General features: G+C 70.3%; 109 protein-coding genes and 1 tRNA gene (2 of these 110 cut by a window edge). 34 read left to right on the top strand and 76 right to left on the bottom strand.

Going from position 1 to position 111,538, the window contains the following annotated elements:
- Window positions 1–149, top strand: partial view of a YnfA family protein gene (locus ACOACQ_RS11605; protein ID WP_378597675.1) — the end only. It extends 187 nt beyond the left edge of the window; 149 of the gene's 336 nt are visible here — the last part of the coding sequence; the start codon falls outside the window, past its left edge; it ends in the stop codon at window positions 147–149.
- Here the strand turns inward: ACOACQ_RS11605 and ACOACQ_RS11600 are convergent.
- Window positions 124–528: a winged helix-turn-helix transcriptional regulator gene (locus ACOACQ_RS11600; protein ID WP_378597676.1), complete on the bottom strand. Its 405-nt coding sequence runs from the start codon at window positions 526–528 to the stop codon at window positions 124–126. The two genes, ACOACQ_RS11605 and ACOACQ_RS11600, sit on opposite strands and share 26 nt — an antisense overlap.
- Window positions 529–625: 97 nt before the next feature.
- Here ACOACQ_RS11600 and ACOACQ_RS11595 point away from each other — a divergent pair, with 97 nt between their 5' ends.
- Complete coding sequence (locus ACOACQ_RS11595; protein WP_378597677.1) at window positions 626–1,501, top strand: alcohol dehydrogenase catalytic domain-containing protein; 876 nt, start codon at window positions 626–628, stop codon at window positions 1,499–1,501.
- On the opposite strand, the gene ACOACQ_RS11590 is transcribed toward ACOACQ_RS11595, so the two are convergent.
- From ACOACQ_RS11590 to ACOACQ_RS11555, 8 genes are all read right to left on the bottom strand, one after another.
- Window positions 1,491–2,492 carry a phosphotransferase gene (locus tag ACOACQ_RS11590; protein WP_378597678.1) on the bottom strand — a complete coding sequence of 334 codons (1,002 nt, stop codon included), beginning with the start codon at window positions 2,490–2,492 and terminating at the stop codon, window positions 1,491–1,493. The genes ACOACQ_RS11595 and ACOACQ_RS11590 overlap by 11 nt on opposite strands.
- A 68-nt stretch (window positions 2,493–2,560) precedes the next feature.
- Window positions 2,561–4,252, bottom strand: coding sequence for an HlyD family efflux transporter periplasmic adaptor subunit (locus ACOACQ_RS11585; RefSeq protein WP_420288320.1), 1,692 nt, complete (start codon window positions 4,250–4,252; stop codon window positions 2,561–2,563).
- Window positions 4,240–5,073: a DUF5666 domain-containing protein gene (locus ACOACQ_RS11580; protein ID WP_378597680.1), complete on the bottom strand. Its 834-nt coding sequence runs from the start codon at window positions 5,071–5,073 to the stop codon at window positions 4,240–4,242. The genes ACOACQ_RS11585 and ACOACQ_RS11580 overlap by 13 nt, the downstream gene beginning before the upstream one ends.
- An 11-nt stretch (window positions 5,074–5,084) precedes the next feature.
- Complete coding sequence (locus ACOACQ_RS11575; protein ID WP_378597681.1) at window positions 5,085–6,311, bottom strand: ABC transporter permease; 1,227 nt, start codon at window positions 6,309–6,311, stop codon at window positions 5,085–5,087.
- Window positions 6,308–7,018, bottom strand: a complete 711-nt coding sequence (locus ACOACQ_RS11570; RefSeq protein ID WP_378597682.1) for an ABC transporter ATP-binding protein — start codon at window positions 7,016–7,018, stop codon at window positions 6,308–6,310. Before ACOACQ_RS11570 ends, ACOACQ_RS11575 begins: the two co-directional genes overlap by 4 nt.
- Window positions 7,015–8,214, bottom strand: a complete 1,200-nt coding sequence (locus ACOACQ_RS11565) for an efflux RND transporter periplasmic adaptor subunit (RefSeq protein WP_378597683.1) — start codon at window positions 8,212–8,214, stop codon at window positions 7,015–7,017. Before ACOACQ_RS11565 ends, ACOACQ_RS11570 begins: the two co-directional genes overlap by 4 nt.
- A 35-nt stretch (window positions 8,215–8,249) precedes the next feature.
- Window positions 8,250–9,713 carry a sensor histidine kinase gene (locus ACOACQ_RS11560; protein WP_378597684.1) on the bottom strand — a complete coding sequence of 488 codons (1,464 nt, stop codon included), beginning with the start codon at window positions 9,711–9,713 and terminating at the stop codon, window positions 8,250–8,252.
- A gap of 2 nt (window positions 9,714–9,715) precedes the next feature.
- On the bottom strand, window positions 9,716–10,432 hold the full coding sequence (locus ACOACQ_RS11555; RefSeq protein ID WP_378597685.1) for a response regulator transcription factor: 717 nt from the start codon (window positions 10,430–10,432) through the stop codon (window positions 9,716–9,718).
- 125 nt (window positions 10,433–10,557) lie between these two features.
- On the opposite strand from ACOACQ_RS11555, the gene ACOACQ_RS11550 reads away from it, so the two are divergent.
- Window positions 10,558–10,992 carry a hypothetical protein gene (locus ACOACQ_RS11550; RefSeq protein ID WP_378597686.1) on the top strand — a complete coding sequence of 145 codons (435 nt, stop codon included), beginning with the start codon at window positions 10,558–10,560 and terminating at the stop codon, window positions 10,990–10,992.
- Between the two features lies 1 nt (window position 10,993).
- Here ACOACQ_RS11550 and ACOACQ_RS11545 read toward each other — a convergent pair whose 3' ends face one another.
- The 4 genes from ACOACQ_RS11545 to dnaG form a co-directional block, all read right to left on the bottom strand.
- Entirely contained in the window at window positions 10,994–12,745 is a 1,752-nt protein-coding gene (locus ACOACQ_RS11545) for a sulfatase (protein ID WP_378597687.1), read from the bottom strand.
- Between the two features lie 163 nt (window positions 12,746–12,908).
- A tRNA-Asn gene (locus tag ACOACQ_RS11540) sits at window positions 12,909–12,984 on the bottom strand.
- Between the two features lie 81 nt (window positions 12,985–13,065).
- Window positions 13,066–13,578: a hypothetical protein gene (locus ACOACQ_RS11535; protein WP_378597688.1), complete on the bottom strand. Its 513-nt coding sequence runs from the start codon at window positions 13,576–13,578 to the stop codon at window positions 13,066–13,068.
- Window positions 13,575–15,473 carry a DNA primase gene (gene dnaG, locus ACOACQ_RS11530; protein ID WP_378597689.1) on the bottom strand — a complete coding sequence of 633 codons (1,899 nt, stop codon included), beginning with the start codon at window positions 15,471–15,473 and terminating at the stop codon, window positions 13,575–13,577. The genes ACOACQ_RS11535 and dnaG overlap by 4 nt, the downstream gene beginning before the upstream one ends.
- Before the next feature lie 180 nt (window positions 15,474–15,653).
- Here dnaG and ACOACQ_RS11525 point away from each other — a divergent pair, with 180 nt between their 5' ends.
- Window positions 15,654–16,460 (top strand): L,D-transpeptidase, encoded by an 807-nt coding sequence (locus tag ACOACQ_RS11525; protein ID WP_378597690.1) that lies wholly within the window; start codon window positions 15,654–15,656, stop codon window positions 16,458–16,460.
- 55 nt (window positions 16,461–16,515) lie between these two features.
- A complete protein-coding gene (locus tag ACOACQ_RS11520) occupies window positions 16,516–17,430 on the top strand; it encodes a choice-of-anchor P family protein (RefSeq protein ID WP_378597691.1) in 915 nt (304 codons plus the stop codon).
- 104 nt (window positions 17,431–17,534) lie between these two features.
- Here ACOACQ_RS11520 and ACOACQ_RS11515 read toward each other — a convergent pair whose 3' ends face one another.
- The 6 genes from ACOACQ_RS11515 to ACOACQ_RS11490 all read right to left on the bottom strand — a co-directional run bounded on the left by ACOACQ_RS11515 (window position 17,535) and on the right by ACOACQ_RS11490 (window position 23,472).
- The gene (locus ACOACQ_RS11515; RefSeq protein WP_378597692.1) at window positions 17,535–18,785 is read right to left on the bottom strand and encodes a deoxyguanosinetriphosphate triphosphohydrolase; all 1,251 of its coding nucleotides are present in this window, start codon (window positions 18,783–18,785) and stop codon (window positions 17,535–17,537) included.
- Between the two features lie 81 nt (window positions 18,786–18,866).
- The gene (locus ACOACQ_RS11510; protein ID WP_378597693.1) at window positions 18,867–19,715 is read right to left on the bottom strand and encodes a hypothetical protein; all 849 of its coding nucleotides are present in this window, start codon (window positions 19,713–19,715) and stop codon (window positions 18,867–18,869) included.
- 129 nt (window positions 19,716–19,844) lie between these two features.
- Complete coding sequence (dusB, locus tag ACOACQ_RS11505) at window positions 19,845–20,993, bottom strand: tRNA dihydrouridine synthase DusB (RefSeq protein ID WP_378597694.1); 1,149 nt, start codon at window positions 20,991–20,993, stop codon at window positions 19,845–19,847.
- Window positions 20,990–21,673, bottom strand: coding sequence for a hypothetical protein (locus tag ACOACQ_RS11500; protein ID WP_378597695.1), 684 nt, complete (start codon window positions 21,671–21,673; stop codon window positions 20,990–20,992). Before ACOACQ_RS11500 ends, dusB begins: the two co-directional genes overlap by 4 nt.
- Window positions 21,667–23,064: a glycine--tRNA ligase gene (locus ACOACQ_RS11495; RefSeq protein WP_378597696.1), complete on the bottom strand. Its 1,398-nt coding sequence runs from the start codon at window positions 23,062–23,064 to the stop codon at window positions 21,667–21,669. The genes ACOACQ_RS11500 and ACOACQ_RS11495 overlap by 7 nt, the downstream gene beginning before the upstream one ends.
- Before the next feature lie 93 nt (window positions 23,065–23,157).
- Complete coding sequence (locus tag ACOACQ_RS11490; RefSeq protein ID WP_378597697.1) at window positions 23,158–23,472, bottom strand: antibiotic biosynthesis monooxygenase family protein; 315 nt, start codon at window positions 23,470–23,472, stop codon at window positions 23,158–23,160.
- 89 nt (window positions 23,473–23,561) lie between these two features.
- On the opposite strand from ACOACQ_RS11490, the gene ACOACQ_RS11485 reads away from it, so the two are divergent.
- From ACOACQ_RS11485 to ACOACQ_RS11460, 6 genes are all read left to right on the top strand, one after another.
- The gene (locus ACOACQ_RS11485) at window positions 23,562–26,009 is read left to right on the top strand and encodes a molybdopterin-dependent oxidoreductase (RefSeq protein ID WP_378597698.1); all 2,448 of its coding nucleotides are present in this window, start codon (window positions 23,562–23,564) and stop codon (window positions 26,007–26,009) included.
- A complete protein-coding gene (locus ACOACQ_RS11480) occupies window positions 26,006–26,581 on the top strand; it encodes a TetR/AcrR family transcriptional regulator (RefSeq protein ID WP_378597699.1) in 576 nt (191 codons plus the stop codon). Before ACOACQ_RS11485 ends, ACOACQ_RS11480 begins: the two co-directional genes overlap by 4 nt.
- A gap of 45 nt (window positions 26,582–26,626) precedes the next feature.
- A complete protein-coding gene (locus tag ACOACQ_RS11475) occupies window positions 26,627–27,571 on the top strand; it encodes a metal ABC transporter substrate-binding protein (protein ID WP_378597700.1) in 945 nt (314 codons plus the stop codon).
- Window positions 27,568–28,407, top strand: coding sequence for a metal ABC transporter ATP-binding protein (locus ACOACQ_RS11470; RefSeq protein ID WP_378597701.1), 840 nt, complete (start codon window positions 27,568–27,570; stop codon window positions 28,405–28,407). Before ACOACQ_RS11475 ends, ACOACQ_RS11470 begins: the two co-directional genes overlap by 4 nt.
- Window positions 28,404–29,408 (top strand): metal ABC transporter permease, encoded by a 1,005-nt coding sequence (locus ACOACQ_RS11465; RefSeq protein ID WP_378597702.1) that lies wholly within the window; start codon window positions 28,404–28,406, stop codon window positions 29,406–29,408. The genes ACOACQ_RS11470 and ACOACQ_RS11465 overlap by 4 nt, the downstream gene beginning before the upstream one ends.
- A gap of 171 nt (window positions 29,409–29,579) precedes the next feature.
- Complete coding sequence (locus ACOACQ_RS11460; RefSeq protein WP_378597703.1) at window positions 29,580–30,410, top strand: isoprenyl transferase; 831 nt, start codon at window positions 29,580–29,582, stop codon at window positions 30,408–30,410.
- 5 nt (window positions 30,411–30,415) lie between these two features.
- Here ACOACQ_RS11460 and recO read toward each other — a convergent pair whose 3' ends face one another.
- Genes recO through leuA form a run of 3 tightly spaced genes read right to left on the bottom strand, consistent with a single transcriptional unit; the run spans window position 30,416 to window position 33,837 of the window.
- The gene (gene recO / locus ACOACQ_RS11455) at window positions 30,416–31,168 is read right to left on the bottom strand and encodes a DNA repair protein RecO (protein ID WP_378597704.1); all 753 of its coding nucleotides are present in this window, start codon (window positions 31,166–31,168) and stop codon (window positions 30,416–30,418) included.
- A 54-nt stretch (window positions 31,169–31,222) separates the two neighbouring features.
- Window positions 31,223–32,095: an alpha/beta fold hydrolase gene (locus ACOACQ_RS11450; RefSeq protein WP_378597705.1), complete on the bottom strand. Its 873-nt coding sequence runs from the start codon at window positions 32,093–32,095 to the stop codon at window positions 31,223–31,225.
- A 2-nt stretch (window positions 32,096–32,097) separates the two neighbouring features.
- Window positions 32,098–33,837 (bottom strand): 2-isopropylmalate synthase, encoded by a 1,740-nt coding sequence (gene leuA / locus ACOACQ_RS11445; RefSeq protein ID WP_378597706.1) that lies wholly within the window; start codon window positions 33,835–33,837, stop codon window positions 32,098–32,100.
- Window positions 33,838–34,008: 171 nt separating this feature from the next.
- Between leuA and ACOACQ_RS11440 the strand changes: the two genes are divergently transcribed.
- From ACOACQ_RS11440 to ACOACQ_RS11430, 3 genes are read left to right on the top strand one after another with little or no spacing between them, the layout of a single operon-like run.
- On the top strand, window positions 34,009–34,518 hold the full coding sequence (locus tag ACOACQ_RS11440) for a flavodoxin family protein (RefSeq protein WP_378597707.1): 510 nt from the start codon (window positions 34,009–34,011) through the stop codon (window positions 34,516–34,518).
- A 16-nt stretch (window positions 34,519–34,534) separates the two neighbouring features.
- Window positions 34,535–35,350: a septum formation family protein gene (locus ACOACQ_RS11435; RefSeq protein WP_378597708.1), complete on the top strand. Its 816-nt coding sequence runs from the start codon at window positions 34,535–34,537 to the stop codon at window positions 35,348–35,350.
- Window positions 35,351–35,370: 20 nt separating this feature from the next.
- Window positions 35,371–36,186, top strand: a complete 816-nt coding sequence (locus ACOACQ_RS11430; protein ID WP_378597709.1) for a septum formation family protein — start codon at window positions 35,371–35,373, stop codon at window positions 36,184–36,186.
- Window positions 36,187–36,326: 140 nt separating this feature from the next.
- Here the strand turns inward: ACOACQ_RS11430 and era are convergent, their stop codons facing one another.
- Genes era through ACOACQ_RS11405 form a run of 5 tightly spaced genes read right to left on the bottom strand, consistent with a single transcriptional unit; the run spans window position 36,327 to window position 41,182 of the window.
- A complete protein-coding gene (gene era, locus ACOACQ_RS11425; protein WP_378597710.1) occupies window positions 36,327–37,358 on the bottom strand; it encodes a GTPase Era in 1,032 nt (343 codons plus the stop codon).
- Window positions 37,355–38,128, bottom strand: coding sequence for a siderophore-interacting protein (locus ACOACQ_RS11420; protein ID WP_378597711.1), 774 nt, complete (start codon window positions 38,126–38,128; stop codon window positions 37,355–37,357). The genes era and ACOACQ_RS11420 overlap by 4 nt, the downstream gene beginning before the upstream one ends.
- A 31-nt stretch (window positions 38,129–38,159) precedes the next feature.
- Entirely contained in the window at window positions 38,160–39,440 is a 1,281-nt protein-coding gene (locus ACOACQ_RS11415) for a class I SAM-dependent methyltransferase (protein ID WP_378597712.1), read from the bottom strand.
- Window positions 39,437–40,801 (bottom strand): FAD-binding oxidoreductase, encoded by a 1,365-nt coding sequence (locus tag ACOACQ_RS11410; RefSeq protein ID WP_378597713.1) that lies wholly within the window; start codon window positions 40,799–40,801, stop codon window positions 39,437–39,439. The genes ACOACQ_RS11415 and ACOACQ_RS11410 overlap by 4 nt, the downstream gene beginning before the upstream one ends.
- A 36-nt stretch (window positions 40,802–40,837) precedes the next feature.
- Window positions 40,838–41,182, bottom strand: coding sequence for a cytidine deaminase (locus tag ACOACQ_RS11405; RefSeq protein ID WP_378597714.1), 345 nt, complete (start codon window positions 41,180–41,182; stop codon window positions 40,838–40,840).
- A gap of 33 nt (window positions 41,183–41,215) precedes the next feature.
- Here ACOACQ_RS11405 and ACOACQ_RS11400 point away from each other — a divergent pair, with 33 nt between their 5' ends.
- Together ACOACQ_RS11400 and ACOACQ_RS11395 are read left to right on the top strand one after the other, a co-directional pair.
- The gene (locus tag ACOACQ_RS11400) at window positions 41,216–41,503 is read left to right on the top strand and encodes a DUF1330 domain-containing protein (protein WP_378597715.1); all 288 of its coding nucleotides are present in this window, start codon (window positions 41,216–41,218) and stop codon (window positions 41,501–41,503) included.
- A gap of 293 nt (window positions 41,504–41,796) precedes the next feature.
- On the top strand, window positions 41,797–42,456 hold the full coding sequence (locus tag ACOACQ_RS11395; protein ID WP_378597716.1) for a hypothetical protein: 660 nt from the start codon (window positions 41,797–41,799) through the stop codon (window positions 42,454–42,456).
- On the opposite strand, the gene ACOACQ_RS11390 is transcribed toward ACOACQ_RS11395, so the two are convergent.
- The 4 genes from ACOACQ_RS11390 to ACOACQ_RS11375 form a co-directional block, all read right to left on the bottom strand.
- The gene (locus ACOACQ_RS11390; RefSeq protein WP_378597717.1) at window positions 42,425–43,726 is read right to left on the bottom strand and encodes a hemolysin family protein; all 1,302 of its coding nucleotides are present in this window, start codon (window positions 43,724–43,726) and stop codon (window positions 42,425–42,427) included. The genes ACOACQ_RS11395 and ACOACQ_RS11390 overlap by 32 nt on opposite strands.
- A gap of 4 nt (window positions 43,727–43,730) precedes the next feature.
- Window positions 43,731–44,180 carry an rRNA maturation RNase YbeY gene (gene ybeY, locus ACOACQ_RS11385; RefSeq protein WP_378597718.1) on the bottom strand — a complete coding sequence of 150 codons (450 nt, stop codon included), beginning with the start codon at window positions 44,178–44,180 and terminating at the stop codon, window positions 43,731–43,733.
- Window positions 44,177–45,196, bottom strand: coding sequence for a PhoH family protein (locus ACOACQ_RS11380; protein WP_378597719.1), 1,020 nt, complete (start codon window positions 45,194–45,196; stop codon window positions 44,177–44,179). The genes ybeY and ACOACQ_RS11380 overlap by 4 nt, the downstream gene beginning before the upstream one ends.
- Window positions 45,197–45,263: 67 nt before the next feature.
- A complete protein-coding gene (locus ACOACQ_RS11375) occupies window positions 45,264–45,611 on the bottom strand; it encodes an HIT domain-containing protein (protein ID WP_378597720.1) in 348 nt (115 codons plus the stop codon).
- Between the two features lie 63 nt (window positions 45,612–45,674).
- Here ACOACQ_RS11375 and ACOACQ_RS11370 point away from each other — a divergent pair, with 63 nt between their 5' ends.
- From ACOACQ_RS11370 to ACOACQ_RS11355, 4 genes are read left to right on the top strand one after another with little or no spacing between them, the layout of a single operon-like run.
- Window positions 45,675–46,286: a SigE family RNA polymerase sigma factor gene (locus ACOACQ_RS11370; RefSeq protein WP_378597721.1), complete on the top strand. Its 612-nt coding sequence runs from the start codon at window positions 45,675–45,677 to the stop codon at window positions 46,284–46,286.
- A complete protein-coding gene (locus ACOACQ_RS11365; protein WP_378597722.1) occupies window positions 46,283–47,215 on the top strand; it encodes a hypothetical protein in 933 nt (310 codons plus the stop codon). The genes ACOACQ_RS11370 and ACOACQ_RS11365 overlap by 4 nt, the downstream gene beginning before the upstream one ends.
- Before the next feature lie 31 nt (window positions 47,216–47,246).
- A complete protein-coding gene (locus ACOACQ_RS11360; protein WP_378597723.1) occupies window positions 47,247–48,179 on the top strand; it encodes a Gmad2 immunoglobulin-like domain-containing protein in 933 nt (310 codons plus the stop codon).
- 28 nt (window positions 48,180–48,207) lie between these two features.
- Window positions 48,208–49,260, top strand: a complete 1,053-nt coding sequence (locus ACOACQ_RS11355) for a winged helix DNA-binding domain-containing protein (RefSeq protein WP_378597724.1) — start codon at window positions 48,208–48,210, stop codon at window positions 49,258–49,260.
- Between the two features lie 3 nt (window positions 49,261–49,263).
- Here the strand turns inward: ACOACQ_RS11355 and ACOACQ_RS11350 are convergent, their stop codons facing one another.
- From ACOACQ_RS11350 to hrcA, 3 genes are read right to left on the bottom strand one after another with little or no spacing between them, the layout of a single operon-like run.
- A complete protein-coding gene (locus ACOACQ_RS11350; protein WP_378597725.1) occupies window positions 49,264–50,007 on the bottom strand; it encodes a 16S rRNA (uracil(1498)-N(3))-methyltransferase in 744 nt (247 codons plus the stop codon).
- 30 nt (window positions 50,008–50,037) lie between these two features.
- Entirely contained in the window at window positions 50,038–51,210 is a 1,173-nt protein-coding gene (gene dnaJ / locus ACOACQ_RS11345; protein WP_378597726.1) for a molecular chaperone DnaJ, read from the bottom strand.
- 36 nt (window positions 51,211–51,246) lie between these two features.
- Window positions 51,247–52,272: a heat-inducible transcriptional repressor HrcA gene (gene hrcA / locus ACOACQ_RS11340; RefSeq protein ID WP_378597727.1), complete on the bottom strand. Its 1,026-nt coding sequence runs from the start codon at window positions 52,270–52,272 to the stop codon at window positions 51,247–51,249.
- A 174-nt stretch (window positions 52,273–52,446) separates the two neighbouring features.
- Here hrcA and ACOACQ_RS11335 point away from each other — a divergent pair, with 174 nt between their 5' ends.
- Genes ACOACQ_RS11335 through ACOACQ_RS11325 form a run of 3 tightly spaced genes read left to right on the top strand, consistent with a single transcriptional unit; the run spans window position 52,447 to window position 54,931 of the window.
- Window positions 52,447–53,196 (top strand): hypothetical protein, encoded by a 750-nt coding sequence (locus tag ACOACQ_RS11335; protein WP_378597728.1) that lies wholly within the window; start codon window positions 52,447–52,449, stop codon window positions 53,194–53,196.
- Window positions 53,197–53,216: 20 nt separating this feature from the next.
- Entirely contained in the window at window positions 53,217–54,065 is an 849-nt protein-coding gene (locus ACOACQ_RS11330; RefSeq protein ID WP_378597729.1) for an MBL fold metallo-hydrolase, read from the top strand.
- 44 nt (window positions 54,066–54,109) lie between these two features.
- Entirely contained in the window at window positions 54,110–54,931 is an 822-nt protein-coding gene (locus tag ACOACQ_RS11325; protein ID WP_378597767.1) for a DUF3097 domain-containing protein, read from the top strand.
- 4 nt (window positions 54,932–54,935) lie between these two features.
- On the opposite strand, the gene ACOACQ_RS11320 is transcribed toward ACOACQ_RS11325, so the two are convergent.
- From ACOACQ_RS11320 to ACOACQ_RS11285, 8 genes are all read right to left on the bottom strand, one after another.
- The gene (locus ACOACQ_RS11320; protein ID WP_378597730.1) at window positions 54,936–55,190 is read right to left on the bottom strand and encodes a DUF6752 domain-containing protein; all 255 of its coding nucleotides are present in this window, start codon (window positions 55,188–55,190) and stop codon (window positions 54,936–54,938) included.
- Window positions 55,187–56,749 (bottom strand): methyltransferase domain-containing protein, encoded by a 1,563-nt coding sequence (locus ACOACQ_RS11315; protein WP_378597731.1) that lies wholly within the window; start codon window positions 56,747–56,749, stop codon window positions 55,187–55,189. Before ACOACQ_RS11315 ends, ACOACQ_RS11320 begins: the two co-directional genes overlap by 4 nt.
- Entirely contained in the window at window positions 56,746–57,171 is a 426-nt protein-coding gene (locus ACOACQ_RS11310) for an adenylyltransferase/cytidyltransferase family protein (RefSeq protein ID WP_378597732.1), read from the bottom strand. The genes ACOACQ_RS11315 and ACOACQ_RS11310 overlap by 4 nt, the downstream gene beginning before the upstream one ends.
- A 79-nt stretch (window positions 57,172–57,250) precedes the next feature.
- Window positions 57,251–58,468 carry a radical SAM family heme chaperone HemW gene (gene hemW, locus ACOACQ_RS11305; RefSeq protein ID WP_378597733.1) on the bottom strand — a complete coding sequence of 406 codons (1,218 nt, stop codon included), beginning with the start codon at window positions 58,466–58,468 and terminating at the stop codon, window positions 57,251–57,253.
- 92 nt (window positions 58,469–58,560) lie between these two features.
- Complete coding sequence (locus ACOACQ_RS11300; protein WP_420288319.1) at window positions 58,561–59,436, bottom strand: 3,4-dioxygenase subunit beta; 876 nt, start codon at window positions 59,434–59,436, stop codon at window positions 58,561–58,563.
- Window positions 59,437–59,475: 39 nt separating this feature from the next.
- Window positions 59,476–61,302 carry an AMP-dependent synthetase/ligase gene (locus ACOACQ_RS11295; RefSeq protein WP_420288318.1) on the bottom strand — a complete coding sequence of 609 codons (1,827 nt, stop codon included), beginning with the start codon at window positions 61,300–61,302 and terminating at the stop codon, window positions 59,476–59,478.
- Between the two features lie 53 nt (window positions 61,303–61,355).
- Window positions 61,356–62,036 (bottom strand): MOSC domain-containing protein, encoded by a 681-nt coding sequence (locus ACOACQ_RS11290; RefSeq protein WP_378597736.1) that lies wholly within the window; start codon window positions 62,034–62,036, stop codon window positions 61,356–61,358.
- Window positions 62,037–62,097: 61 nt separating this feature from the next.
- Window positions 62,098–62,961 (bottom strand): aminoglycoside phosphotransferase family protein, encoded by an 864-nt coding sequence (locus ACOACQ_RS11285; RefSeq protein ID WP_420288317.1) that lies wholly within the window; start codon window positions 62,959–62,961, stop codon window positions 62,098–62,100.
- Window positions 62,962–63,008: 47 nt separating this feature from the next.
- Here ACOACQ_RS11285 and ACOACQ_RS11280 point away from each other — a divergent pair, with 47 nt between their 5' ends.
- Entirely contained in the window at window positions 63,009–63,896 is an 888-nt protein-coding gene (locus ACOACQ_RS11280; protein ID WP_378597738.1) for a bile acid:sodium symporter family protein, read from the top strand.
- A gap of 1 nt (window position 63,897) precedes the next feature.
- Here ACOACQ_RS11280 and ACOACQ_RS11275 read toward each other — a convergent pair whose 3' ends face one another.
- The 6 genes from ACOACQ_RS11275 to ACOACQ_RS11250 all read right to left on the bottom strand — a co-directional run bounded on the left by ACOACQ_RS11275 (window position 63,898) and on the right by ACOACQ_RS11250 (window position 68,690).
- A complete protein-coding gene (locus tag ACOACQ_RS11275; RefSeq protein WP_378597739.1) occupies window positions 63,898–64,392 on the bottom strand; it encodes a GNAT family N-acetyltransferase in 495 nt (164 codons plus the stop codon).
- Window positions 64,389–66,263, bottom strand: coding sequence for a translation elongation factor 4 (lepA, locus tag ACOACQ_RS11270; protein WP_378597740.1), 1,875 nt, complete (start codon window positions 66,261–66,263; stop codon window positions 64,389–64,391). Before lepA ends, ACOACQ_RS11275 begins: the two co-directional genes overlap by 4 nt.
- Window positions 66,264–66,335: 72 nt before the next feature.
- A complete protein-coding gene (locus tag ACOACQ_RS11265; RefSeq protein ID WP_420288316.1) occupies window positions 66,336–67,004 on the bottom strand; it encodes a hypothetical protein in 669 nt (222 codons plus the stop codon).
- A complete protein-coding gene (locus tag ACOACQ_RS11260; RefSeq protein ID WP_378597742.1) occupies window positions 66,998–68,104 on the bottom strand; it encodes a hypothetical protein in 1,107 nt (368 codons plus the stop codon). The genes ACOACQ_RS11265 and ACOACQ_RS11260 overlap by 7 nt, the downstream gene beginning before the upstream one ends.
- Window positions 68,101–68,385, bottom strand: coding sequence for a hypothetical protein (locus ACOACQ_RS11255; protein ID WP_420288315.1), 285 nt, complete (start codon window positions 68,383–68,385; stop codon window positions 68,101–68,103). The genes ACOACQ_RS11260 and ACOACQ_RS11255 overlap by 4 nt, the downstream gene beginning before the upstream one ends.
- On the bottom strand, window positions 68,382–68,690 hold the full coding sequence (locus ACOACQ_RS11250) for an SAV_915 family protein (protein WP_420288314.1): 309 nt from the start codon (window positions 68,688–68,690) through the stop codon (window positions 68,382–68,384). Before ACOACQ_RS11250 ends, ACOACQ_RS11255 begins: the two co-directional genes overlap by 4 nt.
- 109 nt (window positions 68,691–68,799) lie before the next feature.
- Between ACOACQ_RS11250 and ACOACQ_RS11245 the strand changes: the two genes are divergently transcribed.
- Window positions 68,800–70,389, top strand: coding sequence for an alkaline phosphatase D family protein (locus tag ACOACQ_RS11245; RefSeq protein ID WP_420288313.1), 1,590 nt, complete (start codon window positions 68,800–68,802; stop codon window positions 70,387–70,389).
- A 27-nt stretch (window positions 70,390–70,416) separates the two neighbouring features.
- Window positions 70,417–71,340, top strand: coding sequence for a phosphotransferase family protein (locus ACOACQ_RS11240; protein ID WP_420288312.1), 924 nt, complete (start codon window positions 70,417–70,419; stop codon window positions 71,338–71,340).
- Window positions 71,341–71,351: 11 nt separating this feature from the next.
- On the opposite strand, the gene ACOACQ_RS11235 is transcribed toward ACOACQ_RS11240, so the two are convergent.
- A complete protein-coding gene (locus tag ACOACQ_RS11235; RefSeq protein WP_378597747.1) occupies window positions 71,352–71,582 on the bottom strand; it encodes a DUF4287 domain-containing protein in 231 nt (76 codons plus the stop codon).
- Between the two features lie 127 nt (window positions 71,583–71,709).
- Between ACOACQ_RS11235 and ACOACQ_RS11230 the strand changes: the two genes are divergently transcribed.
- The 3 genes from ACOACQ_RS11230 to ACOACQ_RS11220 all read left to right on the top strand — a co-directional run bounded on the left by ACOACQ_RS11230 (window position 71,710) and on the right by ACOACQ_RS11220 (window position 74,805).
- On the top strand, window positions 71,710–72,282 hold the full coding sequence (locus ACOACQ_RS11230; protein WP_378597748.1) for an RNA polymerase sigma factor: 573 nt from the start codon (window positions 71,710–71,712) through the stop codon (window positions 72,280–72,282).
- On the top strand, window positions 72,279–73,079 hold the full coding sequence (locus ACOACQ_RS11225; RefSeq protein ID WP_420288311.1) for a hypothetical protein: 801 nt from the start codon (window positions 72,279–72,281) through the stop codon (window positions 73,077–73,079). The genes ACOACQ_RS11230 and ACOACQ_RS11225 overlap by 4 nt, the downstream gene beginning before the upstream one ends.
- Before the next feature lie 148 nt (window positions 73,080–73,227).
- On the top strand, window positions 73,228–74,805 hold the full coding sequence (locus tag ACOACQ_RS11220) for a PQQ-binding-like beta-propeller repeat protein (protein ID WP_420288310.1): 1,578 nt from the start codon (window positions 73,228–73,230) through the stop codon (window positions 74,803–74,805).
- 24 nt (window positions 74,806–74,829) lie between these two features.
- Here the strand turns inward: ACOACQ_RS11220 and ACOACQ_RS11215 are convergent, their stop codons facing one another.
- Window positions 74,830–75,294, bottom strand: a complete 465-nt coding sequence (locus ACOACQ_RS11215; RefSeq protein ID WP_378597752.1) for a hypothetical protein — start codon at window positions 75,292–75,294, stop codon at window positions 74,830–74,832.
- Window positions 75,295–75,495: 201 nt separating this feature from the next.
- Here ACOACQ_RS11215 and rpsT point away from each other — a divergent pair, with 201 nt between their 5' ends.
- Window positions 75,496–75,756, top strand: coding sequence for a 30S ribosomal protein S20 (gene rpsT, locus ACOACQ_RS11210; RefSeq protein ID WP_378597753.1), 261 nt, complete (start codon window positions 75,496–75,498; stop codon window positions 75,754–75,756).
- A gap of 81 nt (window positions 75,757–75,837) precedes the next feature.
- On the opposite strand, the gene holA is transcribed toward rpsT, so the two are convergent.
- Together holA and ACOACQ_RS11200 are read right to left on the bottom strand one after the other, a co-directional pair.
- Window positions 75,838–76,809 carry a DNA polymerase III subunit delta gene (holA, locus tag ACOACQ_RS11205; RefSeq protein WP_378597754.1) on the bottom strand — a complete coding sequence of 324 codons (972 nt, stop codon included), beginning with the start codon at window positions 76,807–76,809 and terminating at the stop codon, window positions 75,838–75,840.
- 28 nt (window positions 76,810–76,837) lie between these two features.
- Entirely contained in the window at window positions 76,838–79,147 is a 2,310-nt protein-coding gene (locus ACOACQ_RS11200) for a DNA internalization-related competence protein ComEC/Rec2 (RefSeq protein ID WP_378597755.1), read from the bottom strand.
- 173 nt (window positions 79,148–79,320) lie between these two features.
- On the opposite strand from ACOACQ_RS11200, the gene ACOACQ_RS11195 reads away from it, so the two are divergent.
- Window positions 79,321–80,355, top strand: coding sequence for an HPP family protein (locus tag ACOACQ_RS11195; protein ID WP_378597756.1), 1,035 nt, complete (start codon window positions 79,321–79,323; stop codon window positions 80,353–80,355).
- A 13-nt stretch (window positions 80,356–80,368) separates the two neighbouring features.
- On the opposite strand, the gene ACOACQ_RS11190 is transcribed toward ACOACQ_RS11195, so the two are convergent.
- From ACOACQ_RS11190 to ACOACQ_RS11175, 4 genes are all read right to left on the bottom strand, one after another.
- A complete protein-coding gene (locus tag ACOACQ_RS11190) occupies window positions 80,369–81,247 on the bottom strand; it encodes a helix-hairpin-helix domain-containing protein (RefSeq protein ID WP_378597757.1) in 879 nt (292 codons plus the stop codon).
- Window positions 81,248–81,347: 100 nt separating this feature from the next.
- Window positions 81,348–82,214 (bottom strand): DegV family protein, encoded by an 867-nt coding sequence (locus ACOACQ_RS11185; protein ID WP_378597758.1) that lies wholly within the window; start codon window positions 82,212–82,214, stop codon window positions 81,348–81,350.
- A gap of 31 nt (window positions 82,215–82,245) precedes the next feature.
- Window positions 82,246–83,673 carry a cytosine permease gene (locus ACOACQ_RS11180; RefSeq protein ID WP_378597759.1) on the bottom strand — a complete coding sequence of 476 codons (1,428 nt, stop codon included), beginning with the start codon at window positions 83,671–83,673 and terminating at the stop codon, window positions 82,246–82,248.
- Window positions 83,670–83,831, bottom strand: coding sequence for a hypothetical protein (locus tag ACOACQ_RS11175; RefSeq protein WP_378597760.1), 162 nt, complete (start codon window positions 83,829–83,831; stop codon window positions 83,670–83,672). The genes ACOACQ_RS11180 and ACOACQ_RS11175 overlap by 4 nt, the downstream gene beginning before the upstream one ends.
- 93 nt (window positions 83,832–83,924) lie before the next feature.
- Here ACOACQ_RS11175 and ACOACQ_RS11170 point away from each other — a divergent pair, with 93 nt between their 5' ends.
- Window positions 83,925–85,286 carry a flavin monoamine oxidase family protein gene (locus ACOACQ_RS11170; protein WP_420288309.1) on the top strand — a complete coding sequence of 454 codons (1,362 nt, stop codon included), beginning with the start codon at window positions 83,925–83,927 and terminating at the stop codon, window positions 85,284–85,286.
- Here ACOACQ_RS11170 and ACOACQ_RS11165 read toward each other — a convergent pair.
- The 16 genes from ACOACQ_RS11165 to ACOACQ_RS11090 form a co-directional block, all read right to left on the bottom strand.
- Complete coding sequence (locus ACOACQ_RS11165; protein ID WP_378597763.1) at window positions 85,266–85,877, bottom strand: TetR/AcrR family transcriptional regulator; 612 nt, start codon at window positions 85,875–85,877, stop codon at window positions 85,266–85,268. The genes ACOACQ_RS11170 and ACOACQ_RS11165 overlap by 21 nt on opposite strands.
- Before the next feature lie 34 nt (window positions 85,878–85,911).
- Window positions 85,912–86,973: an NAD(P)/FAD-dependent oxidoreductase gene (locus tag ACOACQ_RS11160; protein WP_378597764.1), complete on the bottom strand. Its 1,062-nt coding sequence runs from the start codon at window positions 86,971–86,973 to the stop codon at window positions 85,912–85,914.
- Entirely contained in the window at window positions 86,973–87,887 is a 915-nt protein-coding gene (locus ACOACQ_RS11155) for a DMT family transporter (protein WP_378597765.1), read from the bottom strand. Before ACOACQ_RS11155 ends, ACOACQ_RS11160 begins: the two co-directional genes overlap by 1 nt.
- On the bottom strand, window positions 87,884–89,323 hold the full coding sequence (locus ACOACQ_RS11150; RefSeq protein WP_420288308.1) for an aldehyde dehydrogenase family protein: 1,440 nt from the start codon (window positions 89,321–89,323) through the stop codon (window positions 87,884–87,886). Before ACOACQ_RS11150 ends, ACOACQ_RS11155 begins: the two co-directional genes overlap by 4 nt.
- Entirely contained in the window at window positions 89,320–90,525 is a 1,206-nt protein-coding gene (locus ACOACQ_RS11145) for a Glu/Leu/Phe/Val dehydrogenase dimerization domain-containing protein (protein ID WP_378596050.1), read from the bottom strand. Before ACOACQ_RS11145 ends, ACOACQ_RS11150 begins: the two co-directional genes overlap by 4 nt.
- Window positions 90,522–92,129, bottom strand: coding sequence for a 5-guanidino-2-oxopentanoate decarboxylase (locus ACOACQ_RS11140; RefSeq protein WP_378596051.1), 1,608 nt, complete (start codon window positions 92,127–92,129; stop codon window positions 90,522–90,524). The genes ACOACQ_RS11145 and ACOACQ_RS11140 overlap by 4 nt, the downstream gene beginning before the upstream one ends.
- Window positions 92,130–92,131: 2 nt before the next feature.
- Window positions 92,132–92,935, bottom strand: coding sequence for an SDR family oxidoreductase (locus tag ACOACQ_RS11135; RefSeq protein WP_378596052.1), 804 nt, complete (start codon window positions 92,933–92,935; stop codon window positions 92,132–92,134).
- A 28-nt stretch (window positions 92,936–92,963) separates the two neighbouring features.
- Window positions 92,964–95,036 (bottom strand): acetate--CoA ligase family protein, encoded by a 2,073-nt coding sequence (locus ACOACQ_RS11130; protein WP_420288307.1) that lies wholly within the window; start codon window positions 95,034–95,036, stop codon window positions 92,964–92,966.
- Window positions 95,036–96,199, bottom strand: coding sequence for an acyl-CoA dehydrogenase family protein (locus tag ACOACQ_RS11125; protein ID WP_420288306.1), 1,164 nt, complete (start codon window positions 96,197–96,199; stop codon window positions 95,036–95,038). Before ACOACQ_RS11125 ends, ACOACQ_RS11130 begins: the two co-directional genes overlap by 1 nt.
- Window positions 96,200–96,231: 32 nt before the next feature.
- Entirely contained in the window at window positions 96,232–97,287 is a 1,056-nt protein-coding gene (locus ACOACQ_RS11120) for an ABC transporter ATP-binding protein (RefSeq protein WP_378605315.1), read from the bottom strand.
- Window positions 97,288–97,316: 29 nt separating this feature from the next.
- Window positions 97,317–98,123: an ABC transporter permease gene (locus tag ACOACQ_RS11115; RefSeq protein ID WP_378605312.1), complete on the bottom strand. Its 807-nt coding sequence runs from the start codon at window positions 98,121–98,123 to the stop codon at window positions 97,317–97,319.
- Window positions 98,120–99,043 carry an ABC transporter permease gene (locus tag ACOACQ_RS11110; RefSeq protein ID WP_378605309.1) on the bottom strand — a complete coding sequence of 308 codons (924 nt, stop codon included), beginning with the start codon at window positions 99,041–99,043 and terminating at the stop codon, window positions 98,120–98,122. Before ACOACQ_RS11110 ends, ACOACQ_RS11115 begins: the two co-directional genes overlap by 4 nt.
- Window positions 99,040–100,080: an ABC transporter substrate-binding protein gene (locus tag ACOACQ_RS11105; RefSeq protein WP_378605306.1), complete on the bottom strand. Its 1,041-nt coding sequence runs from the start codon at window positions 100,078–100,080 to the stop codon at window positions 99,040–99,042. The genes ACOACQ_RS11110 and ACOACQ_RS11105 overlap by 4 nt, the downstream gene beginning before the upstream one ends.
- A 175-nt stretch (window positions 100,081–100,255) precedes the next feature.
- Entirely contained in the window at window positions 100,256–100,852 is a 597-nt protein-coding gene (locus ACOACQ_RS11100) for a TetR/AcrR family transcriptional regulator (RefSeq protein WP_378605303.1), read from the bottom strand.
- A 92-nt stretch (window positions 100,853–100,944) separates the two neighbouring features.
- Window positions 100,945–103,446, bottom strand: a complete 2,502-nt coding sequence (gene leuS, locus ACOACQ_RS11095; protein WP_378605300.1) for a leucine--tRNA ligase — start codon at window positions 103,444–103,446, stop codon at window positions 100,945–100,947.
- A 30-nt stretch (window positions 103,447–103,476) separates the two neighbouring features.
- Entirely contained in the window at window positions 103,477–105,261 is a 1,785-nt protein-coding gene (locus ACOACQ_RS11090) for an ABC transporter ATP-binding protein (protein WP_420288305.1), read from the bottom strand.
- 100 nt (window positions 105,262–105,361) lie between these two features.
- Here ACOACQ_RS11090 and ACOACQ_RS11085 point away from each other — a divergent pair, with 100 nt between their 5' ends.
- A complete protein-coding gene (locus ACOACQ_RS11085) occupies window positions 105,362–106,132 on the top strand; it encodes an SDR family NAD(P)-dependent oxidoreductase (RefSeq protein ID WP_420288304.1) in 771 nt (256 codons plus the stop codon).
- An 11-nt stretch (window positions 106,133–106,143) separates the two neighbouring features.
- Here ACOACQ_RS11085 and ACOACQ_RS11080 read toward each other — a convergent pair whose 3' ends face one another.
- Window positions 106,144–108,222 carry a PhoX family protein gene (locus ACOACQ_RS11080; protein WP_420288303.1) on the bottom strand — a complete coding sequence of 693 codons (2,079 nt, stop codon included), beginning with the start codon at window positions 108,220–108,222 and terminating at the stop codon, window positions 106,144–106,146.
- 272 nt (window positions 108,223–108,494) lie between these two features.
- Here ACOACQ_RS11080 and chrA point away from each other — a divergent pair, with 272 nt between their 5' ends.
- Window positions 108,495–109,643, top strand: a complete 1,149-nt coding sequence (gene chrA / locus ACOACQ_RS11075) for a chromate efflux transporter (protein ID WP_378605288.1) — start codon at window positions 108,495–108,497, stop codon at window positions 109,641–109,643.
- On the opposite strand, the gene ACOACQ_RS11070 is transcribed toward chrA, so the two are convergent.
- The 3 genes in view from ACOACQ_RS11070 to katG are tightly spaced (at most 38 nt apart) and all read right to left on the bottom strand, a layout consistent with a single transcriptional unit that may run on beyond the window.
- Complete coding sequence (locus ACOACQ_RS11070) at window positions 109,636–110,085, bottom strand: carboxymuconolactone decarboxylase family protein (RefSeq protein WP_378605285.1); 450 nt, start codon at window positions 110,083–110,085, stop codon at window positions 109,636–109,638. The genes chrA and ACOACQ_RS11070 overlap by 8 nt on opposite strands.
- Window positions 110,082–110,393 (bottom strand): GNAT family N-acetyltransferase, encoded by a 312-nt coding sequence (locus ACOACQ_RS11065; RefSeq protein ID WP_378605283.1) that lies wholly within the window; start codon window positions 110,391–110,393, stop codon window positions 110,082–110,084. Before ACOACQ_RS11065 ends, ACOACQ_RS11070 begins: the two co-directional genes overlap by 4 nt.
- A gap of 38 nt (window positions 110,394–110,431) precedes the next feature.
- Window positions 110,432–111,538: the 3' portion of a catalase/peroxidase HPI gene (gene katG, locus ACOACQ_RS11060; protein ID WP_420288302.1), read on the bottom strand. It continues 1,101 nt past the right edge of the window; the window shows 1,107 of its 2,208 coding nt (coding positions 1,102–2,208); its start codon lies beyond the right edge, outside the window; the stop codon is at window positions 110,432–110,434.

Raw genomic sequence — 111,538 nt, 5'->3', positions numbered from 1 at the left:
TGGCGGCCTACGGCGGGGTGTTCGTGGCCGGGTCGCTCGCCTGGGGCATGGCAATGGACGGCTTCCGGCCCGATCGGTACGACGTCGTGGGCGCCTTGATCTGCCTCGCCGGGGTCGCCGTGATCATGTACGCACCGCGCGGGGCGTAGCGTCACGCGCGTCGTACAAGGCACGGGCGTCGTCGACCTCTCCCATGTGCTCCTCGGCCCAGTCCTTGAGGTGCCGGATCGTCTCGATCAGCGACTGACCGAGCGGGGTGAGCTCGTAGTCGGTACGAACGGGGACCGACGGCGTGACGGTGCGGGTCAGCAGTCCGTCACGCTCCAGGTTGCGGAGCGTCTGGGTGAGCATCTTCTGGCTGACGCCAGCGATCCGGTTCGAGAGCTCGGTGTAGCGCAGCGGTCCCTGCAGCCCGAGAGCGACGATCACCAGGCTGGCCCACTTGTCACCGATCGTGTCCAGCAGCCGGCGGCTGGGGCAGTGCGCGCTGAACGCGTTGTACGAGTGTTCGGCCTGCTGGGTTGCCACGACGTACCTCCGGGTGCGGTGCCGACTTCAAAGTGCCTACTTCCCAACGGAGAGTAACTCTCCAACACTGGTGGCACAACCACACCAGGAGGAAATCATGAAGGCACTCATCGCCCAGCGCGGCTCGGATCGGCCGCAGTTCGCCGACCTCGTCCAACCCGACCTCGCCGAGAAGCAGGTCCGCGTCGCCGTGGCCGCCGCGGCGTTCGCCTACTTCGATGCGTTCGTGTCGACCCACCCGGTCGAGCTCGGTCTTCCGGATCAGGTGGGACTCGGATTCGACTTCAGCGGGACTGTGGTCGAGGTCGGCGCCGGAGTCGACGGACTTGCTGTCGGCGACCGGGTGGCAGGGCTCCATGCAGACATCACGGCGCCCGCCCGCGCCCACGCGGAGGAGGTCGTCGTGGCCGCCACGGCGGTGGCCGTCGTACCTGAGCAGCTCGACCTGGAGATCGCCGCGGCGGTGCCGCTGAGCGCCCTGACCGCGCGCCAGTCGCTCGACCTGCTCGGGCCAGAGCGCGGGAGCCTGCTGGTCACGGGTGCGGCGGGCGCCATCGGTGGGTGGTTGGTCGAGCTCGCGCGACGTGAGGGCTGGTCGGTGACGTCGCTGGTTCGCCCCGGCACCGAGGACCAGGTGGCGAACGGCGAGGTGATCACCGCGTTGGCAGGGACGTACGACGCCGTGCTCGATGCCGCGGCACTGCATGCCCCTGCACTCGCGCTGGTGCGCGACGGCGGCCGCTACGTGGGCTTCAAGCCGGGACAGTCGCCGACGCCGGAACGTGGCGTCACGGTCAGTACGGTGCAGGTCGTACCCAACGGGCGCGCCCTCGCAGAACTGCTGCCGCTCGCCGCCGTCGGCGCCGTCCAGACCCGGATCGCTGGACGCTCCCACCTGTCCGACGCCGGAGACGCCTATGACAGGGCCGCATCCGGCACCGGATCGAAGGGCCGCTGGCTCCTCATCCCCTGACCCCCGCACGCGGAGTCGTCCCGACCGGCGCGGCCTCCAGCAGAGTCCCCAGCCACGCAGCCGGCGCCGATCCCCAGACCGCTCGCTGGTCGGCGGTCATCGTCGCCACGCACCGCCGCCAGGACTCGACGCGCGCGAGCCGCGCCAGCTGGAGCGCGGAGGGCAGCGCCGCCCGCAGCGCGGCGACCGGGACGACGTCACTCCACACCTCGAGCGCCGCGTCGGCAATCCGCCAGAGCCGTGGGTCGTCGGGTGGGGCACGGAGCTCGTCGCGCGCGGTGTCGAGGGGCACCAGCAGGTTGCCGAGGGGCTCGCTCAGCACCGCGTCGCCGAAGTCGAAGAACCGCGTCGCGCCATCGGCCAGGACCACGTTCGAATGGTGCAGGTCGTTGTGGACGAGCGTGAACGGCAGGTCCACCTCCTCGACCAGGTCCGCCCAGCGTTCGACCGAGGGCAACAGGGCCTGGAGCCGCGCCGCCATGGCGGGTTCGAGCCTGCGGGGGTCACCGGCGTCGAGCGCGGCCAGGCGACCCACCGCGTTGGCGACGTACGTCGTCGCGTCCGCCGGGGCGAGCACGGTGAGGCCCCATCCGCCGGCCCTCGCGATCGCACGACGCTGCAGGGCGGCCGCGTCAGCGACCACGCGACACCACAGGTCCACGTCGGCCGTGTGCCCCTGGTCGCGCCAGGTCGAGCCGAGGTCAGCGGTCAACAGGAGGTCGCGGTCGGGGTCGACGGCGAGCACCGGGGCGACGTACTCGGGAGCGACCTCCGCGAGGCCCTGGACGATCCTCGCCTCATGGGCCTGGCCCGGACAGTTCTGCTTCGCGTACGACGTCGTGCCGCCTGCCGTGACGCGCCACACCGCTGACCAGGGCTGGTCGGCCAGGCGCTCGATGCGGTCGGGAACGCCCACGGCAGGACCGACGAACGAGCACAGCTCGGCAAGGAACTCGTCGGTTCCCCACACGGCGCTCGTCCACGTGCTCACCAGCGCAGCGTGACCCAGACTGCGGCCGGATGCCAGCGGTTTGCGATCCATGGTGCCGCAGGCGTGGTTCAACGGCCGGGCACGACTCCTCTCGGCGGCCCGCCGCCCGAGAACCCGCCCGGACCGCCGAACTCGATCCGGTCACCACCCTGGTCCTCGTTGTCGGCCGACGGGAGGTCGGCGCCGAGGTCCGCCAGCACGACCTCCTCGCCGGCATCGAGCCCGTCGACGACCTCGACCTCGGTGCTGCCGACGATGCCCGTGGTGACGCGGGTGCGCCGCGCCTGGCCTGCGTCGAGCACGGTCACGGCGCCGTCGACGACGGCCGAGGCCGGCACGGTGACGACGTCGTCGGCGCTGCCCACCACCACGGCCACTGCGGCACGAATGCCGTCTGGCAGCGAGAGGTCACGCTCATCGAGAGTCACCTCGACGGAGTACGTCGGGTCCTCCCCTGAATCCGAACTGGCCGGGACGTTCTCGACCCGGCTGATCGAACCCTTCAGCGACGCGCTGGCGCCGGCCGGCGTGACGTCGACCTCGGCGCCGGCCTTCAGCTGGGCGGCCTGGGTGGCGGTGACCTCGAGGGACACCGTGGTCAGGCCGGGCGCGACGAGGATCGCGACGGTGTCGCCGCTCGAGACCGATCCGCCGGGCGCGACCGCGAGGGACAACACCGTGCCGTCAGCGGGTGCACGGACCACGGCTGCACGGAGGCTCGCCTGCGCCGAGGCCAGGTCGGCTGCCGATCGGTCGATCGACGCCTGGTCCTGCGCCAGGGTCGCGGCCGTCACGGTTCGGGCGGCCTGGCCGTCCGGCGAGCCGGTGGTGTCCCCGGCACCGGGAGCAGCAGCGCCCGTGTCGGCCTTGTCGTCGCCACTGTCGTCGCCACTGTCATCGGCAGTGTCATCGGCGCCGTCCTGGTCGGGCTCCTCCACCGTCCCGAGAGCGGCCGTCAACGTCGCGCCGAGGGTCTCGAGCGCGGTCTGGAGCACGGCCTGCGCGGACGCGGTCGCGGCCTGCGCCGACTGCACCGCCGCCAGAGACGCCTGGCATTCATCGCTGACTCCGCTCGACGTACCCGGGTCCTCGGACGCGTCGTCGCTCGCATCCTCCGTCGGCGTGCCCGTCGGTTCGGCGGGCGTGTCGCTCGCCGCGCACGCCTGCTGCTGCGTGGTCAGCGCCTCGGCGCCCGTCGCGAGGGCAGCGCTCGCTGACTTCTGGGCGGCGATCACCGCGTCCTGCTGGGCGGCCAACCGGGCGAGCAGGGCGGCGTTCCCGGGGCTGCCCGAACCGGTGTCCTTCGTCGGCTCTGCTGACGACCTGGCTGCCGGAGTCGGTACCGAGGACGTGTCGGTGGTGGACGTCGCCGCCGTCGACACCGCGGAAGCCTGCGCGTCACGGTCCTCGGCAAGCTGTGCCTTCGCCTTTGCGAGATCGGACTTCGCCCGATCGACCGCTGCCCGGAGTGCCGCCCGGTCGAGCACAGCGATGACGTCGCCCTTGTCGACCGGGTCGCCCTGCGCGACCGGCACCCTGGCGACGGTTCCGTTCGCGCCGAAGGCCAGGTCGGACCGGCCACTCGACTCGATCACCCCGGCCAGGCTGAGCACCTGGTCGACGTCGCCGACGCTGGCCGCGACGGTGCGGTACTGCGGCGCTTCGTCGGCCACGGCGCCGTACGCAGCAATTCCTGTGCCCGCCAGGGCCAGCGCTGCCAGCGGCAGCGCCACGCGGCGGGCCCGGATCAGCGCCCGCACTGGTCGTTCACCGCGTCACTGACCTGGATCGTCCTGGCGGTCACCGCACCGGCGTCGTCGGCGTCACCGTCCACGCGGACGCAGCGCCCCACCGTCAGTGCTGTCGCGTCCGCGTCGACCTGCTTCGTGTACGTCGTGTCGCTCCCGACCGTCACCGTCACATCACCGTCGTTCCCCTTGACGACGAATCCTGTGGCGGTCACCGACGTCACCTCACCGCTGGCTCCGAATCCGCCCATCCGGGCTCCGTCCGGCATGCCCGAGGGACGGTCGGTCGGCAGGTCACTCGGCAGGTCCGTCGGTCGCTCGCCGCCGCCCGGTCTGCTGCCGAACATCCCGCCCGCTGTGCAGCCGTCGTCACCCGCGGCCACGACCGCGACAGTCGCGGCGTCGACCTCGGTCGGCGCAGCGGTCTCCGTCGCCGACGCGTCTCCCGTCCCGGCACTTCGTACGACGACACACACGCCGGCCTCGACGTCGGCCAACGTGCCCGCCGCCTGGTCGGTGACCGTCGTTGCGTCGGTGACCGTGACAGCGACCTGGCCAGCCATCTGGCTGCGCACCTGGAGGGTGTCGCCGCTCACGGCCGCGATCTCGCCGGACGTTCCGGGCATCCCGCCAGGTCCTCCAGCGGGTGCCCCTGCAGGGGCACCGGACGTCACGGCGGCCGCCGGATCGGTGGCGTCGTCGCTGCCGCAGCCGGCGAGCAGGGCGGCCAGGGCGACGCCCGTCGCCATCACGCCGATCGGGCGCAGCGGGAGGGCCGGGGAGCTCAGGGACATGGGAGTCGCTTTCTTCTGCGGGTATCGGGGGTCAGCCATGGGAGTCACGTTCACTCGCTGCGGAGTGCGTCGATGGGGGTGAGCCGTGCGGCCCGTGTCGCCGGGTAGACGCCGAAGCCGACACCCAGGGCCAGCGCGGTGGCGAGGGCCGCGATCGTCGCGACCGCGGAGATCGCCACGGCCTGGTCGATGAACCGCGGCAGCACCTGGGCGCCGACGACACCGATCAGGACGCCGACGACGCCACCGGTCAGTCCGAGCAGGGACGCCTCGACCAGGAACTGGCGCCGGATCACGCGCGGGGCCGCACCCAGCGCCTTGCGCAGCCCGATCTCGCGCACCCGTTCGGTGACCGAGACCAGCATGATGTTCATGACGCCGATCCCGCCGACGAGCAGCGAGATGCCGGCCACGCCACCGAGCAGCACCGTGAACGTCCGGTTGGTCTCGTTCGCCGTCTCCACCAGCGACGCCTGGGTGGCGATGGAGAAGTCCGCGTCCGCGGTCGTCACGCCGTGCCGGTTGGCCAGCAGGGCCTGCACTTCCTGGTAGGCCGCCGACAGCACGTCTTCGTTGGTCGCCTCGACATAGATGGTCGACACCGTGTCGGCCGTGCTGCCGGTCAGTCGGCTGGAGGTCGACACCGGGACCACCGCGAGGTCGTCCTCGCTGCTTCCGCTGGCCGACGCACCGGACGAGGTGAGCACTCCAATCACGGTCAGCCGGGTGCCGTTGACCGTGACCTGCTGACCGACCGGGCTCCGCCGCCCGAAGAGCTCCGATGCCGTGTCCGGCCCGAGTACGACGACAGCGGCGCCCTGTTCGGCTTCGGCAGCCGTGAAGAACCGCCCCGCCGAGAGCTCCCTGCTGCGTACCCGGGGCCAGGCCGTCGACGTACCGACCAGCGAGGTCGTCCAGTTGGTGGTGCCGTTGACCAGCGCGACGGAGCTCGTGGTCGCCGGCGCCACCGCAGCTGCATCGGGTACGACGTCGGGATCGGCGATCGCCGTGGCGTCAGCGAACGTGAGCGTCGAGGCCGAGCCGAAGCCGCCGCGCATGCCGGAGCTGCTGGTGCTGCTGCCCGGGGACACGATGAGGAGGTTGGACCCGAGCGCATCGATCTGGTCCTCGACCTCGCGTTGCGCACCCTGCCCCAGGCCGACGGTGAGGATCACCGACGAGATGCCGATGACGATGCCGAGGACGGTGAGGGCCGAGCGCAGCCGGTGCGCCCGGATCGCGGCCAGGCCGGACCGAACGGTCTCCCACCAGCTCATCGGAGTCCCACTCCACGGACCGTCGACATCGCGCGGTCGCTGGTGATCAGTCCGTCGTCGATGACCAGGTTGCGACCGGCACGAGCCGCGACATCCGGCTCGTGGGTGATCAGCACGATCGTGCGGCCCGCGTCGTGGAGCTCGTCGAACAGCGCGAGCACGTCCCGGGAGGAGGCGGAGTCGAGGTTGCCGGTCGGCTCGTCGGCGAGCAGCAGGTCGGGTTCGGTGACGAGGGCCCGCGCAACGGCAACCCGTTGCTGCTGTCCGCCCGACAGCTCGCCGGGTCGGTTGGCCAGCCGGTCGGCGAGTCCGACCCGGGCCAGCGCGGCCTCCGCGCGCTCGCGTCGTTCGGCACGCGAAACGCCTGCGTAGATCAGCGGGAGCTCCACGTTGCGCCACGCCGGCATCGACGCGAGCAGGTGGAACTGCTGGAACACGAAGCCGATCCGTCGATTGCGGATCGCGGCCAGGGCCGCCTCGTCGAGCTGCGACGTGTCGTCACCGGCCAGCACGTAGTGGCCCTCCGTCGGCACGTCGAGGCAGCCGAGGATGTTCATCAGCGTCGACTTCCCGGAGCCGGACGGACCGATGACGGCGACGTACTCCCCCGTCTGGACGGCGATGTCGATGCCCCGCAGCGCCTCGAACTCGACCGATCCCGATCGATAGGTCTTGCGCACGCCGTCGAGCGCGATCAGCGCACTCACTGGGCGCCGCCCGGGCCCTGGATGAAGCCGCCGGGCGGCAGCTGGCCGCCCTGCTCGATCCGCTCGCGCATCATGTCCTGCATCTCCTGGTTCCCACCGCCACCGCCCGGCCCGGCGAAGCCGGGAACCACGACGACGTCGCCGGCGACGAGCCCGGAGACGACCTCGGTCGCCATGCCGTTCGTCTCACCGATCTCGATCTCGGTCCGCGTGGAGGCGCCGGTCGCCGCGTCGGTGACCTTGTCGACGTACGTCGTGTCGCCGTCGTTCTGCACGGCCCGGCTGTCCACGCTCAGGACGTCGGCGCGCTGGCTGACGATGATCGCGAGGTCGGCCGACGTACCAGCGAACAGGTCGTCGCGCTCGTCAGTGATCGCGATGGTCACCGGGAAGACCGCGGCACCGTTCGAATCGGTCTCCGCCACGAGGCCCACCTCCTGCACGGTGCCGTAGACCGTGCCGTCGATGCCGCTGACCGTCACCTCGGCCTGGAGGCCCTGGGTGACCTTCTCGACGTCGCCGCTCGCCACCGACGCCTCGACCACGAAGCGACCGGTCGAGACCACGGTGATGGTGCCCGTGGATGTGCCCGTGGAGGTGTCGGTCGACGTGTCGGCGTTGCCACCGGCACCGCCCGTGCCGACCGTGTCGTCGACCTCGAGGCCGACGGCCGTCACGGTGCCCGCCGTCGTCGAGCGCAGGACCGCATCGTCGACGGCCTCCTCGGCCTGGGCCAGGCTCGACTCGGCTGCCACCACGGCAGCCTCGTCAGCCGCCGTCTGCTCGACGGAGGAACCGTCGGAGAGATGCTCGGACTGTGCCGCCTGCGCGGCGTCGAGAGAACTCTGGGCAGCCGCGAGCTCGGCCCGCAGGACGGTGTCGTCGATCGCGGCCAGCTTCTGCCCCTTGCGGACCTTGTCCCCCGGCTGGACGAAGACGTCCGTGACGGTCCCGCTGACGGGGAACGCGAGATCGGCGGTCGTCGCAGCGGCCACCGTCCCGCTGGCGGTGACGGTCTCCTTGAACGTCTGCGTCGCCACTGTCGCCGTGGTCGACGCCGCCGCTGCCGGCGCATCGTCGCGCAGGAGCAGCCAGGCTCCTGCCGCGCCCGAGAGCAGGACCAGGGCGACGAGGACGAGCACGAGTCGGCGGGGGCGGCGCCACGGTGGGCGCACGTGCTGGAGCAGTCGTTTCACGAGCCCGACCCTGTCGGGCCGGTCTGTGCGATCCGTCAGGTGCGACTGTGGGGAGCCTGTGAGCCGATCACGACCGTGATGCGGGTGTCACCGGGTGCACTGGACAGGGCGACGCTCCCCCCGTGCGCGGCCACGATCGCCTGCACGAGCGCCAGTCCGAGGCCGATGCCGTCGGAACGGTGCCGCGACGCGTCCCCCCGCGTGAAGCGTTCGAACGCCGTGGCGGCGAGGTCGGGCGGAAAGCCCGGACCGTCGTCGTGCACGTCGAACCCTTCCGGTCGTGCGGTCACGGTGACCGTCGTCCCTGGCGGGGTGTACTTGCGGGCGTTCGCGAGCAGGTTGGTCACGACCTGGTGCAACCGGTGTCCGTCGCCGGTCACCTCGATCGGCTCTCCGTCGTCCGGGAGCACGATCCTCCAGCGGTGATCGGGCGCGACCACACGAGCGTCGTCGACGGCCTCGAGGAGCAGGCGGGTCAGGTCGACCGGGTCGGACGCCAGGGGGCGGCCGGCGTCGAGGCGGGCGAGCAGCAGCAGGTCCTCGACCAGCGCGGTCATCCGGCCCGCCTCCTCCTCGACCTTCCCCAGCGCCATCGTCGAGGTCTCCGCGTCGCCGCGGCGACGGGCCAGCTCGGTGTACCCGGCGATCGTGGTCAGCGGGGTCCGCAGCTCGTGCGATGCGTCCGCGACGAACTGGCGGACCTGTTGTTCACTGCGATGCCGCGCGGAGAGCGACGACTCGACGTGGGCGAGCAACTGGTTGAGGGCTGCCCCCACCTGGCCGGCTTCGGTGCGGACGTCGGTGAGGTGCTCGGGCACCCGCTCGGTGATCCCGATGTCGCCCGAGTCGAGCGGCAGCTCCGCGACGGCGTGCGCCGTGGCGGCCACCTCGCGCAACGGGCGCAGCTGACGTCGTACGACGGCAGAACCGGCGAGGGCGGCGGCGAGGATGCCGAGCAGGGTGAGCACGAGCTCCCACCGCACCAGGGACATCGTCGCCTCGTCCACGTCGTCGGTGGGCAGGCCGACCACGACCGTCGTGCCGTCGCCGTCCCTCGCGGCATGCACCCGGTAGCGACCGACACCGGGCACGTCGACCGTCCGCGGTCCCCCGCTCGTCGCTTCCTCGAGGGCGTCCAGGGCGTCGTCGTCGAGAGCCACCACGCTCACCCGCCCACCCGCGCGATCCAGGGTCACGGAGCCCGACTGGTCACCTGCCGCCGTGAAGGTGGCGGCCACCAGGTCGACTTCACGGAACCCGCCACCAGGGCCCGGGACACCCCCGACCGGTCCCGGTGGCGGGAAGTTGTCCTGCACCCGGCTGACCCGCATCAGCGCAGCACGCACGTCGCCGTCCAGGCGGTCGGTCTGCCAGGCCCGCATGCCGAGGGTGGTGACGGTTCCGATCAGCAGCGAGACCACGGCCACCAGCGCAACCGCCGTGACGACGAGCCGCGACGTGAGCGAGCGCGGCAGCGGCAGCGGCAGTCGAGGGGGCACGGTCAGGCCGCCGGCTTCAGGACGTAGCCGGCACCACGCATGGTGTGGATCATCGGTTCGCGACCGGCGTCGATCTTCTTGCGCAGGTACGAGATGTAGAGCTCGACGACGTTGGCCTGACCGCCGAAGTCGTAGTTCCAGACGCGATCGAGGATCTGCGCCTTGCTCAGCACCCGGCGCGGGTTGCGCATCAGGTAGCGCAGCAGCTCGAACTCGGTCGCCGTCAGAGCGATCTGTTCACCGCCGCGGGTGACCTCGCGGCTGTCCTCGTCCATCAGCAGGTCGCCGACGACCAGCGTCGATCGGTCCTGTTCGACGGCCGCACCGGCCCGTCGGACCAGCGCGCGCAGGCGCGCCACCAGCTCCTCGAGCGAGAACGGCTTGGTGACGTAGTCGTCGCCGCCGGCGGTCAGCCCCGCCACACGGTCCTCGACGGCGTCGCGCGCGGTCAGGAACAGCACCGGCACCGACGGGTCGTCCGCCCGGATCCGGCGCAGCACCTCCATGCCGTCGAAGTCCGGCAGCATCATGTCGAGCACGACGACGTCGGGGCTATGTCCACGCACGGCCGCCACGGCCTCGCCACCGGTGTGCGCGGTCTCGACGGCCCAGCCCTCGTACCGCAACGCCATCGCCACGAGCTCGGCGATGTTGATCTCGTCATCGACGACCAGGGCACGCAGCGGGGTGCCGTCGGGGCGGGTGGCGGTCTCGGTCATGGCACCAGACTGTGCCACCAGCCTGTGTCTTTCCTGTGAGGGTCTTGTGCGATCCGCAAGGATTGCATCGCTCCCTCATCGGGCGGTCACAGTCGGCGCACAGCAGCGACGCCCACGGTGAGTGCATGGACAACGACAACACGCCCGGCCAGCCGGACCCGACGCCCGATCCCGCACCGATCGCACCACCCCCGGAACCGTCGGCACCCCTGGCTCCCCCGGCACCGGCGGCACCGGCGGCGCCCCCGAAAGTGCGCTGGCGAGATCGCGCGTTCCAGTTCCGGGCGGTGCTCGCCGTCGCCCTCGCGTCGGTCATCCTCGGCGCCGGAGCCGGGGTGCTCGGCTCGCTCGCCTTCGGCCACGACCAGGACGGCCCCGACCGCCAGGAACGGATCGAACGTCCGGGCCGCGGCGACTTCCCCGGCCCTGGTGGCCCGGGTGGCCCGGGTGGCGGCCAGATCATGCCGCAGCCCGGGACCGACCAGCTGCCGCCGGGCACCGCGCCCCAGCAGGACGAGGGCGAACCGTCCTCCCAGGACGACGCCACGTCATCGAGCTGAGCTACTCCCAGCCGTAGGCGGCGAGGATCTCGTCCCAGTACGTCGTGGTGTTCGCGGCGTTCTTCCGCGGGTCGGCCGCCAGGAGCGGCGCCAGGTCCGGCGCGCAGGCCCTCCCTCGGCAGTCCTTGATGCGCGGCCACAGCTCATCCAGAGCGGCCTGCACCTCGGCGTACTCGGGATCGCCGGCGACATTTCGGTCCTCGCGCGGGTCATCGACGAGGTCGTAGAGCTCGGTGTTCCCGTCGTTGTAGCGTGTGTAGGAGTACCGACTGACCCGGATGCCGATCGTGCTGCGCAGGTCGGTGAAGGCCGGGTCGTGGCCGCGGGAGGTGAAGACCGCCTCGGTCACGACGGGAGCCGTCCAGCCCTGGTCACCCTTCACCAGCGTCCGGACCCGACTCACGCCGTCCGGCCGGTGCGGGGGCCTCGCGTCCGCCAGGTCGAGGATCGTCGCGGTCAGGTCCACCGTCGAGATCGGGTCGTACCGCTTCTGCTTGGTGCGGAGCCCGGGACCGGTGACCAGCATCGGAACCCGCAGGGACGGCTCGTGGGCGCGCACCTTGGTCATGCCGAGACCGTGCTCGCCGAGGATCAACCCGTTGTCAGAGGTGAAGGCGAAGACGGTGTTCTCCCACTCACCGGACCGCTGGAGCTCGGCCACCAGGCGAGCGATGTTGCGGTCCATCACGTAGACGGCCTCCGCGCGGCGCCGCGTGGCGAACCGGAGGGCGTCCTTCGCCTCGTCGCCCAACGGCTGGATCCGCTGGCGGAGGGCGGGCGGCTTGTCGCTGAAGTCCGTCTCGATCTGCTCACCGGTGGCCGCGACGCCCGACGCCCGGTCGATCCGGTCGTCGAACTTGCCGCGCACCCAGTCCGGGACACCGGGCGTCACGACGTTGACCTCGTGACCGTCCTCGTCGCGCACGTCCTTCGGCTCGTCGGCCGCGTTCGGTCCACCGTGATGCGGGGCGACGTAGTTGACGTAGAAGAAGAACGGGTCCTTCTTCCTGGCGAACTTGCGGGCCATGTCGACGGACATGTCGCCGATGACGTCGCTCTGGTAGACGCCGCGGTAGTCGTTGTCGATCGTGCCGTTCACGTTGAACGGGGTGTCCATGTAGTCGTAGGTCTGGCCGTGCACCTCGGAGTCGGCCGGCGGTTCGACCGCCGCACGCCAGTCGTCCCAGCCGTTGGGGACGTACGTGAGCGACGGCTCGCCGGTCACCTTCGAGCTGGCGAGCCCGTAGCGGTTGAGGTACTTGCCCAGGTACCCCGTGCGGTACCCGGCGGCCTTCAGCGAGGTGGCGATCGTCCTCGAGTCGTCGAAGGCGCCGTACCCGTACGGCGGGTCGTGCCAGTAGACCTTGTGGTTGTGCGCGTACTGCCCCGTCAGGAAGGACGCGCGACTCGGGCAGCACAGTGGGAACGGCGCGAACGAGTTCTCGAAGGTGACGCCGTGGTCGGCGATCAGCTTGCGCAGGTTGGGGGCGAACGCCAGGTCATCGACCCGCATGTCGTCGGCCATGACCAGCACGACATTCGGCTGACGAGGAAGCTTCGCGGGGAGAGCGGACCCCTCGGCAACCGCGGCCGTGGCCACCGGCCCCTCCACGACGGGCTCGGCGGCCCGGTCCTTGCGGGCACCGTTGCCCGGGGAGTGAGTGAGCGCCACGACCACGAGGCTGCCGACGAGCGCAACAGCGAGAGCGACGCCGACGACCCTGATCCACGCCTTCACGATCGACGTCTCCACGCGCGCGCACTCCCTGGTTCCGCGCCTCCGAGACGCACTCCGACTGAATCTGCACTAACTTTATCATCTTTGTGGATGACGTCAGTATCAGCCATCAGCAGGCGTGTCATACCGCGACCGCAGGACGACGAAACCCGCCGACACCACGTGCCGACGGGTTCCCTGGCTCCCCCGATTGGACTCGAACCAATAACCCTGCGATTAACAGTCGCATGCTCTGCCAGTTGAGCTACGGGGGATCACATCTGCGCGCACCCCAAGGTGCTGTGCAGCGGGGAAACACTAGCAAGCCCCTGCCCGCGCCAGAAATCGAGACCGCGTCAGTGGCCCACGTCGCTGCGCGCAGCGGCCAGGGCCTCCTGTACGACGGCGTCCACCCGCGGGTCGGACGGGTCCAGCCCTTCGTCGTACTCGACGAACCAGGCCAGGTCCCCACGGGCGCCAGGAGCCCGGCGAGCGAGGACCCGGACCGACTTGCGACCCTCGACCGGGACGTGGCGCTGGACGGCGATGCTCGCCGTGACCCGCTCCCGCACGAGCTGGAGGAGCCGCCCGGCGTCGTCCAGTCGTACGACGTGCACGGGACTCGGTTGACCGAACCGGCCCACCTCCACCACGCGCAGGGTCGACTCCTGCTGGTCCCAGTCGGCGCTCGCGACCTGTTCCCAGGGCAACCGCCCGGGCAGGTAGAGGGCGTCGCGGGTGCCACCGACGGCTGTCGGCCCGCCGGGCAACGGATGGGGCACCGCAGCCCAGGCCAGCAGCCGCTCCCCCGCACCGACCTCGATCGAGGGCCGGTGCGACCGCAACGGCGGCAGGGGCGGGAACCTCACGCGCCGGCGCTCACGATCTTCTCGCGCAGCATCCGGCGGTGCTGCTCGAGGGCCGCCAGCTCGCCGAACATCTTGTTGTACTCGGCCGCCTGGTCCACCGGGTTCGTGCGCTGGAGGCGGCTCTTGACCTCATCGATGCGGCGCAGCGCGGTGAGCTCCTGCAACCGGTGCACGTGGTGGGCGACGTAGCCCGCATCGACCTCACGGGTCGCGGGAATCGGCTCCACAGCGAGCGCACTCACGGCCGACGACACCGCCGGGTCGACGGTTGCCTCGCGGATGTGCGTCACCCATGCCGGATCGCCCTGTCCAGCGACGGTGCCACCGGCACCGGCGATGAGCTCCCACACCGCGCGGTACGTCGGGTGGCTGAAGTCGTTGGCGCCGATGTCGGCCGTCGTACGACCGATCGCGATCGGGTGCTGCAGCACCAGCTTGAGGGTCTCCCGCTCGATGTTGAACCGGGGGTCGCGAAGGTCCGGGTACGCGGCGCGGGGCGGCGGTGTCGGCTCGGGCGTCGGCTGGACACCGCTGCGTTCGCGGGGCGCGGTGGGCTCGGGCCCGCGGGCGGCGGCACGACGCACTTCGGCCAGGACCCGGTTGGTGTCGACCTCGGACCCGATCATCCGCGACACCTCCTGCGCGAACGCGGTGACCTTCGACTGGTCCCGGACGGAGGCCACCAGCTTGGCGGCTGCGCGGACGGCGTCGACCCGGCCGTCTGCGCGGTCCAGGTCGTAGCGGCTGACGACGTTCTCGAGGACGAAGCGGTACAGCGGGCGGCGCGTCGCGATCAGCTCGCGGACGGCGGCATCACCGTGCTTGATCCGGAGGTCACAGGGATCCATGCCCTCGGGCGCCACCGCGACGTACGTCTGGGACACGAAGCGCTGGTCACCGGCGAACGTCTTCAGCGCGGCCTTCTGGCCGGCCTCGTCCCCGTCGAACGTGAACACGACCTCGCTGCGGAACTGCTCGTGGTCATCGAGGAAGCGGCGCAGGACGCGGGCGTGGTCGTCACCGAACGCCGTGCCGCAGGTGGCGACGGCGGTGCCGACGCCGGCGAGGTGGCAGGCCATCACGTCGGTGTAGCCCTCGACGATCACGGCCTGGGACGTGCGGGCGATCTCGCGACGGGCGAGGTCGATGCCGTAGAGCACGTGGCTCTTCTTGTAGATCGCCGTCTCGCCGGTGTTGAGGTACTTCGCCTCGATCCGGTCGTCCTCGAAGATCCGGCGAGCACCGAAGCCGATGGTGTCGCCGGTCGATTCGCGGATGGGCCACAACAACCGGCCGCGGAACTTGTCGTAGAGCGAGCGCCCCATCGCGACCAGCCCTGCGGCGATCACCTCCTCGGCGGTGAACTTGCGCCCGCTGAGGTGTCGCCACAACGCCTCGCCGTCACGCGGCGCGAAGCCGACGCCGAAGGTGAGGGCCGAGGCCTGGTCGAAGCCACGCTGGTCCAGGAACTGACGAGCAGCGATCGCTTCCGGGGTGGCGAGCTGCTCGGCGTAGAACTCCGCGGCCACGGCATGGGCCTCGATCAGGCGACGACGCTGCGGTCCCTTGGGCCGGTCATCGGTTCCCGAGTCGTCGCGGCGGAGCTGGACGCCGTACTTGTCCGCCATCCGCTCGACGGCCTCGCTGAAGCTGAGGCCGTCGATCTTCATCAGGAACGTGAAGACGTCGCCTCCCTCCTGGCAGCCGAAGCAGTGGAAGAAGTTCCGGCTGGGCGTGACGTGGAAGGACGGGGACTTCTCGTCGTGGAACGGACACAGTCCCTTCTGCGACCCGCCGCCCGCGTTGCGCAGGGTGACGTAGGAGGACACCACTTCGTCGATCCGCGCCCGTTCACGGACCGCGGCGATGTCCTCGTCACGGATCCGTCCCACCATGGGGCGATCCTACTGACGGGCGGTGGAGCCCGTGACGTCCATCCACAGGTACGTCCCCCGGACCAGTGAAGGTTCGGCTATTCTCCCGAGCGTGACCTCGGTCGCACATTGCTCGTTGTCCCTGGGGGAAGGGAACCGCGAGTAGGGGTTGTGGGATGAACAATCGGGGAGGGACCGACGATGGGGCAGTCGCCTGCGCGCTCTGGCGCGTCCTGGCCAGTTCCGTTGATCGTCGTCGTCCTCGTGATCTCGGCGTACCTCGCCTTCGGCCGGGACGACGAGTCGTCGCCGTCCAAGAAGCCCAGTGCGGCACCGGTGGCGCAGGTCGACCTGAAGAAGCTTCCGCTCAGCTCCACGAAGACCACGATCAAGGCCGCTCCGAAGGACCCGCGTCCGCAGGGCATCCCCAAGGGGACCGTCGTCCATCCCAAGCGCGTCGTGGCCCTGTACGACGCCCCGGACGGCAAGCCGTTCGCGAAGATCGGCCCACGCCAGTTCGGCGACACGTGGCTTCCGGTCATCACCCGCAACCGCGACTGGGTGCAGGTGTTGTTGCCGTCGAAGCCGAACGACTCGACCGGATGGCTCCGCTCCTCGGAGCTGGCCGAGGCCCACAGCCGCTTCCTGATCAAGGTGCACCTCGGCGACCGTTCGCTCGAGGTCTACGAGGACAACGACCTGGTCGACGCCTGGCCGGTGGCCATCGGCGCCGAGGCGACGCCGACGCCCACCGGCCGCACCTTCGTCCTCGGCCAGATCATCGACGACAAGCAGCCGTTCTCGCCGGTGATCCTGCCGCTCGGCAGCCACAGCGCGACGCTCGACTCCTACGGCGGCGGACCCGGCACGGTGGCCCTGCACGGATGGACCAATTCGTCCGTCTTCGGCAAGGCCGTCAGCCACGGATGCGTGCGGGTGCCCGATGAAGCCCTGGCCCTGCTCCGAACCGTCCCGACAGGCACCCCGGTGATCGTCGACAAGGCGTGACCCAACCCGCTCCACCACGAACTGCCTACAAATGATGAAGATGAAGGGAATCCCCATGAAGAAGACACGGACCCTGGCCTCAGTGGCCAGCGCCCTCGTGCTGGTCGGCGGAGGCGCCTCGCTCGCCCTGCTCGGCGGTGGCGGCACGGCCGTTGCTGCCGGAACGCCGTCCTCGGCGTTCGGCCTCGAGCTGAACCTGGCCGGCAACGCAGCCATCCCCCCGACCCCGTTCGTCGAGTCGACCGACGGCACGCTGGTGACCGACTCGCTCATCGACCTGCCGGTCGCCCCGCTGCTCGACGCCGGACTGGTCAACGCCTCCGCCGAGAACGGCAAGGCCGAGGCCAGCGTCGCCAACCTGGACGTCGTGCTGCTCGAGGGCCCGCTGGCCGCGCTGGACACGCTCGGTGAGCAGCTCGCGCCGCTGTGCGACGTGCTCGACCAGATTCCCGTTGACCAGCTGACCGGCGCACTGACCGGGCCCAACGGCAACCTGTTGCCGGATCTCCTCGGTCCCGTGGTCGAGGCGCTGAACCCGGCCATCGACCTCAGCCTGCTCACCGCGCTGGACCTGTCCGAGGTCACCTCGGGCCAGCTCGGAGATCTCTGCGACTTCGCCACCACCGGAAACCTCCTCGGTGCTGACGCGGTCACCGCGTCCTGCAACGGCCAGACGGGCAACACCGTCATCGAGGGCACCAACGGCCTGGTCGGTTCGCTGATCGACACCAACACGCCGAACTCCTCGGTCGCCATCCCCGGCGTCGTCGAGGTGACGGTCAACCGGCAGACCAAGAACGCCGACGGCACCTTCACCGTCGACGCCATCTACGTCAACCTGCTCGACCAGCTCGAGCTGACGGTTGCCTCGGCCACCTGTGGCCTGGTCACCGACGACGGCGGGCCGACCGACCCGAGCGACGCGCCCAGCCCGACCCCGATCGAGTCGCACGTCCCGGTCACCGGCTGATCCTCGGCCACCGACCCTGACGGGTCACCCTTCTCGGCACATCATTTGTCGGCAATCCGACCGGCCGGAGCCCCCAGGCTCCGGCCGGTCGGCTGTTTTTCGACCTACTGGACGACCTTGACGAGGCGGTGGTGCCAGGCGACGGCACTGGCGTCGGTGAGGGACGCGACCTGGTCGATCACGACCCGGATCCGGGCGGCGTCGTCGGCCGCGCCGGCCCAGTCGCTGGCGAACGTCTCGTCCAGGTCGGCGCCGTCCCGCTCGAGCAGCCTCGCGACGAGCTCGGTGAGCAGCTCCCGCTGCCGCACCTGGAGGGCCATCCTGGTGGCGTCCTGCATGACGTAGTGCGCGGCGATCCCCTTGAGCACGCTGATCTCGAGCCAGGTGTCCTCCGGGACGACGAGGTCGGCGGCGTAGCGGACGAACGGGCCCTCGGACGCCGCGAACGTGGCCTGCTGCACGGCGCCACAGAAGCGTCCGATCAGGTCGCTGGTCAGGTTCTTCAGCGCGGCAAGGCTCCCCCGTCGGCCGTCGTACGACGCCTGCGGCCAGCTCCCGACCGCCTGCAGGCCCAGGAGCACCTGGTCGAGCCGGTCGTCGGTCGCATCCGGGAGGTACCACGAGCGCACGGTCGGCCAGACGGCCGTCGTGTCGATCCGGGTCAGGTCGAGCTTGCCGGCGACGGTGCCGTCCTCGACGTCGTGGACCGAGTAGGCCACGTCGTCGGCGAGATCCATCACCTGTGCTTCGACGCAGCGCCGGCCGGCCGGCGCCGCGGCCCGCGCCCAGTCGAAGGCGGGCCGGTCGTCGTCGTACACGCCGAACTTGCCGGCGGCGCTCGTCGGGGCGTCGGCGACGCCCCAGGGGTACTTGGTGCAGGCGTCGAGCGTCGCGCGCGTGAGGTTCAGCCCGACCGACTCCCCCGCCGCGTCGGCGGTCTTCGCCTCGAGCCGGGTCAACAGGCGCAGCGTCTGGGCATTGCCCTCGAAGCCGCCGCAGTCGGCGGCCAGCGCGGCCAGCGCCCGCTCGCCGTTGTGCCCGAACGGCGGATGCCCGAGGTCGTGGGCCAGGGCCGCGGTCTCGGTGATGTCGGGATGGGTGCCGAGGGCCCGCGACAGGTCCCGCGCGATCTGCGCGACCTCGAGGCTGTGCGTCAGCCGGTTGCGGACGAAGTCGTCGCTCTGCGGTCCGACGACCTGGGTCTTCGCCGCCAGCCGCCGGAACGACGCGGCGTGCACGACCCGGGCCCGGTCCCGCTCGAACGCCAGTCGCTCCGGCGCCTCGACCCGCTTGGGCGGCTCGGGCACGATGCGCTCCCGCGCCTGCGCGTCGTACCGCTGCTCGACCTCGTCCACGTGGCGGAGACTAGCCCCTGCAACGCATGAAGGCCCGGACCACGGTCCGGACCTTCATGGTGAAGCGAGTTCTCAGTGACCTCAGTAGACGGTCACGTGCACGTGGTCGTAGTGGTTCGCCGTTGCCGATCCACGATCCGACATCCCGCGCCAGCCCTCGCCGGACCGGTCGACCGACCAGATCCGCTGCGAGTAGATGATGTAGTTGACGCCCAGGGCGGCGTAGTTGTCACGCACGAAGTCGGCGACCGCCTGGCCACGCGCGCCCGACACCATGATGTCGACGGCGAGGCCCTGCGAGTGCTCACCGTCGCCACGGAAGGTGCCGTAGGTGCCGATGTCGGGGAAGTTCGCGCAGACAGCCGCGTGGACCTTCTTGATGTTCGGGCTGACGCCGGCGGGCACCGAGGTGCCGTTGGTGCAGTCGCCCGTCAACGTCGGGGGCTTCTCCTTGCTGAAGTAGCCGGAGGTGACCCAGCGAGCCTTGCCGTCGAGCACGATCTCGGAGCGACCGCCGTACTTGCGGCCCGTGAGGAGGACCTTCTCGCCCTCGTCCAGCTCGCCGACGTTCTTGGCCTTCTTGTCCGGCCGCGCCCAGAGGTTCAGCGGGGCGGTCGTCCAGCGGCGGGTGTCTGCGTTCTTGATGGCCTTGGCGACGGCGTCGGCGCTGAGCAGCCGGGCCAGTCGGCTCGAGGCTGCGTCTCCACGCGCGCTGTCACGGGAAAGGACGGGGAGCTCACGGACCGCGCTCACCGAGTTGGTGGCGATCGTGCGGTCCACGGCAACGACATCGTTGTTGTCGGGCGTCGGGGAGCTTCCGAGTACTCCAGCGGTGACGACTGCTCCAGTCGCCAGAACGGCCAGCGAGCCGGCAAATGCTGCGGCTCGGGGCTTGCGTCGCGCGGTTTCCCGCTTGTGGCTGTTTGCCACGCGCTGATCCTTTGCTGTTGCGGACATGACGACGCCTGACTCGTTGCCGGGTCAGGCGTATCAATCGAGTGAAGCATAGGTAATTGCCGGTTCAATAATCCCTAGATCACATCAACAGGGTGTTCCGGGTCACCCGCCAGTGGTCTCGCTGACCTCTTCCAGTAGTGTTCCGCCCCCCTCGTCGAGGCCGTCGGTGTCGTCCAGCCAGCCCTCCGGAAGGACCACCTTGTTGCGCGGAGCGCCCTGCCGGCCCCGGGGCGCACCGAGCTCGCCGACGGGGAACGGCTCGGTCGGGTCGAGCTCGTCGAGCAGGTTGTCGAGGGTCGCGAGCGAGTCCACGAGGCCGAGCGACCGGCGCAGCTCCCCGCCCGCCCGGAAGCCCTTGAGGTACCACGCGATGTGCTTGCGGAACTCCTTGCAGCCGCGCTCCTCCCCCATGTGCTCGCACAGCAGCTCGGCGTGGCGGCGCATCATGATCCGGACGTCACCGAGGGTCGGCAGCGTGGTCACGGCCTTCCCGCCGAACGCTGCGGCGAGGTCACGGAACAGCCAGGGCCGTCCGAGGCAGCCACGCCCGACCACCACGCCCGCGACCCCGGTCTGTTCGACCATGCGGAGGGCGTCGGCCGCTTCCCAGATGTCGCCGTTGCCGAGGACCGGGATGTCGACGTGGTCGACGAGGTTCGCGATCGCTTCCCAGTCGGCCTGGCCGGAGTAGGCCTGCGCGACGGTCCGTCCGTGCAGTGCGATCGCTGCGATGCCGGACTCCTGCGCGATCCGCCCCGCGTCGAGGTAGGTCAGGTGGTCGTCATCGAGGCCCTTGCGGGTCTTCATGGTCACCGGGACGTCGTACGGCGCCGCGGCGGCCACCGCTTCCTCGAGGATCCGCCCGAGCAGGTTCCGCTTCCACGGCAGGGCGCCGCCGCCACCCTTGCGGGTGACCTTGGGGACCGGGCAGCCGAAGTTGAGATCGACGTGGGCGACGCCGTAGTCCTCGCAGAGGATGCGGGTGGCCTTGCCGACGTACGTCGGGTCGGTGCCGTAGAGCTGGACCGACCGCACCGTCTCGGCCTCGTCGAAGACGAGCATCCGCTTGGTGGTGTCATCTCCCTCGACCAGTCCGCGGCTGGTGATCATCTCGCAGACGTAGAGGCCGGCGCCGTACTCCGCGCACAGGCGCCGGTAGGCAGCGTTGGTGATGCCGGCCATCGGCGCCAGCACCACCGGCGTCGGCACCTCCAGCGACCCGAGACGCAGGCTGGTCGTCGCGACGGTCACGTGGCCGCCTGGCCGGGCTTCTTCTTGGCCTTCTTCTTGGCCGGCGGGGTGACCTTGCTGATCTCGCCGGCCCAGGTGATCGGGTCGAGTCCGGCGGGCGGGATGAAGCTGATCGTCCGGAGGGTCTGGGCGGGCGCGATGAAGTAGACCTGACAGATCTGCGCCCTCGCGCCGTTCGCGAACGCTGCGGGCAGCGGGTCGCCGGCGCAGAGCGGTTGCTGGACCTTCGTGTAGTGGTTCGGGGCCTCGAGGGTGGTGCCGTCGTCGGCCCAGATCACGTTGTCGAGCTTGAGGCCGCCGAGGTCGGTGTCGCCCACGTTGGTGACCGTGAGGCGGACGAAGTACGGCGTTCGCGCGGCGGTGACGTCATCGACGTTCCAGCCGGCGAAGGACTCCTGGAAAGACGTGCGCTCGATCCGGTCGACCTTCACGGCGAGGACGCCGATCTCCTTCTGGCGCCGCTCGAAGGCGATCACGGCCGGCGCACCGAGCGCGAGCTGCGTGCCGGGCTCGGTGAGGGTCACGCCGACCGGAACGTCGTAGTACCGCGCTGGAGCCTCGGTGGTGGCCGAGGGGCTCGGCTTCTCCGACGACTTGTCGTCAGCCTTGCTGTCGTCGTCCGAGCCGCAGCCAGCGAGCAGGCCGAGGGCCAGCACGCCGGCCACGACTCGCATCAGCATCCGACGAACCGCTCAGCGAAGTAGCTGGTGAGCTTGTCGAGGGACACGCGCTCCTGGGACATGGTGTCCCGCTCGCGCACGGTGACGGCATGGTCCTCGAGGGTGTCGAAGTCGACCGTGACGCAGTACGGCGTACCGATCTCGTCCTGGCGACGGTAGCGACGGCCGATGGCACCGGAGTCGTCGAAGTCGACGGTCCAGTTGCGGCGCAGCTCGGCGGCCAGGTCCTTGGCCTTCGGCGACAGGTCGGCGTTCCGGGACAGCGGCAGCACGGCGACCTTGATCGGCGCGAGGCGCGGGTCGAGCCGCAGCACGGTGCGCTTGTCGACGCCCCCCTTGGTGTTGGGCGCCTCGTCCTCGGTGTAGGCGTCGACGAGGAAGGTCATCAGGCTGCGCGAGAGTCCGGCTGCGGGCTCGATGACGTACGGCGTGTAGCGCTCGTTGTTGGCCTGGTCGAAGTACGACAGGTCGGTGCCCGAGGCCTCGCTGTGCGTCTTGAGGTCGAAGTCGGTGCGGTTGGCGATGCCCTCGAGCTCGCCCCACTCCGAGCCGGCGAAGCGGAAGCGGTACTCGATGTCGACGGTGCGCTTGGAGTAGTGCGAGAGCTTCTCCTGCGCGTGCTCGTAGTGGCGCAGGTTCTCGGGGTCGATCCCGAGGTCGACGTACCAGGCGGTGCGCGCGTCGATCCAGTACTGGTGCCACTCCTCGTCCTCACCCGGCTTGACGAAGAATTCCATCTCCATCTGCTCGAACTCGCGGGTGCGGAAGATGAAGTTGCCCGGCGTGATCTCGTTGCGGAAGCTCTTGCCGATCTGCGCGATGCCGAACGGGGGCTTCATCCGCTGGCTGGTGACCACGTTGGCGAAGTTGAGGAAGATGCCCTGCGCCGTCTCGGGGCGCAGGTAGTGGAGGCCGGACTCGTCGTCGACCACACCGAGGTAGGTCTTGAGCAGGCCGGAGAAGCTGCGCGGCTCCGTCCAGGCACCGCGGGTGCCGCAGTTCGGGCACGCCAGCGTCGCCAGGTCGACGTCGTCGGGGTTGTCGAGGCCCTTCTTCTCGGCGTAGGCCTCCTGCAGGTGGTCGGCGCGGTAGCGCTTGTGGCAGGACTGGCACTCCGTCAGCGGGTCGGCGAAGGTCGCGACGTGGCCCGAGGCCTCCCAGGTCTGGCGCGGCAGGATCACGCTGGAGTCGAGGCCGACGACGTCGTCGCGCATCTGCACCATGGACTTCCACCACTGGCGCTTGATGTTGTCCTTGAGCTCCACGCCGAGGGGGCCGTAGTCCCAGGCGGAACGCGTGCCGCCGTAGATCTCGCCGCAGGGGTAGACGAAGCCTCGGCGCTTCGCGAGGGAGACAACCTGGTCAACGGTGGACGGGGGCGGCTTGGCCACAGGGGGATTCCTTTATGGGACGAGCCCGGCTGGCTGCCGGGCAGTGTTTGTCGGTGCTGTTGCTGCTGTCGATCTACTCGCGGGAGCAATCCCCTAGGTTACGCGAGCCTCGGCCACGTTGAGCACGGTATTCGGCTCGACGACCTCATAGGCACCGGGTTCGTCGATCGCCCGCATCAGCACGGGGACCCCGTGGAGCTTCAGCTCGTACGACGACAGGGCTCGCCGATACGCGCCGACATTGACCCAGCGGGTGGTCAGCACCCACAGGTCCGGCTCGTCGACGTTGCGCCCGATCCACCCGGCGACGTACCCGGGCTTGTCGAGGAGGAGCCCGTGCACGAGCTCGAGGTCAGCACGCAGGGTGACCGGGTCGGGGCCGGCACGGAATCGGTTCACGACGAGCACGACCGAACTCTACGCAGCCCCGCGACCCTTGACCTGGTGGCCGTCACCGGCGACTATGACACCTGTCATAATCAACCGAGGGAGCTCCCGTGACCACCGAGACCGCCTGGCAGAAGTCCGCCTGCATCCTGTGCGAGTGCAACTGCGGGATCGAGGTGCAGGTCGAGGACCGACGCCTGATCAAGATCCGCGGCGACAAGTCCCACCCCGGCTCGGAGGGGTACACCTGCGAGAAGCCGCTGCGCCTGGACCGCTACCAGAACGGCACCGAGCGCCTCACCTCTCCCCTGCGCCGGCGCCCGGACGGGACCTACGAGCCGATCGACTGGGACACCGCCATCAGCGAGATCGCGGGCAAGCTGGCTGCGATCCGCGACGAGCACGGCGGCGACAAGATCTTCTTCTACGGCGGCGGGGGCCAGGGCAACCACCTCGGCGCGACGTACAGCCAGTCCCTGCAGGCCGCGCTGGGCGTGAAGTACCGCTCCAACGCGCTCGCCCAGGAGAAGACCGGCGAGATGTACGTCGACGGCCGGCTCTACGGCGGGCACACCAAGGGCGACTTCGAACACGCCGAGGTCGTCGTCTTCATCGGCAAGAACCCCTGGCAGTCGCACTCCTTCCCGCGCACCCGCCCGGTCCTCAAGGAGATGGCGGCGGACCCCGAGCGCTGCATGGTCGTCATCGACCCACGCCGCAGCGAGACCGCCGCGATGGCCGACGTCCACCTGCAGGTCAAACCGGGCACGGACGCCTGGTGCCTCTCCGCCCTCGGCGCCGTGCTGGTCCAGGAGGACCTCGTCGACCACGCGTTCATCGACGACCACACGACCGGCGCCGACCCCGTGCTGGCTGCCTACGCTGCGGTCGACATCGCTGACTACGCCGCGCGCTGCGGCGTCCCCGAGGAACTGATCCGGACCACTGCCCGGCGCATCGCGTCGGCGAAGAGCGTGTGCACCTACGAGGACCTCGGCACCCAGCAGGCTCCGCACAGCACCCTGAACTCCTACCTCAACAAGATGCTGTGGATCCTCACCGGCAACTTCGCCAAGGAGGGTGCGATGTTCCTGCACTCGACCTTCGCCCCCATCGCCGGAAGCGCGCCGGGCGGTGGCGCCAGCAAGCGCCCGACGTCCCCCGTCCAGCGCGCCGTCGCGAAGGCCCAGTCGACTGCCGTCGACGCCGTCGGCGCCGCCGCGATCCGCCTGCCGGCCCTGCTCCCCGACGCGATCGCCCACCCCCTTGCCGGCGCGATGCGCGGGCCGGTCGGCAAGGTGGCCAACGGACCGTCCAGCCCGACCGGTGCTGCCCGCCGACCGGCCGCCGACCGTCGTACTCCGGTGACCGGAGCCCGGATCATCGCCGGCCTGGTGCCGTGCAACTCGATCGCCGACGAGATCCTCACCGATCATCCGGACCGGTTCCGGGCCCTGTGGCTCGACAGCACCAACCCGTCGCACTCGCTCGCGGACTCGGGCTCCTTCCGCCGCGCCATGGAGGCGGTTGACCTCAGCGTCGTCATCGACATCGCCATGACGGAGACCGCGAAGCAGGCGGACTACGTGCTGCCCGCAGCGACGCAGTTCGAGAAGTGGGAGTGCACCTTCTTCAACGTCGACTTCCCGCGCAACGTGTTCCAGCTGCGCAAGCCGGCGATGGAGCCGCTCGACGGCACGCTGCCCGAGCCGGAGATCTACGCCCGCCTGATCCGCGAGCTCGCGCCCGTCCGCGAGTCCGTCCTCGCCCCACTGCGCAGCGCGGCCCGCCGCGGCCGGACCCAGTTCGCGATCGCGTTCTTCGCGGCCGTCGCGGCGAACCCGAAGCTGATGGGCCTGGCCGGCTACGTCCTCTACGAGACGCTGGGCACCACCCTGCCCGAGGGCGCCCGCGGCACGGCCTCGCTCTGGGGCGTCAGCCAGCTGTGCGCGATGGGCAACCCCGACTCCGTGGCGCGGGCCGGCTTCGACGGCGACGGCTTCGCCCCCGGCAACAAGCTCTTCGACCGGATCCTCGAGGGTGAGGGCGTGGTCTTCACCGTCGACGACTACGACCAGGCGTGGAGCTACACGCGTCGACCGGACCGCCGCTTCACCCTCGAGGTGCCCGAGCTCCTGGAGCGGATGCACGCGCTCGCCACGGAGCCCAGCTCGTGGACGACGGCGGAGTTCCCGTTCATCCTCGCCGCCGGGGAGCGCCGCGCCTTCACCGCGAACACGATCATTCGCGACCCGTCGTGGCGCCGCCGCGACGCCCACGGCGCACTCCGGATCAGCCCGACCGACGCAGAGACGTACGGCGTCACGACCGGCGACTCGCTGCGCGTGGTCACGGAGAAGGGCTCCGCGGTCGCCCAGGTGGAAGTCACCGACCAGATGCAGCAGGGACACTGCTCCCTGCCGAACGGGATGGGCATCGAGCACGTCGACGGCACGCCCGGCGTCGCCCCCAACGACCTGACCTCCCTGCACCACAAGGACTGGCTCGCCGGCACCCCGTGGCACAAGTACGTCCCCGCGCGCCTGGAGGCCGTATGACCACCCCGGGTACGACGACCGGCCGGTCGCCGCGCGACGCGATGCTGGACAGCGCGATCACCCTGTTCGCCTCCCGGGGCGTGGCAGCGACATCGCTGCGGGACGTGGTCGCCCACAGCGGTGCGCCGCGCGGGTCCATCTACCACCACTTCCCCGGCGGCAAGGCCGAGCTGGCCGAGGACGCGACTCGTCGCGCCGGCGACCTGATGGCGCGCCTGGTGACGAAGGTGGTCGACAGCGCCGACCCGGTGGCCGCCGTCGAGGCGATGGTCGACCACTGGTCGGGCGTCCTGCTCGGCAGCGACTTCGGCACCGGCTGCCCGGTCGCTGCGGCCGCTCTCTCCCCCGAGGACACCCCGGCGGCACGGTCAGCGGCCGGGGTCGCGTTCAGCACCTGGGAGCAGGCACTCACCGATGCACTCGTCCGTCGCGACGTTCCTGCCGACGCTGCTGCCGACCGGGCCGCGCTCATCGTCAGCGCGATCGAGGGAGCTCTGCTGGTGAGCCGTGCCCGTCGTACCGACGCACCGCTGCGGGCCGTCGGCCGGGAGCTGGTGCGCCACCTCGCCTGACGCGCCGACTTGACCGGAGCGACCCGGGTGTTGAGAATGATTCTCATGCGCTTCTCTTCCGGCCTGGCCGCCCTCTCCGTCGTCGCCCTGCTCGCTTCCGGCTGCTCGGCGTTCAGCGACGGTGCCGATGACGGCAAGACCACGGTGGCCGCGGCCTTCTACCCGCTGGCCTACGTGGCCGAGCGGGTCGCCGAGGGCACCGACACCGAGGTCGACCTGCTCACCCACCCCGGCAGCGAGCCGCACGACCTCGAGCTCGACGTGAGCCAGACCGCGACGGTCGTGGCCGCCGACCTGGTCGTCTTCGAGTCCGGCTTCCAGCCCGCGGTGGACGACACCGTCGAACAGAACGCCGAGGGCGCGACCCTCGACGCCGCCGACATCGTCGACCTGTTGCCCGTCGACGAGTCGGCTGCCGAGCACGAGGAGCACGCGGACGAGGAGGGCGGCGAGCACGACCACGACCACGGCGACGTCGACCCGCACTTCTGGCAGGACCCGCTCCGGATGGCCGACCTCGGCGACGCGATGGCCGACGAGCTCGCGAAGATCGACGGCGACGACGCCAAGACCTACCGCAGCAACGCCGCCGCACTCCGCAAGGACCTCGAAGCCCTCGACCAGGCGTACAGCGCTGGCCTCGCGGACTGTGAGCGTGACACGATCGTGGTGTCCCACGATGCGTTCGGCTACCTGGAGAAGTACGGCCTCCACATCGCCTCGATCGTGGGCCTGTCCCCCGACGCGGAGCCGACCGGCGCCGTCCTCGGCGAACTGCAGGAACTGATCCGGACGGAAGGCATCACCACGGTGTTCAGCGAGCCCCTCGAGCCCGCGCTCGGCGAGGACCTGGCCACGGACCTCGACCTCACCAACGGCGTGCTCGACCCCATCGAGGGCCTCACCGCCGACGCCCCCAAGGGCTCGGACTACCTTTCCCTGATGGACACCAACCTGGAGACCCTCGTCTCGGCCAACGGGTGTCGATGACGACCCAGGACAGCACCGAGCACGGCACCGCCACGGCGGTGGCGATCAGCAACGGCAGCGTCGCACTGGGCGGCCGCCCGGTGCTGCGCCGGATCGACCTGGACGTCCCGCCCGGCGAGTTCGTCGCCCTGATGGGCGCCAACGGCTCCGGGAAGTCCACCCTGGTCCGCGCGCTCGTCGGCCTCCGGCCGCTGGTCGCCGGCGAGGTGCGGTTGTTCGGAACCCCGCTGGACCACTTCGACGACTGGTGCCGGATCGGCTACGTCCCCCAGCGCGCCACCGCGGCGGCCGGCGTCCCAGCATCGGTCTGGGAGGTCGTGGCTGCCGGTCGCCTGACCCGCCGCCGCCTGCTGCGTCCGCTCTCCCGCGCCGACCGTGCCGCGATCCAGGACGCCCTCGAGGTCGTCGGCCTCGCCGACCGCCGTCGCGAAGCCGTGAGCAACCTGTCCGGCGGCCAGCAGCAGCGGGTCCTCATCGCCCGGGCCCTCGCCGGCGAACCCGAGCTCTTCTTCCTCGACGAGCCCACCGCCGGGGTGGACCTGCCCAACCAGCAGGTGCTCGCCGAGACCCTCGCGCGGCTCAAGTCCCGCGGCGCGACGATCGTGCTGGTGGCCCACGAGCTCGGCCCGCTCGCGCCACTGGTCGACCGCGCCGTCGTACTCCGCGACGGGCGGACCGTGTACGACGGCGCTCCCCTCGCCGATCACGAGGTGCACCAGCCGTGGTTCGCCGAGCCGCACACGCACCACCACCATCACGACGCGGCACCGAAGCAGACCGACCACGTGCCGCACGTCGGCTCACCCGTCGACCGACCGCGAGGTGAGCGGCCATGAGTCCCGCCGAGCTGTTCGCGCTCCCCTTCATGCAGCGCGCCCTGATCGCCGCACTGTTGACGGGCCTCGCCGCGCCGGCGATCGGCACCTTCCTCGTCCAGCGCCGGCTCGCGCTGATGGGCGACGGGATCGGCCACGTCGCCGTGACCGGTGTCGCCATCGGCCTGGTCACCAACACCTCACCCACCTGGGCAGCGGTCGTGGTCGCGGTCCTGGGAGCCGTCCTCATCGAGACCATCCGCGAACGGGGCCAGACCAATGGCGACGTCGCCCTCGCGCTGCTGTTCTACGGCGGACTCGCGGGCGGCATCCTGGTCAGCGGCATCGACGGGCAGAGTGCGGCGTCCCTGAACCGCTACCTGTTCGGCTCACTGACCACGATCTCCGCGGGCGACGTCATCGTCACCATGGTGCTGTCCATCGCCGTCATCGGGCTGAGCGTCGGGCTGGCACCGCAGCTGTTCGCGGTCGCGCAGGACCAGGAGTTCGCCCGGGTCGCGGGGCTGCAGGTGCGGGCCTACAACCTGCTCGTCGCCGTCCTCGCCGCCGTCAGCGTCACCGTCGCCATGCGCACCGTCGGCCTGCTGCTCGTGTCGGCGCTGATGGTGGTCCCGGTCGCGACCTCACAGCAGCTCACCCGGTCGTTCCGGACCACCATCGGCGCCGCGATGGTGCTCGGCGCCTTCGCCTCGGTCGGCGGGCTCGTGCTGGCCACCTTCGCGTCGTACAAGGCCACCGTCGCCCCCGGCCCGACCATCGTCCTGCTCGCCCTCGCCTGCTACGTCGTGGCGTGGCCGATCGGGATCTGGAGTCGTCGCCGGGCCCGCCTGAAGGAGCCGTTCGCCGAGGGCACGGTGCCGTTGCACGAGACCTGTGACGAACACCCCCACGCCCACGGCCCCGACTGCGGCCACCTCGCGGTTCCCCACGACGACCACGTCGACTACGTCCACGACGGGCACCGGCACGCCGAGCACGGCGCGCACTACGACGAGCACTAGCTGGTCGGGTTGGGCTCCGCGTGGGCTCCGCGGGTGGGGATTCATCAAGGTATGCAGACGAAGGTGCACTTCCCACGGTGAGCAACCACTGGGGAGTGCCGGCTCACCCACATCCCTTGATGAATCCGCGCCCGCGTGGCCCCGCGAACCCGCCCTGACAGACTGGCCCCTGTGACTCGCTCCACCCGACGCACCCGCGCTGCCGCGGCGACCGCCGCTCGTCGTACCGAGGTCAGGCCGCCGACGCCGCATCCCTCGGGTGCCACCCCGCCGGCGATCCAGCCCGAGCTCGTGCCCCATCACGTCGCGATCGTGATGGACGGCAACGGACGCTGGGCCAAGGAGCGGGGCCTGCCGCGCACCAAGGGCCACGAAGAGGGCGAGTCGAGCCTGTTCGACGTCGTCGAGGGCGCGATCGAGATCGGCGTGAAGGCGATCTCGGCGTACGCCTTCTCCACCGAGAACTGGTCGCGCAGCCCCGACGAGGTGAAGTTCCTGATGGGCTTCAATCGCGACGTGATCCGGCGCCGCCGCGACGAGATGCACGAGCTCGGCGTCCGGGTGCGCTGGGCCGGGCGTGCCCCGAGGCTGTGGAAGTCGGTCATCACCGAGCTCCAGGTCGCCGAGGAGATGACCAAGGACAACGACGTCCTCACCCTCACCATGTGCGTGAACTACGGCGGCCGCTCCGAGCTCGGCGACGCCGCGCGTGGACTGGCCCGCGACGTCGCGGCGGGCAAGGTCAATCCCGACAAGGTCGACGAACGCACGCTGGCGCGCTACCTGTACGTCCCCGAGCTCCCCGACGCCGACCTGATCTGGCGCACGTCGGGCGAGCAGCGTCTCTCGAACTTCATGCTCTACCAGGCGGCGTACTCCGAGTTCGTCTTCACCGACGTGCTCTGGCCCGACGTCGACCGCCGCCACCTCTGGCAGGCCATCGACACCTACGCCCGCCGTGACCGGCGCTACGGCGGCGCGGAGCCCAACCCGACGGGTTGAACCCCTCAGCGCTCGACGTAGGCCAGCGAACGCAGGCCCCGTTCGAGCTGCCACTGCACGAACACCGAAACCAGGCCGCTGGCTTCGCGGACGTGGCGGATGTCGGCGGCCTCGATGGTCGGCCAGTCGCCGGCGAGCAGTGCGCCGAGGAGGGTGAGGGTCTCGGGGGCGGGGGTGGCCGAGCCGGGGATCCGGCAGGTCGAGCAGAGCACGCCGCCCATCGACGGGTTGAACCAGCGGTGGTGGCTGAGCTCGCCGGTCGCCGTCACCGGCGGGCGGCCGCAGTGGGCGCACTCCACGAACGCCGGGGCATAGCCCGCGATGGCCAGGGCGCGCAGCAGGTACGAGTCGAGCACGTGGTTGGCCCCGCGTTCCCCCGCCGCCATGGCGTTGAGGCCACCGAGCAACAGGCCGAACTGCTGGCGCGCCGGCTCCCGCTCCTCGACCACGAGGCGCTCGGCGGTCTCGAGCATGACGGTGCCCGCGGTGTAGCGGTCGTAGTCGCGCCCGACCTGCGCGCCGTACGCGCCGCGCGTCTCGGCCTGGGTGATCGTGTCGAGGTTGCGGCCCTCGGCCAGCTGGAGGTCCACGTGGGTGAACGGTTCGAGCCGCGACCCCCACCGGGACGTCGTACGACGCACGCCCTTGGCGACTGCCCGGATCCGACCGTTCTCGCGGGTCAGCAGCGTGATGATGCGGTCCGCTTCACCCAGCTTGTGGGTGCGCAGGACGATCGCTTCGTCACGGTAGAGCGGCACTCCCCCATTGTGACGTCCGGGCGTGACGAATGCGGGCGCCACCCCGCGGCACCCTCAGGAGGAACGGGTACGACGGGTCCGCGACCCGGGGCGCGCACACTCCCGCGCAAAGCGGGTGACGACCAGGTCGAGCCGCTCGGGGCGACGCCGCCACTCCAGGGGCACGGCGGCGTGCTCGATCGTCGATCCGGCGATCTCGTCAGCCACCATCTCCGCGTCCGCGACCGGGTGGAACGGGTCGTGCGAACGAGCCAGGACCAGGGTCCGTGCGGTGATGGCCGCGCGCTCGTCGGACGAGGGCGCGAAACGGCCGAAGAGGACGCCGTGCACGGCGGCCGCGACGGCGCCCGGCTCCTGGTCGAGGGTCTCGAGGCTCAGGCGCAACCACTCCGGCAGCATCCGCCGCGGGACCGGCCGGGTCGCCGCGCGCGCGAGAGAGACGGTGAACGGCGCGTAGCGGGCCGCAAGGAGCACCGGGGTCAGCACGGAGACCTGCACCGCCAGCGCGTTGTCGAGCACCGGCCCGTCCAGGACCAGCCCGGAGACCCGCTCGGGCGCGACGGCGGCCACTTCGAGGGCGACATTGGCCCCCAGCGAGCTGCCGCCGATCACGGCGCGGGACGCGCCCATGTGGTCCAGCAGCGCGATCACCTGCTCGGCGAACGCCGTCACCGAGTAGGACAGCGGATCCTCGGGACGGTCGGAACGGCCGTGACCGAGCGGGTCGAGGACGACGACGTGCAGGCCCGACGACGCGAGGGTGCGCGCAGTGTGGGCGTGCACCCGCCGCGGCACCAGCAGCGGCGGGACGAGGACGACCCAGGCGTCTCCGCCGCCGTACTCGGTGAACTCGAGGCGGTCGCGCCCGCGTCGGCCTTCGATGAAGCACTGGCCGACCATCTCGGAGGCCAACGCGGCGCGACCCATGCTCAGGCTCCGAGGGGAATCGTGGTCGCCTGCGCCCGGTTGGCCGCACACACCACGGCGCGGAGCGAGGCGGTGACGATGTTGTGGTGGATGCCGATGCCCCACACGATCTCGCCGGCGACCTCGCACTCGACGTACGCCGCGGCGAGGGCGTCGCCACCCGACGAGAGGGCGTGCTCGGCGTAGTCGAGGACACGGATGTCGGCACCGGCGTGACGCATGCCGTCGACGAACGCCGCGACCGGGCCGTTGCCCATCCCGGTGAAGGACTGCTCCTCACCGCGGACCACCATCGTGACTTCCTGGCGGTCGTCGCCGTCCTGGTCGGTCGTCGAGGAGAACGCGACCAGGCTGTACGGCGCCTCGCGGTCGAGGTACTCGGCGCGGAAGATCGCCCAGATCTCCTCCGGCGTGACCTCGCCGCCCTGGGCGTCGGTGCGCTGCTGGATGACCCGGCTGAACTCGATCTGCGCGCGGCGCGGCAGGTCGAGGCTGTGCTCGGCCTTGAGGACGTACGCGACGCCGCCCTTGCCGGACTGGCTGTTGACGCGGATCACGGCCTCGTAGGTGCGGCCGACGTCCTTCGGGTCGATCGGGAGGTACGGCGCCTCCCACGGGACCTCGCGGACCGACGTGCCCAGCTCGGCGGCGATCCGGTCGAGGTCCTCGAGGCCCTTCTTGATCGCGTCCTGGTGGGAACCGGAGAACGCGGTGTAGACGAGGTCGCCGGCGTACGGGTGCCGGGGGTGGACGGGCAGCTGCGTGCAGTACTCCACCGTCCGGCGCACCTCGTCGATGTCGGACAGGTCGATCTGCGGGTCGACGCCCTGGCTGAACAGGTTCATCGCCAGCGTGACCAGGTCGACGTTGCCCGTACGCTCGCCGTGGCCGAACAGGCAACCCTCGACGCGGTCCGCACCAGCCATCAGGGCCAGCTCGGTCGCGGCGACCGCGGTGCCGCGGTCGTTGTGCGGGTGCAGGCTGATCGCCGAGTGCGCACGGCGGGACAGCTGGCGGCCGAAGTACTCGATCTGGTCGGCGTAGGTGTTCGGCGTCGACATCTCGACGGTCGCCGGCAGGTTGAGGATGATCTCGCGACCCTCCTCGGGCTGCCACACGTCCGACACCCGCTCGCAGACCTCGATCGCGTAGTCGGTCGGCGTCTGGGTGAAGATCTCCGGGCTGTACTGGTAGCCGAAGTCGGTGCCGTTGAGCATCTCCTCGGCGTGCTTCATCACGCACTCGGTGCCCCGGGTCGCGATGGCGATGCACTCGGCCTCGGTCACCCCGAAGACCACGCGCCGGAACAGCGGCGCGGTCGCGTTGTAGAGATGCACGGTCGCCTTGTCAGCGCCGACGAGCGACGCCACGGTGCGCTCGATCAGGTCCTCGCGGGCCTGCGTCAGCACCGAGATGCGGACGTCATCGGGGATCTTGTCGCCCTCGACGAGCTGGCGCACGAAGTCGAAGTCGGTCTGGCTCGCGGACGGGAAGCCGACCTCGATCTCCTTGTAGCCCAGCTTCACCAGGAGGTCGAACATCTTCATCTTGCGCGAGGGACTCATCGGGTCGATGAGCGCCTGGTTGCCGTCACGCAGGTCGGTGGAGAGCCACCGGGGTGCGTGGGTGATCTTCTGGTCCGGCCAGGTGCGGTCCGGCACGGTGACGGGCTCGAAGGCCCGGTAACGCTCGAACGGCATACCGCTCGGCTGCTGGTTCGGGATGGTGATGCGGTTCGTCATGACATTCCTCGGCTGGTCTTGCAGGGGCGCCGGGCGCGCAACTCGCTCCGCAACGAGGGGTCCGGCTGTTTCAGACCTCGCTGCGGCCGCTAAGGAGAAGGGCTCGCATCATCATGATGCGCCCACTCTAACAGGATCGGGAGCCACTGCCGTCGGGACTAGTCTCGCTTCGTGGCCCGTTTGCTGATCGTGCACCACTCCCCCACCCGGTCGATGCAGGCGCTGCTCGACCAGGTGCTCGCCGGCGCCCACGACGAAGACGTCCAGTCGGGCGACGGGGTCGAGGTCGTCGTACGGCCTGCGCTGGAGGCGACGGCCGAGGACGTCCTGGCAGCAGACGGCTATCTCCTCGGCACGACCGCCAACTTCGGCTACATGAGCGGCGCCCTCAAGCACTTCTTCGACTCGACCTTCCTGGCCATCGGCGGCTCGCTCGACCCGAGCGGGACCCCCGGTGACGCGGACGACGCCACCGGCGACACGGCGGGGCGACCCTACGGCCTGTGGTTGCACGGCCGCTACGACCTGACCGGCGCCCAGCGCTCCGTGGAGTCGATCGTCGGCGCGCTCGGCTGGCGTCGGGGGTACGACGTCCTCGGCGTCCTGGGCACGGTGGACGACGCCGCGAACGAGGCCGCCTACGAGTTGGGCGCTACCATCGCGGCACTGCTGACCGCCTGAGAAGGGAGCCCACGCGATGACGCAGCGACGCGCCGTCGCCGTACTCCTGCTCGGCCTGCTCACTCTCGGCAGCGGCCTGCTCACGGCCTGCGGCAGCGAGGACCAGGGCGGCAACGCCGACCCCGACCTCGTGGACGCCACCGCGGTCCCGAAGAACGGCGTGTGCCGCAACCTGACCCCCGACGACGTCGCCCGGCCCGCCAACGCGACCGAGACGATCGACTGCGCCATGAAGCACAACGCGGAGACCTTCACGACCGGCGAGCTCCCCGCCACCTTCGACGACGTCGAGTACGACGACACCGAGCTGGCCACCTACGCCTACACCACCTGCTCACAACAGTTCGCTGCGTTCGTCGGTGCCGACGAGAGCCTGGTCCTGCGCACCACGATCAGCTGGGCGTGGTTCCGGCCGTCGGAGAAGGCGTGGGGCAAGGGTGCCCGCTGGTACCGCTGCGACGTCGTCGGCGGCAACGCATCGAGCGCCACCTACCGCGCGCTGCCCGAAACGGCGAAGGGGATGTTGTCGGGTCGCCCCAAGGACGTCTGGCTCAGCTGCGCCCGCGGGGCGTCGGTCGCTGAGGGCGAGAAGGTGCCGTGCTCGCAGAAGCACGACTGGCGCGCCGTCACCACCGTCAAGCTCGGCAAACCGGCGGACAAGTACCCCGGCGACCGCGTCATGGAGAGCCGGACCCGCGCCTTCTGCGCCCAGTCGGTCAAGGCCTGGCTGAACTACCCCGCCGAGTTCGAGTTCGGCTTCACGTTCTTCCACGGTGCCGAGTGGAAGGCCGGGATCCGCCGTTCGGTCTGCTGGGCAAGGACCGCCAAGTGACCCCACGGAGACGCTCCCGAGTGCGTAGCAGCCTGCTGGCGTCGATCCTCGTACTGGCTGCCGCTTTGACGGCCTGCAGCGGAGACGAGGGAAAGGACGACGACGCCAAGGAACCGAAGGCCACCCAGACCGTCGCGGCCCCGCCGCCGGCCGCACCGAAGGCCGGCGCGTGCTACCCGTTGCCGTTCGAGACCGCCGTGGCACCCACCTCCGAGATCGCCGCAGTGCCGTGCACGGCCAGCCACACCAGCGAGACCGTCGCGGTCGGCACCATCAACGCCGTGGTCGACGGACACCTGGTGGCCGTCGACTCCGAGCGGGTCCAGGCCCAGGTCGCCACCGCCTGCCCGCAGGCCCTGATCAAGTACGTCGGCGGGACCCGCGAACGCCTTCGGCTGAGCATGATCCGTCCGGTCTGGTTCACCCCGACCGTGAAGGACTCCGACGCCGGTGCCGACTGGTACCGCTGCGACGCGGTCGTGTTGGCCGGTACGTCGACCCTCGCCCAGCTCACGACCAGCCTCAAGGGCGTCCTCGGCAAGGGCAAGGTCAGCGACCGCTATGCCATGTGCGGCACCGCCGCACCGGACGCGAAGAACTTCGAGCGGGTGCCGTGCGCGGCCAAGCACAAGTGGCGTGCCATCGACGTCGTCGTCTTCGACGAGGGCAAGTACCCCGGCGAGAAGAAGGTCCGCGCGGCCGGACGTGGCCAGTGCGAGGACGCCGCCGCCGACACCGCCAAGGACCCGCTCGTCTTCGAGTGGGGTTATGAGTGGCCGACGGCCGAGCAGTGGGCGATGGGCCAGAAGTTCGGCCGCTGCTGGGCGATCGGTTAGCTGCCTGACTGCGCGAGACGCGTCTCCGGCGCATTTTTTAGGGGCAGCAAGCTGCCAGCGACGCCTCCCGCCGCGCTGCCGCGCCGCAGTTGCCTTGACGAGATGTCCAGTTGGCATGGCGGCAAGACAGCGGTGTCGGTTCAGAAACCCAGCTTCCTGAGCTGGCGGGGGTCGCGCTGCCAGTCCTTGGCGACCTTGACGTGCAGGTCGAGGTAGACGGGCGTGCCGAGGAGGGCCTCGATCTGCTTGCGGGCAACGGTGCCGACCTGGCGCAGGCGGGCGCCCTTGTGGCCGATCATGATGCCCTTCTGCGAGTCGCGCTCGACGTACAGGTTGGCGTGGATGTCGAGCAGCGGCCGGTCGGCGTCGCGACCCTCGCGCAGGCCCATCTCCTCGACCACGACGGCGATCGAGTGCGGCAGCTCGTCACGGACGCCGTCGAGGGCGGCCTCGCGGATCAGCTCCGCGGCGAGGATCTCCTCGGGTGCGTCGGTGAGGTCGCCGTCCGGGTAGAGCGGCGGTCCCTCCGGCATCAGCGCGACGAGCAGGTTCCCGAGCAGGTCGATCTGGTCGTTCGACACCGACGAGACGGGCACGATCTCGGCCCATTCGGTGCCGGTCTCCGCACCGAGTGCGGCGATGTCGCCCAGGTGCTCGGCGATCCGCTCAGGCGTGGCCAGGTCGGTCTTGGTGACCACGGCGATCTTCGTCGTACGACGAACCTTGCCCAGTTCCTTGACGAGGAACGTGTCGCCGGGGCCGATCTTCTCGTCGGCCGGGAAGCAGACGGCGACCACGTCGACCTCGGACCACGTGGTCTTCACGAGGTCGTTGAGCCGCTCGCCCAGCAGGGTCCGCGGTCGGTGCAGGCCGGGGGTGTCGACGAGCACGAGCTGGCCGTCGGACCGGTGCACGATGCCGCGCACCACGGTCCGCGTGGTCTGCGGCTTGTCGGAGGTGATCACGATCTTCTGGCCGACCAGGGCGTTGGTCAGCGTGGACTTGCCGACGTTGGGGCGGCCCACGAAGCAGGCGAACCCGCTGCGGTAGTTGTCGGGCAGGTCGAGCGAGCCGAACATCGCCGGCGCGGGGGCGGGCAGGCCACCGAAGTCCTCGTCGAAGTCGTCGTCGTCGTCCAGCTCGATGTCGTCACCGATGTCGTCGTCGCTCATTGCTGTGCTCCCTGTGCTGCGTCGTAGTCGGCCCAGATCTCGTCGTCTGACTTCCCTGCGGCCTTGCCTGCGCGCCAGATCGGACCGGGATCGACGGCACGCGGCTGCCGTCGGGTCACCGCCCGCCAGTAGCCCATCACGTCGTAGTGCGTGCTGGGGAGCTTGCGCTCGCGCATCACGTGCTTGCGGATCGCCCGCATCTGCGCGGACTCCCCCGCCATCCAGAAGTACCCGTCGCCCTCGGGCCAGTCGAGGCCCTCCACGATCTCGGCCAGTCGGCTCTCGCCGTCACCGGGTTGCCAGGTGACGTCCGCCCCGTCGGGGAAGTAGCCCTCGATCCGCGAGTCGGCGGGCACCTCGGCCACGATCCGGGTCGGCAATGCCGCGCCCTGGGTCGCGGCGATCCGGGCCATCGCCGGCAGTGCCGTCAGGTCGCCGACGAGCAGCAGCCACGCGGCGTCGACCGGCGGCAGGAACGAACCCTTCGGCTCGGTGATCGTCACCCGCTGGCCGACCGGGTCGGTCAGCGCCCATTCGGTCACCAGGCCGACCTCGTGGACCACGATGTCGAGCACCAGCGTGCTGCCCTCGACCGAACGAACCGTGTAGTACCGGCTCTGGAACTGCCCCGGCACGACCAGCCCCACCCACTCGTCGGCAATGCCGGTCGAGACGAAGCCGGGCACGTCCAGGGTCAGGCGCACCAGGTGCGGCGTCAGCTGCTCGCGCGCGACCACGTCGGCGTCGTACTGCTGGGCCCTGGTGCTCACCAGCGAAGGTTATCGGGGTTTGGAGCCTCGACTAGAAACGGTGCCGCAGCGGGTAGCCGCTCGCCCCCTCAGCGTCGGTCTTCGTGGCCAGCACGTGATGGAGCTGGATCTCGTTGCGCTCGAAGGACAACCGCGACCCCGCCATGTAGAGGCCCCACACCCGGGCGGTGTTCTCACCGACCTCGGCGACGCACTCGTCCCAGTTGGTGGCGAGGTTGTGGCACCAGCCCGCCAGGGTCCGGGCGTAGTGCTCGCGGATGTTCTCGTGGTGCTGCACCTCGAAACCGACGTCCTCGATCGCGGCGACGATCGTGCCGGAGCCGGTCAGCTCGCCGTCCGGGAAGACGTACCGGTCGATGAAGGCCCCGGTGTCGGTCGGCCGGTTGTGGGCCCGGGTGATGCAATGGTTGAGCAGCCGGCCACCCGGGGTCAGGCGGTCGTGCAGGAAGCCGAAGTACGACGGGTAGTTCTTGATGCCGATGTGCTCGGTCAGGCCGATCGAGCTGATCGCGTCGAACCCGGTCTCCTCGAGCAACCGGTAGTCGAGGTGGCGCACCTCGGCCAGGTGGTCCAGCCGCTGGCGCTTGATCTCCTGCTGCGCCCAGAACGCCTGCTCCTCGGAGAGGGTGACGCCGAGCGCCTTCACGCCGTACTCGCGCGCCGCGTGGCGCACCATCCCGCCCCAGCCGCAGCCGACGTCGAGCAGGCGCTGGCCCGGCTTCAGGTCGAGCTTGCGGGCAACCAGGTCGTACTTCTCGAACTGCGCTTCCTCGAGGGTTGCCTCAGCGGTCGGGTAGACCGCGCAGGTGTAGGTCATCGACGGGCCGAGGACCAGTTCGTAGAAGCGGTTCGAGACGTCGTAGTGGTGGCTGATCGCCTCCGCGTCGCGACCCAGGCTGTGCCGCACGCCGTCGATGACACGGCGCATCCGGCCCGGCGCCTCCTGCGGCGGCGGGGGCGGCGGCAGGAACCGGCTGAGGCCGAGCGTGCGCACCAGCATCAGGGCGTCGGTCGCTGACGGCCGGCGGAACTTGATGCCTTCCTTGAGGGCCACCAGCATCGGATAGGGGTCCCCCGGGTGGGCGCCCTCGAGGATCAGGTCGCCGGCGACGTACGCGCGGGCGAGGGCGAGGTCCGGGTCCACGCTGCTGACGAGGTACGAGAGCCCGCGTTCGGTCGCGAGGTGGAAGTGGAACGGAGCATCGTCGGGACCGATCGCGCTGCCGTCGTACGCCGTGAAGCGCAGCGGCAGCTCGTCGGCGATCAGCATGCCGAAGGCGTCCGCGATGGTCAGGGGGGTGGTGGTTTTCATCGGCTCCTCACTGCCTTGTCGTAGAGGGTGGTCAAGCGGTCATCAGGGTCGAACCGGCGCTTCACCGCGGCCAGGTGCGTGGTGTTGTAGAGCGCGTCGAAGGTCTCGCGGTCGTAGAACGCCTCGGAGTAGAGCGACTTGTGACCACCGAGCTCGTGCACCTTGGCCTCGATCGCGCGGTTGCGCGGCGAGTCGGTCGCCTCGGGGCCGACGTGGACGGTGCCCCAGAACCCGATGTTGACGTACAACCGTCCGGCTTCCAGCGGGTACGACGGCCAGGGCCGGTGGGCGACGAGCGGGCACAGCCACACCGGGCGCATCCCGACCTCCTCGTCGAACCACTCCAGGAACTCCCCCAGCCGCTCGACCGGCACCTCGACGTCCTGCACCACCCGTTCCCGCTGCGGGCGCCCGGCGCGGCGGTCGAGGCGGTCGGCGATGTCGAAGCGGCGGTCGAGGTGGAGCAGGCGCATGTAGACGTCCGAGCGGCGCAGGCGGCGGGGCCAGAACCGGCGGATCCGCGGGTTCTGCGCACCGAACGCACCGGAACACCAGAACCAGTCGGTGTCCCAGCGCCAGAGGTAGTCGTAGGTGGTGAGCCGGTCGCGGTCGCAGGCCTGCAGCGACCGGAAGTAGATGTCCTGCCCGGCATAGTCGGAGGTCGGGCCGGGCTCATCGGTCCAGCGAGCGATGGTGAGGACGTGCTCCCCGGGGCCGAACGAGACGCCGTCGAGCCCGTCGACCCGCTCGCCGTCGTACTCCCGGGTGGCGGCGATCTCGGCCATCGTCTTCGCCAACAGGTCCACGTCGTCGAACTTCAGGTGGCGCAGCGCGACGAACGTCGGCACCGGGGCGAGCCGGATCCGCAGCCGGGTGGCGTAGCCGAGCGAGCCGTAGGAGTTGGGGAACGCATCGAACAGGTCGTCGCCGGGTCGCGTCGTGACGACGTCACCGCCTCCGGTGAAGACGTCCATCTCGAGGACCGACTCGTGCGGGAGGCCGAGCCGGAAGCTGGTGGACTCGATACCGAGCCCGGTGACCGCGCCGCCGAGCGTGATCGTGCGCAGCTGTGGGACGACGTACGGAACCAGGCCGTGCGGGAGGGTCGCGTCGACGAGCGCCTCGTAGGTGCACATGCCCTGGACCTCGGCCACCGGTCCGTCCGGGCTGTCGGCGAGGACCTCGATCACGCCATCGAGGCCGCCGACGTCCAGACCGGGCGCCGTGGTGGCCGCACGGGCACGGAAGAGGTTGGTGGTGCGCTTCGAAAGGCGCACGGGTTCACCCGTCGGGATGGCGGCGTACGACGACGCGAGCCTCTCGACGGCGTTCTGGTGCTGGTGCCAGCCGCGATCTGCCACGTTCCGAGGCTACCCCCGACCGGTGACAGTCGGGTTTCACGACGTGAAGGAATTGCCGATCATGCCGCGCGCATCGCCGAGATGGATCGCGACCCCGTCGGGTCCGGAGAAGTCCTGCAGCACGGCCTCGTCGGGCTCGGTCAGGTCCTCTGCCGCCCCAAGGAGCACGCAGGCATCGACGCCGGTCGACCCCGACGCCACGGCCATCGCGATCACGGCCTGGACGGCCGTCAGGTGGAGCGAGGGCAGGTCGACGGTCGCCGCTGCGTACGTCCGGCCGTCGGTGTCACGTACGGCCGCGCCCTCCGCTGCGTTGATGCGAGCGCGGGTGGCGCGGGCGAGAGTGACGAGCTTCTGATCCTCGGACGACAGGTCGGACATGGGTCGAGTATCACCGACGGCATGATGGACCTCATGCCTGCCTACTGGATCAGCACGTACCCCGAGGTCTACGACGCGGACAAGGTCGCGGCCTACGCCGCCCTCGCCGGCCCCGCACTCACCGGCGCCGGTGGCCGTTTCCTGGCCCGCGGCCTGCCCGAACAGGTCTACGAAGCCGGCCTGAACACCCGCACGATCGTCATCGAGTTCGAGAGTGTCGACGCCGCCCGGGCCGCCCACGACTCGGAGGCGTACCAGGCTGCACTGGCCGCGCTCGACGGTGGTGCGCAGCGGGACCTGCGGATCGTTCCTGGCGCCTGAAGCGCGTTGGCCTCAGGTCGCGAGAGCGAGGCGCGCAGCGAGCCCCGTGATTGTGTGGTCCGGCGTTCACCCAGTGCCTGCAGAACCACACAATGACCGCGTCGCCTCACTGAGGTTTCGCCGGATCCCGACCTGTGGAGAGTTGGTGGTCTCGAGACGGTTGCTGCGCAACCTCCTCGACCAACGGGCGGCGGGCCTCTCGACACGCGACTCGCTGGCGCTCGCCGCTACTCGACGAGCTCGGTCAACCTACGGTCCGTTTGCGATGAGCTGGCAGGGGCAGGGACTCCCCCATGAATCGCTCACTTCTCGGGGTCCTCGCTGCCAGCCTGCTCTTCACCTTCACGGCCTGTGAGGACGACGGTGACTCGGGCGGCACCGACACGAAGACGCCGTCCAGCGACGCCACGGAGTCGTCGGACAGCACCGAGACAGACTCCGACGGACTGTCGGAGGAGGAGCTCCAGGCGAAGATCGTCACCGGCGCTCCGCCGAAGGACCTGACGTGGGCGGTCCAGCCGGCGCCGTCGGACTGGCGTGAGCTCAAGACGGAGGCGGGCACGCGGCAGTGGCAGGTGGGCGACACGCGCTGCATCGTGACGCTCAACCAGCCTGCCGGGCTGGGAACCGACCCGAAGCCGACGTCGGAAGACGTCGCCAAGGACTACATCGGTCTCAGCATCAAGCAGGCCGGTGCCACGGCAGAGCTCGGGCCCGCCGTCGCGCAGCTGTTCACCAACCACGTCAACGCCGACGCCGTGCAGGTCCAGAGCCAGTTCGTCGGCGTCCCCTTCACTGGCTCACCCGGCGACGTCGAAGGACTGGCCTACGGCTACCGCGCCGGCGACTTCGCGCTGCGGGCGATCGCGTTGTGCGGTGGCGGTGAGTACGCCGACCACGGCACCGAGCTCGAGGAGTTCCTCAAGAGCCTGACGGCCCAGACGACGTACTGATCCGGGAGATCAGGACGGTTCCGATCTTCTTGCGACGACCGGACGGCTCCTCGGCCTCGAAGCGCAGGCCGTGGGCCTCGACGATCGAGCCGGGGATCGGCACCTTGCCGAGGTGCTTGGCGAGCAGGCCGCCGACCGAGTCGACGTCCTCCTCCTCGATGTGGAAGCCGAAGATCTCGTCGAGGTCGTCGACCGGGTAGCGCGACGAGACACGGACGACGCCCTCGCCGGAACCGGTGAGGTGCTCGACCTCGATCTCGGCCTCGTCGTACTCATCGGTGATCTCGCCGACGATCTCCTCGAGGAGGTCCTCGATGGTGATCAGGCCCGCCGTGCCGCCGTACTCGTCGACGACGACGGCGACGTGCTGGTGGCGGACCTGCATCTCGCGCAGCAGGTCGTCGACCGGCTTGGACTCGGGCACCCACAACGCGGGGCGCATGATCTCCTCGACCCGCTGGGTCAGCTCGACGTCCGGTGCCTCGAAGTCACGCCGCACGACGTCCTTGAGATACGCGATCCCGCGGACGTCGTCGAGGTTCTCGCCGATCACGGGCACGCGGGAGTAACCGGTGCGCAGGAACAGCGACATCGTCTGGCGCAGGTTCTTGTACGTCTCGATGTAGACCACGTCACCGCGGGGCACCATCACCTCGCGCACGGTCGTGTCACCGAACTCGAACACGGAGTGGATCATCCGTCGTTCCTCGGCCTCGATCAGTTCCGAGGCCTCGGCGATGTCGACCATCTCGCGCAGCTCGGTCTCCGTGGAGAACGGACCTTCGCTGAAACCGCGACCCGGCGTGATCGAGTTGCCGACCAGGATCAGCAGCTTCGGCAGCGGCCCCAGCACCGTGGTCAGCGCCGACAGCGGCCAGGACGACCAGATCGCGACGGTCTCGGCGTGCTGCCGGCCGACGGTGCGCGGGGCGACGCCGATCACCACGAAGGTGACCACCAGCATCACGCCGAGCGCGAGCCCGGCCCGCGCCCACCACGAGGCTTCCAGGCGCTCATCGATGTACAGCGTGACGACCACGACGGCCGCGATCTCGCACAGCAGCTGCAGCAGCAGCGCCGTGTTGAGGTGCCGCGGCGCGTCATCGAGTACGGCGACCAGGCGCCGTGCACCGCTGCGACCGTCCTGCAGCATCTCCTGCGCACGCGCCCGTGAGAACCCCGCCAGGGCAGCGTCCGCCGCGGCGAACAGCCCCGCCAGCACCACGAGAACAGCCGCCACGAGGGGCGGCCACAGACTGCCGGCGATCATCGGGTCACTGGGCGCGCCACTGCGCGAGCAACTGGTCCTGGAGTCCGAACATCTCCTTGTGCTCCTCCGGCTCGGCGTGGTCGTAGCCGAGCAGGTGCAGGATGCCGTGGGTGGTGAGCAGCTCGAGCTCGGCGAGCGTGCCGTGGCCGGCCGTCGCGCCCTGGCGCTCGGCGATGCTCGGGCACAGGACCAGGTCGCCGAGCATGCCCTCCTCGGGCTCCTCGTTGACGAGTCCGGGACGCAGCTCGTCCATCGGGAAGGCGAGCACGTCGGTCGGCCCCTCCTTCTCCATCCACTTCTCGTTGAGCTCGGCGATGGTGGCCTCGTCGACCGCCTTGATGCAGAGCTCGGCGAGCGGGTGCACGCGCATCTGGTCCATCACGAACCGGGCCAGCCTGGAGAAGTGCTTGACGTCGAGACCGGAGCCGGACTCGTCGAGGATCTCGATGCTCACTTGGTGAAGTGACCCTTCTGGTGGTTGGCCTGTGCGTCGAACTCCTCGTAGGCCGCGACGATCCGGGCCACGAGCTTGTGGCGGACGACGTCGTGACTGGTGAGCTTGACGAACGCGAGGTCCTCGACACCGTCGAGGATGCCCTCGATGATCCTCAGCCCGGACGTGGTGCCGGACGGCAGGTCGACCTGGGTGACGTCACCGGTGACGACGATCTTGGAGCCGAACCCGAGCCGGGTCAGGAACATCTTCATCTGCTCGGGCGTCGTGTTCTGAGCCTCGTCGAGAATGATGAAGGAGTCGTTGAGCGAACGGCCGCGCATGTAGGCCAGCGGCGCGACCTCGATGGTGCCCGCTGCGAGCAGCTTCGGGATCGAGTCGGGGTCGAGCATGTCGTGCAGGGCGTCGTAGAGCGGCCGCAGGTACGGGTCGATCTTCTCGCTCAGCGTGCCGGGGAGGTAGCCGAGCCGCTCGCCGGCCTCGACCGCCGGCCGGGTCAGGATGATCCGGTTGACCTGCTTGGCCTGCAGCGCCTGCACGGCCTTGGCCATCGCCAGGTAGGTCTTGCCCGTACCGGCCGGGCCGATGCCGAACGTGATCGTGTGCTGGTCGATCGTCTCGACGTAGCGCTTCTGGTTGAGCGTCTTGGGGCGGATCGACCGGCCCCGGTTGCTCAGGATGTTGAGGGACAGTACGTCGGCGGGCCGCTCCGACGTCGCGGTCTCGGCACGCAGCATCGCCTCGACCCGCTCGACGACCTCGAGCGTGATGCCCTGGCCGGTGCGGAGGATCGCGACGAGCTCGCCGATCACCCGGTCGGCGAGGGTGACGTCCTTCGTCTCGCCGGCGAGGGTGATCCGGTTGCCACGGACGTGGACCTCCACGCCGAGCCGCTTCTCGATCAGCCCGAGGTGCTCGTCACCCGGCCCGAAGAGGGTGACCATGTCGATGCTGTTCGGCACGACGACGGTGTGCCGGATGGGGGCTGCGGAAGCTGCGGAAGGGGAATCTGTCATGACCCCTCCATGCTACGGGAGCACACGCGGCGGGCCCACCCGGTTTGCGGGTGCCGCCCGGTGCCGGTCAGCCGGGAGGCCAACCCATCGACCGGCCGGCCAGCACGTGCCCGTGCGTGTGGAACACGGTCTGGCCCACGCCGGCGCCCGTGTTGAACACGAGGCGGTAGTCGTCGTACCCCTCGGCCTTGGCGACGGTGCGCGCCGTGGTGGCGATCTCGGCGAACATCGCGGCGTCCGCCTCCGCCGAGTCGGCGGCGTTGTGCGCATGGGCGCGTGGCACCACCAGCACGTGCAGCGGCGCCTGCGGGTTGATGTCACGGAAGGCGAGCGTGCGCTCGCCGTCGTGGACGATCTCGGCCGGGATCGCACCGGCGATGATCTTGCAGAACAGGCAGTCGGGATCGGCGGTCACAGCTCCAAGATAGTGGTCACGATCTCGTGTCAACCGGCTGACGCCCTCGCGCGTGGAACTAGCGTGACCATCCATGCGGTGTTCGGCGCTTCGCCCTTCGCGACCCCCGGTGGGGGCATCGTCCTGGAGCGCGCCGTGAACGACGCTGTCGACGCCGGGACGGACGCCGACACCGCCGTCGAACGCCTTTACGTCGACCACTGGGACCGCCTCGTCCGGCTCTCCGTGCTGCTGGTGCGCGACCGCGGCCAGGCCGAGGAGGTCGTGCAGGACGCGTTCATCGAGCTGCACCGACGCTGGTCGCGGCTCGAGGACCCCGACAAGGCGCTGGCGTACCTCCGGCAGACGGTCGTGAACCGGTCCCGTTCGACGCTGCGCCACCGGGGCGTCGTACAGCGTCACCTGGCGCGGCAGCACACCGAGGACATCGCTCCCCCGGCGGACGAACCCGTGCTGGCCGCGAGCCGGCGCCGGGCCGTGCTCGACGCCCTCCAGCACCTGCCACGCCGCCAGCGCGAGGTGCTCGCGCTGCGCTACTACCTCGACCTGTCCGAGGCGGAGATCGCCGAGACCCTCGGCATCAGCAAGGGAGCCGTGAAGAGCCACGCGTCCCGTGGCGCCGCCGCGCTACGACCACTGCTGGAGTCCCGCGACCTGAAGGGAGGCGACCGATGAACGACGACCAGGCCGACCGGGACCTCGCGAGCCTGTTCGCGGACGCCGTCTCGGACGTCGTACCCGGCGACCGACTGGGTGAGATCCGTCGCGCAACGGCACACAACACCCGCACGCCGCGGCGCTGGGCCCTCGTCCTGGCCGCGGGTACGGCGACCGCGGCCGTCGTGGGAGGCGGCGCGGCCCTCAGCCAGCTGGGCCTGCCGAACGGCGACGACGTCGCCGGACCCGGCAACGAACACATGGCCGTGGCGACGTACTACGTGGGAGAGACGCCCGACGGCGACCGGCTCTTCCGCGAGTTCCAGTCGATCGACGCAACCGACGACACCGCCGCGCGCGCCCTGGAAGCCGTTCGGCTCCTGGAGTCCGACGCCGGCGCGAACGACCCCGACTACGAGACGGCGTGGCCCGCCGGTGCCTTCGTCGACGTCGCGCTCGGCGACGACGGGATCCGGTTGACCATCAGCGACGAGGCTGCGGGCGACCCCGGCACGACCGGCACGAACGGCCTGCAGCAAGCCGTGTTCACCGCGCAGGCAGCGGTCGGCGAGACCCTCCCGGTGTCCTTCGTGACCGGCGACCGCACCGTCCGCGACGACGTGCGGCGCGACAACGCCGTCCTCACCCCCGTCAACATCTCCGACCCTACCGAGGGCCACTCGGTCAGCGGCGTCCTCACCATGCGCGGCACCGTACGGTCGCCCCGGGGCGCCGAGGTCGACGACGTCCCCTGGGAGCTCAGGTCCGCCGACGGCGCGCTCGCCCTCTCGGGTGCCGCACCGGCGACGGGCACCACGTGGGAGACGACCGCCGACATCGCGGACCTTGCTCCCGGCAGGTACGTCCTCACCGTCAGCGGCGCCAGCCCCACCAGCGGCCCCACCAACGGGCCGGCGACCGACACGCGGACCGTCACCGTCCGCTGACCGACCCACCGCTCACGCAAGGATCGTTCTCATGAACCACCCCGTTTCCCCCCGCCGCACCCTCGCTGCTCTCACCGGGGCGCTGCTGACCCTGGGCCTCCTTGCCGGCTGCGGTGACGACGACGCCGACCCGGCGGCGTCCGATCCCACCAGCCAGGGCACGGCCAGCAGCGACGCGACGACGGATGCGACGGGCAGCCCGACCGGCAGCCCCACGACCGGCGGGACCACGGGAACCGCCGATCCGGAGGTGATCCCGGTCTACTACGTCGGCGACACTCCCGACGGTGACCGGCTGTTCCGCGAGTTCACGCAGTCCTCGGGCGTCGCACCGCTCGTCGCTGCCGCTGCCGCGGTCACCGAGGGCGACCCAGTCGACCCCGACTACCGCACGCCGTGGCCCAGCGGCCGCTTCGCGTCGATCACGCAGACCAGCACCGCGATCGTGGTCGAGGTGGCCGAGGAGAGCTGGCTCGAGGCAGGTTCGCTGGACGCCGACCTGGCCGAGCTCGCCGTCCAGCAACTCGTCTACACGCTCCAGGGCACCATCGGGAAGCGCCTCCCCGTCACCGTCGAGTACGACGGCAGGCCGGCCGACACGCTGCTCGGAGTCAGCACGGCGGGCGGCCTCAAGGCAGCACCACAGCTCGACGTGCTGGCGTTCATGAACGTCACCGAACCCGCCGAGGGCACCACGGTGCCCGACTCGTTCACCGCCACCGGCCGCACCAGCTCCTTCGAGGCCACGGTGGGCTGGACGATCGAGGACGCGACCGGCACGGCGGTCCTCGAGGGCTTCGCCACGGCGGAGGGCTGGATCGACAAGCTCTACCCCTGGAAGACGAAGGTCGACGTCAGCAGCCTGGACGCCGGCACGTACACCTTCATCGCCCGCACCGACGACCCTTCGGGCGGCGAGGGCCCCGGCCCGACGGAGGACACGAAGCGGATCACGATCGAGTGACCGTGGACAGGACGGGCAGGATGGGCGCGTGAAGTTCAGCCGGCAACGACTCAACCGCACCCTGTTGCTCCGCCAGCACCTGCTCGAGCGGGTCGACCTGGCACCGGCCGCGATGGTCGAGCACCTGATCGGCCTGCAAGCGCAGGAGTCCCTGCCGCCGTACCTCTCCCTGGCGGCGCGGCTGACCGACGTCGACCCGCGTGCGGTCAGTGGCGCGATCGAGGATCGCAGCCTGGTGCGGGTGCTCAGCCTGCGCGACACGGTGCACCTGCACGTTCCCGGCGACGCACTGCAGCTCCCGGTGTGGGCGGCACCCGTGCGCGAGCGCGAGATGAAGCAGAGCCAGACGATCGGCGAGGCACGCACCGTCGACCGGGCGGCCTTCGCCGCCGCGGTGCGGGAGGTGCTGGCCGACGGCCCGCTCCCCCAGCGCGCCCTGGGCGCCGGTCTCGCCGAACGGTTCCCCGCGTTCACCTCCGGCCAGCTCGGCCAGGTCGCCCGCGTCGCGGAGGTGCTGGTGCAGCTGCCTCCGCGCGGCTGCTGGAAGCCGACCGGGTCGACGGCGGTGGCCTACGACTTCCTCGACCGCTGGCTCGATGCACCCCTCGCCGAGCCCGACGTCCCCGACCTGATCCGTCGCTACCTGCGGGCCTTCGGTCCGGCCTCCGCTGCCGACGTCACCACCTGGTCGGGCATCACCCGACTGGGACCGATCGTCAAGGCCATGGACGACCTGGTGCAGCACGAGGACGAGAACGGCCGCCCGCTCTATGACCTGGCCGATGCCCCGATCGCCGAGGAGGACGCACCCGCCCCGGTCCGGCTGCTCGGCACGTACGACAACGTGTGGCTCTCCCACGCCTCCCGGGACCGGGTCACCGCACCCGAACGCCGCAACGCGTGGTTCGGCGTCAACGGCGCCCAGATGATGTCGTTGTACGTCGACGGGTGGCTCGAGGGCCTGTGGCGGATCGAGGACGACCGGATCGTCGTCGGCGAGGTCCTGCGGTCGCTGACGAAGGCCGAACAGGCCGAGCTGGACGAGGAGATCGCCCGGACCGAGGCATTGCTCGCCCGGTGAGGCTCAGGCGCCCCAACGTGGCGTGCGAGCGAGCAACGCCGACACTGCGGCCACTCCGGCCGTCGACGTGCGGAGCACCTCGGAGCCGAGGCCCACGGCCACCGCACCCGCGGCGACGAAGCGCGCGACCTCGTCGTCGGTGAGCCCACCCTCGGGGCCGACCACGACGAGGATGTCGCCGTCGCCCGGCAGGGCCAGCGCGGCCAGCGGTTCGGTCGCTTCCTCATGCAGCACGACGGCGACGTCGACGCCGGCGATCAACGCGGCCACGTCGTCGGTCGTGGCGAGGGGATCCACCTCGGGGTGCCACGCACGGCGCGCCTGCTTCGCCGCCTCGCGGGCCGTCGCCTGCCACTTGGCGTGCGACTTCGCAGCCCGTTCGCCCTTCCAGACCGCGACGCTGCGGGACGCCGCCCACGGCACGATCCGGCCGACGCCGATCTCGGTCAGCACCTCGACGGCGAGCTCGCCGCGATCGCCCTTCGGCAGTGCCTGCACGACGGTGAACTGGGGCGACGGCTCCAGCTGGTCCGCGATCTCGCGGACCAGCACCGAGAACTCCCGCTTCGACGTCTCGCTGACGTCGCCGGTCGCCACCCGACCGACCCCGTCGGCGAGCTGCAGCGACTCCCCCACCCGCAGCCGTCGTACGACGACCGCGTGGTGGGCCTCGTCGCCCTCGACCGTCACGGTGTCACCGGCAGCGACACCGGCCAGCGATGCGACGAGGTGCTGCGGGAGGGTCATCGGCTGGTCTCGTCGGGCGATCGCGTCAGGTCAGTGCGCGGTGAAAGCGTCGCGGAGCCGGCCGAACATCGACTTGTGCGTCGGCCGCACGTCGCCCGTGGGCTGCTCCTCGCCCCGGATGGCCGCCAGCTCGCGCAGCAGCTCCTCCTGACGGGCATCGAGGCGACCCGGGGTCTCGACCGCGATGGAGACGACGAGGTCGCCCCGACCGCCGCGCAGACCGGGGACGCCGCGACCGCGCAGCAGCACCTGGTGGCCGGACTGGGTGCCGGCCGGGATCGGCAGGTCGAAGCTGGTCTCGACACCGGAGTCCTCGGCCTGGTCGAGGTCGGCCTCGAGGGTCGGGAGCGAGATGGTCGTGCCCAGCGCGGCCGCGGTCATCGGGACCGACACCGTGCAGTGCAGGTCGTTGCCGTTGCGCTCGAACGTGGCGTGCGGCGCGACGTGGATCTCGACGTACAGGTCTCCGGCGGGGCCGCCGCCCGGGCCGACCTCGCCCTGCTCGGTGAGCTGGACGCGGGTGCCGGTGTCGACGCCCGCGGGGATCTTGACGGTCAGGCTGCGGCGCGAACGGACGCGGCCGTCACCCGCGCAGTCGCGGCAGGGGTCGGCGATGACGGATCCGAAGCCGCGACACGCAGCGCAGGGGCGCAGGGTCCGGATCTCGCCGAGGAACGAGCGCTGCACGTGCGCGACCTCGCCGGCACCACGACAGGTCTCGCACGCCACCGGCTGGGTGCCCGGGGCGGCACCGGCACCGCTGCACGTCGTGCAACGGATCGCCGTGTCGACCTTGAGCTCGCGCGAGACGCCGAAGGCGGCCTCTGCCAGCTCGACCTCGATGCGGATGAGGGCGTCCTGGCCACGGCGCACGCGGGCACGCGGACCGCGGCCACCGCCCTGGCCGCCACCGCCCTGGCCGCCGAAGAAGGCGTCCATGATGTCGGTGAAGGAGAAGCCGGCACCCTGGCCGCCGCCGAAGCCGCCGCTGAACGGGTCGCCTCCGCGGTCGTACGCCGCGCGCTTCTGCGGGTCGGACAGCACCTCGTACGCCGCGGTGACCAGCTTGAACTGCTCCTGGCTCTCCGGGTCGGGATTCACGTCCGGGTGGAGTTGCCGGGCCAGGCGCCGGTAGGCCTTCTTCAGGGCGTCCGCATCCGCGTCGCGGGCAACACCCAGCAGTTCGTAAAGGTCCGTGCTCACTTCTTCTCCATCATCCTGAGGCGCCGGGGAGCGCCATCAGTTCTCGTCGAGGATGCGCGACATGTAGCGCGCGACTGCGCGCACCGCCGCCATCGATCCGGGGTAGTCCATGCGGGTCGGGCCCACGATGCCGAGGGACGCGAGCGCGTCGTCGGGGCCGTAGCCCGTCGCGACGACACTGGTCGACGCCAGTTCCTGGTAGGGGCCTTCGGCACCGATCCGGACCGTCACTGCGCCACTGCCGGTGGCCTCGCCGAGGAGCTTGAGCAGCACGACCTGCTCCTCCAGCGCCTCGAGGAGGGGGCGGACCGACGTGTCGAAGTTGTCGCCGAAGCGGGCGAGGTTCGCCGTACCGCCGACGACGACCCGCTCGTCGGACCGGTGGTCGCTCATCGCGTCGACCAGGGTGTCGACGACCGAGACGGTGACCGCCGAAGGAGCCGGGGAGCCGGGCTCGGGGTGGATCAGCGCGTTGAGCGCCGCCGCCGCCTCGGCGATGACCTCACCCGTGGCGGCAAGGTTGACGCGGGAGCGCAGCGCGGCGAGGTCGGCCTCGGCAAGCTCGCTCTCGAGCTCGATCAGGCGCTGCTCGACGCGGCCCGAGCTGAGGATCAGCACGAGCAGCAGGCGGGTGGGGGTCAGCGCGACGATCTCGACGTGGCGCACGGTCGAGTGCGACAGCGAGGGGTACTGGACCACGGCGACCTGGCGTGTCAGCTGCGCCAGCACGCGCACCGAGCGGTGGACGACGTCGTCGAGGTCGACCGCCCCGTCCAGGAAGGTCGCGATCGCACGCCGCTCGGCAGAGCTGGTGGGCTTGACCGTCGAGAGCCGGTCGACGAACAGCCGGTAGCCCTTGTCGGTCGGCACCCGGCCGGCGCTGGTGTGCGGCTGGGCGAGGTAGCCCTCCTCCTCCAGCGCGGCCATGTCGTTGCGGATCGTCGCCGGGGACACGTTGAGGTGGTGGCGCTCGACCAGCGCCTTGGAGCCGACGGGCTCCTCGGTCGCGACGTAGTCCTCGACGATGGCGCGCAGCACGGCGAGCCTGCGGTCCTCCTGCATGCCCCACCTCCTGCTCGTCCTGCGCCAGTTCGTCTGGCACTCCGCTCCAGCGAGTGCCAATGCTACCGCTGGAGGGCCCGAAACCCCGGACCGCCGGACCGAGACCTTCCCCGCACCCGCCGTCGCATGTAGGTTAGGCTCACCTAATTCCCGCGCTGAAGGAGAAGGCCCATCGTGTCCCTCGATACCGGCATCGACGCAGCTCGCGTCGACATCCACCGCCTCGCGGCGGCGGCCCGCAGCATCCTGGCCTGCCCCGACGACGTCTCCCTCGTCGTCGACGGGATCGACGACATCACCGCGGGGCTCGATCACGAGCACCTCGAGATGCGGGACCACGGCGGGCGCCCGGTCTTCGCGTGCCCGGCCGACTCCGACCTCGCCCGCGCCGCCCACGACCGCCGCGGCGCCCTGCTGACCCTGCGCAGCGGCCTGGGTCGCCCGGGCTCCCCCGATCGCGACGCGACCCTCACCCTGTCCGGCCGGCTCGAAGCGAGTGGCCTCGAGGAGTGTGAGTGCTGCTGCGAGGTGCGCCTGCGGGTCAGCCTGCACCTCGACTTCGCCGTCCTCGCCCGGGACAGCGCCCCCGAGTCCGCCCCCGACAAGGCCCGCCTGCGGGTCCCGCTCGCCGCCTTCGGCTCGCGCGCCCACGACCTCAACCGCGGCTTCCTCCAGCGCTCCGTCGAGCACGCCAACCTGTGCCACCAGGACGAGCTCCGCCGCGCGATCGCGACCCGGACCGACACCCGCCTCGGCGACATCGTGGGTGTCCAGCTCGCCGAGCTCCAGACCACCGCGGTCGTCCTGCAGTGGGTCGACGTCGACGGCGCCCACGACGCCGAGCTCCGCTTCCCCCGGGCGGCCACCTCGACTGCCGACCTCGGCGAGCTGCTGCGCTCCGAACTGCACGCCGGCATCTGTTGACCGGGCCGTAGCCTGACCAGGTGCCGTTCACCGAAGTTGCCGACCGTGTCTGGGTCCTGCGTCACCCGTGGTTCGACCTCAACGTGACCGTGGTCGGCGGTGACCGCGGGCTGGTCGTCGTGGACACCCACGCCTCGTCGCTCGCCGCGACCGAGGTCATCGGCGAGCTGCGCAGGCTGGGCCGCGGTGACCTCGTCGCCGTGGTCAACACCCACGAGCACTTCGACCACACCTTCGGCAACGCCACATTCCTGCAGGAGTACGGCGACCTGCCGATCCACGCGACGGAGGAGGCTGCCGAGCGAACCGTCCCGGCGGGCGAGCGGATCAAGGGCCTGTACCGCGCAGCCGACGACGAGCCGCGTGCCGAGGAGGTGCTCGCGACCACCATCCGGCCCGCCGACACGACCTTCTCCAGCGCCTCCGTGATCGACCTCGGTGACCGCCAGGTCGAGCTCGTGCACCCCGGGCGCGGCCACACGGGTGGCGACCTGGTCGTCCGGGTCCCTGACGTCGACGTCCTCCTGGCCGGGGACCTGGTCGAGGAGTCGGCGCCGCCCGGACTCGGCGAGGACTGCTGGCCGATGGACTGGCCCGGCACGCTCGACCTCGTCGTCGGGCTGCTGACGCCCGCCTCGATCGTCGTGCCCGGTCACGGAGCGATCGTCGATCGCCGCTTCGTCGAGGAGCAGTGCGACGACCTGCGTGCCGTCGCCGAGACGATCCGCGACCTCGCCGGACGCGGCGTGCCCGAGGCCGAGGCCGTCGCCGCCGCGGAGTGGCCCTTCCCCGCCGAGGCGCTGCGGCACGCCGTACCGCGGGGGTATGCGCAACTCCCCCGGGCGCGCCGCCACCTGCCCATGGCGTGACCGGCCTAGGCTCGCCTGTCGTGGATCGCTACGGGACCGACGTGATGGCCGGAGACTGGAAGGTCCCCAAGCGGGGCCGCGCCGTGGAGACAGCGGGCGACATCGGGCTGGTCGTCGAGGAGGTGACCACCGACTGGTGCGGCGAGATCGTGGCCGTCGACCGCGACCTGGACACGCTCACCCTCGAGGACCGCCGCGGCAAGCGTCGTACCTTCCCGCTCGGCCCCGGGTTCCTGCTCGAGGGCAAGCCCGTGATCCTCACCGCACCCCTGCGAGCCGGTGCCTCCGGCCCGGCGAAGCCCACCCGGACCGCCAGTGGCTCGATCGCCGTCCACGACGCGCAGGCCCGCGTCGCGCGCGCCAGCCGGATCTTCGTCGAGGGACGCCACGACGCGGAACTCGTCGAACGGGTCTGGGGCGACGACCTGCGCATCGAAGGCGTAGTGGTCGAGTACCTCGGCGGCGTCGACGACCTCGCCGACCACCTGGTGTCGTTCAAGCCCGGACCGCAGCGCAAGGTCGGCGTCCTGGTGGACCACCTGGTCCGCGGCTCCAAGGAGTCCCGGATCGCCGACGCGATCGCGCGTGGTCCGAACGGCAAGCACGTCCGGATCGTCGGCCACCCGTTCGTCGACGTCTGGCAGGCCGTCAAGCCCGACCGGATCGGCCTGAAGGAATGGCCGACCATCCCTCGCTCCATCGAGTGGAAGAAGGGCGTGTGCCAGCACCTCGGCTGGCCACACCGCGACCAGGCCGACATCGCCCGCGCCTGGAAGCACATCTTGTCGAAGGTCGACTCGTACGCCGACCTCGAACCCGCCCTGCTGGGGCGGGTCGAGGAACTGATCGACTTCGTCGCTTCCTGACGGGTCAGAGACCGGCGCGGAACTGCTTCAGCACCTCGTCGACGCGGGCCTGGTCGCGGGCCTCGAGCGGGATCAGCAGCTCCGCCACGACGTCGGTGAGCTCGGCGATCCGCCGGTTGAGCTGACGGTTCTCCTGCACCTCGACCTCGAGCGCGGCCACCCGGGCACGCAGGCCGCTGGGGTCACGGAGTCGCTTCGCAACGGGCTCCGGGAGCTTGTCCTTCGCCTGGGCGCGCAGGCGGTTCTTGCGCTCGCTCATGGGTTCTCCTTCGGTTGCGGCCAGTGGGCGCGGATCCGGCACACGGCCGGGTCGGGCGCGTCGTACATGTCTTCGCCCGGTTCGACGGCCAGGTGCTCGACGACACCTCCGGCCCGCTCGATGGCGTCCTGGATCGTCGCCGGGTCCACCCGACGCACGAGCTCGTGCGGTTCGCCGGGAGTGCCGGCCGGCGCGGTGACGCCCTTGACCGCAGCGGGGAACTCGAGGAACAACCGCCCGCCCCCGGGCCGCAGCGCCATCCGTGCCAGCAACCACAGCTGGTCGAGCGCCGGCTGGTCCAGGCAACCGACCAGGTGCCGGGCGTAGAGGTGGTGGGGCTCACGGGCCAGCCGGGTGCCGTGCATCAGGGTCGAGCGAAGCTCACCGAGGATCAGCTGGTCGACCTTGACGGTGAGCTCGCGCCGACGGTTGCGGCGCCGGATGAAGCCGAGTGCACCCCGCGAGAAGTCGAGAGCGATGACCTGGTGCCCGCGTCGCGAGAACCACAGCGCATCGCGGCCGGTGCCGGGGCCGAGCTCGACCACGGGCAGGTCCCCGAAGCGCCTCTCCGCCCAGTGCGCGAAGGACGACGCCGTGTTCGGCACCCGCCGGACGTCGGGGCTGGCGAAGAACTCCGTCCAGCGGCCCATCTCCGCCCGGAAGCCACGCAGCCAGCCATCGAGTCGTCGTACGCCGGCGGCCGGGTCGGCGTAGCGGAAGGACGGATCGGGGGTGCGCCACTGCGGCCCGTAGAGGAAAGACAGCATCGCGTCGGTGTCGCGGGGCGCGGGGAACTCGTAGCCGTGGAGCTCGATGGTCGAGAACGGAACGATCTTGTCCCGCGGCAGGGTCCCGCTGCGGTTGCCGAGCTGGAAGAACGTGTCGCCGACGTGGAAGGCGACGAACACGTCGATGTGGCAGGTCCGGCCGTCGGAGAGCTTCAGCAACAGCTTGATGTCGCCGCCGGACATGCGCAGCAGGTTCCAGCCACGCGCGCGCATCGCGCGACCGATCCGGTAGGACTCGGCGATGATGTCGGCCGGCGAGGAGTGCGGGGAGAGGTAGCAGAGGTCGGTGTCGGAGTCGTGGGCGAGCATCCGGCCTTCGCGGACCGCTCCGAGCAGGGCGCCGTAGTTCAGGTAGGCATCGACCTTGGCGTAGGTCCGTAGGTCCTCGATCGCCCGGCTGGTGCCGGCCATGATCTCTTCGCGGATCGCCTCGCCGGTGTCGGCGAAGGATCGCGCCAGGTGGCCGACCTTGTCGACCGACAGGCGGTTGCCCGCCTTGTCGACCACGGCGAGCGGTCCGTCGCCGTCGCCCAGGCCCACCTCGTCGTCGTACAGGACATCGTCACCGGAGGTGTCGGTGACCCGGATCCGGCCGCGGCCGTTGAGGTACGGACGCAGGACGCCCGGCCACGGGACCAGGACGCCACCGTCACGGGGTTCGCCGTCACGCACCGGCGTGAGCGACCACACGTAGTGGCCATCGATCTCGACCAGGAGCGGCCGGGTGTCGGCAGGAAGAAGGAGACCGTCGTCCGAAACGACCGCGGTCATGAGACCCCGCGGTGCGCGATCGCCTTGCGCAGCGCGGTCGACGACGTCTGCAGCGTGTACGGGAAGTAGGTCACCTTGACGCCGAGCAGGGCCATCTCCGCTTCGAGACGGTCGCCCTTGGCAGTGCCCTTCCAGTCGTCGCCCTTGAAGATCTGGTGGAAGCCGACGTCGCGCCACGAGTCGGTCTTGCTCACCGTCTCCTCGGCGTAGACGGCGTCGACGATGCCGATCGCCTCGACGATCTCGAGCCGCTCGCGCAGCGGGACCGTCGGCTCGACACCCTTGGTCTGGAGGCAGATCTCGTCAGCAACCACGCCGGCGACGAGGACGTCACACCACTTGCGGGCCTGACGGAGGGCGTTGAGATGGCCGATGTGGAAGAGGTCGAAGGCGCCGGGCACGTAGCCGATCACGTTTCCCACCGGAACCCCTTTTCCCTTCGAGCGGGTGCCGACCGTCGGCGCCCGAGCAGAACTTTAGCGAAACCCTAGCGAAAGATGCCTATCCCAGAAGGGAACGCACCACGCCGTCGGCGAGTAATCTGCCCCGCCGCGTCAGGACCACGCGGTCGGGCCGATCCTCCACCAGACCGTCCGCTACGAGCGCTTCCAGCACCCCGGTGACGCCGTCCCGCTCGCCCAGGACATCCGTCGAAAGTCCTTCGCGCAGGCGGACCTCCAGCAGGACCCGCTCGACCTCACGGGTCTCCTCGTCGAGGACCTCCCGCGCGTGCGCCGGGCTCAGGCCCTCCCCGAGCCGCGCAGCGTAGGCCGTGGGGTGCTTCACGTTCCACCAGCGCACACCGCCGACGTGGGAGTGCGCACCGGGTCCGATCCCCCACCAGTCCGTGCCCCGCCAGTAGGCGAGGTTGTGGCGACAACGAGCAGCGTCGTCGCGCGCCCAGTTGGACACCTCGTACCAGCCGAGCCCGGCAGCGTCGAGGCGCTCGTCGGCCTGGACGTACTTGTCCGCGAGGTCGTCGTCGTCGGGCATCGGGAGCTCGCCGCGGCGTACCCGGCGGGCCAGTGCCGTACCGTCCTCGACGATCAGGGAGTACGCCGACACGTGGTCGGGCGCGCAGGCCAGCGCCGCGTCCAGGGTCGTCGACCAGTCGGCCGCGGACTCCCCCGGCGTGCCGTAGATGAGGTCGAGGCTGATCTGGTCGAACCCCGCAGCGCGAGCAGCCTCGACGACGCGCGGCACCCGCTCGGGGTCATGCGTGCGATCGAGGACCGCGAGGACGTGCGGCACGGCGGACTGCATCCCGAAGGAGACCCGGGTGAAGCCGGCCTCGCGCAGTCGCGCCAGCGAGTCGGCATCGACGGAGTCGGGATTGGCCTCGGTCGTCACCTCGGCACCGGGCGCCAGGCCGAACTCGTCGTCGATCACGGCCAGCATCCGGCCGAGGTCCTCGGGCGCCAGCAGCGTCGGTGTACCGCCGCCGAGGAACACCGTTTCCACCGGTGCATCGGCTCCGCCGAGGACTGTGCGGGCCAGCCGTACCTCGGCGACCGCCTGGTCGGCGTACGACGACCGGGAGACGCCGCCGCCCAGTTCCTCGGCCGTGTAGGTGTTGAAGTCGCAGTACCCGCAGCGCACCCGGCAGAACGGGACGTGGACGTAGACGCCGAACGGGCGGGTGCCGAACTCCGCGAGCGCCTCAGCGGGGAGCGCTCCGTCGGTGGGGGCAAGGTCCCCCTCGGGGAGCGCGGACGGCATCAGATGATCCTAAGGGCCGCCACGAGGGATCGGGGTCCCCGCGAAGTTGTTGCGGAGGAGCGAAGCGGGGGAGCAAGAACTTCGTGGGGTGATCAGACAGGCACGTTGAGGGTGACGGTGTAGCCGTCGTCGATCGAGCCGGTGACGGTGGCCAGCTGCAGGGAGTGCCCGTCGCTGAAGACGTTGTCGGAGTCCAGGGAGACGCCGGCGAACGTCGACTGGCTGCTGTCGTAGCCGTCGGCGTTGGCGTAGACGTCGTTGCAGACGTCCTCGGGCAACGCCAGCTGGGAGGTGCGCAGCTTGTTGGTCGCGCTGGTGGCCGCGGCGAGGCTCTCGTAGACCTCGAAGTGCATGTGCGGCCAACGACCCTGGTAGCAGGCCGGGAAGATCGTGGTGAACGTCAGGTTGCCATCGGCGTCGGCCTCCTGGACCCCGCGCAGGTAGTTCTCGCCGGAGACCTCGTCGTCGTAGAGCGAGTAGCGGCCGTCGCGGTCGCAGTGCCAGAGATAGACCGCCGCACCCGCGAGCGCCGTGATCGAGTCACCGTTGAGGTCGTAGACCTTGAGGTTCACGGTCGTCGGCACGCCCGCAGCCACGCCGGAGGCCGAGCCGAAGCTGGTGGTGATGTCGCTGCGCACCACGCCCGACTCGGTCAGCACGTTCGGGCCGTTGCTGCCGTCGCCCGGGTACGGCCCGGCGGTCTCCTCGGGGATCTCTCCGTCGGCCACGGTCACGCCCGTGTCGCCGCCTCCTCCAGCCGGCGGAGCCCCGCCGGGTCCGCCGTTGGTGGTGGCCGAGGTCGTGCTCGATGCGGAGTCCGGCGTACTGCCGTCGCTGCCGCAGGCCGTGAGCGCGGCTGCCGCACCCACCCCTCCGAGGAGACCGAGCAGCCCACGACGCGCCATGATGCGCGGCAGGTCGTGGGACAGCCCGAGGTCGTGGTCTTCGATGTCGTCGCTGTGGCTCATGGCCTCAGCAAACAGGCACCGTCTGTGCGTCTCCTGTGCTCAGCTGGTGTAGAAACCGTCGATCAGCGCCTTGTTGTTCTTCTCCACGACGTTGCGCTTCACCTTCAGCGAGGGGGTGAGCTCACCGGACTCGATGGTGAGGTCGTGGTCGAGGAGGCGCCACTTCTTGACGGTCTCCCAACGGTTGAGCTGGGCGTTGAGCGTGTCGACGTACTCGCCGACCATGGCCAGGACGGCCTCGTCCTTCACCAGGTCGGCGTAGGAGGCGCCTTCCTTGCCGTTCTCGGCAGCCCACCCGGCGATCGAGTCGGGGTCGAGCGTGATCAGGGCAGAGACGAAGTTGCGCTCGGCACCGAAGACCATGAACTGGCTGACGTAGGGGCAGATCGCCTTGAACTTGGCCTCGATCGCGGGCGGGGCGATGTACTTGCCACCGGAGGTCTTGAAGAGCTCCTTGATGCGGCCGGTGATCTTGAGGTAGCCGTCGCTGTCCAGCTCGCCCTTGTCACCCGTGCGCAGCCAGCCGTCCTCGGTCAGCGCCTCGGCGGTCGCCTCGGGGCGGTTGTGGTAGCCGGCCATGATGTGCGGGCCCTTGAGCTGGACCTCGCCGTCAGCGGCGATGCGCACCTCGGAACCCGGGAAGGGCTGGCCGACCGTGCCGATCTTGTAGCCGTCGGGGTGGTTGACGGTGGCGCCGGCTGCGTTCTCCGTCATGCCGTAACCCTCGAGGATCAGGATGCCGGCTGCGTGGAACCACTGCGCGATGTCGGCGTTGAGGGCCGCGGAGCCCGAGATGAAGAACTTGACCCGTCCACCGAAGCGGTCCCGGACCTTGCTGAAGACCAGCTTGTCGAACAGACCGTGCTGCAGCTTCAGGAGCAGCGGCACGGACTTGCCGTCGCGCTTGAGCGCGTCGACCTTGGTGCCGACGGAGAACGCGGTGGTGAAGATCTTCTCCTTCAGACCACCTTCGGCAGCCTGCATGGTGACGATCCGGGCGTGGGCCTTCTCGAAGATGCGGGGCGCTGCACCCATGAAGGTGGGCTTCACGATGCCGAGGTTGTCGACGATCTTGTCCACCCGACCGTCGATGGCGGTCGCGAACCCGCAGGCGAGCTGCGTGGACAGCAGCACCTTGCCGAACGAGTGGGCCATGGGCAGCCACAGGAACTGCAGGTCGTCCTCGTTGAGGATGTTCTGCGCCTTGATGGCCTCGCCCTCGAACACCCACGCCTTGTGCAGGGTGCGCACGCCCTTCGGCTTGCCGGTCGTGCCGGAGGTGTAGATCAGGGTCGCGAGCTGGTCGGGCTGGATGCTCTGCGCGACCTCCTCGACACTCCCGGGGTGGGCGGCGAGGTGCGTCTCGCCGAGCTCGGAGAGCTGGTCGAGCGAGATGACCCAGTCACCGTCGGCCAGCGCGGCGTCGAACGAGATGACCTTGGCCAGGGCAGGGAGCTCGCTGCGGTGCGCACGCAGCTTCTCGAGCTGGCTCTCGTCCTCGGCGAAGATGAACCGGCTCTCGGAGTCACCGACGATGTAGGCGGTGTCCTCGCCGTTGGTCGACGGGTACACCGTCGTCGTCGCGCCGCCGGCGCACATGATGGCGAGGTCCGCGAGGATCCACTCGTAGCGCGTCGACGAGGCGATCGCGACGCGCTGCTCCCGCTCGAGGCCCAGGGCGAGCAGTCCGGCTGCGAGGCGTCGTACGCGGTCGCCGGCCTCGCCCCAGGTCACCGATTCCCACGCGTCACCCACGGGGAAACGGAAGGCTTCGCGCGAACTGCTCGCCTCCACCCGGTCCAGGAACTGCACGGCGCAGTTCTGCGGAAGGTGCTCGAGGAAACTGGTGTCGTGATTGACGGGCATGTCGCTCCTGAAAAACTGTTCCGAGACCGGCGGTGACTGATTGGTAACTTAGATCACTCGGCGGCCGGTTGGTACGGGACCCCGGCGCCGCGGACGAACTGTTCGACCTTCTCGCGGACCTTCGGCGGCAGGACCTCGATCGCCGCGAGCTCGGGCAGGCGGGCCCGATCGGTGTTCAGCGCGACGAACATGTCACGCACCGTGACACCGTGTCCGGGCCGGTGGACGACCTCGACCGGGTCGCCGGGAGCGAGCGTCCCGGACTGGAGCACGCGGAAGTACGGGCCGGGCCGGCCCTCGGCGGTGAAGCGCTTCACCCACGCCTTCGGGTCGTAGCCGCTCTCCCCCATCCAGCCCTTGAAGTCGTTGCACGGCGTCCGCACGTGGGCGACCTCGAGCAAAGGCCCGTCGGGTCCGCCGACCTGGATCCGGGTGCCGATCTCCATGCCCGTGAGGTCGAGTCCCTCGGTCGTGAGGTTCTCCCCGAACTGCCCGTTGCGGATGGGCTGCCCGAGCTCGGCCTCCCAGAAGTCGAGGTCCTCGCGCGCGTAGGCGTAGACCGCCTGGTGCGGGCCACCGTGGTGCTGGGTGTCGGACACCTGGTCGCCCTCGATCCCCAGCTCGTGGACGGCGACCGGCGCATCCAGGTTGCGCTTGTCGATGGACGTGCAGCCGATCGAGGCCCACTCCTTGTCCTGCGGACGACCGACGCTGACAGCGAGAACGCGCGACATGCGGCCAGTCTGCACCTGTGCTGGTCAGTCCCGCACGGTCATTCGACGTTGTCGATGCAGGTCAGTCCTGGACGGCCTTGGCGATCGTGATGCAGGCAGTGACGTGCTCGCGTTCCCCGGCCGTCGGCCTGCGGCCGGCGCTGACGGCGTCCTCGTGCGCCCGGTGGGCGTTGAGGACCGACCGGACCACGACCCAGTCGCGGGCGCGGGCCTCGTCGAAACCAGCCGTGTCAACCAGGGCGTGGAAGCGCCGACGGATGCCGTCGCGGACCGAGCCGAAGGCACCGGGCAGGAGGTAGTCCTCGAACCGGTCGCGCAGCATCGGCTCGACCTCGTAGTGCGGGTCCCCGTTGGTCGGCTTCGGATCGATCGCGAGCCACTCCTGCTCGCCGTCCCGCTCGCCGCGCAACACGTTCTCGTAGTGCAGGTCACCGTGCAGCACCGCGGAGGCCGGCTCCGCGCACAGTTCTCGCGCCAGGGCGATCGCCTGGTCGACGAGGCGTCGCGGCACCGGCACCGTCGTCGCGTCCCGTTGCAGTGCCTCCACCCAGCGGGCGACGTACGACGCCTGTTCGCGGAGCTGGGGCATGGGAGGAACGTGGAGCCGGTTGTAGAGACCACCGACGATCTCGCAGGCCTCGATGTCCCAGTGCCCGGTCAGGTCCTCGCGATCCAGTCGCTCCAGCAGCAGTGCCCGGCGCGACGGGTCGGCGCGCAGCAGGTGGACCGCGCCGTTGCCGTGCCACCGCTGCAGTGCGAGGTGCTCGTGCTCCGACTCGTCGTCGGGGAGCGCGATCTTGAGGGCGGCAGGTCGGCCCTGACGGGTCGTGACGGGCAGCACGAGTGAGCGGGCCCCGTGCCACCTCTCGTCGCCGGCGACGAGGTCCCACTCGTCGAGCAGGCCCTCAAGGATCTGGACACTCATCGGAACATCCTCGGCTACGGTGCTCTCACCCTTGAGGGAGGGACACCATGGACAGTGCACTGACCACCGTCGGCCTGCCGATCGCACTCGCGATCATCATGTTCGGGCTCGGCCTCGGCCTGACGCCGGCCGACTTCCGGCGCATCGGGAAGAACCCGAAGGCCGTCGCCATCGCCCTGGCCTGCCAGGTCGTGGTGCTGCCGGCGATCTGCTTCGGGCTCGTGGTCGCCTTCGACCTCGATCCGTTGCTGGCCATCGGCATGATCCTGCTCGCCGCCTCGCCGGGCGGCACGACGGCCAACCTGTTCAGCCACCTGTTCCGCGGCGACGTCGCGCTCAACATCAGCCTCACCGCGATCAACTCGATCCTGGCGCTCGTCACCCTGCCGCTGATCACGAATGCGGCCATCGACCACTTCGACCAGGGCGACTCGGTGTCGCTGCCGTTCGGAGAGGTCGTGCAGGTCTTCGCCATCGTGCTGGTCCCGGTCGGCATCGGGATGGCGGTCAAGGCCACCCGCCCGGCATTCGCGGACCGGATGGATCGACCGGTCCGGATCGGCTCCGCTGTCATCCTCGCGGTCCTGGTGCTGGGCATCCTGCTCGACCAGCGCGAGAACGTCGCCGACTACCTCGCCGAGGTCGGCATCGTCGCGGCGCTGTTCTGTGCGATCAGCCTCGTCCTCGGGTACGTCGTCCCGCGGGCGCTGGGCGTGCGCGACGACCAGGCGATCGCGTCCTCCATGGAGATCGGCGTGCACAACGGCACGCTGGCGATCTTCGTGGCGGTCGAGGTCCTCGACAGCACCGAGATCTCCGTGCCGGCGGCGGTCTACTCGATCGTGATGTTCGTGTTGGCCACGCTCTGGGGCATCGCCCTCACTCGTTACATCAACCCGAGCCGGGCCGGTGCAGAGAGCGATCAGCGCGCCTGACTCAGGTCGAGCGGATCCAGTGGTCGGGCGGCAGGTCCGGCTTGCTCGGCACGGGCTCTGCCGTCTCCGTCCAGGCGTCGTCCCAGGCAGCCGACGCGACGCCACGCCAGAAACGGCCGGCGCCCACGTTGTCCTGCTGGAACGGGATCTCCCAGCCGCCGGGATGCCGGGAGATGACGTCGAGCGCCACCTGCTGACCAAGCCCTGTCCGCCGAGCCGCGGGCACCACGAAGAACGCCTGCACCAGCCGTCGGGGTTCTCCCAGGCCGCGCACCAGCGCGAATGCCACGGGAGCGTCCTCACCGGTGTTCGGGTGCGGCCGCCACGCGATGTAGCCACAGCGGTCCGGCGCGGGGTACTGGTCCAGCCACTCGTGACGGTAGCGACCGTCGGCGTACGGAAAGCCGTTCACCACGGCACCGAGGTCGTGGCGGAAGTCCTGCCACAGCCACGCGACGATGTCCCACTGGTCGTCACGGACCGGGCGGACGTTCACTTCTTCGGCTTGTCCCCCGCGGGACCGGACGTGGACAGCGCAGCGACGAAGGCTTCCTGGGGCACCTCGACACGGCCGACCATCTTCATCCGCTTCTTGCCTTCCTTCTGCTTCTCGAGCAGCTTGCGCTTGCGGGTGATGTCACCGCCGTAGCACTTGGCCAGGACGTCCTTGCGGATGGCGCGGATGTTCTCGCGCGCGATCACCCGGGCACCGATGGCGGCCTGGATCGGCACCTCGAACTGCTGGCGCGGGATGAGGTCCTTGAGCTTGCCGGCCATCATCACGCCGTACGCGTAGGCAGCGTCCTTGTGGATGATCGCGGAGAAGGCGTCGACCGGCTCGCCCTGCAGCAGGATGTCGACCTTGACGAGGTCGGCGGCCTGGTCGCCGGTGCGTTCGTAGTCGAGCGAGGCATAGCCCTTGGTGCGCGACTTGAGCTGGTCGAAGAAGTCGAAGACGATCTCGCCCATCGGCAGGACGTAGCGCATCTCGACGCGGTCCTCGGAGAGGTAGTCCATCCCCTGCAGGGTGCCCCGCTTGGTCTGGCAGAGCTCCATGATCGTGCCGATGTAGTCGGAGGGCGACAGGATCGTGGCCCGAACGACCGGCTCGCGCACCTCGGCGATCTTGCCGCCGTCGGGGTACTCGCTCGGGTTCGTGACCTCGATGTGCTTGCCGTCCTCCATCACGACCTCGTAGACCACGTTGGGCGCGGTCGAGATCAGGTCGAGGTTGGACTCGCGCTCGAGGCGGTCCCGGGTGATCTCCATGTGGAGCAGGCCCAGGAAGCCGACGCGGAAGCCGAAGCCGAGGGCACCGGACGTCTCGGGCTCGAAGGTCAGTGCTGCGTCGTTGAGCTGGAGCTTCTCCAGGGCGTCGCGCAGCACCGGGTAGTCGTCGCCGTCGATCGGGTACAGGCCGGCGTAGACCATCGGGTTCGGGTGCTTGTAGCCACCGAGCGGATCGGTCGCGCCGTGGTGCTGGGACGTGACGGTGTCACCGACGCGTGACTGGCGGACGTCCTTCACACCGGTGATCAGGTAGCCGACCTCGCCGACACCGATCTCGCCGGTCTTCACCGGCTCAGGGCTGATCACGCCGACCTCGAGCATCTCGTGCACGGCGCCGGTCGACATCATCTTGATCCGGTCGCGGTGGCTGAGCTTGCCGTCGACCACCCGGACATAGGTGACCACGCCGCGGTAGGTGTCGTAGACCGAGTCGAAGATCAGGGCACGGGCCGGCTTGTCGGCATCGCCGACGGGCGGCGGGGTCTGCTTCACGATCTCGTTGAGGAGCGACTCGACGCCGACGCCGGTCTTGGCGCTGGTGAGCAGGACGTCGGACACGTCGCAGCCGACGAGTCCGGCCAGCTCGGCGGCGTACTTCTCGACGTTGGCGCTCGGGAGGTCGATCTTGTTGAGCACCGGGATGATGTGGAGGTCGGCGCCCATCGCGAGGTAGAGGTTCGCGAGCGTCTGCGCCTCGATGCCCTGCGCCGCGTCGACCAGCAGTACGGCGGCCTCGCACGCCTCGAGCGAACGGGACACCTCATAGGTGAAGTCCACGTGGCCTGGGGTGTCGATCATGTTGAGGACGTAGGTGCCGGGCTCGGCGCCTTCCTCGTTGTCTGCCGGGACCGTCCACGGCATCCGCACGGCCTGGCTCTTGATCGTGATGCCACGCTCGCGCTCGATGTCCATCCGGTCGAGGTACTGCGCCCGCGCTGCCCGCGCGTCGACGACTCCGGTGAGCCGGAGCATCTGGTCCGCGAGGGTCGACTTGCCGTGATCGATGTGCGCGATGATGCAGAAGTTGCGAATGATCGCGGGGTCGGTACGACCGGGCTTCGGAGTGGAGGCTGCCATGGTCCACCCATTGTCGCCGAGGCTGGCGGGTTCGCTAATTCCACGCTGCATCCGTGGAACCCGTCGCGAGGCTCAGCGGGTCGAGGCCGCCTTGCGCGCGCGATGGATCTCCTCGACCAGCTGCTCGGCCGGGACGGCGAAGGCGGTGATCGGCAGCACGATGTCATCGGCGCCCGCGCGCATGTCGATCCGGACCCCGGCAGGGTTCCGCTGCTGGATCGCGGCACCACGCACGTCGCGGCAGTGCACCGCGACGTCGGTCCGGTAGCCGCGATAGGACAGCGTCGTGGGGCCCAGCTCGAGGGTCCAGCGGTGCAGCCGACCGGTCGCCAGGCGGACGAGGTCGGGGAGCGACGCGAGCGCGCCGACGATCGTCAGGAGGGAGAAGCCCGGTGACTCGAGGGAGGAGAAGTCCGTCAACGCCAGGTAGGCCCAGAGCGCTGCCGTGACGAGGAGCGTCCACCAGGCGACGAGCAGTCCCGCCACGGTGAGCATCGGGGCGCGGAAGATCCGGGTGCCGTCGGCGGTGATCTCCGGTTCCCGTCGCCGCCGCGGCCGGGCCAGCGCGGAGATCGCCGCCACCAGGAGGCCACAGAAGGCGACCAGCATGCTGACGCCGGACCACGCCAGGGCACCGTCGGCAGCAAGGGCGACGACCAGGGCGACCAGCGTCGCCAGTACCAGGACCGTGAGCACCGTCGCCGTCCACCACCGGGGGATCAACCGGGCCCGGCTCACCACGGGGTCACCGAGTCCCACGCGTCGCCGATGGCGCCCGTCGCGTCGTCCCACGTGTTGGAGGTCCAGTCGGTGATGTCGTCCCAGTTGTCGTAGACCGTGCCTGCCACCCAGGAGGCACCGGCGGCCAGCGCGCCGCCGGCCACCACGACGGCCCACGCGGGCGCGGTCACGACACCGGCTGCGACCAGCAGGCCGACCCCGACGCCGACGGCGATGCTGGTTCCCGTCGTCACCGCGACCCGGGTCCAGTCGCCCGTCTGCGTGCCCTCGTAGATGCCGAAGCCGACGTCGATGAGGATGCCGGCCGGGCCGCCGAGGAACTTGGCGCCCTTCCCGAACAGGTCCGCGTTCTTGAGCAGGTCATCCAGCTGGGACTGGCCCGCGGGCGTCTTGAGACGGTTGCGCACCGCCGGGTTGCCCGACACGCGGGTCTTGCGGCGGAACTCGGTCGCGGCCGCCTTGTACTCGTTGGCCTTGTTGAGGAGTCCCCACCCCGCGAGGCCTGCTCCGGCGCCGCTCGCGAAGTTGGGGAACAGCGCGGAGATGGCCTCGAAGAGGGTGTCGGACGCGTCCTTCTTCCGGGCGTCGGCGACATCGGCCGGCATGTTCGCGTCGACCCAGTCGACGAAGGTCTGGTAGTCCTCGGCCGCGTCCTCGACGAGGGTGTTCCACAGCGTGATCCTCGCGACCGCCGTGTTGTACGCCGTCTCCTCGGGAGAGCCGACCTCGAACGGGGTCGTCGGCGCGGCCGCCGGCGCCGAGATCACCGTGCCGGTCACGGTCAGTCCGCCGTCGGACGCACGGGTCCGGATCGCACTCATGTCGCTCTCGAGGCGCTTGAGCTTGGCGGCGTAGTCGTCGAGCGCCGTGGCGGCCCGTTTGACGCGCTCCTCGTGCTTGTCGTTCGCCCGCATGATGTCGCCGGAGACGTTGCGGTACGACGAGTAGGTCTCGCCCTCCCAGGCGCCCTGGGCGTAGTTGCGGGCGTCCTGCTGCTCGTCGCCCGACTTCTCCAGCTTGCTTGCGAGCGTGTCGCGCAACCAGGTGGCGGCGGCCGTGACTGCCGCTGGCGAGCCCTCGACCTTGGTGTCAAGGCTCACGCGAGCCGGCCCATGCGGTCGAACTCGGCAGCGATCGCTTCCTCGGTGCGGCCGAGGTCGTCGGCACAGTCACGCACGAGCAGCGCGATGCCGGTGTTGATCACCGCGATCTCGCCCGCCGTCTCGCTCACGGCAGCGAGGATGTCGGCGACGTGCGCTGCGCCGTAGCCGGCGTCGACCTCTCCAGGGGCACCGGTGGCTGCTTCGTCGATCTTCTTGGCAGCGTCGTCGTGCCCGCCGGAGATGATCGCCGCGGCGCCCGCGTCCAGTCGCAGGGTCATGCCTGTGCCTCAGCCGGAGGACCGGGACGGAACTCCTCGGGCACGTCGACATCGAGCAGCTTCACGTCGAAGTGCTTCGCGTCCTTGATGTCGTCGACCTTGCGGCTCTCGAAGAGCAGCCACGACTGGTGGTCGCCCCATGCATTGATGAAGCGGTCGAGCGCGGTGTAGGCCAGCAGCGCAATGCGGCCGTCGCCCAGCTTGAGCATCTTGAAGTCCGTGACCTTGCCGTCGGCATCGATCTCCACGGGCAGGTAGACCACGGGCGGCGCTGGCAGTTGTCCTGATGACGGCTGGTCACTCACAGCGGCGAGGCTACCCAGTGCGCCGGCGGATCAATCGTTCGCCGCCGGTTCACCCCCGGCTCGCCCGGACGGCGTCTCCTCGTTCGTCGTACGACGTCAGGTTGGTGCCATGGACCCGGCCATCCCCCAGCCCCCTGCCCCTGCCCGCACCGACCGCCGCACCCTGCTGCGCGGAGCAGCAGGAGCCGGTCTCGCCACCGGTGGCGTCGCGTTGTTCAGCGGTCGCTCCGCTGCCTCGCCGCTCCTCGTCCACCGCAACCGGCCGCTCCTCCCCCTGGGTGTCCAGTCGGGCGACGTCCGCACCGGCTCTGCCCTGTTGTGGTCGAAGGCAGACCGACCCTCACGACTGGTCGCCGAGCTCAGCCGGGACCCGGACTTCCGTCGGGTCCGCCGGGTCCCCGGGCCGGTGGTGACTCCGTCGACCGACCTCACCGGCACCCTCCCGCTGCGCGGCCTGCCTGCCGGCACCGACGTCCACTACCGGATCCGGGCGGTCGACCTCGACTCCCACGTCGCGAGCGCCCCGACCGTCGGCCGCTTCCGGACCGCACCCGCCGACCACGACGACGTACGGTTCCTGTGGTCCGGCGACATCGCCGGCCAGGGCTGGGGCGTCAATCCGGCGTACGGCGGCTTCCGGATCGCCGACGCGATGCGTGCCCGCAACGCCGACTTCTTCCTCTGCAGCGGCGACACGGTGTACGCCGACGGGCCGGTCCAGGCGACCGTCCCGCTCCCCGACGGGTCGACCTGGCACAACCTGGTAATCCCGGAGAAGACCAAGGTCGCCGAGACCCTGGACGAGTACCGCGGCCAGTTCCGCTACAACCTGATGGCCGACAACTGGCGCGCGTTCCTCGCCGAGACGTCACAGGTCGGGCAGTGGGACGACCACGAGGTCACCAACAACTGGTACCCCGGCGAGATCCTGGAGGACGCGCGCTACACGGAGAAGCGGGTCGACGTCCTCGCAGCGCGGGCGAGCCGGGCGTTCCACGAGTACGTGCCGGTGGCGGACATCTCGCCGGATCCTGAGGGCCGCGTCTACCGGGTCATCCACCGCGGCCCGCACCTGGACCTCTTCGTCCTCGACATGCGCACCCACAAGGACCCGAACACCGCCGACAGGGAGCCCGTCGGCGACGGCGGCGTCCTCGGTGACCGCCAGACCCGCTGGCTCATCGAGGAGCTCCGGACGTCGAGGGCCACCTGGAAGGTGATCGCCGCCGACCTGCCGCTGGGGCTGGTCGTGCCGGACGGTGCTGCGGCCCAGGAGGGCATTGCCCAGGGCGACCCGGGCGCTCCCCTCGGCAGGGAGATCGACATCGCCCGCGTGCTGACGGCGCTCTCGCGGGCCGGGATCCGCAACCACCTTTGGCTCACGGCGGACGTGCACTACACCGCAGCGCACCACTACTCCCCCGACCGCGCCGCCTACCAGGAGTTCGACCCGTTCTGGGAGTTCGTTTCGGGACCGCTCAACGCAGGCGCCTTCGGTCCGAACAAGCTAGACCTCACCTTCGGCCCGGTCGCGGACTTCGTCGCGGCGCCGCCCACCGCGAACACGTCGCCGGCCCAGGGGCACCAGTACTTCGGCGAGGTGGAGATCTCTGGTTCGTCGGGGCAGTTGACGGTGCACCTTCGCGACGTCTCCGGCGTGGCTCTGTACACGCGGACGCTGGACCCGGCGCCGCGCTGAGCCCACCGTTGGCGACATGATGTGCGGGTGATTCCGAACCGGATCCCCCACGGCCGGACCGCCCGACGCCTCGACTGGGTCCACCTGCCGCCGTACATCCGGTCGATGGTGGAGGGCCACCTCGGCTCAGCGGTGGTGGAAGCCGTCTCCCAGGGCGGTGGCTTCACACCGGGCTTCGCCTCGGTGCTGACCTGCGCGGACGGGTCGACGCACTTCGTGAAGGCGGCCTCGACCAAGGCCCAGCGGATGTTCGCCGAGTCGTACCGCGAGGAGACGCGGAAGCTGCGGATGCTGCCCGCCGAGGTCCCCGCGCCGCGGCTGCTGTGGGCCGAGGACGACGGCGAGTGGGTCCTCCTCGCCACCGAGTACGTCGACGGGCGGGCGCCGGTTCGTCCCTGGACCGCTGACGACCTGGCCGCAGCGTCGGCGATGGCCGTGACGATGGCGGAGGTCCTGACGCCGGCTCCGGGCGACCTGGGCAGTGCGGCGGAGGAGTTCGGGGACTGGCCCGCGCTGTGGGAGCAGATCGACCACCCGCGGGCTGCCGAGCTCAAGGCGCTCGCTGACCGCTACCAGGAGGTGGTCGGCGGTGCGACGCTCGTCCACACCGACATCCGCGACGACAACATCCTGGTGCTGTCCGACGGCAGCGCCGTGCTGTGCGACTGGAACTGGCCCGTCGTCGGAGCCGCCTGGCTCGACTCCCTGTTCCTGCTGATCGGCCCCCGCGGCGACGGCCTCGACGTCGACGCCCACATCGCCGCCCACCCGCTGTTGTCGGACGTGCCGCCCGAAGACATCGACGTCGCGCTGGCGCTCGTGCTCGCCTACTTCTCGGTGTCCGCTGCGCAGCCCGTCCCGTCCACGTCGCCGTACATCCGCCAGGCGCAGGCCTGGCAGCGCAACGTCATCGACGACTGGCTGGCCGAACGGCGGGGCTGGGAGATCTGAGGGCTGGGCGCTCAGGCGTCCTCACGGAGCGTGTGCACCACCAGCGCGTTGGCATGTCCGTGCCCCATCTCGTGCTCGCCCTTGAGGAACGCAACGAGATCGGCGTGCCGGGCGCCTGCGCCGTACTCGGGGTGAGCCCGCAGGATCTGTTGCCAGTCAGCGATCGATCGGCCGTACTTCTTCTCGATCGAGGGGAAGTACGACGCCGGGCCGTTGGGCTGGGTGCTGGTCTGCTCAGTCATGCGCGTGAAGACCGGAGGTGGCGGGCAAACTCATCGCCGTGCCGCGTCAGGGTGCGCCATCGCGCTTCCGCTCGTCCTGTGTCGAGCTCGGATGACACACTTGTGCCTTCCTGGACAGGAACAGGGTATGGAATCCACGACTTCGTCGCCGCGAGAGCGTGAACAACGCTTCCGCGACATCTACGACGCGGCGTACGTCGACCTGCTTCGTTTCGTGAGCAGGCGCGTGCATCCAAGTCATGCCGAGGACGTCGTCGGTGATGTCATGCTCGTCGCGTGGCGCCGCCTCGACGACGTCCCGGCCGAGCTGTCGGGGTCCCGCGCCTGGCTCTTCGGCGTGGCCCGCAAGACCCTCCAGAACACCCGGCGCCGCGAGGACAGGCACGATGCCGTCGCGGTCCGTCTCGCAGAGTTCCGGCATGGTCCTACCGATGCCGGCCACCACCCCGACCTGGTCAGCTGCCGGGTCGACATCACCGCGGCCTGGCCGCTGTTGAGCGCAACTGACCAGGAGGCGATCGCGCTCTCCGTCCTGGACGGGCTCACCGCGCCCGAGGCGGCGGCGGTGCTGGGCATCTCGCCCACCGCCTTTCGCCTGAGGTTGTCCCGTGCCCGGCGCACCCTGTTGCGCCATGTCGGCTCCGCCACCGCCAGCGACCCCTTGTCCGGCCACCCTGCTTCGGAAAGGAGCCCGCGATGAGAAGGCACACCACCGACGTCATGATCACCGCAGCGCTGAGTCACCTCGACCCCGCACCGAGGACCGAGCTGACCGAGGCCGAGCTCGAACGTGCTGCCGCGGCGTTCGACCGCATTGTGGCGACCCCCGTCGACGAGGTCGTCCCGGCGGAGCCGGACCACCCGCGCCGGCGCCGGAATCGGTTGTTGGTAACGGCGGGCCTGGCGGGCGCCGCCGGCGTGGCCGTCCCTGTTCTGCTGCTTGGCGGAGGCAACGCCTACGGGTCGTGGACGCCGACACCGGAACCCCTGACGGACGCGGACGCAGACGCGGCCGGCGCTACCTGCCGCGCCGCACTGGCCGTACCCGACCGTGGGGAGCGCGTCGTGCTGGCAGAGCGACGTGGCGAATGGACCTACGTCCTGCTCGCCGGACCCGAGGCCGAGGCGATCTGCCTGATGCCCAACGACGTCCTCGGAGACGGGGAGGACCCCGGCGACCGTGAGGGGTTCTTCGGGAGCTACGACCCGGACGCATCGGCGCCCCTGACTCCCGGGCCCGGCCGCATCGACGAGTCGTCGGCCATGTCCAACACGACCGACGACGGGGAGGTCTTCTGGGTCGAAGGCCATGTGGGCAGCGGCGTCACCGGTGTCACCGTGCACACCTCCTCGGTTCCCGACTTCGAGGCCTCGGTCGTCGATGGCCGGTTCGCCGCGTGGTGGCCAGCAGTCCCGCAGAGCAGCGACAACCCCGAGGGCGAGACGTGGTCCTACACCGTGCACCTCGCCGACGGGAGCACCCGGCGCGCCGACTGAGCCCCCGGCGCAGCGCGCGCCGTACTCACTTGTGAGGACAGTCCGTGCGATTCCAGCGGGGTTACTGTCGAAGGCACCTCGGTCGGCGCCGAGGCTCTCGGGCCGAGGGTCTGCCATCGGCGGATCCCAACCGAGGGAGTCGTTGACCATGAGAAAGAGCTTGATGTCGATGGGCGCCGCCGCAGCGGCGCTCCTGCTCATCCCGCTGACGGTTGCTGATGCCGCACCCGGAGGGGCCAACTGGACCAACGCGGGCGGCGACTACCGGAACACGAGATCGCAGCCCTCGGAGTCGAAGCTGACGGTCAGCAATGTCAGCGGGCTCACGCGGAAGTGGGAGTTCACGACCGGGGGCGACGTGTCGGCGACGCCCGCCGTCTACAACGGCCACGTCTACGTGCCCGACTGGGCCGGCAACCTGTACGCGATCAACGCGAAGACCGGTGCCCAGGAGTGGCGGACGAGCATCCCGGCCGCGAGCGGCGTTCCGTTCGACAAGGCACGTGCGACGCCGACCGTGACCGAGTCCCTGGTGATCGTGGGCACGCAGGGCAGCATTCTCGCGCCCGGCGGCGGCCCCGGCGGCAAGGTGATGGCGTTCAGCCGCGCCACCGGTGAGCTCGTCTGGAGCACCGTGGCGGACGCGCATCCCGCGGCGATCATCACGCAGTCCCCGACCGTCTTCAACGGCCTTTTGTACGTGGGCGTCGCCTCCCAGGAGGAAGCGCTCGCTGCCTTCGTTCCGGGCTATGAGCTCTCGTTCCGCGGCAGCATGCTGGCGATCGACGTGGCCACCGGCGCCATCGTGTGGAAGACCTACATGGCCCCGACCGGCTACACCGGCAACGCAGTGTGGGGCAGCTCGCCGGCCATCGACACCAAGCGCCACCAGGTGCTGATCGCCACCGGCAACAACTACTCGGTGCCCCCCGAAGTGCTCGAGTGCGTCAAGGAGGCGGGCAGCAGCTCGGCGCAGGCGGCATGCCTGCCTGCCAACGACTTCTTCGACTCGATCCTGGCGCTCGACCTGACCACCGGCGCGGTGAAGTGGGTGACCCGGGCGATTCCGTACGACGCGTGGACCGTCGACTGCATCCCGTTCTTCGGGGACGGTGACCTCTGCCCCGACCCGGCAGGACCCGACTACGACTTCGGTCAGGCGCCTTCGCTCTTCACCGTCAAGCCCCCGGGAGGCAAGTCGGTCGATGTCGTCGGAGCCGGGCAGAAGAGCGGCCAGTACTGGGCACTGGATGCTGCCACCGGAGCGGTTCGCTGGGTCACCCAGGCCGGACCCGGAGGTACGGCCGGCGGCCTGCAGTGGGGCTCGGCCGTCGACCGCGGCCGCATCTACACGGCGAACGCCAACAGCAACCTCGTGCCCTGGACCCTCCCCGGCGGCGCGGTGACGACCGCCGGCGTGTGGAGCGGACTCGACGCCGTGACCGGCCAGGTCCTGTGGCAGAAGACCCCGCCGCACGGTGGGGGCACCTCCGGGCCGGTGACGACCGCGAACGGCATCGTGTTCGGTTGCTCCCTCGACCCCGCCGGCCACATGTACGCGATGAACGGGGCGACGGGGGCAATCCTGTGGGAGTTCGCGAGCGGCGGTTCGTGCCTGTCCGGTGCTGCGATCTCCAACGGCACCGTCTACTGGGGCTCGGGGTACAGCAACTTCGGGTTCGGCACCCCGAACAACAAGTTGTACGCGTTCGGCCTCCCGAACTGACCGTCCTGATCGACCCGGCCGTGCTCAGCCACGACCGAGCGCGGCCGGGTCGATCACGACGAAGTTCGGGTCGTCCGGGTGCACCCACACGTCGATGACCGTGTCCGGCAGGATCCGCGGGATCGCGAGCTGGGAGACCAGCTCGGTGAGCTCGACGCGGTACGCCTTCCCCGACTCCGGCGCCACGTCGAGGGTGAAGACGACGTACGGGTCGTTGTTGAGGCTGCCGCGCACCCGGGTGGCGGCGATCCGGGCCGTCGTACGGGTGCCGGACTCGATCGCGCGCTCCCGGTGGGCGCGTCTGGTGCGTGATTCACGCGTCTTGAGCACGGCGAAGACGGCCAGCCCGGCCCCACCCACCACGAACGCGGCGGCGACGAACCGGTTGTCCTCCCGGGTCGCACCCAGGATCACGAAGACCCAGAAGAGGGTGCCGGGCAGGATCATGAGGGCACCGAGCGGGAAGGTCGGCGTCGAGGGTGCGGGCACGGGCGCAATCTCGCAGACTGTCCCTGCTGAGCACAACACCCGGTCCGGCCGGGCGCCTCGCCCGATTTGGGGCGGTGTTCCCCCGCTGTTAGCCTTACTGGTCGCGTCTCCTGTGTTGTCGCCTGCCCCTCGGGCACGGCCCACCGGGGCACGCACTCCGGACCAGACCAGCATTCTCATACGACACAGAGGCAGTTAACCGTGGCGAACATCAAGAGCCAGATCAAGCGCAACAAGCAGAACGAGAAGGCGCACGAGCGCAACAAGGCCGTCAAGACCGGTCTGAAGTCTGCGATCCGCAAGTTCCGTGAGGCCGCCGAGGCCGGCGACAAGGACAAGGCCATCGCCGCCGCGCGCGAGGCCACCAAGAAGCTCGACAAGGCCGCGTCCAAGGGCGTCATCCACAAGAACCAGGCTGCGAACCGCAAGTCCTCGATCTCCAAGAAGGCTGCTTCTCTCTGATCCACTCCGGTCCGGAGTACAAGGGAGTCCTCGCTCTGCGAGGGCTCCCTTTCCGTTTTCCCGCAGCGACCCTGGCGCCGCTCAGCCGCGACGGAGCGACGTGATGGTCAGCACCAGCCGCTCGAGGGCGTACGACGCGTCGCTGGCCGCGCCCTTGATGTCGGCGTCGGCCTGGGCGACCGCGCGGATCGCGCGGGCCAGTCCCGGTTCGTTCCAGCCGCGGGCCTGATCGCGCAGTGAACGCAGCTTCCACGGGGGCACGCCGACCTCGCGAGCCAGGTCCGCGTCCCGCATCCCGCGTGGCGCACTCACCAGCCGCGCCAGTCCGCGGGCGCTGCCCGCGAAGGCCGAGGTGACCAGCACCGCCGGCGTCCCGGCGTCGAGGGCCCAGCGCAGCTCTTCGAGCGCGGCCCGGTCACGCCCGGCGAACGCGGCATCTGCGACGGCGAAGGACTTGGCCTCCGCACGGCCACCGAAGTAGCGCTTCACCTGCGCCTCGCTGATCCGCTCCCCCGGGAAGTCGTTGGCGAGCTGGTGGGCACCGCCCGCGAGGGAGCGCAGGTCGCGGCCGATCGACTCGATCAGCACGTCGGCGGCGTCGCGCTCGATCGTGGCGCCCCATCGTCGTACCTCGTTGGCGACGAAGGCCGGGAAGTCCGACGGCTTGAGCTCCTCGGACTTGTGCTCGGTGACGGCCGGCAGCTTGCGGAGCTTGGTCAGCACGCCGCTGCCCTTGGGGCCGCCGCCGTGGACCAGGACCAGCGCGACGTCCTCGACCGGCGCGGCGGCGTAGCTCAGCACGCCCTCGACCGATTCGTCCGGAAGGTTCTCGAAGCCGCGCACCACGACGCAGCGGATGGCGGAGAACAACGACGGGGCGGACATCTCGCCGAGCGAGGCGAGCGTCAGGTCGGCGGCCGCGCTGTCGGCGAACTCGGTCTCGGGGTCGAACGCACGGACCGCGGCCTTGACGTCATCGACCGTGCGCGCTCCGAGGAACTCCTCCTTGCCGGTGACCAGGATGACCCGTCCCAACACGTCCTCGGCCCGCATGCGCCCACCTTCCCACACGCCTCCGACGTCACCTCCGGGTGGCGGTGGTGATCACGCCGTCGCCGTCAACCACGATCGCCAGGTCTCCGCTCGTGTCGGTCCGCAGCACCTCCGCCTCGACCCTTTCGAGCGCCTCGACGACACGCTGTGCAGGGTGGCCGTAGTCGTTGTCGGCACCTGCGGAGACGAGCGCGACCTCGGGATCGAGGGACGCCAGCCAGTCGTAGTCCTGGTGCGTGCTGCCGTGGTGCGGCACCTTCAGGACATCGAGGTCGAGGTCCGGGACCAGGCGCGCGAGCTCCGCCTGGCCCGGCGGTTCGACGTCGCCGGTGAGCAGGATCCGTACGCCCGCCACCTCCACCAGCAGCACGACGCTGGCGTCGTTGGCCGAGCTCCCGTCGCCGGCACCCTCCACTGGCACCGGGATGTCGGGGTGCAGCACCTGGAGCACCGCGGCGCCGTACTTCCGGGTGGCGGCGTACGACGCCGGCGCGACCGGGATCCGCGCCGCATCGGCGATCCGCTGGACCTGGCTGACCGCTTCGGGCGGATCGAGGACCGGGGTCGTCTCGATCGCGGAGACACGGCGGCCGCGGAGCACCCCCTCGAGCCCGTCGACGTGGTCGGCGTGGAAGTGCGTGAGCACCACCAACGGGATCCGGTCGATCGACAACCGGTCGAGACAGCCGTCGATCGCGTCCGGGTCGGGCCCGGCGTCGATCACGATCGCGGTGTGCGGCGCGACCGACAGCACCAGTCCGTCGCCCTGCCCGACATCGCAGGCCACCAGCACCCAGCCCTCGGGCGGCCAGCCGAATCCGGGGGCCGACCAGATCCGGCCGGGGACGCCGAGCACGATCAGGAGCAACCCCACGCCGAGGGCGGCACCCCACCCGCGTCGCCGCAGGACCGCCGGCAGGGCCACGGCCACCAGCACGCACAACACCACGAGGACGGCAATCGCGAGTGCGCTGGTGCCCCACCCGATGGTGGCGCCCGGCAGCGCCGCACCATGGCGGGCCACCGCGATGATCCAGCCGACACACCATCCGGCGCCGGTGCCGCACACCCGGCCCAGCACAGGCACGACGAGACCGACGAGGCCACCGAGCAGGCCCAGCACCGTCGCCGGACCCACCAGCGGCCCGGTCAGCAGGTTCGCCACGATCGCCACGAGGCTCACCTGGCCGGACAGCACCGCGACGACCGGTGTGCACGCCAGCTGCGCCGCGGTCGGTACGGCGATCGCCTCGGCCAGGCCTCGTGGAAGCCAGCGAGCGAGCGCCTCCGACAAGGGCGGCCCGAGCAGCACGATGCCGGCTGTCGCGAGCACGGAGAGCGCGAAGCCAGCCGACACGGCCAGCGCCGGTTGCACCAGCACCAGGGCAGTCACCGCCACCCCGAGCGCCCGGAGGCCGCGACGGCGTCCGTCGGGACCGAACGCGAACAGTCCGACGGTGCCCATCGCGGCCGCCCGGAGCACGCTCGGCTCGGTGCGGGCGAGGAGGACGAACCCCACGATCCCGAGCAGGCCGACGAGCACGAGCCAGCGTCGTCGTACACCGAGAGCGCGGGCGAGCAGCAGGAGTGCCCCCACCACGAGCGTCAGGTTGGTGCCGCTCACCGCCGTGAGATGCGTCAGTCCGGTGGTCCGGAAGTCCTCCTCCACCGCAGCGGGCAGGCCGGCGTCGTCCCCGTCGACCAGCGCCGGCACCAGGCCTGCCTGGTCGGGCGGCCGGTGGGAGACCGCCTCACGGATCGAGGCCCGCAGGGCCGCCGACGCCCGCCACCAGGCATCAGGTCCACGGATCCGGACCGGTGGCCGCGCGCCGGTCAGCAGCGCCGCCTCCTCGGCCCGGTCGGACGGCGCGAGGCGTCCCTTGGCCACCACGCGCTCCCCCAGCGTCACCTCCGCCCACGCCGGGTCGCCCAGCACGACGACCGTGCCACCCAGTCGCTGCCGGGCACCGCGCGCGGTCACCTCCTCCACCCGCAGTCGTACGACGACCTGGTCGCCCCATTGCCCCTCGACCCGCCGCGGGTCGGAGACCACTGTCGCCACCAGTTCCGCAGTGGCCCGGTCCTCGGCCCAGTGGTGCAGCGGACTCGCCGAGACCGAGGCGTGGCGCAGCAGGGTGCTCGTCACGACCGCTGCCGCCAGGAGCAGCGCCGCGGTCGCCAGGCGGGCACGGCCGACAACGGTTCCGACGGTCACGAGCGCGAGGGCAACGAGCAGCCAGACCGCCGACGATCCCAGGACCGCCGCCCCCACACCGGCACCCCACGCGGCCGCACCGAGCGCGGGCATCCGGAAGTCGTGGTGCACGGCTACGCCCAAGGGCGTGTCTCCTTACTCGACGCCGTAGCGAGCGGTCTTTCGGGCCGATCTGGCAAGGCGGAGGAGCGAAGGCGGGCCGGAGGCCCGTCGAGTCTCCGACAACGCCGCCAGATCGAGTCCGAAAGACCGCGCAGCAGGCGTGGAGTAAGGAGACACGCCCTAGGGTTCCACGGGTGAGCCGCTACTCGACGTCCGAACTGGCCCGGGGTGCCGCGGGAGCCCTGCTGGGCATCGCGGTGGCGGGCGCGACGGCACGGGCGGTGCCCGGCGGGCCCGAGATGCTGCCGTTCATCGTGGCCCCGATGGGTGCCTGCGCCGTCCTGCTGTTCGCCGTACCGGCGAGCCCGCTCGCCCAGCCGTGGCCGGTGGTCGGCGGCAACCTGATCTCGACCGCCGTGGGTCTCGTCGCGCACTGGCTCATCGATGACGTCCTGATCGCTGCAGCGGTCGGTGTCGGCGCCGCGATCGGCGTGATGATGCTGCTGAACTGCCTGCACCCACCCGGCGGCGCCTGCGCCCTGCTGGCCGCGACCGCGACGCCCGCGATCGCCGACCAGGGTCCGCTGTTCGTGTTCACCCCGGTCGCCGTCAACACCCTCGCGCTCCTGGTGATCGCGATCGCGGTCAACAACCTGACCGGCCGGCGGTACCCCCACCGACCGCCCGCGCCCGCGCCGACCACCGCCGCGAGTGAGCTCGGCATCACCACGCCCGACGTGGAAGAGGCGATGAAGCGCCTCGCCGACCGCCTCGACGTGCTTCCCGCCGACATCGTCGCCATCGTGCGCGACGCCGAGACCCACGCCCTCGACCGGCGCCTCGGCTCCATCCCCGTCTCCCGGATCATGAACACCGACGTGGCCGTGGCCCACCCGTTCGAGTCGATCTACCGGGCGCGTGCCCTCATCGTGCAGCGCCAGGTCAAGACGCTCCCGGTGATCGACAGCGAACGCCGCGTGATCGGGGTGCTGTCGATCATCGACCTGTTCACCCGCGACCTCGTGGAGCTCGAGACCGTCGACTCGATCATGCGGCCCGAGGTCACGACCATCCTGGAGAGCACGCCGGTCGCCGACCTGGTGCCGATGATGACCACGGAGGGCTACAAGAACGTGCCGGTCGTCGACGACGACGGGCGCCTGGTCGGGATGATCACCAGGGGCGAACTGATCGCGGTGCTGCACCGGGCGCTGCTCGGCGCCTCCTGAGCGACCCACCCGGTCAGACCGTCACGTAGGGCGCGAGTCGCTCGAGCGTCTTCTCGCCGATGCCGTCGACCTCGAGGAGCTCGTCGACGCTGGTGAACCCGCCCCGTTGCTCGCGCCACGCGATGATCGACTGGGCGGTGACCGGCCCGACCTGCGGCAGCCCTTCCAGCTCGGTCTGGCTCGCGAGGTTGAGATTGACCAGTGGCCCGGTCGCTCCCGGCGCGACCGCACCTCCGCTGGCGGGCGCAGGAGCAGGCGCAGCACCCGGCACACCCACGACGATCTGCTCCCCGTCGACCAGCAGGCGCGCCAGGTTGAGCGACGTCACGTCCACGCCGCGCTTGGCACCCCCGGCAGCCGAGAGCGCATCGGTCACCCGCGCCCCCTTGTCGAGTACGACGATGCCCGGGCGTCGTACCTTGCCGGCGACATCGACGGTGACGGTGCCCTCGGCCACACCCGGTGAGGTGCCCGGTGACGCGCCCGGTGACGCGCCCGGTGACGCGCCCGGTGTCGCGGCGGCGAGCAGCGGTTCCACCGACTCCCCCGCCGTGGCCGGTGGACCTGCCGTGCCGACGGGCTGGTCCCGGGCGACCCACCACGTCGTCACGGCCAGGGCAACAGCGACCATCACGGCCACCACGGCGACGTGCGCGGGTGCGAGTGTCGGGAGCCCGCTCGGCACCAGCCGCACCCGGCGTCGGGCCGCATGCCGACCCGGCACGGGCAGGGCGGGTGGCGCCGCTTCCGCCGCTTCCGCCGCTTCCGCCGGAGGCGCCGGCGGAGGGGTCTCGGCCACCCGCGTGTGGTCGGCCCACCACGCCACCGGGGTCTCGTCAGGATCGGCGGGCGGCGCGAGTCCGTCGGCGATCAACGCGAGTCGTGGATGCATGTCCGCACGGTAGGCAGGATTCACCGACCGCCGCGGCCCTCGCCCTCACACCTGTGGACAACACCGTCAGCCCAGGCAGGCTGTGGACAACTGGTGGTCGTCAGGTCAGTGGGGCGACACAGACAGCGAGCATGCCGGGGCCGACGTGGGCGCCGAGCACTCCGCCGAACTCCATGCGCCGCACGCGGCGTCCGTCCCGGGTCGGCACGAGCTGCTCGCCCAGGCGATCCGCCAGGCGTTCGGCGAGGGCCGCGGCGCGATCCTCGGCCTCGAGGTGGGCGACGCACAGCTCGACGAAGTGGTCACCAGCCGCCTCGATGGCCATCGCCTCGAGTCGGGCGATCGCCTTGCCCGACGTGCGGACCTTCGCGCGGGACTCGATCACTCCATCGACGATCCCGAGGAGGGGCTTGACCGCGAGGGCACCACCGAAGACGGCTGCCGCACCACCGACCCGGCCACCGCGGCGGAGGTACTCGAGCGTGTCGACGTAGAACAGCGACGTCGCCGCCGCCGCGCGGTTGCGTGCCGCTTCCGCCGCTGCGGCCGCCGTACCGCCGGCCTCCAGCACTGCGGCTGCCGACTCCACGGCATAGCCGATGGCGATACCGACCTGACGGGTGTCGATGCACGTCACGGGCACCGGCGCGTTGCGGGAGGCGACGACTGCGGACTCGAACGTGCCGCTGACCTCGGCCGAGAGATGGATGGAGATGATCTCGGTCGCACCGCCGTCCGCGAGCTTCGCGTAGAGCTCGGAGAACACCGCCGGCGGCGGGCGCGACGTGCTGACGGCGCGCTTCTCACGCAGCGCCTCCGCCACCTTCGCCGGCGTCGCCTCGGGTGATCCCTCGTCGTACACCTCGTCGTCGATGACGACCTGCAACGGCACGACCGTCACACCGCACGCCTCCTCGGCGCCGGGCTGCAGGTGTGCCGTCGAATCGGTGACGATGGCGATCGACATGCGCCGAGGTTATCTGGCCCCGCGCCGAACCTCAGCGGTAGCCGCCCCATGAGGCCGAACGCAGGAGGACCAGCCGCGTGCCGACGTAGTGGGCCGTCCCGGCGACCACGAACGCAGGCAGGGAAGCAGTCACGTAGGGGAACCAGCCTGCCGGCTCGTAGGTGACCGGATTGAGCAGGAGCGCGTACGTGATGGCGCCGAGCACCAGCGCGAGGATCGCAATCGGGTTCCAGCCACCCAGGAACCCGTAGCGGGACTCCGCCGCCGGCAGGTGGAGGTCCCTCAGGTCGAGGCGTTGACGCCGCAGGAAGAAGAAGTCGACGAGCTGGACGGCGCACAACGGAGCGACCACGATCGCACCCCAGGACACGAACCGCGCGTAGTTGTCGTAGACGGTGGTCGGGAAGAAGACCAGGACCGCGGCCGGCGCGAGAACGATGCAGGCCAGCAGCGCCCAGGGCATCCGTCGTACGACGGCGCCACCCCCGCCCTTGATGGCGACCAGCGCGGAATAGCTCTGCGCCACGACGCTCGTCACGTTCGCCATCCCGACGAAGGCGAGGGCGAGGATGCCGAGGAGGGCACCTCCCAGCGGCACCATCCACAGTGTCGGGTCCTCCGAACCGAGGGCCAGCGCTGCGAACACGCCGACGATCGCTGCCACCACCGAGGCCAGGAACAGGCCGATGACGTTGGGCCAGAACGCGCTGCGCGTGGTCTTGGTGAGCCGGGCGAGGTTCCCGACGTTGGGCCACCAGGCGAACCCGCCCGCGATGTTGAGCTCCACTGCGAGCACGAAGTCGAGGCGACTGTCGCCCCACGGGTCGAGTGCGGGGGCCGCGGTGAGCTCGGTCCAGCTGACCTTGGTGAAGACGAGGACCAGCATGACGAGCGTGACCACGATCAGCCCCGGAGCGACGAACCGGTTGACCAGCTCGATCGAGCGGGGTCCTCGGGACACGATCACCCAGGACGCGGCGAGCGCGAGCAGCGCCAGGACGCTGACCACGCCGGACCCCGACGTGAGCTCGGTGCCGAAGAGCTGGTTGGTCACGTTGGCGAGCGCGTGGCCGCACATGATCGCCAGCACTGCTGACCACGCAGCGGCGAGGAGGGCCGACATGACCACCATCAGGACCCGGGCACCACGCTCCCCCAGCACGCTCCGCATCGAGACGAACTGCTCGACCCCGTAGCGGCCGCAGGGCAGGCACGGTGCCAGCGACACGAGCAGCACGCTGATGCCGTAGCCGATGACGATGCTCGCGACGGCTGCCTTGGCTCCGACGTAGTAGGCGACCGCGCCGCCCTGCAGGAATGCCCACGTCGCGATGGCCAGTCCGACATTGACCGAGGAGTAGTCCCAGAAGCCCCAGATCCGTTCGCGCCGCAGCAGCGGGAGCTCGGTGAGGGTGGCGTCTCCGCCGAGCCCCTCGGGCGCAGCGGTCGCGGCGCTCACAGCGCCCACCACAGCAGCACGACGGTGAGCACGGCGAGCCCGCCGATCGCGAGCAGCAGGTCTGTGAGCGGCAGCGGCGGGAGCGGCTCCTCCGCCGCACCTCCAGCATCGATCAGCGCCAGCCGCTCCTCGAGCTCCTTGCGCATCGCTTCGTCCATCCAACTCTCCTAAAACTTGACTGAGTGTTCAGTCAGGTTAGGATCCGTGATGTCACTCACACCTGTCAAGGGCTTGCCCGGAGGAGCGAACACATGGAGAACGTCGATGTCGTAGTCGTCGGAGCGGGGTACGCCGGTCTCGCCGCCGCGGTCGGCCTGGTTGAGGGCGGCGCAACGGTCCGCGTCCTCGAGGCCAGCGACCGGGTGGGCGGTCGGGTCTGGACCCGCGACGAGGGCGGCGTGCTCATCGATCACGGCGGCCAGTGGGCCGGACCAGCACAGACCGCCCTGCTGCGCTTCGCCGACCGATTCGGCTGTCGTCGGTTCCCGACGTACGACGACGGACAACACCTCGAGCTGTGGCCCGGCTCTGCACCGGTCGCCTACGCCAGCGGCGCACTCCCCCGCGTCCACGACAGCGACGGCTACCAAGCGCTCATCGAGCAGCTGGACACGATGGCTGCCGACATCGATCCCGAACGACCCGGCGCCACCCCGAGGATCGCCGCCTGGGACGCGTGCACACTGCAGGACTGGCTGATCTCCGCGGGCGGATCCCCCGATGCGAACCGGCGGTTGCGGCTGGTGGTCCAGGGCCTGTGGGCCTGCGAGCCGCGCGACGTGTCGCTGTTCCACGTGCTGTTCTACGTCGCTGCGAACGGCGGCCTCGATCCCCTGCTCGGTACGAGCGGCGGAGCCCAGGACAGCCGCTTCATCGACGGTGCCGACGCACCGGCCCGGGCTGCTGCGGTGTACCTCGGTGACGCCGTGCGGCTGGGTGCACCGGTCACCGCGATCGACTGGGACCGCGAGGGAGCAACCGTCCGCACGGCGAGGTCGGCCGTCCGTGCGCGGCGGGTGGTGGTGACCGGCACCCCGCCCGCCCAGGCCCGGCTGACCTTCTCCCCCCAGCTCCCGTTGCCCCGTCGCCGCTGGATCGCGCGCAGCCCGATGGGCGACGTCGCCAAGCTGCACCTGACCTACGCCGAACCGTTCTGGCGTTCCCGCGGGCTGTCCGGCCAGCTGACGACGTACGACGGCAGCCCGGTCGCATACACCTTCGACAACTCGCCCGCCGACGGGTCGTGTGGAGTGCTCGCGGCGTTCATCTACGGGGACGACTACCGCGCCTGGAGCACCCAGCCCGAAGAGGCGCGCCACAAGGCGGTACTCGACGTGATCACGGTCCTGGGCGAGGAGGCTGCCGCGCCGATGGACTACCACGAGCTGCGATGGCCGGACCAGCTGTGGGCTGAGGGGGCGTATGCCGCACTCCCCTCCCCGGGGACGTGGCACGAGCACGGCGCGGGCTGGCGCGATCCGGTTGGCCCACTCCACTGGGCCGGCACCGAGACCGCGGGTGTCGGCCACGGCTACATCGACGGCGCCATCCGCTCCGGCGAGCGGGCAGGCGCACAGGTGCTGACTGCGCTGTCAGGCGAGGCGGGCCAGTAGCACGGGGTCGCAGTCGAGCTCACGGGCCGCGGCGTCCAACCAGAGGTCTGCAACGGCCTCCACCGGGACCTCGCGGTCACCGAGCGTCGCGGCGACCGACAGCCCGTCGAGCAGGGCGGACAGGCGGACGACGGCGACCTTCGGGGAGGGGCTGTTGAAGACTCCTTCGCCGATGCCCTGCTCGATCACGTCGAGCAGCACTGCGCGCCAACGTGCCTCGAGCGAGGCGCAGAGGGCAGCCGTGTCGGGGTCGCGCAGGGCACGAACCCAGAACTCCATCCAGAGCGTCCAGGCCGCAACAACCGAGGTCGGGTCGCCAGAGCGCTCGACCAGCAGGCGCAGCCGCTCCGGCGCAGGTCGGCCGACGGCGTCCTCGTCCTCGAGGCCGCGGTAGTAGCGGTCCTCGGACTCCTGCATGGAGGCGGCGATCAGCCCGTCGAGAGTGCCGAAGTGGTAGAGCAACAGTCCGGAGCTGACCTCTGCGCGGCGGGCGATCTCCTGCGTCCGGACGCCGACGAGGCCGCGGTCCTGGATCACGTCGAGGGTTGCATCGATGATGCGTCGGCGTCGTGAGTCGGCATCCCCTGTCATCGGCCCTCCTCGATCGGCGCCCGGGAGGTCGATGCTAGAGGATGCCGCCGAACACCGGCGGTGGACCCACGACCAGCCGTTCCGCAGCCTCCGCAGCGAGCGCTGGAGCCATCTGGATGCCGTAACCGGCCTGGCCGACGAACCAGAAGAGCCCGTCGACGTGCTCGTCGTACCGGGCCACGGGTTCACCGTCGGCAGCGAAGGTGCGCAATCCCGCCCACGCCGTGCGGACACTGCGCAGGCCGAGCACGGTGGCCTCGTTGATCGCCTCGATGGTGCGCGCGATCTCGAGCTCGTCGGGCTTCGGATCGCCCGGGGCGTGCGGTTCGGCGTCTTCCGGGGAGCAGAGCGCGAGGTCGCCCTCGGCCTTGAGGTACCACCCACCCTCGAGATCACAGGTGAACGGCATGCCCGCGAGCGGTACGGCGGTGGGCGAGCCGAACATCGTGCGCCGGCGCGGTTCCAGCCCCACCCCGGGGGATCCCATCAGCCGGCCCACCTCGTCGCCCCACGCTCCCGCAGCAACGACGACCACCGGCGCATCGGCACTGCCGTCTGTCGTGGAGAGCCGCCAGAGGCCGGCTTCGCGGGTCGCTCCCAACACGCGCGCGCTCGTGCGGACGACGCCGCCGGACCCGCGCAGCGCCCGGGCGTAGCCCTGGTGCAGCCCCGCGACGTCCAGGTCGCAGGCCGTCTCGTCGATCACTGCGACCTGGGTCCAGCCGGGGCGCAGGACCGGGTTGATCCGCTCGGCATCGGCCGGGTCAACCAGGACGCCAGCGGTGGCCGCAACCACCGCGTCGGCTGCCGCAACGTCGGCGTCCGGCCCGCCGACGTACAGGCACGGAAGCGGACGCAGCAGCGGCGCGGTGACGTCGAACGGCGGCGCCTCGAGGAACGTCCGGCTGGCACGAGTCAGCCGTTGCACCTCGGGCGGCCCATAGCCGCCGATCCACGTCGCCGCGGAGCGGCCGGTGGTGTGGCGGGCCAGCTCCGGTTCGCCCTCGAGGACGCACACCGCGCGACCGGTCGTTGCCAGCTCGTAGGCGATCGACGCGCCAGCGATACCGCCGCCGACGACCAGGACGTCGTACATCAGGCCACTCCTTCGGGAAGTGAGGCGGGTGGATCGGGAACGCGGGCGTCTGGTCGGACGACGACCATCAGCATCGCGAGCAGCACGAGCGCACCGCCGCCGAGCGTGCGGGGCCCGAGGGTCTCGTGCCACAGGAGCGCACCGAAGGCAGCGGCCCAGACCGGCTCGAGAACCATCAGTACGGCGGCCTGCCCGGACTCGAGGTGGCCCTGCGCCCAGGTCTGGACCAGCAAGGTGACGGTGCCCGCGATCGCTGCGAGGTAGAAGAACGCGAGCAGGTCGCCGCGACCCGGCAGCTCCAGTCCGTCGGCGGAACCGACACCGGTCAGCAGCACCCCCATCGTCGCGAGCTGGAAGAACGTCAGCGCGAACGCCTCGTCAGGGCGGGCCCACCGGCCGAGCGCGAGAATGTGCACCGCGTACAGCGCGGCCGAAACGAGGGTGAGCAGCTCGCCGGTCCCGAATGCCCAGCCGCGCAGGGACATCACCGCAACACCGGTCGTCGCGACCGCGACCGCCGCCCACGTCACTCCATCGACCCCCCGGCCCGGCAGTACCGCGACGAACAGGGGTGTGAAGACGACGTACATCGCCACCACGAACGCCGACACGGTCGGCTCTGTCTGGGCCAGACCGTGGAACTGCAGCAACTGCGCACCGGCGTACAACGTGCCGAGCCCGATGCCGACGCGCACGGTGTGCGGCGTCAGCCCGCGGACCAGCCGCGGGCAGACGACGAGCAGGACGGCTGCGGCAACGAGGTAGCGCGAGCCGAGGTAGTCGGCGACGGGCAGCCGCTCGAGCAGGTCCTTGGAGAGGCCGAACGTCGAGCCCCACACGGCCGTGACCAGCACCAGGGCGATGGCTGCCGTACGGCGGCTTCGGGTCTCGGTCGGGACGGCGGTCAGTGTCACTGCGGGACCGGCTGCTGGATCGACTTGGTCTCGAGGAACTCCTCGATCCCGAACCGTCCCAGCTCGCGTCCGTTGCCCGACCTGCCGTAGCCACCGAAGGGCGCAGCCGGGTTGAACGCTGCTCCGTTGATGTCGACCTGGCCGGTCCGCAACCGGCGAGCGACCGCCAGGGCCCGGTCCGGGTCGGCCGACCACACTGCACCGTGGAGCCCGTACGTCGAGTCGTTGGCCATCGCGACCGCGTCCGTCTCGTCGGCGTATCCCTGGATCGTGAGCACGGGCCCGAAGACCTCGTCCCGGACCACCTCGGCGTCGCGGGCCACGTCGGTGAGGACCGTCGCCGCGTGGAAATGGCCGACCTCGAAGGGCCGGGCCGATCCGCCTGCGACGGCACGGGCGCCTGCGGCGACCGCCCGGTCGACGAACCCACCGACGATCTCCCGCTGCGCTGCGGAGACCACCGGGCCGAGCCAGGTGCCCTCGTCCTCGGGACTGCCGAGCACGAGGTCGCGGGCTGCGGCTGCCGCGATCTCCTCGGCGGTCCCGCGCAGGTGCTCGGGCACCAGGAGGCGGGACCACGCACTGCAGGTCTGGCCCGAGTTCAGCATCCCGGCCTGGACGCTGGCAGTGACCGCAGGAACCAGATCGGCGTCGGCGAGCACCAGGCTCGCCGACTTGCCGCCCAGCTCCAGGCAGACCCGCTTCACGTCGGGCGCCGCCAGGGCCGTGATGCGCGCACCGACGCCGGTCGAGCCGGTGAACGACACGACGTCGACGTCCGGGTGCGTCACCAGTGCCTCGCCGACGACCCTGCCCGGGCCCGGCACCAGGTTGAGCACTCCAGCAGGTAGCCCCGCGCGGTCCGCGGCATCGACGAGCAGGTACGCCGACAGCGGGGTGAGCTCCGCAGGCTTCAGCACCACCGTGCACCCGGCCACCAGGGCGCCGCCCAGCTTGGCGATCACCTGGTAGAACGGGTAGTTCCAGGGAGTGATGCAGGCAGCCACGCCGGCTGCCTCGCGCAGGACGAGCGAGTTGCCGATCTGCTCCTCCCACGCCACGTCCCCGGCCGAGTCCAGGTAGCTGCGCAAGACCGCAAGCCCGAGGTCGACGTGTGCCTCCCGCGCGATGGCGACCGGTGCCCCGACCTCGGCCACCGTGATCGCGACCAGGTCGGCGTACCGCGCCGACAATTCGTCGTACCACCGCTCGAGGACGGCGAGGCGGTCCTCGACAGTGGCCCGCGACCACGCCGGGAACGCTGCGCGGGCAGCGGCAACAGCGTCCGTCACGTCGGACTCACCACCGTCGGCGGCGTGTCCGATCACCAGCTCTGTGGCGGGATTCTCGACATCACGCCTACCGGCGCCTTGCGGTGCGTGCCACTGACCACCGATGAAGACCTCGCCGCACTCGAGCAGTCCGGCACTGGTCATCCGGTGACCCCGAAGCGCTCGGTCAGGGCGGCGGAGTTGCGGGCAGTCAGCTCGCCCGCGCACTCCCTAAGGGTCCGGCCGGACGCGTCGGCGGCGTCGGCGACCTCCGTGACGAGGCGACGCATGACGGCGTCGATCTTGGCGTACGACGACACGGCGGTAGGCGCGACGTCGCCGAAGACCACCCACCACCACCAGGCGTTGGTCATCACGTTGGCCAGGAAGTCCGGCACCACGGGAATGCCCCGGGCCAGGAGCGCGGCCTCCGCTTCAGGCAGCGTGGGCATGTTGGCACCCTCGACGACGATCCGCGCCTGCACCCGGTCGACGTCCTCGGGCCGGATGACGTAGGACATGGCCGCCGGCACCAGCAGGTCGCACGGCACGTCCAGCCATGCGTCACGGTCCCCGAGGACCACTCCCGCGGGAAGGCCATGGCGGTCGATCACGCCGAGGCCGTCACGCGCCTCGAGGAGTGCCTCGACGTCCAGTCCGCGGTCGTCACGGATGAGTCCCTCGCGGTCGGCGACGGCAATCACCTTCACGCCTGCACTGGCGAGGTAGCGGGCCGCCGCACCGCCGATCGAGCCGAAGCCTTGCACCACGGCCGTCGCCTCGCCGGCAATGATGCCATTGCGCTCGGCAGCAACCAGGCAGGCCTGCGCGACGCCGTAACCACCGACGAGGTCGCCCAGCGAGATGCCGCCCACGAGCTCGGCGAAGGCCTCAGCGAGGCGCCGGCGGGCAGCAGGCGCGTCCTCGATGGTCGCGAAGACCGCCTCGACCGTCGACGCGAGACCGAGGTCGGCGGCGACCTTGTCGATCGTCTCCTGACGCAGGCCGAAGTCCTCACCGGTGTTCCACTGTTCCCGGACCACCGGCAGCACGGCCGCAAGGAAGCGGCGAAGGACCTCGGTGGCCTGCGGGTCGGCGGGGTCGATGTCGATTCCGCCCTTGCCGCCACCCAGGGGCAGGTAGCGGTCGGCAGGGTCGTAGACCAGCGCCTCCTTGCGGGTCATCCCCTGGGCGAGTCCGCGCACCTCCTCGAGGGAGCAGCCCTCGCGGAGTCGAAGGCCGCCGCTTGCCAGCCCGCGCACGAGGGTGTCGATGACGACGTACCCCTTTCGCCCGGTGACCGGGTCGGTCCAGGTGATCTCGAGCAGGCTTTCGCGGGCGGTCGGGGTGGTCTTCGGGGCGCTCATCGAGCTCCTCCTTCGCGGGGCATGCGGACGTGGATGAGGGTGGGACGGTCGGCGACGAGCGCGTCGCGGACCGCGGTGGTGAGGTCGGACGCAGTGCCGTCCGCGCCGAGGTCGACGGTGACCCCGAGGCAACCGACGGCACGACCCAGTGCCGCGAAGTCGGGCGCCGGGAACGTGACGGCGTGGACCGGGTCGCCTCGGTCAGCCATCTCGTTGCGGATCTCGCCATAGCCGGAGTTGTCGACGACCACCACGGGCAGCGCGATCCCGAGCTCGGCCGCCGTTGCCAGCTCCGCGACGGTGAACATCACGCCGCCGTCGCCCAGCATCGCGACCACCGGACGGTCGGGGTTGCCGACCTTCGCCCCGATCCCTGCAGGCAGGCCGTAGCCGAGTGTGCCGTAGCCCGTCGGGAACAGGTACGACGCCGGTGTGTACGTCGCCAGGTTGGCCAGCGTGCCGAAGTAACAGGCCATGGCATTGTCGGTCGCCATCACCACGTCGCGCGGCACGGCAGCACCGATCGCGGCCACCACCTCGAGCCACTCGGCGCCCTCGGCCTGCGCGTCCTTCGCCTTGCGCTCCCGCCAGTCATCAGCGTCAGGGCGGGCAGGCTCTCCCGCGCCGAGTGCAGAGAGGATCCCGTCCAGCGCTACCGCGGCGTCGCCGACCACCGTGACTGCGGGCGCAGCGTTGGTGACCATGCCGACCGGGTCGATGTCGATCCTGACCAGCTTGCCCGCAACCGGGAGCGGTCCGTACCAGAGGTCGGCGGGAGCGAGCTCCGTCCCGATCGCGACCACGACGTCCGCCTCCTCCACAAGCGCCTTCACAGCGGGCAGGTGGATGCCGGCCCCGAGGGCCAGTGCGTGGTCCTCGGGCAGGACTCCCTTGCCGTTGGTGGTCGTCACGACGAGGGCGCCGAGGCGCTCGGCGAGTGACCGGACCTGCCCAGCGGCGCCTCGCGCTCCCCCGCCGACGAGCAGCACGGGTGAGGTGGAGCTGGCGAGCCGGGCAGCAGCTGTCTCGACCGACGCCGACGGTGCGGCCGCAGCGGCGGTGACGACGGGCGCCACCAGCTGGACCTCGGCCGACTCGTCCAGGACGTCGAGCGGCACCTCGAGGTGCACCGGGCGTGGGCGGCCCGAAGTCATGATCGCGAAGGCCTGGGCGACCGCGGTCGGGATCTCGGCGACGCTGGTCGGCCGCAGGCTCGCGGCCGCAACGGCGGCAAGTGCGGCTCCCTGGTCACGAGTCTCGTGCAGGAGTCCGTTGCCGGTCGCCGGGTGCCGCAGCGGCAGCCCGGGCGAGACCACCAGCACCGGGATCGAATCGGAGTACGCCTGACCGACCGCGGCAGCGGCATTGAGGAGCGCTGGACCGCTGGTCACGACGGCGACACCGACGCGACCCGTCGTACGGGCATAGCCGTCGGCCGCATAGCCGGCACCCTGCTCGTGACGAGTGCTGATGTGGCGCACACCGTGGGACGCGAGGTGCTTGTAGATCTCGAGGTTGTGCGTGCCAGGGATCCCGAAAGCCACCTCGACTCCGTGGGCAGCGAGTGCAGCGACGAGGGCCTCGCCACCAGTCATCGTGGGCATGGTCATCGTCCCTTCGAGGAGTCGGCATAGACAGCCTTGCCCAGCCACTGTCCTCCGTCGACGCTGAGCACGTCACCGGTGATGTAGCCGGCCCGACGCGGGTCGAGCAGGAAGGCGGCCGACTCGGCGACCTCTTCCGGAGTGGTGAACCTCGCGGCGGGGACACTGCCCAGGACGCGGGCCCGGTCCTCCGCGGTCGGCCAGAGCGCCGCACCGGCGCCCTCGGTCTCGGTGGGACCCGGCGAGATGCAGTTGACGCGCACCCCGCGACCGCCCCACTCGGCAGCCAGGGTCCGGGTCATCGCCAGGATGCCTCCCTTGGCCGCAGCGCTGTGCACTGTGCCGGGGTGACCGTGCCACGCATAGGAAGCGATCACGTTGACGATCGAGCCTTCACCCGCAGCCAGCATGTGCTGGGCCGCAGCGCGCGTCGCGTAGAACGACCCGTTGAGCACGATGTCGACGACCGCGCGCCAGCCACCGGGCGACAGGTCCTCCGCCGCACAGACGAAGTTGCCGGCAGCGTTGTTGACCAGGGAGTCCAGCCGGCCGAAGTCGGCGACAACACCATCCACGGCTGCGGTGACGGCATCAGCGTCACGGACATCGCAGCTGACGAAGCAGGCGCGCACGCCGTACTTCTCGGCAAGCCGGACGGTCTCCTCCAACGGCTCAGCACGGCGGCCGAGGACGACCACGTCACCACCGCCGGCGGCGTGGCGCACCGCGATGGCGCGACCGATTCCCGACCCGCCTCCGGTGACGAGGGCGACCTTGCCCGAGAACTCGGTGGACTGCTCGATCATGCAGATGCTCCTAGGTTGTCAGTGAATGTCAGTTGGGCTGGCTGACGTTGCGGTCAGCTGCAACGACGAGGGCGTCGACAGCGACCGCGCCACCAGGACCGACCCGAAGTGGGTTGATCTCGCACTCCACGATCTCTGGCGACTCGGCAAGCAGGCGGGAAACGGCAGCCACGACGGCGGCGGCAGCCACGACGTCCACGGCTGGACGACCACGCCAGCCGTCGAGCAGCGGGAAGGCCCGCAACGACTCGATCATCATCCGCGCCTCGTCCTCCCCGACCGGTGCCAGTGCGACCTGGACGTCACGGTGCAGCTCCGCCTGGACACCGCCGAAGCCGACCAGCACGACCGGTCCGAACGAGGCATCCCTGCGCGCGCCGACGATCAGTTCGACCGTGTCGGTCTGGCGGTCCATCTCCTCAAGGACGTACTCGCCGTCGCCCAGGCGCCCGAACATCTCGACGAACGCGTCCTCGGCGGCGGTTGCGTCGACCAGGCCGACGACGACGCCACCGACCTCGGTCTTGTGTTCGAGCCACCCGGCCTTCAGGACATAGGGCGCCGCGAGCATCTCTGTCGCAGCACGGACCCCGCCAGGATCGCGCACGGCAACGGCCCCCGGGTAGGCCACGCCTGCTCCAGCGACCAGGTCCCGGCCCACCAGGTAGGCCAGCGCCTTGCCGGACTCACCGGTCGCGTCGGCCACCGCACCGGGAAGGGGGCGATCTGCATCCTCGGCCATGAGGGTGGCCAGTTCGAGCGACCGAGCGACTGCGTCGATCGTGTGCAGGGTCGGCACGGCGCGGGCCCGCATCGAACGCACGGCCACTGAGTCGTGGCTCATGCTGTGCACGAGCACGGGACGGCCATGCGTCTCGACCGCGTCAGCGAGCGTTTCGACGACCTCGAGCTCACGCTCAGCGAGCTCCGGGGTGTCGGCGCCGTAGCAGCCGAAGTAGCCCGAGAGCACGACGGCGTCGACGTCGCCGCTCGCAGCCAGCGCATCCACCACACGGGCGTACGACGTCAGGTCCTGCTCCCCCGCCCCCGCCAGATCGACGGGGTTGGCAACCGCCGCGGCCGCCGGCAGCAGGCGCGTCAGGGTGGACTGGGTGGCCGCGGAGAGCCGGGGCACCGTCAATCCGTGACGAGCGAACGTGTCCGCCGCAATGGCACCCTGGCCTCCGCTGTCGCTGACGATCGCGACCCGGCGCCCGGTCGGCAGCGGCCCGCCGAGCAGCAGGTGCGCCAGCTCGACGGCCTGCGAAGGTGTGTCGACCAGCGAAGCGCCGGCCGCTCGACACGCAGCTCGGACCACGTCCGTCGCCGCGGTGAGCGCGCCGGTGTGCGACCGTGCCGCCGCACGGCTCGCCTCGCTCGCGCCCACAGTCAATACGACGACCGGCTTGCCCGACGCGCGCAACCGCGCCATCGTCGCAACGAGCTCGCGCGCATCCGTGAAGCTCTCGAGATAGAGCACGACCGCGCGGGTCTGCTCGTGGTTCACGAGGTCCTCGAGCAGTTCTGCTGCACTCACGTCGACCTGGTTGCCGACCGATACGAAGCGCGAGACGCCCAGGCCCTCGTGCGCAGCCAGCCCGGCGAGCTCCAGCCCGAGCTGGCCGGACTGGGAGATGATCGCGAGGTGGCCGGGGCTGAAGGTGCCCCAGGCCAGCTCGAGGTCCGACGCGGCGTCGTACAGCCCGAGGCAGTTGGGGCCGACCAGCCGGGCACCCGCGGCGCGGATCCGGTCAGCAAGCCTGCGTTCCAGTCCAGGTTCACCGTGGGCGGTGTCGATGCCGGCCGTGATGCCGAGGAAGCCACGGGTGCCCATCGCGAGGGCCTGTTCGACGACAGCGGGAACGCTCGCTGCAGGAGCGCAGAGCACCACCAGCTCGGGGACCTCGTCGAGATCGGCGAGCGAGCGCACCGACGCAGTGCCTTCGATCGTGGCGCCCTTGGCGTTGACCAGGTGCACCCGACGCCGGTCGGCGCCGCGCAGCGCACCCCGCGCGAGCCAGTAGCCCCACTTCGCCGGGTCGGCGGAGGCACCGACCACCGCCACGGAGCGCGGGTCGGAGAAGACGGACAGATTGCTCATCAGCTGGTGACCGCCCGCGAGATGATCAGCCGCTGGATGTCGCTGGTTCCCTCTTCGAGCTCTTCGAGCTTGGCGTCGCGGACCCACTTCTCCAGGAGGAACTCGCGGCTGTAGCCCCAACCACCGTGCACCTGCAGCGCGGCGTTGGTGACCCACGTGGTGTTCTCGGAGGCCGTGACCTTGGCGACGGCCGACTCCATGGCCGTGAACTCACCGGCGTCGAAGAGACGCGCCGCGCGCATCGTGACGAGGTGCGAGATCTCGGTCTTCGCGGCCATGTCGGCGAGCCGGAAGGCAACGGCCTGGTGCTCGACGATCGGTTTGCCGAACTGGGTGCGCTCCTTGGCGTACTGGACCGACTGGTCGAGGGCAGCTCGCGACAGACCGGTGGCACCGGCGCCGATCAGGATCCGCGATGCGTCGAAGGTGCGCATCAGACCAGCAAAAGCCTGACCCTCCTCGCCGAGCCGGCGGTCCACCGGGACCCGGACGTTCTCGAGGAACACCTCAGCATTGACGATGGCGCGCTGGCCCATCTTCTTCATCGGCTGCCCGATGGTGACGCCCGGCATGTCGCGGTCGATGACGAAGGCGGTGATGCCCCGCGAGCGCAGCGAGGGGTCGACCGTTGCGAACACGATGATCCACTGCGCGTAGGGCGCGTTCGAGATCCACGTCTTCTGGCCGTTGAGGATGTAGTCATCACCGTCGCGCACCGCGCGGGTCTGCAGTGAGGCGGAGTCCGACCCGACACCGGGCTCGGTGACGGCCAGCGCCGTGACGGGCGGATTGTCGCCCGTCAGTGGCGTGAGCCAGCGCTTCTTCTGCTCCTCGTTGCCGAGTGCCTCGATGGGTCCCGCGAAGAAGGCGCTCGACGTGAGGAAGTTGCCGATGCCGACGTCGCCGTAGCAGAGCTCCTGCTGGACCAGGCACTGCGTGACGAGGTCGCCGATCCCCCCGCCGCCGTACTCCGCCGGGAGCATGTACGACGCCAGGCCGATCTGGGCGGCCTTCTGCCACAGGTCGAGGGGCGACTCGGTGTCGGCCTCGTCGACCTCGTGGGCCCGCGGGCGGATCTCTCGCTCAGCGAAGTCACGGGCGAGCGCGATGAACTCCCGCTGCTCGTCGGTCAGCGGGATGCCGTCGCGGATGGTGTGGCTCATCAGGGTGTTCCTCGATTTCGTTTCGTGGGATGTCAGGCGGCGGTGTCGTCGGCGACGACGAGTGCGTGCTCGGGGTGCCAGTGGGCGGCAACGGGCAGCCCCGGGCTGGGGGTCAGCCCGCTACGAACAGCGGTCCGGGTGACCAGGTGACGACCGTCCGGCAGGGCCACCTCGACGCGAAGTCCGGAGCCGAGGTAGACGACCTCGCGGACCACACCGTCGACTGCGCTGTGACCAGTCGGCAGACCGGCGCCCGCAGCACTCAGCTGGACGTGCTCGGGGCGGACCACCAGCGCGGAGCCGTCCTCCACGCCATGGCTGCGGCCGGTGAAGATGTTGGACTCGCCCAGGAATTCCGCGGTGTAGCGGCCCGCCGGACGCTCGTAGAGCTCGACCGGAGTTCCGACCTGGACGACGGCTCCGTCGCGCAGGACAGCAATGCGGTCGGACATCGCCAATGCCTCTTCCTGGTCGTGGGTCACGAACACGAAGGTGGTGCCGAGCTCACGGTGCAGCCGCTTGATCTCGAGCTGCAACTGCTCACGCAGCCGCTTGTCGAGCGCGCCGAGCGGCTCGTCCATGAGCAGTGCCTGCGGCTGGAACACGATGGCCCGGGCCAGGGCAACACGCTGCTGCTGGCCTCCCGAGAGCTGCGCCGGCCGGCGCTTGCCGAGGTGACCGAGCTCGACGACGTCGAGCGCCCGCTGGACTCGTTCGGCGACCTGGGCCCGGGTGATCTTGCGCCGCCGCAGCGGGAAGGCCACGTTGTCCCACACCGACATGTGCGGGAACAGCGCGTAGTGCTGGAAGACCATGCCGAGGTCTCGCCGGTACGGCGGCACCTTGGTCAGGTCGCGACCACCGATCTCGATCGAGCCGCTGTCGGCCGCGATGAATCCGGCGATGATGTTCAACAGGGTCGACTTCCCCGAGCCGCTCGACCCGAGCAGGGTGAGGAACTCCCCCGGCTTGACGGTCAGGCTGACGTCATCGACGGCCGCCATCGACTTGTATCGCTTGACGACGTTGCGGATGTCGATGGAGACGCCGGGCGTTCCCAGCTGGCTGATGGTGTCGTTCTGGTCCATGGAGTGCTCCGTGGTGGATGGGACGGGGATCATGAGGTCTTGGCCAGGCGGCGCGAGCGGAGCACGCGGACCAGGCCGGCCGAGGCGAAGAGGGCCAAGGTGACGAGCAGGAGCATCGTGCTGACCGCAGCGACCGTCGGGTCGATCTGCACCCGCACCCCGCTCCACATCTGCACTGGAAGGGTGCTGACGTCGGGTCCCGCCAGGAACACACTCACCACGACCTCGTCGAACGAGGTGATGAAGGCGAACAGAGCTCCTGCCGCAACGCTCGGCGCGATGCACGGCAAGGTCACCCGCAGGAACGTGGTGAGCCGGTTGGCACCCAGGCTCATCGAGGCCATCTCCAGGCGCTCGTCGAAGCTGACGAGAGCTGCACTGACGTTGATGACGACGAACGGAACAGCGAGCGCGGTGTGCACCAGGACGAATCCGAGGATCGACTGGGTGAGCCCGATCTCAAGGAAGAGCGCGTAGACCGCCAGGCCGATGATCACGTAGGGCACCAGGATCGGAGCCAGGACGAGACCGCTCACCAGTGCCTTCACGGGGTAGCGCCCGCGCACCATCGCCATCGCGGCGGCCGTTCCGAGGACGGCGGACAGGATCGTGACCAGGAATCCGATCTGCAGCGAGTTGAGCGTTGCGTTGACCCACGCCGGGTCCGAGAAGAACGACTCGTACCAGCGGGTCGAGAACGCCTTCGGCGGGAACTCGAGGAACGAGCTGTCGTTGAACGAGGTCGGCACGACCACGAAGACCGGGGCAACCAGGTAGAGCGCGGTCAGGACGACGAGCCCGACCAGACCGGTTCGGCACAACAGCTTGGTGTTCATCGCTCGCCTCCCATGAACTTGCCGATGTTGACGATCCGGGACACCAGGAAGAGGAGCGCGGCAGTGACGACCAGGAGAACGACGGCGAGGGCCGATGCGAAGCCCCAGCGCAGGACTGCCGAGAGCTGCTGGACGATGAGCTCGCCGATCATCATGTCCTTGGGTCCGCCGAGCAGGGCGGGCGTCACGTAGAAGCCGATCGAGGAGATGAAGACCAACAGACACGACGCCGCGACGCCGGGGACGGTGAGCGGCGCGTAGACCCGCCAGAAGGCGGAAATCGGCCGGGCACCGAGTCCTTCGGCGGCCTGCACCAGCCGCCGATCGATCTGGCGCATCGTCGCGTACATGGGGAGGACCGCGTACGGCAGCATCACCTGCACCATTCCGATCAGAACGCCGGTCTGGTTGCGGATCAGGGACATCGGCTCGTCGATCACGCCCATCGACATCAGGGTCTCGTTGACCACACCGGTGTCACCGAGCATCAGCACCCAGGCAAAGGTCCGGACCAGCAGGCTGGTCCAGAACGGGATCAGGACCGCGACCAGCATGACGTTGCGCCAGAAGGGTGGCGCCAGGCTCATCAGGTAGGCGTAGGGGAAACCGAGGAGCAGGGTCACTGCGGTCACGAGTCCCGAGATCCGGAAGGTGTTGCCGAGGACGTCGAGGTAGACGGGCGAGCTGAAGAAGTCGGCGTAGTTGTCCACCCCGGTCGTCGGGTCCGTGAAGCTGCGGGCCAGGACGGTCACGAGCGGCGCGACGAAGACGACCAGCAGGAAGACCACCAGCGGCAGGACCAGGAGTCCCCAACCATCGAAGATCCTGCGTCGGCGGCGCGGCGACACCACGTCCTCGCCGGCACCGGGAGCCGGTCGGCCGACTCCCGGCGGGGCACTCGTGGAGATGGTGGTGCTCACTTGGCTGCCCATTCGTTCAGGCGTTCCGACACCTCGTCGTAGTTGTCGGCCCAGTAGGCGTAGTCGACGATCGCGGCCCGCTTGGGAGCGTTGTCAGGCGATGTCGGCAGCTCAGCGAGGACCTCGGCATCGACGTACTCGAGCGCTGCCTCGGTGATCGGACCGTAGGCGGTCGCATTGGAGTAGCCCGCCTGGGCCTCGGGGTTCTCGACGTACCAGGCCATCCACTCCATGGCCTTGTCCGCGTTGGCCGCACCCTTCGGGATCACCAGCTGGTCGTAGGACAGCAGGTGCTCGTTCCACTCGTTGGCGACCGGCTGACCCTCCTTGGCAGCGGAGTAGATGCGACCGTTCCAGGCCTGGACCAGCGGGGCCTCGCCCGAGGCGACGAGCTGCTGCTGCTGCTCACCGGTCTCGTAGAAGACGATGTCGTCCTTGATCGTGTCGAGTTTCTCGAACGCGCGATCGATGTCGAGAGGGTAGAGATCGTCGGCAGCGACACCGTCCGCAAGCAGCGCGGCCTCGAACATCGCCCCGGTCGCGTACTTCCAGAAGCCGCGCTTGCCCGGGAAGCGCTTGGTGTCGAAGAACTCCGCCCAGGTCGTCGGGTGCTCCTTCGGGAACTTCTCGGTGTTGTAGCCGATGGTGAAGGCGTACTCGAGGACCGGGATGGCGCAGTCGGTGACCTCTTCGGGATTCAGGGCGTCGGTGTCGACCACGCCGGTGTCGATCTTCTCGGCCCAGCCGTTGTCGCAGGCGGTGTGGGCAAAGTTCGGCTCGACCTCGACGACGTCCCAGCTGACCTTGCCCGACTCGACCTGCGCACGGAACTTCGCGTAGTCGCTCGGCGAGTCCTGCTTGATGGTGACGTCAGCCTCGTCGGCCCACGGCTGCACGGCTTCCTTCACGTGGGTCTTCTGGTCCTGACCGCCCCACATGACCACGGTGAGCTGATCTCCGCCGCCGCCCGCAGCGCCGCATCCGGCCAGGCTGATCGCCGCCGTCATCGCGACACCCACCGTCAGAACTCGCTTCATCGGAAACCCCGGCTTTCAAAGTTGATTGGTGCGTCAGTTATCTAAGACCTGATAGTGACGGCCATCACGTCGACGTGTCAAGGACTACGTCCAGCGAAAATCCGGGGAGCTGCATGCAAAAAGCGAAAGGAGCCGGTGGGGGACCCACCGGCTCCTTCTCGGACGTGCGCGCGCGTCAGTCAGCGAGGAAGAACCACGCCAGGACCTGCTCGTAGACGGCACGCATCCGGTCCACCGTCATGCTCCGCGAACCGAGCAGCACCTGGAGGCTCAGCCCGTCGATCATTCCGATCAGGCCATTGGCGAAGACCACCGGGTCCCCCTCGCGGAACTCACCCGCGACCTGGCCGTCCCGAATGATGGCAGCGACCGCCCGGCGCCACTCGCCATAGACGCGTTCATTGAGTTCTTGCAGGTCAGAGTCGTGAAGTGCCTCAACCCAAAGCTCCGCCCACACACGCCAGGCCGAGACCGTCGCGTCCCCCTGCGGCAGGTACGAGTCGACGAAGTCGCGCAACCGCTGGCGCGGCGAGTCGGCGCTCTCGAGGATCTCCCGCCGCCGGGCCAGCGACTGGGTGAAGTTCCACTCGAAGGCTCCGTGCATCAGGTCGCGCTTCGTGTCGAAGTAGTAGTGCACCGTCCCCGTGCTCGTGCCCGCACGCTTGGCCACATCAGCGATGCGCAGCGACTTGAACCCGATCTCGGAAACGACCTCGCAGGCGGCCGCGAGGATCTGCTCCTTGCGTTCCGCCTCGACGCTGGTCCTGGCCACGCGGATCTCCTCTGGTTGACTTGACTGGTCAGTCAATCATTCACTGGAGCACCGTGCAAGCGACGCGCTGCCCAGGGAGCAGCGCGGTCTGCTCAGACGACGATGTTGACGAGCTTGGGTGCGCGGACGATGACCTTGCGTACCTCGCGGCCGTCGATCGCCTTGACCACGGCGTCGTCGGCCAGGGCGAGGGCTTCGAGATCGGCCTCGCTGATGTCCGGCGAGACCTCGAGGCGCCCGCGGACCTTGCCCTGGATCTGGACGACCGCCGTCACCGAGTCCTCGATGAGCAGCGCGGGGTCGACGACGGGCCACGAGACCTGGGCGACGGACGGCTGGTGTCCGAGTCGGTCCCACATCTCCTCGGCCGTGTACGGCGCCACCAGCGACAGCAGGATCGCAACGGTCTCCGCCGCTTCGCGCACCGCCGGGTCGGCCGGGCCGCAGCCCGAGTCGATGGCCTTGCGGGTGGCGTTGACCAGCTCCATCGTGCGGGCGACCACGACGTTGAACCGGTGGGCCTCGAGCAGGTGGGCGGCGTCGTTGACGGTCTTGTGCGTCACCTTGCGCAGGGCGATGTCACCACCGGCCACGTCGACACCCGGATCGGACGTCACGTCGCCCGACAGGCGCCAGGCGCGCTGCAGGAACTTGGCCGAGCCGGCCGGCGACATGTCCGCCCAGTCGATGTCGTCCTCGGGCGGGCTGGCGAAGACCAGGGTCAGTCGCACCGCGTCGACCCCGAACTTCTCCAGCTGCTCCCCGAGGTTCACCCCGTTGCCCAGGGACTTGCTCATCTTGTGGCCGTCGTTGATGACCGTGCCCTGGGAGAGGTACGCCGAGAACGGCTCGTCCCAGTCGATCAGGTCCATGTCGCGCAGGACCTTGGTGAAGAAGCGCGCGTACAGCAGGTGCAGGACGGCGTGCTCGGACCCGCCGATGTAGAGGTCGATGGGACCCCACGCATTGGCCAGGGTCGTGTCGAACGGCTGCGTCGCGTCGTGCGGGGAGAGGTAGCGGAAGAAGTACCAGGACGAGTCGACGAACGTGTCCATCGTGTCGGTGTCGCGCAGCGCGGGCCCGCCACAGGTCGGGCAGCTGACGTTGACCCAGTCGGTCGCGGCACCCAGGGGCGAGGTGCCCTTGGGCTTGAGGTCGGCACCGCGCAGCTCGGGCAGCTCGACGGGCAGCTGGTCCTCGGGAACCGGCACCTCGCCATCGACCGGGCAGTGGATGATCGGGATCGGCGCGCCCCAGTAGCGCTGGCGCGACAGCAGCCAGTCACGCAGCCGGAAGTTCACGGTCCGCTCGCCGCGGCCCTTGGCCTCGAGCCAGTCGATGATCGCGGCCTTGGCCTCGGCGATCGGCAGGCCGTCGAGCGAGATCTCGTCGTTGGACGAGTTGATCGCCGGGCCCGTACCGGTGAAGGCGTCGCCCTCGAAGTCCTCGGGCGGCTGGACGGTCCGGATGATCGGCAGGTCGTACGCCGTTGCGAACTCCCAGTCGCGCTGGTCCTGTCCGGGCACGGCCATGATCGCGCCGGTGCCGTAGTCGGCCAGCACGTAGTCCGACGCCCAGACCGGGATCTCCCGGCCGTCGACCGGGTTGACGGCGTGGACGCCGAGGAAGACACCCGTCTTCGGCCGGTCGGTGGCCAGCCGGTCGATGTCGGAGGCCTTGCGGATGCCGTCGAGATAGGCCTCGTACTCCGCCCGGATCTCGTCGGTGACCAGCGCGGCAGCCAGGGGCGCGTCGGCCGCGACCACCATGAACGTCGCACCGAAGAGCGTGTCGGGACGGGTGGTGAAGACGTCGATCTCCTGGTCGGTACCGACCACGGGGAACGTGACGTGCGCGCCCTCGGACCGGCCGATCCAGTTGCGCTGGGCGTTGATGACCTTGCCGATCCAGGTGCCCTGCATGTCATCGAGGGAGTCGTGCAGTTCCTGGGCGTACTGGGTGGTCTTGAAGTACCACTGCGTCAGCTCACGCTTGGTGACCTCGGCGCCGCAGCGCTCGCAGGTGCCGTCGGCCAGGACCTGCTCGTTGGCGAGCACGGTCTGGTCGTTGGGGCACCAGTTGACCGGGCTGTTCTTGCGATAGGCCAGGCCCTGCTCACGGAACTTCAGGAACAGCCACTGGGTCCACTTGTAGTACTCGGGGTCCGAGGTGTGCAGCCGACGCGACCAGTCGAAGCTGATGCCGTAGCGCTTCATCGACGCGAACTGCGTCTCGATGTTGGCGTAGGTGTACGTCGCCGGGTGCTCGTTGTTCTTGATGGCGGCGTTCTCGGCGGGCAGCCCGAAGGAGTCCCAGCCCATCGGGTTGAGCACCTCGTAGCCGCGGAACCGCCAGTAGCGGGAGATCACGTCGTGCAGGGCGAACACCTCGGCGTGACCCATGTGCAGGTCACCGCTCGGGTACGGGAACATCGTCAGCGCATAGCGCTTCTCGCGCTCACCGGACACGACGGCAGCGTCGTCGGCACGGAAGGGGTCGAGCTCTTCCCAGACCGGAAGCCACTTCTCCTCGACGGCATGGACGTCGTAGTGGACCTCGGGATTCAAGGGGGAGGGCGCGACCGTTTCACTCACGGCCAAAGGATAGTCGTGACGACGGTCAGGTCAGGCCACGGCCTCACCGGTCTGGACGCGCCACAGGGCGGCATAGCTGCCCCCGAGCGCGACCAGCTCGTCATGGGTGCCCGCCTCGGCGACCCGACCGCCGTCCAGCACCCAGATCCGGTGGGCATGCCGGACGGTCGAGAGCCGGTGCGCGACCACGATCGTGGTGCACCGTTCTGCCGCGCGGCGCAAGGACGACTGGATGGCCGCCTCGGTCTCGTTGTCCACCGCACTCGTGGCCTCGTCGAGCACCAGGATGGCCGGATCGCGCAGCAGGGCGCGGGCCAGCGCGATCCGCTGGCGCTGGCCGCCCGACAGGGTGATCCCGCGCTCCCCCACCCACGTGTCGTACCCGTCGGCCAGGCCCTCGATGAAGTCGGCCACGGCAGCGGCATCGGCGGCTTCACGGATCTCGGTCTCCGTGGCGCCCGGGCGGCCGTAGGCGATGTTCTCGCCGATGGTGCCCGAGAAGAGATAGACGTCCTGGGCGACGTACCCCATGGAACCGCGCAGCGAGTCCCAGTCGAGCTCCCGCACGTCGGCGCCATCGAGCAGCACCTGGCCCTCGCGGGCGTCGTCGAAGCGCAGCACCAGCCGCAGCAGCGTGGACTTGCCGGCCCCGGTGGACCCGACGATGGCGTGCGTCTCGCCAGCGGGTACGACGAGGTCGATGCCGTGCAGGACATCCGGCCCGTCGGCGTACCCGGCCCGGACGCCCCGCAGCTCGACCCGACCCCGCACGGGCTTGGCGAGGCTGGCGGTCCCTGCAGGCACGGTCACCGGCTCGTGGAGCAGCGCGAGGATGCGGGCTGTCGACGCGCGGCCGCGCTGGTAGAGGTCGAGCACCTCGGCGACGTCGGTCATCGGCCAGAGCAGGCGCTGCGTCATGAAGACCAGCACCGAGTAGAGGCCGAGCTCCAGGTCACCGCGCAGGGTCGCCCAGCCACCGAGCAGCAGGGTGCAGGTGAAGCCCGCGAGGATCGCCATCCGTACCAGGGGCACGAAGGCCGCCGACGAGCGGATCGCGCGGACGTTGGCGTCGCGGTACGCCGCCGACACGCCCTTGATCCGTTCCCGCTCGCGGTCCTCGGCGGTGAAGGCCTTGATGGTCGCGATGCCACCAAGGTTGGCGCTGAGCGCACCGGACAGGTCGGCGACCGCCGAACGGACCTTGTCGTAGAGGGGTTCCAGCCGCTTCTGGAAGAGCAACGAGCCCATCACGATGATCGGGATCGGGAGGAAGGCGTAGAGCAGCAGCTCCCACGACGCGATCGCGAACACGGCGCCGACGAGCACGATGTTCAGGAAGGTCTGCAGGATCGCGGGGAAGCCGATGTCGAGGAACCGCTCGAGCTGGTTCACGTCGTCGTTGAGCGTCGCGAGCGTCGTGCCCTGCGGCCGCGACTCGTGCCAGCCGAGGTGCAGGTGCTGGGCGTGGTCGTAGGCGTCGACCCGCAGCTCGTGCTCGACGGTCTGCGCCAGTCCGCGCCACAACAGGCTGGCGACGTACTCGGACGCGGACTCGATGACCCAGACGACGACGTTGAACCCGGCGATCCAGGCGAGCTGGGCGTACCGCGACTCGACCCCCAGCAGGTCACCGGCGAACGAGTCCGACCCGCGTACGACGACGTCGACCGCCGCTCCGATGAGCAGCTCGGGCATCACGTCGGCGACCTTGTTGACCGTCGACATCAGGACCGCGAGCAGGAACCGCCCCCGGAGTCGGTCGTAGCGATTCCACAACGCGCGGAGCGGACGATCAATGGGCGCGATGGACTGCACGGCACTCCCGGGTTCGACAACTGGTTAGGCGAACCTTACTGTCGCGCCTCGACCTGCCCTTGGCCGGTCCCGCGCGCGGCGAAGCACTACCGTGCCGTCCATGACCGCCAGCGATCTCTCGTCCATGTTCCGCCTCGACGGCAAGGTCGCCGTCGTCACCGGCGCCAGCTCCGGGCTCGGCGTCGACTTCGCGAAGGCCCTCGCCGAGGCCGGCGCCGACGTCGCGATCGGCGCCCGCCGCGTCGAGCGCCTCGCCGACACCGCCGCACTCGTCGAGGCCGCCGGCCGCCGCTCCGTGAGCGTGGCGACCGACGTGGCCGACCCGGCGTCGTGCCAGGCGCTCGTCGACGCCGCGATGGCCGAGTTCGGCCGGGTCGACATCCTCATCAACAACGCCGGCGTGGGCACCGCCGTCCCGGCGACGAGGGAGACTCCCGAGCAGTTCCGTGAGGTGATCGACATCAACCTCAACGGCAGCTACTGGATGGCGCAGTCCTGCGGCCGGGTGATGCAGCCCGGCTCCAGCATCATCAACATCTCCTCGGTCCTCGGCCTCACGACCGCCGGACTCCCCCAGGCTGCCTACGCCGCCTCGAAGGCAGCGATCATCGGGCTCACCCGTGACCTGGCCCAGCAGTGGACCGGCCGCAAGGGCATCCGCGTGAACGCGATCGCACCGGGCTTCTTCCTCTCGGAGATGACCGGCTCCTACCCGCCGGGCTACCTCGAGTCCCAGCAGGCGCGGATCCCCGCGGGCCGCAAGGGCGACCCGCGGGAACTCGCGGCCACTGCCGTGTTCCTGGCGTCCGACGCCGCCGGCTACATCACCGGCCAGACGATCGCCGTCGACGGCGGGATGACGATCACCTGATCAGCACCTGATCAGCGGCTCGCGTAGACCACCACGACGGACGGACGCGGGAACGCGTCGGTGTGCGGCCACGTGCTGGCCGGGTCCTCGAACGTGGCACCGTCGATCTCGCCGGGGTGCTGGACCGCGACGAAGAGCGAGCGGTCGTCGTCGGTGACCAGCGGGCCACACGCCTCCGCGCCCTTGGGCACGGTGCAGACCTGCTGCACCTGGCCGCGGTTCGGACCAGCGACCGGCACCCGGAAGACACCGTCGTTGCTGCCGAGGACGTTGCCGTCGGTGGAGATCCACAGGTTGCCGACGGTGTCGAACGAGACGTTGTCGGGGCAGCTGATCGGACTGACCTTGGTCTTGTCGAACCCACCGAACCAGCTCTCCGGCGCGGCCGGGTCGCCGCACACCAGGAACAGGTCCCAGGTGAACGTGGTGGAGGCGTGGTCGTTGCCACCCGGCGTCATCTCGAGGACGTAGCCGTTGCGGTTGCCGCTCGCGTTGGTCAGCGGAGCGGCGATGCTCGCCCGGACCTGTGAGGTCGCGAGCGGGTTGGCCTCGTCGACCGGCAGGGAGCCCGAGCCGCGGTTCGAGTTGTTGGTCAGCGCTGCGTAGACCTTGCCGTTGACCGGGTTGGCCTCGACGTCCTCGGGACGGTCCATCCTGGTCGGGGCCAGCTTGTCGGAGGCCTGCCGCGTGAAGAGGAGTACGTCGGCGACGGACATGCCGGGCACGAAGGACTGCGTGTCCGTCGTGAGCGGCAGCCAGGTGCCGGTGCCGTCGAAGAGGCCGTCCTCGGTGCCGTCGCCGACCAGCCTGGCGACGTACAGCGTGCCCTTGGTGAGCAGCGTGAGGTTGTGCTTCCTGGCGGCTGTCGTACCCGCACCGTCGTACTTCTCGGCGGAGACGAACTTGTAGAGGTAGTCGCCGCGCTCGTCGTCACCCATGTAGGCGACGGCGTGGCCCTCTGCCGAGATCGCGATGTTGGCGCCCTCGTGCTTGAAGCGGCCGAGCATCGTGTGCTTGCGCGGCGTGGAGGTCGGGTCGAACGGGTCGACCTCGATGATCCAGCCGAAGCGGTGCGGCTCGTGCGGCTCCTTCGACAGGTCGAAGCGCGGGTCGACCGAGCTCCAGCCCTTGCCGGCCCCGTTGATGCCGTAGCGGGCGTACTGCGTCGTGTAGCGGGTGTCGAGGCCGGCGCCCTTGTCGAAGTACTGGTTGAAGTTCTCCTCGCCCGAGAGGACCGTGCCCCACGGGGTGGTGCCGCCGGCGCAGTTGTTGAAGGTGCCGAGGACCCAGCGCCCTTCGATGTCCGCAGTCGTCCTCAGGCGGGCGTCGCCGGCAGCAGGACCGACGAGCTCGAAGGTCGTCGCGTCGTGGAGGCGGCGGTTCTCCTTCGCCTGGCCGAGGCCGGTGCGCTTCCAGGAGCCCGGACGGTTGTGGCGGCGGACCCGGACCACCGACATGCCGTGGTTCGCGATCGCGATCCGCTTGATCTCGTCCGCGGTGTACTCGCCGGTCGGGAACATCAGGTTCTCGTCGGTGTACTCGTGGTTGACGACCAGCAGGGCTTCGTCATCGTTGAGTGGCAGGAGGCCGACGTAGTCGCAGTTGTAGCCGAACTGCTTGCGGGTCGATGCGACCGTCTGCGCGTGGGCATCGAACTCGGGTGCGCCCTTGACGACCGGGTCACCCCACCGGATGACGACGTCGTGGTCGAAGCCCTTCGCGGTCGTGAACGCGTCGCGCTTGTTCGGCTCGACCGGCGAGAAGACCGCGTTGCCGAGGGTGCCGTGACCCGAGGGAGCGCCGGGGCGCTGGGCACCCGGGGCGGCAGCGGCCGCAGAACCGGCTGAGTGCACGAGGCCGCCGACGAGGAGCGCGCTCGCGGTGACGGCGCCGCCCCGCAGGACGCTGCGGCGGCCGACGGCCTTCGCGATCTCGTCCTGGATGTGGGCGTGGGCGGTCGTGTTCGGCTCGGGCTGGTCACAGGCGTTGCCACAACGGAAGAAGCAGGTCAGGTGCGACCGGGATCCGTGGCGGTTGCCGGTGGGGGCAAGCGCGAGCAGGGGCCGGTTCTCGGGAACGACGGAGGTCATGGGCGCAGCCGACCAGTCGCCGGTGAACCCCTCCGAGCCAGCAGGTTGCGTGTCGGTGAAGGTCGCGCGGGTAGGGGCTGTCGAGTTGAGCGTCGTTCCAGTGCGTGCATGAGTGCCGCCGACGAGGGAGACGGGCCGGAGGCCCGACGACCGAGGAGAAGGTGCTCAGGTGCGTGCTGGGGCGGCGGTCAGCCGACATGCCCTACCCGCGCGACCTTTTCGTGCGGACGGCCCGTGCCTGCTGTCCGGCGCGGCACGGCATGATGACGCCCATGGACCCCCGACCCACCGGCTCGGCGCGGGAGGTGACGGGCGTCTTCCTGCGCCTCGGGGTCATCGCGTTCGGCGGCCCGGCCGCCCACGTCGCGCTGATGCGCGAGGAGTTCGTACGACGGCGCGAGTGGGTCACCGACCAACGGTTCGCGGACCTGATGGGCGCCACCAACCTGATCCCGGGACCCAACTCGACCGAGCTCGCGATGCACCTCGGCCACGAGCGGGCCCGCTGGCGCGGCCTGGTGCTGGCCGGCCTCGGCTTCATCCTCCCGGCGGCGTTGATGGTCACCGCACTGGCCTGGGCCTACGTCGAGTACGGCGACACGCCTGCCATCGAGGGAGTCCTGTACGGCGTCGTGCCGGTCGTCGTGGCGATCATCGCCTGGGCGCTGGTCGGCCTGGGCAGGACCGTGCTCAAGTCGCCGTGGCTCGCACTCCTGGCGGCGGCTGCCCTGGCGTCGTACCTCCTCGGGGTGAACGAGCTCGTCGTGCTGTTCGCCGGCGCCCTGCTGGCCGCCGTCGCGCAAGCGGGCCAGGCGCTGTTCCGGGGCCGCGGCGAGCGACACCACCTGCTCGGGATCCCGCTGCTCGTCGGCTCCCCCGTCTTCACCGATCCGACCGGCACACAGCTGGCCCAGCTGTTCTTCACGATGCTCAAGATCGGCTCGGTGCTCTACGGCAGCGGCTACGTCCTGCTCACGTTCCTCGAGGGCGACTTCGTGGACCGCCTCGGCTGGGTCACCCAGCAGCAGCTGATCGACGCCGTGTCGATCGGGCAGGTGACGCCCGGGCCGCTGTTCACGACCGCGACGTTCCTGGGCTACGTCATCGCCGGGTTCCCGGGCGCGTTCCTCGCCACCGTGGCGATCTTCCTGCCGTCGTTCATCTTCGTCGGACTGCTCACCCGGCTCGCCGACTGGCTGCGGTCCCGGGCGTGGACGTCGGCCCTGCTCGATGGCGTCAACGCCACGGCGCTGGCACTGATGGCGGGCGTCTCGCTCCAGCTCGGACGGACCTCGCTGGTCGACCCCCTGACGATCGCGTTGTTCCTCGCCACGCTGGTGCTGCTCTGGCGGACCAGGCTCAACAGTGTGTGGTTCATCGCTGCGGGCGCGCTCGTGGGCGTCGCCCACGTCCTCATCTGACCGGGTGGTGGCTGGTGATCGAGATCCGGTTGAAGGCGTTCATCGTGATGGCCACCCAGGCCACCGCCGCATAGGCCGCATCGCCCAGCACCGCACGAGCCTCGTCCTCGACGTAGCGACGCTCGAGGAGCTCGGGCAGCTGGGTGATCGACTCGGCCAGCTGCAACGCGGCCTGCTCCTGCTCGGTGAACAGGCTGGTCTCCGACCACGTCGACAGGACGGCGAGCCGCCGCTCCGTCTCTCCGGCCTCCACGGCCTGGCGGTGGTGCAGGTCGAGACAGTAGGCACAGCCGTTGATCTGGGAGACCCGCAGGTTGATCAGCTCGACGAGGATCCGTCCGATCCCGGCAGCCTCCGCTGCGTCACCGGCGGCCTGGGAGAGGCCGGTGGCGGCCTGGTAGACCGCCGGTGCGGCCTTGTCGAGGTAGAAGCCCTTCCTCACGTCACGGGGTCCGTGATGTCGTCGTACTCCGGGTGCTTGGTCAGCCACCGAGCGACGTACGGGCAGTGCGCGATGATCCGCTTCCCCTGGGCGCGTACGTCGGCGAGGGCGAACTCCACGAGCCCGCCGGCGAGCCCCCGGCCGCCGTACGCGTCGTCGACCTCGGTGTGGACGAAGTCGACGTGGACGTCGTCGGGCAGCCGGTACTGCGTGAAGCCGGCCAGAACGTCGACGTCCCGGATCTCGTAACGACGGAGATCCGGGACGTGGACGTAGGTGATGGTGCTGTTGTCAGGGGCCTCGCTCATGCCCCCAGCATGCCAGCACCCCTTTCAGGACGGGTGGATCAGCGCAGGTCGAACCGGTCCGCGTCCATGACCTTGACCCACGCGGCGACGAAGTCGTTGACGAACTTCTCCTTCGCGTCGTCGCTGGCGTAGACCTCGGCGAGGGCGCGCAGCTGCGAGTTGGAGCCGAAGACCAGGTCCGCCGCGGTCGCGGTCCAGCGGACGTCGTCCGTGGCGGCGTCGCGGATCTCGTAGACGTTCTCCTCGCCTTCCGAGACCTTCACGACGGTGCCGGGAGCGAGCAGGTTCACGAAGAAGTCGGTCGACAGGACGCCCGGCTTCTCGGTGAGCACGCCGTGCGTCGAGCCTGCCGCGTTGGCGCCGAGGGTGCGCAGGCCACCGAGGAGGACGGTCATCTCCGGCGCCGAGAGGCCGAGCATGTAGGCATTTTCGAGCAACAGCTTCTCGAACGGGAGCTTCTCACCGGGGCGGACGTAGTTGCGGAATCCGTCGCCGCGCGGCTCGAGCACCTTGAACGACTCGGCGTCGGTCTGCTCCTGCGCGGCGTCGGTGCGACCGGGCGTGAACGGCACGGTCAGGTCGAAGCCGCCGTCGCGGGCAGCCTTCTCGACCGCGGCCGAGCCGGCGAGCACGATGAGGTCGGCCAGCGAGACCTTCTTCTCGCCCTGCGCGTCGAAGTCGGCCTTGACCTGCTCGAGCGTCGCGAGCACCGTGGCGAGCTGGTCGGGCTGGTTGACCTCCCAGTCCTTCTGCGGCGCCAGGCGGATCCGCGCTCCGTTGGCGCCACCGCGCTTGTCGGTGGTGCGGAAGGTTGCGGCCGATGCCCATGCGGTGGAGACCAGCTGCGACACGTCGAGACCGGAGTCGAGGACCTTCGCCTTGAGCGCAGCGATGTCCTGCTCGTCGACCAGCGGGTGGTCCACGGCCGGAACGGGGTCCTGCCACAGCTGCGGCTCCGGCACCCAGGGGCCGAGGTAGCGCGACACCGGACCCATGTCACGGTGCAGCAGCTTGTACCAGGCCTTGGCGAAGGCCAGGGCGAACTCGTCGGGGTTCTCCAGGAAGCGGCGCGAGATCTTCTCGTACGTCGGGTCGAACCGCAGCGCGAGGTCGCTGGTGAGCATCGTCGGAAGCTTGTTGGGACC

This window comes from Nocardioides sp. CPCC 206347 (assembly GCF_048654605.1).
Classification (GTDB): domain Bacteria; phylum Actinomycetota; class Actinomycetes; order Propionibacteriales; family Nocardioidaceae; genus Nocardioides.
The sequence above is the reverse complement of the archived record's forward strand: the minus strand, read 5'-3'. Positions and strand labels throughout refer to the sequence as shown.

What these genes read in the sequence shown, in the direction of transcription:
- ACOACQ_RS11595 (WP_378597677.1), top strand. Translation starts at nt 626, where the DNA reads ATGAAGGCACTCATCGCCCAGCGCGGCTCGGATCGGCCGCAGTTCGCC.
- ACOACQ_RS11580 (WP_378597680.1), bottom strand. Translation starts at nt 5,073, where the DNA reads ATGGCTGACCCCCGATACCCGCAGAAGAAAGCGACTCCCATGTCCCTG.
- ACOACQ_RS11575 (WP_378597681.1), bottom strand. Translation starts at nt 6,311, where the DNA reads ATGAGCTGGTGGGAGACCGTTCGGTCCGGCCTGGCCGCGATCCGGGCG.
- ACOACQ_RS11555 (WP_378597685.1), bottom strand. Translation starts at nt 10,432, where the DNA reads ATGACCGAGACCGCCACCCGCCCCGACGGCACCCCGCTGCGTGCCCTG.
- ACOACQ_RS11550 (WP_378597686.1), top strand. Translation starts at nt 10,558, where the DNA reads ATGGACAACGACAACACGCCCGGCCAGCCGGACCCGACGCCCGATCCC.
- dnaG (WP_378597689.1), bottom strand. Translation starts at nt 15,473, where the DNA reads ATGGTGGGACGGATCCGTGACGAGGACATCGCCGCGGTCCGTGAACGG.
- ACOACQ_RS11525 (WP_378597690.1), top strand. Translation starts at nt 15,654, where the DNA reads ATGGGGCAGTCGCCTGCGCGCTCTGGCGCGTCCTGGCCAGTTCCGTTG.
- ACOACQ_RS11520 (WP_378597691.1), top strand. Translation starts at nt 16,516, where the DNA reads ATGAAGAAGACACGGACCCTGGCCTCAGTGGCCAGCGCCCTCGTGCTG.
- ACOACQ_RS11500 (WP_378597695.1), bottom strand. Translation starts at nt 21,673, where the DNA reads ATGCTGATGCGAGTCGTGGCCGGCGTGCTGGCCCTCGGCCTGCTCGCT.
- ACOACQ_RS11480 (WP_378597699.1), top strand. Translation starts at nt 26,006, where the DNA reads ATGACCACCCCGGGTACGACGACCGGCCGGTCGCCGCGCGACGCGATG.
- ACOACQ_RS11475 (WP_378597700.1), top strand. Translation starts at nt 26,627, where the DNA reads ATGCGCTTCTCTTCCGGCCTGGCCGCCCTCTCCGTCGTCGCCCTGCTC.
- ACOACQ_RS11470 (WP_378597701.1), top strand. Translation starts at nt 27,568, where the DNA reads ATGACGACCCAGGACAGCACCGAGCACGGCACCGCCACGGCGGTGGCG.
- ACOACQ_RS11465 (WP_378597702.1), top strand. Translation starts at nt 28,404, where the DNA reads ATGAGTCCCGCCGAGCTGTTCGCGCTCCCCTTCATGCAGCGCGCCCTG.
- ACOACQ_RS11450 (WP_378597705.1), bottom strand. Translation starts at nt 32,095, where the DNA reads ATGGGTCGCGCCGCGTTGGCCTCCGAGATGGTCGGCCAGTGCTTCATC.
- leuA (WP_378597706.1), bottom strand. Translation starts at nt 33,837, where the DNA reads ATGACGAACCGCATCACCATCCCGAACCAGCAGCCGAGCGGTATGCCG.
- ACOACQ_RS11435 (WP_378597708.1), top strand. Translation starts at nt 34,535, where the DNA reads ATGACGCAGCGACGCGCCGTCGCCGTACTCCTGCTCGGCCTGCTCACT.
- era (WP_378597710.1), bottom strand. Translation starts at nt 37,358, where the DNA reads ATGAGCGACGACGACATCGGTGACGACATCGAGCTGGACGACGACGAC.
- ACOACQ_RS11415 (WP_378597712.1), bottom strand. Translation starts at nt 39,440, where the DNA reads ATGAAAACCACCACCCCCCTGACCATCGCGGACGCCTTCGGCATGCTG.
- ACOACQ_RS11405 (WP_378597714.1), bottom strand. Translation starts at nt 41,182, where the DNA reads ATGTCCGACCTGTCGTCCGAGGATCAGAAGCTCGTCACTCTCGCCCGC.
- ACOACQ_RS11400 (WP_378597715.1), top strand. Translation starts at nt 41,216, where the DNA reads ATGCCTGCCTACTGGATCAGCACGTACCCCGAGGTCTACGACGCGGAC.
- ACOACQ_RS11395 (WP_378597716.1), top strand. Translation starts at nt 41,797, where the DNA reads ATGAATCGCTCACTTCTCGGGGTCCTCGCTGCCAGCCTGCTCTTCACC.
- ACOACQ_RS11390 (WP_378597717.1), bottom strand. Translation starts at nt 43,726, where the DNA reads ATGATCGCCGGCAGTCTGTGGCCGCCCCTCGTGGCGGCTGTTCTCGTG.
- ACOACQ_RS11380 (WP_378597719.1), bottom strand. Translation starts at nt 45,196, where the DNA reads ATGACAGATTCCCCTTCCGCAGCTTCCGCAGCCCCCATCCGGCACACC.
- ACOACQ_RS11365 (WP_378597722.1), top strand. Translation starts at nt 46,283, where the DNA reads ATGAACGACGACCAGGCCGACCGGGACCTCGCGAGCCTGTTCGCGGAC.
- ACOACQ_RS11360 (WP_378597723.1), top strand. Translation starts at nt 47,247, where the DNA reads ATGAACCACCCCGTTTCCCCCCGCCGCACCCTCGCTGCTCTCACCGGG.
- ACOACQ_RS11350 (WP_378597725.1), bottom strand. Translation starts at nt 50,007, where the DNA reads ATGACCCTCCCGCAGCACCTCGTCGCATCGCTGGCCGGTGTCGCTGCC.
- hrcA (WP_378597727.1), bottom strand. Translation starts at nt 52,272, where the DNA reads ATGCAGGAGGACCGCAGGCTCGCCGTGCTGCGCGCCATCGTCGAGGAC.
- ACOACQ_RS11325 (WP_378597767.1), top strand. Translation starts at nt 54,110, where the DNA reads ATGGCCGGAGACTGGAAGGTCCCCAAGCGGGGCCGCGCCGTGGAGACA.
- ACOACQ_RS11320 (WP_378597730.1), bottom strand. Translation starts at nt 55,190, where the DNA reads ATGAGCGAGCGCAAGAACCGCCTGCGCGCCCAGGCGAAGGACAAGCTC.
- ACOACQ_RS11315 (WP_378597731.1), bottom strand. Translation starts at nt 56,749, where the DNA reads ATGACCGCGGTCGTTTCGGACGACGGTCTCCTTCTTCCTGCCGACACC.
- hemW (WP_378597733.1), bottom strand. Translation starts at nt 58,468, where the DNA reads ATGCCGTCCGCGCTCCCCGAGGGGGACCTTGCCCCCACCGACGGAGCG.
- ACOACQ_RS11300 (WP_420288319.1), bottom strand. Translation starts at nt 59,436, where the DNA reads ATGAGCCACAGCGACGACATCGAAGACCACGACCTCGGGCTGTCCCAC.
- ACOACQ_RS11295 (WP_420288318.1), bottom strand. Translation starts at nt 61,302, where the DNA reads ATGCCCGTCAATCACGACACCAGTTTCCTCGAGCACCTTCCGCAGAAC.
- ACOACQ_RS11290 (WP_378597736.1), bottom strand. Translation starts at nt 62,036, where the DNA reads ATGTCGCGCGTTCTCGCTGTCAGCGTCGGTCGTCCGCAGGACAAGGAG.
- ACOACQ_RS11285 (WP_420288317.1), bottom strand. Translation starts at nt 62,961, where the DNA reads ATGAGTGTCCAGATCCTTGAGGGCCTGCTCGACGAGTGGGACCTCGTC.
- ACOACQ_RS11280 (WP_378597738.1), top strand. Translation starts at nt 63,009, where the DNA reads ATGGACAGTGCACTGACCACCGTCGGCCTGCCGATCGCACTCGCGATC.
- lepA (WP_378597740.1), bottom strand. Translation starts at nt 66,263, where the DNA reads ATGGCAGCCTCCACTCCGAAGCCCGGTCGTACCGACCCCGCGATCATT.
- ACOACQ_RS11255 (WP_420288315.1), bottom strand. Translation starts at nt 68,385, where the DNA reads ATGACCCTGCGACTGGACGCGGGCGCCGCGGCGATCATCTCCGGCGGG.
- ACOACQ_RS11245 (WP_420288313.1), top strand. Translation starts at nt 68,800, where the DNA reads ATGGACCCGGCCATCCCCCAGCCCCCTGCCCCTGCCCGCACCGACCGC.
- ACOACQ_RS11235 (WP_378597747.1), bottom strand. Translation starts at nt 71,582, where the DNA reads ATGACTGAGCAGACCAGCACCCAGCCCAACGGCCCGGCGTCGTACTTC.
- ACOACQ_RS11230 (WP_378597748.1), top strand. Translation starts at nt 71,710, where the DNA reads ATGGAATCCACGACTTCGTCGCCGCGAGAGCGTGAACAACGCTTCCGC.
- ACOACQ_RS11225 (WP_420288311.1), top strand. Translation starts at nt 72,279, where the DNA reads ATGAGAAGGCACACCACCGACGTCATGATCACCGCAGCGCTGAGTCAC.
- ACOACQ_RS11220 (WP_420288310.1), top strand. Translation starts at nt 73,228, where the DNA reads ATGAGAAAGAGCTTGATGTCGATGGGCGCCGCCGCAGCGGCGCTCCTG.
- holA (WP_378597754.1), bottom strand. Translation starts at nt 76,809, where the DNA reads ATGCGGGCCGAGGACGTGTTGGGACGGGTCATCCTGGTCACCGGCAAG.
- ACOACQ_RS11190 (WP_378597757.1), bottom strand. Translation starts at nt 81,247, where the DNA reads ATGCATCCACGACTCGCGTTGATCGCCGACGGACTCGCGCCGCCCGCC.
- ACOACQ_RS11185 (WP_378597758.1), bottom strand. Translation starts at nt 82,214, where the DNA reads ATGTCGATCGCCATCGTCACCGATTCGACGGCACACCTGCAGCCCGGC.
- ACOACQ_RS11175 (WP_378597760.1), bottom strand. Translation starts at nt 83,831, where the DNA reads ATGGACGAAGCGATGCGCAAGGAGCTCGAGGAGCGGCTGGCGCTGATC.
- ACOACQ_RS11170 (WP_420288309.1), top strand. Translation starts at nt 83,925, where the DNA reads ATGGAGAACGTCGATGTCGTAGTCGTCGGAGCGGGGTACGCCGGTCTC.
- ACOACQ_RS11165 (WP_378597763.1), bottom strand. Translation starts at nt 85,877, where the DNA reads ATGACAGGGGATGCCGACTCACGACGCCGACGCATCATCGATGCAACC.
- ACOACQ_RS11160 (WP_378597764.1), bottom strand. Translation starts at nt 86,973, where the DNA reads ATGTACGACGTCCTGGTCGTCGGCGGCGGTATCGCTGGCGCGTCGATC.
- ACOACQ_RS11150 (WP_420288308.1), bottom strand. Translation starts at nt 89,323, where the DNA reads ATGACCAGTGCCGGACTGCTCGAGTGCGGCGAGGTCTTCATCGGTGGT.
- ACOACQ_RS11145 (WP_378596050.1), bottom strand. Translation starts at nt 90,525, where the DNA reads ATGAGCGCCCCGAAGACCACCCCGACCGCCCGCGAAAGCCTGCTCGAG.
- ACOACQ_RS11140 (WP_378596051.1), bottom strand. Translation starts at nt 92,129, where the DNA reads ATGCCCACGATGACTGGTGGCGAGGCCCTCGTCGCTGCACTCGCTGCC.
- ACOACQ_RS11135 (WP_378596052.1), bottom strand. Translation starts at nt 92,935, where the DNA reads ATGATCGAGCAGTCCACCGAGTTCTCGGGCAAGGTCGCCCTCGTCACC.
- ACOACQ_RS11130 (WP_420288307.1), bottom strand. Translation starts at nt 95,036, where the DNA reads ATGAGCAATCTGTCCGTCTTCTCCGACCCGCGCTCCGTGGCGGTGGTC.
- ACOACQ_RS11125 (WP_420288306.1), bottom strand. Translation starts at nt 96,199, where the DNA reads ATGAGCCACACCATCCGCGACGGCATCCCGCTGACCGACGAGCAGCGG.
- ACOACQ_RS11120 (WP_378605315.1), bottom strand. Translation starts at nt 97,287, where the DNA reads ATGGACCAGAACGACACCATCAGCCAGCTGGGAACGCCCGGCGTCTCC.
- ACOACQ_RS11115 (WP_378605312.1), bottom strand. Translation starts at nt 98,123, where the DNA reads ATGAACACCAAGCTGTTGTGCCGAACCGGTCTGGTCGGGCTCGTCGTC.
- ACOACQ_RS11105 (WP_378605306.1), bottom strand. Translation starts at nt 100,080, where the DNA reads ATGAAGCGAGTTCTGACGGTGGGTGTCGCGATGACGGCGGCGATCAGC.
- ACOACQ_RS11085 (WP_420288304.1), top strand. Translation starts at nt 105,362, where the DNA reads ATGACCGCCAGCGATCTCTCGTCCATGTTCCGCCTCGACGGCAAGGTC.
- ACOACQ_RS11080 (WP_420288303.1), bottom strand. Translation starts at nt 108,222, where the DNA reads ATGACCTCCGTCGTTCCCGAGAACCGGCCCCTGCTCGCGCTTGCCCCC.
- chrA (WP_378605288.1), top strand. Translation starts at nt 108,495, where the DNA reads ATGGACCCCCGACCCACCGGCTCGGCGCGGGAGGTGACGGGCGTCTTC.
- ACOACQ_RS11065 (WP_378605283.1), bottom strand. Translation starts at nt 110,393, where the DNA reads ATGAGCGAGGCCCCTGACAACAGCACCATCACCTACGTCCACGTCCCG.